This window comes from Floridaenema evergladense BLCC-F167, assembly GCF_041929205.2.
Taxonomy (GTDB): Bacteria; Cyanobacteriota; Cyanobacteriia; order Cyanobacteriales; family Aerosakkonemataceae; genus Floridanema; species Floridanema evergladense.
This window is the reverse complement of record NZ_CM171625.1, coordinates 5,280,857-5,395,596: the sequence shown is the minus strand read 5'-3', so window position 1 is coordinate 5,395,596 and position 114,740 is coordinate 5,280,857. Positions and strand designations below refer to the sequence as shown.

Here is a 114,740-nt window from a genome sequence, read left to right as displayed (position 1 = left end):
TTAAACGAGACATAATCAGCACCAAACTACTAGAATTATTATTCCCACCTAGCTCAGCCAAAATTTACTGATAAGATAGATTGCCGGATTTTTTTGTGGAAGAGAGACAGATGAAGCGACGTGGTGTTACCGTATGGTTTACTGGTTTAAGTGGTGCGGGGAAAACTACGATTAGCAAGGCGGTGGCACAGGAATTGCGATCGCGAAAATACTTAGTAGAAGTTCTCGACGGAGATATTGTCCGTCAAAACTTAACCAAAGGTTTAGGTTTTAGTAAAGAAGACAGAGACGAAAATATTCGCCGCATTGGTTTTGTCGCGCATTTGTTAACCAGAAATGGTGTAATTGTGTTAGTTTCGGCAATTTCTCCTTATCGGGAAATTCGCCTAGAAGTAAAGTCGAAAATTGGTGATTTTATTGAAGTTTTTGTGAATGCGCCTTTAGAAGTTTGCGAAAAAAGAGATGTTAAAGGACTGTATAAAAAAGCTAGAGCAGGAGAAATTAAACACTTTACCGGAATTGACGATCCTTACGAAGTTCCTACTAATCCAGATGTAGAATGTCACACAGATATAGAAACAGAAGCCGAAAGTGTAGCCAAAGTTTGGCAAAAACTACAAGCCTCTGGTTATCTTGATTAATTAGTTGTTAATTCTGTAGTAATTATTTGTGCTTTTGCAGTAATTACTACTTCATTAAACTCTATTTCTCAATAAATTTACAAATGTAACAATTAAGCGATCGGCTCATTTTTATCCGTAATTTTTGCCCCCACCAAATCAACTAAAGCGTCCCGTTTAAACCTCACTGTGCGGGAAACAGAGATGCGGTAATGGTCAGAAGTGAATACTGATAGCGTAATATTATTAGTTTGACCAGAATCTAGAATGCGTTTCACTGTACAGATCTGCATCTTATTATTGCAGTAAGCAATGATGCGATCGCCCATTTTGATATCCAACGCTTGTATTTTCAATTGTTATTCAACCTCATCAAGGACTTGGCTTAGGTAGCTGTATTTAGCACGACTTTTGCTATCAAGCCCGCGATTTACGATTCCCGTTTACCATACCACATAAATCAAAATTTCTCTATCTCTATCGATAGACGTATTCCTTGTCAAGGGGACTTATACTTAAAACCTAATTAAAATACTGGTTTTTTAAAATGCTAGCTTTATTAACAACTTCGATCGCGTTGCCTCGAAACCTGATTAATGGTCGCCAGCTACGAAGTATTATCCCCACAATGGATCAATCTATGAGCGAGCACCATACTTGTCTTTGCTGCTCAAACATTTTACTGCGTCATATTCGCATGGGAGGTATTTATTGGCGTTGTAGCCACTGTTATCAAGAAATGCCCGTTTAAAAACCGTTGCACAGACAGATTCGGCTGATGGATAAGCTAATACAAGCTGATCTATATTTTGGCATCTGTCGATCGAGAGAGTGAACCGAAACAGCGTTAAGGAGCTAAAGAATGAAAGCATTATTGCTCTATCCTCAGTTTCCCCAGTCCTTTTGGTCTTACGATCGCTTCATGGAAATAGCTGGATTTAAAGCAGTTATTCCACCTTTGGGAATTATTACAGTTGCCGCCCTCCTTCCCAAAGAATGGGAAATTAGATTTTGCGATCGCAACGTTAACCCAGAAACAGACGCAGATTGGCAATGGTGTGACTTAGTTATCCTCTCCGCCATGCTGGTACAGAAACCAGATTTCCACATCCTAATTCAAAAAGCAGTAAAATTAGGCAAAAAAGTCGCAGTTGGTGGCCCCTATCCCACATCTCTTCCCCAAGAAGCCCTTGACTCAGGCGCACACTACCTGATCCTCGATGAAGGGGAAATCACAGTTCCAAACTTTATCGCAGCACTTAATCAAGGCGAAGCGCAAGGAATTTTTCGCGCCTCGGAAAAACCGGATGTCACCCAAAGTCCCATGCCTCGCTTTGATCTCCTGAAACGCGATGCCTACTTTATGATGGCAATTCAGTTTTCTCGCGGTTGTCCCTTCAACTGCGAGTTTTGCGATATCATAACCCTTTACGGTCGCAAACCCCGCACCAAAGAACCGAGTCAAGCAATAGCAGAATTGCAAAAGCTTTATGATTTAGGTTGGCGAGGTTCACTTTTCATCGTTGATGATAACTTTATTGGCAATCAGCGTAACGTCAAACGCTTTTTAAGAGAATTGATTCCTTGGGTAAAACAACACAATTACCCCTTCACTTTCATGACTGAAGCTTCTGTAAATTTAGCAGAAGATGACGAACTGTTAGATTTAATGAATCAAGCCGGATTTTATGCAATATTTCTCGGCATTGAAACCCCAGATCAAGATAGTTTGAAAGTAACTCACAAACTACAAAATACTCGTCATCCCCTGATTGAAGCTTGTCGCAAAATCAATCAGGCAGGTATGCTAATTTATGCAGGATTTATTCTCGGTTTTGATGGCGAACGTTCCGGCGCAGGTGAGCGAATTCAAGCATTTATAGAACAAAGCAGTATTCCTCAACCTATGCTAGGCATTCTCCAAGCTTTACCTAATACTCAATTATGGCATCGCTTGGAAAAAGAACAACGTTTAGTAGAGGGTGTTGGTATTACTAAAGTGGGAGATCAAAATACTTTGATGAATTTTATCCCCACTCGTCCCATCGCTGAAATTGCCAAAGAATATGTCGAAGGTTTCTGGAATTTGTATGAACCAAAAAACTATCTCAAACGCTGTTTTAAGCAATGTCTCAAGATTAATTCGCCAGCAGAACGAAGGCAAACTATGCAATTTCCTTTGGGTAAAGGGTTGCGATTAGTTTCCCAGGTAATCTGGCATCAGGGCATACGCAGACCGGAAATTCGCGGACAATTTTGGCAACAACTATTAACAATTCTGTTAATAAAGCCGCAAGTTCTGAATATGTATTTGGGTTTATGTGCGGCTGGAGAGCATTTTTGGGAGTACCGAGTTTTGGCTAGGGAAAGGATTACTGAACAGTTAGGTTATGACCCGATGAAAGTTTCTGTAAAACCTGATAAAAAACCAATGCTTGTTAGGTCTTGATTTTGATTCGGGATTTACATATACCTGGTCATTTGTACTCGGTAACGGTCTTTTTTCGTGACAGCAATTTCCCCAACTTCTAAACGTCCTTTGCCACGAATTGCGACTAAATCACCTGACTTTAATTGATGACTAGCTTGGGTGATTTCTTTCCAATTAACTCGCACATCACCACCATCAATTAAATCGACCATTTTGCTGCGAGACATTCCAAAACCAGCGGATGCGATCGCATCCAACCGCAAAGAAGCTTCCACCGTTGTTAACTCTTTCTTCTTCGGTTCTTTAATCTTTAATTCGCTGATTTCAATGCGTTGAGTTCGCACCGGAACCGATCGCACTTGTTCCAAATGTGTCTCTAAATATTCCACCATTTCAGGAACTACAATTGCTTGAGCACCTCGTTCCCCCAAAACAATTAAATCACCCGTTTTTTCCCGATTAATTCCACAACCTAACATTGCACCCAAAAAATCTCGGTGAGTTGCCGGATCGAATAAGAAATTACCAGCTATTTCTAAAGCGGCAATTTCTACTTGGGAGATGTCTAAAGGGAGTTCGGAACGGGCGATCGCTAACCGCTGTCTTTCCGCCTGTGGATAGCCACCCCAAGCTAACAAATGCACTTCCGTCAACTTACCAAACATCCGCTGCACTTCTGCCAACTCAGGCGGCGAAAGAAAGTCAGAAAACACAATTTCCCAAGTTTTAATTGCCTGTTCAGCTAAATCAATTACCCTAGCCGCACAGTCTCGATTTTCTACACCTTTTAACAATTCTTCTCTAGGTAACATCAGACGATTTTAGATTTTTGATTGATTCATTAACTGCCATTTCCAAACTTGTGTATCGGGAAGTTCTGGCATTTCTACTAAGTGTAATCGCTCCATGCCCAACTTTTCCAAAATTCGCCTTGAAGCCAAATTATCAACGGGACAATGAGCAACAATTCTCTTTAGTTCTGGGCAAGAAAAAGCCCAATTTACCAAAGCTTCTACCGCTTCAAAAGCATAACCTTGATGGCGATAAGCAGCAAACACCTCATAACCAATTTCTAAACTTCCCGACTCATCAGGTTTACCACCAAAACCCAAATCGCCAATTAACATATTCTCTTGAGTTTGAATCATTAACCAAACACCCCAACCCAACTTTGTGCGATCGTCCACCAGCATTTGAGCATACATTGGTAAAAAATCTTGCACCTCTGCTTTTTGCCAATCTTCCGGTACACCCGCCCCCAAAATTTCAGCTACTCGCGACGGATTAAAAATACTCGCTTCCGCTACTTCCAAAGGGCATGGAATTAACTTTAAGCGTACCGTTTTGATTCGCAAACTGCTGCCGGGATGATTTTTAGACATTTGGTTCTACGTAACCTTGAATATTTTCGGGTTCAAACTGACGGAGAATACTAGTAGCACGACGGGTCAAAGTTTCCGAGCCTTTCACTACAATTAAATATTTACCAGCATTGAGACGATTGCGATAGGGTAAAGCATCACCACCACCAAAGATTAAACCAGTTCCTCCACCAGCAAAAATACTGCCCATTGCGCCTGAGATCGCACCTAAAACCCCACCAATTAAATGATTGCCGATTTCACCAGCCCAAGCAAAGGTATTTAACCCAGTGATGACGCTGAAGGTAGTACCAGCGACAAAACCAAAGGGTACTAACCAAAATGCCATAAATTTAGCTTGTTTAATCGCTTGTTCGTTAGGATCAATTAAACCAAACTCATCGGCACTTTTGTAGCCTTTGCCTAAGATGGTAACTTTATCCATCGCAAAACCTTCTTTTTCTAAAGCAGAGTAAGCTGCTTCCGCCTGAATGCGATCGCTCAAAACAGCAACAAGATAATTCATACACCTAATATATATTGGTTACTTTTATCAGCGTAGCAGTGATGGGAACAGGGAAGATGGGGAGATGGGGAGATGGGGAGATGGGGAGAGATCTAGAGCTAGAAACTCCCCCCATCCCCCTACCTCCCCACCCCCCCACCTCTTCAACTCCCCCCACCCCCTCAATCAAAGCCTAAAAACTTTCTAGCGAATCTCAGTCGGTAATGTCGTTTGCCGCTAGAATGACCTACTGTGAAGATTTTTCATAGTGGCAAAGCAGTACGAGGTAGCAATAACTATACAGTTGAAAAGGTAAAAAAGCTTTGTATGAGCCTTGGAGCCTTCTGCCTTGGAGCCTTCTACCTTCTTATTTAAACTCACTTACTACTCATGTCAAAGGTTCTCGTTTCCGATCCCATAGACCAAGCTGGCATCGACATCTTATCCCAAGTAGCCCAAGTTGATGTAAAAACTGGGCTACCCGCAGAAGAGTTGGTGAGGATCATTCCCGACTATGACGCATTAATGATCCGTTCCGAAACTCGCGTCACCCAAGAAGTGATCGCAGCTGCCAAACAGCTAAAAATTATTGGTCGCGCCGGAGTTGGCGTTGATAATGTAGATGTGCCTGCGGCAACCAGACAAGGTATTGTCGTAGTCAACTCCCCGGAAGGTAACACGATCGCAGCAGCCGAACACGCGATCGCTCTAATGCTATCACTCTCTCGTTCGATCCCCGATGCCAACACCTCAATTAAAAGTGGAAAATGGGAACGTAAACTCTTCGTTGGCACAGAAGTTTACAAAAAAACTCTCGGTATTGTTGGCTTAGGTAAAATAGGCTCTCACGTAGCCGCAGTCGCCAAAACAATGGGGATGAAATTATTAGCATTCGACCCGTTTATTTCTACCGAACGTGCAGAAAACATCGGTTGTCGTTTGGTAGATATGGATCTGCTATTGCGGGAAGCTGATTATATTACCCTGCATATCCCCAAAACTCCCGAAACTACCCACTTGATTAATGCGGAAGCTTTAGCCAAAATGAAACCTACCGCCCGCATTATCAACTGCGCTAGGGGCGGGATTATTGATGAAGTAGCTTTGGCAGAAGCAATTAAAGAAGGTAAAATTGCTGGAGCCGCTTTGGATGTGTTCGAGAAAGAACCTCTGGGTGAGTCGCCATTATGCGCGATGGGTAAACAAGTAATTCTCACTCCCCACTTAGGCGCTTCTACCGCTGAAGCACAGGTGAATGTGGCGATCGATGTCGCCGAACAAATCCGCGATGTATTATTAGGATTACCCGCCCGCAGCGCCGTCAACATCCCCGGTTTGTACCCAGATGTTTTGGAAAAACTCAAGCCTTATCTCCGACTGGCAGAAACTTTGGGCAATTTAGTCAGTCAACTTGCAGGCGGAAGAGTCGAAAGTCTCAACGTCCACTTACAAGGAGAATTGGCAACAAATGACAGTAAACCCATAGTCATCGCTGCTTTAAAAGGTTTGCTTTACCAAGCTTTGCGAGAAAGAGTAAACTACGTCAATGCTGGCATTGAAGCTAAAGAACGAGGTATTCGCGTCATTGAAACCAGAGATAATGCAGTGCGCGACTACGCTGGTTCCTTACACTTAGAAGCGAAGGGATCTTTAGGCGAACACTCGGTTACAGGCGCTTTGTTGGGTGATGGGGAAATTCACATTACAGATATTAATGATTTCCCGATCAATGTTCCGCCAACTCACTATATGTTATTTACTCTGCACCGGGATATGCCAGGAATTATCGGCAAAATCGGTTCTTTACTGGGCAGTTTTAATGTCAATATTGCCAGTATGCAGGTAGGTCGCAAAATTGTGCGCGGTGATGCGGTAATGGTGCTGAGTCTCGACGATCCTTTACCGGAAGGAGTTTTAGATGAAATTCTCAAAGTTCCCGGAATTCGCGATGCTTACACAGTAACTCTGTAAATCCTCAGAATAGTTATGAGTTTTGAATTAACTCAAAACTCATAACTCATAACTTAAAACTATTGTTAAATCGCCTGGGTGTTAATCTGTCGCGTAATTTTGAAACATGGCAAATAGTTGGTGGGAACTACAAATTTTCTGCGATCCAGTTTTAGAAGAAGTAATATTCTGGCGATTAGAAAATTTTGGCTGTCGGGGAACTGCTAGTGAAATTAAAGGAAATCATTGTTTAGTTAAAGGTTACTTACCCCAAGAACAAGCAGAATTATTGGATTTAGCGGCGCTTTCTTTGTGGTTACGTCAAGATGCGCTGGTTTTGGGTTTCTCAATACCTACTATGCAATGGCATTTGATCGATGAGGAAGATTGGTCAAGTAGTTGGAAGGCACATTGGCAACCGCAGGAAATTGGCGATCGCCTTTTAATCAACCCCACTTGGCTACCAGTTCCCACTGACAGCGATCGAATAGTCCTCCGCCTCGATCCCGGCGTAGCTTTTGGTACGGGTAATCATGCTACAACTCAGCTTTGTTTAGAAGCTTTGGAAATGCGCTTAACCGATCCTGAAACTGAGAGTAACTTAATCTTGGCAGATATCGGTTGTGGTTCTGGCATTCTCTCCATTGGCTCGGTGTTACTAGGCGCAGAAAAAGTTTATGCTGTGGATATCGACCCTTTGGCAGTGCGTTCGGCTCGCAGCAATCGCACTCTCAATAATATTAATTCGGAACGGTTAATTGTCGAACAGGGAAGTGTCGATCGAGTAAAACAATTAATCGATCGTCCGGTAGATGGAATTGTCTGCAATATCTTAGCTGAGGTAATTATTGACTTACTGCCGCAGATGAGTGCGATCGTCAAACCTACCAGCTGGGGCATTCTCAGCGGCATTCTGGTAGAACAAGCAAAACCTGTAGCTGATGTTTTAGAAGAACAAGGTTGGATCGTCGCCGCTCTCTGGCGCAGACAAGAATGGTGCTGTTTTAATATTCGTCGGAGCTAAAATAATTTATCTTTTCTCATCGGAATTAGCCGCTCCAGTAAATTTAAGTTTATTGCAAAATTTTGTAATAAAAATCATAATAGTAAAAATAACCGATTATTCAGTCTTATTGAGCTAGAAAAAATCTCTTATCTTAAAATAAATACACACATTGAAGACACTATTATTTACAATCTCCCGGCAAGTAGGATACATTTTGTGCCTAGCAATCAGTTTATAATTAAGACACTATAAAAACAGATTTCATCTATTTAATGTGACACTTGTCACAGAAAGGTCGGCAACCCAGTTACGAAGTAGGTGTATTTTCCTCACCTAAATCGTTTAATAACATCACTTTTGAAGGACAGGCTGCATCACTACTCCTAAAAGAGTTTTACCTGATATTTAGAAAAGTTGAACTAAACAACTAGCAAAAATGATTACCTCTTTTAAAGATTCCCAGGAATCTAAACCAAAATCGTTAAATTCTGCTCAAAAACTTTCTCATAGTCAACTAGAACAAATTCCTGTCCGTTATAAAGGATGGGGAATTAGCACAAAAGTTATCAATGGAAAACTTTGGATACGTTGGCAACATCCCAAGGAAAACTTCCCTCGTTACGGTTGTCCGGTAACTGAGGAAGGTTTGGATGTAACAATTGGTAATGTTAAGTTCTTGATCAACTTAGCCAATAAGCTAGAAGAAGAGGTAAAGAGCAAAGGTTTATGCCGCCTACCTTCTAATTACTAGCTAAAAAAGTTTGTAAATCGGGAACTTCCACCCAAAGACCAGTACCATTGGATTTATGAGCTAAATCCATTAGCAACTGTGAATAAACTCCTTCTGTTAAGGAAGGTGTCTGCGACGCGCTTAATTTAATTCCTTCTATCCATTTATCAACGACTCGGATAAAAGGTGCAATTCTGCCATCAGTGTAACTTTTAGGAAAAGCTAATCTATGGGGTATTTCGACTTCAGAAAGACTTTTTCCTGCGGGTGCAGCTAAGAGACGAAAACCGTGAACATAATCTTTTTGGTTATCGTTACCTAAAACTAGAGTACCGCGATCGCCATAAATTTCCACCCAATGCCCTCGTCCTTGATAAGTCACCGAACTAATACAAATTTGGCAAGGTGTACCATCTGCCAACTCTAGCATCAACATACAGGCATCATCAGCATCAACAGGTTTCATTTCACCTGTGTTGGGGTCGGGACGATCGGGTATAGTGCTAATTAATTTGGCTAATAAGCGACGTACAGGGCCAAATAACCAACTAATATAATCAAAGGCATGGGAAGCTACCGCCCCTAAAGCGCCACCACCCTGAGCTTTTCGTGCATACCAATTCCAAGGGCGCATCGCATCAGCACGACTAGAAACTAACCAATCTATTTTAATTAATCGTTTTTTTCCGACATAACCTTCAGCTAACATTTCTGATAGCATCATCCAAGTGGGTACGAAACGAAATTCAAAATCCATTGTGGCGATCGCACCACGCCTATTCGCCAAATGATATAATTCTCTTGCCTCAATAGCCGTCAAAGTTGTAGGTTTTTCTAATAATAAATGTTTCCCCGCTTGCAACACCTGACTCGCCATTTCATAATGTAAAAATGGCGGCGTGGAAATACTCACAGCTTGTACTTCCGGCAAAGCGACAATCTCTTCAATAGAAGTACAACCATGAGGAATATTATATTTAGATGCGATCGTTTTTGCCTTAGCCAAATCGCGATGATAAACCGCAACAACCTTAGTATTCGGATTTTCTTGTAATCCCGGAATATGGACTTTTTCGCCAAATCCAGTTCCTACAACAGCAACACCAAGTTTTGAATTTTCGGCAGATGCTACAGACATGAACTTATCTCAAAAAACGAATAGTTAAAGGATAACGGTAAAATTCACCTTTTTTGGCTTTGAGAGCGGCATTGATTACTAAAATCAATTGAGCAATAGCTAGAATTATAGCCAGTAAAAAGCTTAATCCCACCAAACCCAAACCAAACAAAGTGCCACCAGCTTGAGCATCAGTTGGTTGATCGGGTGCCGTAATTAGAGTTAATCCAATAATGACACCCACCACTATTAGAATCAATGCCAGGATAAAATTATAGAGCGTAAAAGAAAGCTGAAAATTGAGCGATTCTTTTCCTTGTTCATCAATAAACTCGTGGTCTTTTCGCTTGTACAACCAAACAAGTAAAGGCCCAACTATATTGAGTACAGGAAAACTTAAGCCAACAAACATTAAAGGTATCCAAATTAGGGAAGAAAGATGCGTCCACATTCCCCAGTTTAGAACTTCTTGACTCTCATTATTTTGTCTCATGGCTAATAGTTCCAGAGAATTAACTCAGCATTTATCTGATTTAGTTAAGCCAACTTTAGCATTTCTTCTTGGTGTGTTGCTCTATCCATTGAATCACTTGATAACCGAGTTGAGTACCGCTGAGTCGGTCAACTTCTCGCACACCTGTAGGACTGGTAACATTTACTTCTGTAAGGTAGCCACCAATTACATCAAGACCAACAAAAATTAAACCATCTTTTTGTAACACAGGAGCGACTTGGGCGCAAATTTCCAGTTCGCGATCGCTAATTTCCGTCGCCACAGCTTGACCACCCACAGCCATATTACCCCGAAATTCCTTACCAGTAGGAACGCGATTTACCGCCCCAATTGGTTCACCATTAAGTAAGATAATCCGTTTATCTCCTTCCTTAGCAGCGGGTAAATATTCTTGCACCATTACCGGAACTCGACCTTGTAAAGTGCTCAGTTCTATTAAAGAATTGAAATTGCGATCGCCACCTTCCAAAAATAAAATACCTTCCCCCGCCTTACCTCCCAAAGGTTTAAGAACTCCCGCCCCTTTTTTGTCCACAAATTCCCGAATTACCAATTTATCTGGAGTAACAATTGTTTCTGGTATTGCCTCAGTAAACTGAAGCGCATACATTTTTTCATTAGCCGCTCTAATGCCTTTCGGAGAATTAATGACTAACGTTTTTTCTGGGTTAATGTAATCAAGAATATAAGTAGCATAAAGATAAGGAATCGTCACAGGTGGATCTGTTCGCATAAAAACAGCATCCATAGTTTCTAAAGTTTGAAAAACACTTTCTCCCAATTCAAACCAAGGCTGAGTAATTAACCAACGTCCATCGACTAATTGTACCGGAGTCAGTTGTACCCTTTGTAAAATTGCCCAAGCTTGACCATTAACCACACTTAAACTTTCAGCTTGCGTAATCCAAACGTCATGACCCAATTGTTGAGCAGCTTCCATGAACGCTACGCTGGTATCGTGACCAGGGTCTAACTTTTGAATTGGATCAATGATAAAAGCAAATTTCATCGTTTTGTTATAAGTCATTGGTCATGAGTCATTGGTCATTGGTGATTTACAACCAATGACCAACGATTAAAGACTATACCAGGAGTGGGTCGAGTTTACCTGCTCCATCTAAAGCATAAAGGTCATCACAACCGCCGATATGCTGGTCATCAATGAAAATTTGGGGTAAAGAACGTCGTCCGTTAGCACGTTGAGCCATTTCATCCCGTGCTACTTCGTCCCCATCAATGCAGTATTCAGTAAACTCAACTCCCTTTTTGTCCAGCAAAGCTTTAGCACGAATGCAGAAGGGGCAAGTACTCCAGGTGTAAATTTCTACGTTAGTAGCCATAATATCCTAATAATGTTAAGTAATATTACTATCCTAGTGTAAAGATTGTCAGCCCTTACTAAAAAAGCTCCTTACAAGCTTTTTTGGTACTTAGTAAAAAATTAGGACTAAAAGCAATCTCATGCTTCTAGTCCTAATTACTACCCAAATAAAGGAAACTTAGGAGAATTTAATTACCATACTAAATTTTTGCTTGAGATGCGATCGCCTGACGATCGGGATTAGTTAATCTTTAACTTAACAAGACTCTGCCGTACTTGTGATACAAAACCCTAGCTGAGCATGGCAGAAAAATTGAGCAGCTAAAATTCTCTTTTCCTCCTAGTTTCCTTGTCCCGTCATTCACCAGAGACGAGCGAAGATTTCTGCCGCATTGCGCTATTACAAGGAAACTGGGGAACAGAGATTGGAATTCCTTGTAGACTAAGCACTTCGCTAATTAATTAGGTTTACTTATCACCATGAATACGGGAGAGCCAAGTTGGTAGCCATTTAATTCTTAGATATATCTCTATCTTTTAAGCTTTTTTCCAAACTTTATTTCTTTTGGAGAAAAGCCCTAATCCTGCCGCTACACCGAGTCCAATTACTGTAGTAGGTTCGGGTATTTTTCTGGTGTAGTTGTAAGAAATCTTAACTCCTGCACCAGCTTTTGTATCAACATAAGAGCGCATATTACCCGGGCCTCTAACGTTTGATGTAGCTTCGGCTGAGAAAGAATAGTTGACAGTTCCGGTACCAACGAAAGAGGTCAATTCAGAACCAGTATAAGTTTTGCTTCCAGAGTCTTCAGCTGTTAGTCCTTCAAGGGTTTTACCAGAAGTGCCAGCATAATCTGTGCTGCCATCATACCTGGTGACATCGTAATTGTAAAACTGTTGCGGATTTAAGGATAATAAAGAGTTACCGTCAGCATCATTTAAGGTTAGCAAACCGGAAAGATCGACAGTGATGGTACTCGCTGTTGCATTTCTACTTTCAAAGCCTGCATTTCCTTGAATCAATCCATCAAATTCTAGAATGGCACTGTTGAGGGTACCATAAGATGAATTAAATTGTGGCAGAAACAATGGTGCATTAAAGATGTCTGTCCAATCAGGAGCCAATTGAGTAAAGCAAGTGCGAGTAGCATCGTTTCCAATCCCATCAACAGTAGAACAAGTAAAGTCGTAGGCTTTGGCGACTCCACTGGTTGCTACAATTCCCAGTGATGCAGTAATAGCAGCGATCGAACTAATAAAAGCAGCTTTCATTTTTTTTTCAAACCTCTACATTTCTACCATAGTTTGATTTTCCTAATTTTGGCATCCTTTTAATTTTAAAGAGTTAATAAATTATTCTCCATCTCTATACGTGAATTTACTTACTCAAAACTTACGAACTAAAAAAATTTTAAATTTTCTATTTTTTGTTTATGTGAGGCGATCGCGTAAAAAAATATCGCTACCCACAAATTTCGATTAGCCACACAAAAGACTTGTTCAGGTAAGTTGTTCGCTGTCTTCACTCTAATGATAACTGGGCTTGGAGTACTGAAGCGCAAAAACTTACGTAACTAGCAACTTACGTTAACTATATTTACTGCATAAATTGAAAATAGTTTTCTATCAGTAAGTTTGCGTAAATAGCGATTTTTTAATTAGATCGAGACTTAAGTATGTGAGGAATTTAAAAACCCCGTCCTCTTATTGTGAGGCGGGGTAATTCATAGATGGTAAAAAAATAATTCAATGATGAACAAGAGCGTAATTAACTAATAAAGCGAGTCGCTGACGCAGTGTTTCTAATCCTAAGCGATCGCTTGCGGAAATGAACACTGCTTGGGGGAACTCTTCTTGGGCTAAGGCGAGGGTGTCGCTGTCTACTTGGTCAATTTTGTTAAAAGCAATTAAAGCGGGACCCGGAGTAATGGGCATTTCTGACAAAATAGCCATTACGGAACGAATCTGACTTTGCCACGCGGGATGGGAAAGGTCTACCAAATGCAGTAAAGCGTCTGCTTCGGTGACTTCTTCCAAGGTGGCGCGGAAAGCATCCATCAAAGCTGGGGGTAGTTCGTGAATAAATCCTACTGTATCGGTGAGGACGATCGCCATTTGTTCCCCAGTATCCGCATTGGGAATCATCAAGCGTCGAGTAGTAGGATCGAGGGTGGCGAACAGTTGGTCAGCGGTGTAAACTTGGGCGTTAGTCAGTGTATTCAACAGGGTAGATTTGCCTGCGTTAGTGTAACCAACTAAAGCTACTGAGGGAACTTCTTTATGCTGACGGTTTTGCCGTAGTCTGGATCTATGTGCTTGTAATTGGTTCACTTCTTGTTGTAAGCGGGCGATACGACGTTGAATAGCCCGACGTTCGGTTTCTAATTTTGTTTCACCGGGACCGCGAGTTCCAATACCACCACCCAACCTAGACATTGCTTGTCCTCTACCTGTGAGTCGAGGCAGCATATATTCTAACTGGGCGAGTTCTACTTGTAATTTCCCGGCTCCAGATTGGGCTCTTTGGGCGAAGATATCTAATATTACTTCAGTACGATCGACTACGCGCACGCCAATTTGGGTTTCCAGGTTGCGAACTTGTCCGGGTGAGAGGTCGCGATCGAATACAATTAAGTTTGCTCCCAACGTTTGAGCACTCAGGGCAATTTCTTGCACCTTACCTTCACCGACAACGGTTTGAGGATGCAAACGGGAACGCTTTTGCTTGATAGTCTGCAAAACTTCTCCGCCTGCGGTGTTGACTAACCTTGCCAATTCATCAAGAATATTCTGAAATTCCTGTGGCTTGAGGTTGTCTGTTTGCAAACCTACAATCAAAACGCGATCGTGATCTAAGTCTACGTCTTGGGCAACAAATTCTCTTTGGAATTCTGCTTCTAAGTTTTCGACTAATTCCAAAAAGTCTTGTTTGCTTAACAAGTCTAAACTCATCGGTGAAGAAACTGTCCAAGCAGCTTGTCCGTTGAGTTCGTGCTTTTCTCCCGCGTGAGGGAGGAGGTGCGCTAAATAGGTTGCTTTAATATAACCTGTTGCGCCACCGCCTCGGCGTTCAAACCCTTCTTCTGTAAAGGTGAGACTGACTAAAGCATCTAAGCGTTGAATCGCCATTGCTGTCAAGTCTGCTTCACCTGGCGGTTCGCTTTTCTGTTGCGTGGCGATGCAACGAATACCACTGAGTCGTTCTGCACCATAACGGGGTAGTTCCAAAGGTGGAATTTGCGTTTGTCTGGGTGTTCCCACTCCGACGCGAATTACTTGTCCCCGACGGTTAATATAGGTACAGACTGGTTGGTTAATTTCGGCGCTAATGGCACCTAACCGCTGGGCGAATTCTGCGGTGGTGATGCGATCGCCCGGAAGACGTTGGTGATACAGTCGTTCTAGCTGCTTAAGTTGACTAGATTTTAGACCCTGAAGGTTTCCGTAAATCGTTTCTATAGGACTTCCTTACCAGTAACCTGGCTGCGAATGGGTATTTCCTATTTTAATCAATCACGACTGGAAACTGTGTTTGTTGAAGAAGTCGAAGAATTTCCACACTTTCGTTCGCCAAGGGGATGGTTCTTTTCGCCCCATTGCTTTTTCGTAACTCAGGTAAGCTTCTTGTTGACGACCTAATTTAGATAATGCTGCACCGCGAAATGTCCAAGCTTCGCTATCGTTGGGTTTAATTTCTAATGCTTGGTTACAACTGTTGAGGGCTTCTTTATAACGCTGTAGGTGAATTAACACAACTCCTCGAAATACCCAAGCGGCGCAGTTTTGCGGTTGTAGTTCTGTAGCTTTGTCGAAACTGGCTAATGCTTCTTCATAATGACCTAAGTTAGCGAGTGCATCTCCTCTGTCATACCAAAGTTGGCTATTTGCTGGGTTTGTCTGCAAAGATCGATCGCACTTTGTCAACTGTTCTTTATAAGTCTTATCATTGGTCATAAAATTTCTATAACTAAAATTTTGGTATAACTATTATACAAATGTGGCTTCTTGGTTACAAGGTGCGATCGGCTTTTTAAGTATTTGTAATCATTGTTTAGCACCATTGCTTAATCTAACTTTGCAATTTTGCTAATTTGAGCTAGGACTCTTTTTGCTTGGACTTTGACCGCCTTTTGTAAGCTTTCTATTGAGTGAATTAAATCACCTTGCAAAGCATAACAACAAGCTTTGTTGTACCAAGAATTATCATCGTTTGGATTCAATTTTATAGCTTGGTCATAAGATGAGATCGCCTCTTCGTAGCGTCGTAATTTATATAGCGCATTTCCCCGGTTGTACCAAGCTTTATCATCATTCGGGTTCAATTTTACAGCTTGGTCATAAGATGAGATCGCCTCTTCGTAGCGCCCTAAATTACCTAGTGCAATCCCCCGATTATTCCAAGCATAGTGATAGTCTGGTTTGAATTTTACAGCTTGGTCGTAAGAAGCGATCGCTTCTTCGTACCGTTCTAAATGATTCAAGGCATTGCCTCGACAATACCAAGCTGAATCGTAGTCAGGATTAACTTTCAAAGCTTGGTCGAAACTAGTAATAGCCTCTTCATACCGTGCTACATTATTTAACGCCATGCCTCGGTAGTACCAAGCTAATAAAATGTTTGGATTCAATTTCAAAACTTGGTCATAACTAGGGACAGCCTCTTCATAGCGTTTTAAAATAACTAGCGCACAGCTTCGGAGATACCAAACCGAGTCATTGTCTGGATTAATTTTCAAAGCTTGATCATAACTGGAAATAGCTTCTTCGTAGTGTTCTAAATCATACAACGCATCGCCTCGGTAGTACCAAGCTGAGTCATGGTTTGGGTTAATTTTCAAAGCTTGATCATAATTAGCAATTGCTTCTTCGTAATTTCCTAAAATAATTAGCGCATTGCCTCGACGGTACCAGGCTGAGTCATTATCAGGATTAATTTGTAAAGCTTGGTCATAATTAGCAATTGCTTCCTCGTAACGTTCTAAATAATGCAATGCGCTACCTCGGTTGTTCCAAGCTAAGTCATTGTCAGGATTCATTTTCAAGGCTTGATCGAAACTGGAAATTGCTTCTTCATAACGTTCTAAATTATGTAGCGCACTGCCTCGGTTGTTCCAAGCAAAGTCATGGTTAGTATTAATTTTCAAAGCTTGATCATAACTGGCAATTGCTTCTTCATAACGTCCTAAATTATGTAAGCTATTCCCTCGAAGATACCAGGCTGAATCATTGTCAGGTTTATTTTTCAAAGCTCGATCAAAACTGGCAATCGCTTCTTCATTGCGTTCTAAATTATGTAGCAAAATACCTCGGCGATACCAAGCTAAGTAATTGTCAGGATTAAGTTTTAAAGATTGGTCATAATTAGCAATTGCTTCTTCGTAACGTTCTAAATCATATAGTGCACTGCCTCGGTTGTTCCAAGCTAAGTCACTGTCAGGATTAATTTTCAAAACTTGGTTGTAACTATCAATTGCCTCTTCATAGCGTTCTAGATAATATAGTGCATTGCCTCGGTTGTTCCACACTGAATCATCGTTCGGATTAATTTTCAAAACTTGATCGAAACTGGCAATTGCCTCTTTGTAGTGTTCTAAATCATATAGTGCATTGCCTCTGTCGTACCACACTGAATCATCGTTCGGATTAATTTTCAAAGCTTGGTCAAAACTGGCAATAGCCTCTTCGTAGTGTCCCAGATGCCGCAACAAAACACCTCGGAGATACCAGATTGAGTCATTGCCTGGATCAATTTTCAAAACGTCGTCGTAACTAGCAATAACTGCTTCATAGTTTTTAGTGGCCTCAAGCAAAAATGCCAATTTAATCAGTAAATTAGCCTGGTAATTACTTGTTTGATGCTCTTCTTTAAGCAATTCTTGAATTTCCAAAATTTTCTGACATACTTCTTGAGAAGTGAAGCTAAGATACTTTTGATAATCTGCTTCTTCAATAATCCTAAGAGATTCTTTTTCGACAATCTTTTTATCAGTGGGAAACTCAAATACACCAGAACGCCAGTCAAAAAAATCTGGCGCACGCCGGATAAAATACTTCAATCCAAACAAAGGTAAAATAAACACGAAACAGATATTAAAATTATCTCTAAACCGTTCGCGCTGTAAATTCAAATGTCCCAAAACACGGGGAACACTGTCCAATTTGTAATAATCACCTTGACCGCCATAACCCGGTTTAATATAATCAACAAAAGACTTTTCTATACCAGTTATAAAGAGAATATTGATTTGGTCTTTGTTCGGCAAGCTATCAACAATTTCATACAAATTATCAATTGATTGTTTTAATGGCAAAACTTCAATATTTTTCTTAGGAATATCTTGGCGAACTTTTTCAATCAACCTTTCTCCCTCTGCTGGAGAACAGCGAACAAAGAGCAATCCAAAACCGTCCGTCCAGTTTAGAGAACGTACTAATGCTTCATATTCTTCTTGAGGGTCTGCTGGTAAATCTTTGTCCCAATCAATTAAAGTTTCTGTCATGATATTTGCTCACAAGCTTCTTGAAATTCTTCAATTCCCTTAATTAAAGGATGCACGTCGTACCAACGTTTAATTTCATCTCCATCTAAATAGCGGTATTCCAAAAGACAGCGATTAAACAACAAACCGCGATGTAAATCATCATTTATAATGCGTTTAGAATAACAAACATTAGCTAACGCTTGCCATTGATTCTCTTGAACTGTACGGCGATAGGTATCTCGCGCTTCCGTAATTGCACGTTGTACAGCTTTCACAGGAATGGGTAACTCATCAGTGCGTTTAATCGCTGCTCTGAATAACAATAATAGCTCTCTGACATGACCACCGCTCATTAAGCATATTTGCTCTAAAGTTTGTGGACTATCAAAAATTTCTGTCTCCAAAACACGATTAGAAATTACTTGATTAACTCGTTTAGCAATCACTTCTTTGAGTTTATTCAATCCTGGTTGATGAATAATATTATCTGGAGTTTGTACCATAATCATTGGTAACACTCGGTCATCACCGTAGTTAGTTCGCAAATCTGCTGCTTTTTGCGAATAAAGCATAGAAATTGGTACAGTATAAACCAAATGACAATCTAATGCTTTCAGTTGTTCGTGGCGGTCTAAAAAAATATGGTCGTGATTGCTACGTCCATCTTCTTGAATTACAGGTACAATGCGATCCAAATTATCAGCAATTACTAGCAATTGAGAATATTTTTCCGGTAGATTCTGTTTTCCTTCTCCAATGAACTCGTTTAACGCTTTAATCAAAGTTGTAGTATGAGGATCAATGCGTTCCTAATTTTTTGCCGCACACTGGGTACTGCTCTTAAATTCGCTGTTAGCTTGGCAAACTGATGTAATTGTGCCTCTACGCTCAAGCTTTCTAGAGATACTTCTGTTAATGCTAAATCTCTTAAATCATCCCAGCGATCTGTCAACCAATTTAGCAAAGGTTGCGGATTTGCGCTGTTTTTTAATCCATCTAATAAATGTCGGGTACAAGCTAAGAGAATATCAGTATACTGAGCATCTTCTGGATCAATATCTTCTTCATCAGCAGCAAAATAGATCACAAAGTAACCTTTACTGTCCAAATCCTGCTGTAATCTTAACAATTCTGTTGATTTTCCTGCGCCTCGATGACCAGAATAGAGTTGACAGGTAAGCCGTTCAGAGAATATGATTTCTCTGCCTAACTCCTCCAGAATATCGCCATCACCTCGTACTTCCCGACAATCTACATACTTTGGATCGCCTGCGGGTAATGGTCGAAATGGGTCAAAGGAGTTGAAAAGTTTTTTCAATATCTCTAAATCGGGAATCTCTAAATCGGGAGTCATTAGTGAAATTTCTTTATCAGGAACCTATACTACTTAAAGTATAACTGATGAGCCTGGAATAAAATCAACCGACTGAATAGTATTTCGCCACCGCTTAACACTAATTTGCAATTCCTCGGATAACCAATCATCATACTGCGGATATACTGGCAAACGTGGCACTAATTCCCAACTCGCTGGTTGCAAAATTTGAGTTAATTTCTGATAATGGGGGTGAGGATAATCGGGATTTACTTCATCTTTTGGCCCGATTCCACCTAAATCTCTAGCACCTGCATCTAAACAAGCTAATAATAATTCTGGTTGTTGGACTAAGTTGGGGGGAATTTGAATCGTAATTTCTGGAGGTAAAATTTGTTTGGCTTTGGTGATTATTTCGGGTAATAAATGATTATCGAAAGCGGGGAATTGCCAGGTTTGTTGAGTTCCGGGACTGTGGGGTTGGAGAATTACTTCTTGAATGTTTCCCCAGCGTTGGTGGATTTTGGCGATCGCCTCCAAACTCTCCCACCAATCAGATGAATTTTCCCCAATTCCCAACAACAAACCAGTAGTAAAAGGAATTTTTAACTTTCCGGCAAATTCTAATTGTTTTAATCTTAATTCAGGTAATTTACTGGGTGCGTTTTTGTGAACTGTGTTTAATAAACTGGGTGTTAATTGTTCTAGCATTAAACCCATTGAAACATTGACATTTTTTAATAGTGCCATTTCAGCAAAAGTTAATGGCCCAACATTAGTATGTGGTAAAAAGCCTAAAGAAAGTGCTAATTTGCATAGGTTGTAAATGCGATCGAACCAAGCTTTTCTCAAAGCTGAGTTGGGATGTACTTCGCCGCTAAGAATCAAAATTTCACAAACACCTGTATTTTGCAGAGACTTTAATAAATTTTCCCCATCAGTAAGAGTTAACCAAGGACTTTTACCTGGGTCTGTGCGAAAATTGCAGTAAGTACAGCGGTTAAAACATTCATAAGTAGGGACGATCGTATAAGCAGGACTGTAAGTGATTTGGCGGGAAGTAGAAGCTGACATAAATTAAATTTTTACTGATGATTGACGGCTAATTAATTTTAGCTAAACTCCCAAGACTGGTGAGACTTACCCTTCCCCATTTTGCCAAACACTTACTCCTCATTGCTATCTTTTACTTGATGCCAGCGTTTTTTGGCATAGATATTTTTAACATGAGTTTTGACGGTGTTTAAACTGATATGCAGCTTTTCGGCAATGTCTTGATAGCTGTATTCTTGACGTAGCAGCGACCAAATTTCGACTTCGCGATCGGTTAACTGATACTTTTGCTGCTCGAATTGTAAATCTTCTTGCAGAATTTGATGGCGATTTTCTAAGAAAATCAAAATCTGCTGATTTTCACTTGCAGGTAAATTAGCATCAGTAATACCTAAATTTACCCAACTGGCACGAATCCGAATTGTTTGCTGTTCAGCAGTTGAACATTCGGTAACGATCGCTTGTTGATAATCTATACCCTGTTTAATTAACCGATAACAAATTTCGGAAATTTCTAAAGGTAAAATGCTTAAATGGCGATCGCCAACCGTCAATTTTTGGCTAATTTCCTTAGCTTGTTGATTCATGTAGATGGGTTTTACATGGCGCGAAATTACCATCATACCTTCCCTTAATGAGTCAGCTAAAGCCATCCAAGGAGAATTAAATAATCCGTTTGTAACAATGTTAATTTCTTGAGATTTTTCTAGATTAACAGTCAGTGAATGAGCGTTCATAATTGCTTTCTCTCTCGCTATGCGCCCATTCTCACTTTGCTAAAAGTGAAGGTGCAATGAGTAAACTGTTGAGATCACCAGTCTGGAGAAGTCATATCGTAGCGGCACCAATTAGGTGAATCAACCTGAAGTAGGGTGAAGTTTTTCTGTTAAACTGAAAGTTAATGGAGCCAGAAAACCCAAAAAATAGAATGCAAAAACTGAAGCTACTATCTAGCCCTGCTTTGGGATATGGTTTTCTGGCATTTGTAACCAGTTTTATTGCTTCTATCAAAATTTTCGGCTTCCTAGTCGAGAAATGCCTCACCCTTTTGGGTGCTTATGCAAAAAACTACCTGATTCACTTTACTCACTATGAGCCCAGAATACCTAGAAAAGTGGTTTCCGATCGAACAGCAGCGTATTTATATTTCTATGCTAGTGAAGCGGGGGAGTGGACTTACTAAGCGCAGGGCTGAATATTTTGTTCGCTTGTGGGCGTACTTATTGCTGAAACAGTCGCAAGAGTCAGGTCGCCGCTTGGTGCAACCTTTGACAAAATTAGAATTGCCGCAAGGATGGGTAGCTTGTACGCACAGGGAAGCAGCGGAACTATTTTATAGTGAAAAAGACCGGGGTGGCGATCGGGCTGCGGGGATGATGATCGATCAATTAGCCGCACTCGGCTTAATTGAAAAACAATTTGATGGTAACACTACTTGCATTCAAATTATGCCCTGTTCGGAACTGCTCGATCCTCCGCAGCAAACCGAAGTAGTGAAATTAATCATAGATGATTTTAATCCTAGAACTGATGCGGTTCCAGTTGCTAATTTGATCGATCGCCATTACGTGCAAACAGCGAAAGACGCAACCGCTACTCCTCATCAAATTACCCAAGTATTACGCAATTGGGCAAAGCAATATTCCACCGGAATGCGCGTGTTGCGACGCAGTGACAACTTACATCCAGTGGGAATTTACATTGTTTACCCAACTGTAAAGGAATCAGAAGCAAACTTCTTTCTTCCTCCCGGAAAAACTCGTTTCTTTACTTCCGATATGCAAAATGAGCCTTTTAAAATGACTGTTCCTGGAGATGAAGATTGCAGTTCTGCCTTTCTAAGAGCTTGGCTGATCGATAATCCATATATTGAGTATGATACAATCTGCGATTTTGCGGAAGACTTACAGAGAACTTTAGTAAAGGTGCAAGTTGATTTTCCCAATCTCTGCGATTTATATAGCGTGGCAATTAATCCGCTCTCTGGGGAGTTGGCTAGAGTTTTCGGATTTCAAAGAACTTACCAAGATGCTCAACGCCCAATTTATCGTACTTATATTCCGATCGATCGCTTCCTAGCTTTGAATGTACGCCAAACTCTCTCCGGTCTGAAACTTCAACCTACCTCAGAAAAAGCAAAAAAGGAAACTGTTCCTAGTGCAGTGCGCCGGAAATAGTCATCAGACAGATGCCCAACTTCTTCAAGAATTCGGGCATCTGCATAGTATAAGCGATTCTAATAGGTATCATAAAATTAAACAATTCAAATAAATTGTCACAAGTACTTTACAAATCTCAACAAAAGCATTAATGTATATTCAAGCGGGTAAACAAACCGCCCTGAACCTCGAAAATCAAATCATCGCAATTATCCAACAATGACCACAACCATTCAAAGTCGCGAAAGCGCTAACGTCTGGGAACGGTTCTGCAACTGGATCACCAGCACCGAAAACCGCTTATACATCGGTTGGTTCGGCGTATTGATGATCCCCACCTTGCTAACCGCAACCACTTGCTTCATCATCGCATTCATCGCAGCACCACCAGTAGACATCGATGGTATCCGCGAACCCGTAGCTGGTTCCTTAATCTACGGAAACAACATCATCACTGGAGCAGTTGTACCTTCATCTAACGCGATTGGCTTGCACTTCTACCCAATTTGGGAAGCAGCCAGCTTAGACGAATGGCTGTACAACGGTGGCCCATACCAGTTGGTAATTTTCCACTTCTTGATCGGTGTATTCTGCTACATGGGTCGTCAGTGGGAATTGTCGTACCGCTTAGGGATGCGTCCTTGGATCTGCGTAGCGTACAGCGCACCAGTATCGGCTGCAAGCGCAGTATTCTTGATCTACCCATTGGGTCAAGGTTCCTTCTCTGATGGAATGCCTTTGGGAATCTCTGGAACATTTAACTTCATGTTCGTGTTCCAAGCAGAGCACAACATCCTGATGCACCCCTTCCACATGTTAGGTGTGGCTGGTGTATTCGGCGGTTCCTTATTCTCCGCAATGCACGGTTCTTTGGTGACATCTTCCTTGGTGCGTGAAACCACCGAAACCGAATCTCAAAACTACGGTTACAAGTTCGGACAAGAAGAAGAAACCTACAACATCGTAGCAGCACACGGCTACTTCGGTCGTTTGATCTTCCAATACGCATCCTTCAACAACAGCCGGAGCTTGCACTTCTTCTTAGGTGCATGGCCTGTAATTGGTATCTGGTTCACCGCGTTGGGTGTAAGTACAATGGCATTCAACCTCAACGGTTTCAACTTCAACCAATCCGTAATTGACTCACAAGGTCGCGTGATTGGAACCTGGGCAGACGTACTGAACCGCGCTAACTTGGGTATGGAAGTAATGCACGAGCGCAACGCTCACAACTTCCCTCTCGACTTGGCTTCTGCTGAAGTTGCTCCTGTGGCTTTGAGCGCTCCTGCGATCAATGGCTAAGGTTTTGAGATAATTAATCTTTAACAAAAAAGCGTCTTCTCACAACGAAGGCGTTTTTTTGTTTTGAGCTTTGTCGGGATTGGCTTAAAATTAATTGTTCTTAATTCTTGGAATATTATGGTTAGAATATTATGGTTATTACTCTGTATTAAAAAGATTATGCCAGTATGCCGTCATCTTCAAGAAACAGTCAAGCCAAAATTCAACTGATTAATAAATCTGCATTAATTCGCTTAGGTGTGCTTATAAGCACATTAATAGTTATATGTGTTTGGGGTTGGTTTGCGCTATTTTGGATGCCGGAAAAAAGTTATAGCGGACAACTGAAACCTTTAAATCGACAAGAAATTATTTTGCGAAATTTGTTACAAGAAGATGTCAAAAAATTGGCTGATGAAATAGGTGAACGTAATGCTAATAATTATAAACGGCTCAATGCAGCAGTTGATTTTTTGAAAACTGCTTTTAGTCAAGCCAGTTATCAAGTTAAGGAACAAGAATACAAAATAAATGGGAGGTCTTATTACAATTTAGTGGCGGAGAAAATAGGAATTAAAAAGCCTAATGAAATTATAGTGGTTGGTGGTCATTACGATTCCGTGTTTGGTAGTCCTGGTGCTAATGATAATGGTACGGGTGCAGCGGCTACTTTAGAATTAGCGCGGATGTTTGCTCAACAGAAAACTAATCGTACTATTCGCTTTGTTGAATTTACTAATGAGGAACCTCCCTTTTTCTGGACAGAAGATATGGGGAGTTTGGTATTTGCTAAACAATTAAAAAAACAAAATGAAAATATTGTGGGGATGTTGAGTTTGGAAACTATGGGATATTTTTCCGATCGCGTAGATAGTCAAAAGTATCCTTTTCCGATCGGGTTGTTCTATCCTAATCAAGGTAATTTTATCGCTTTTATTGGCAATCTTAAATCGGGGGATTTGGTACGAAAGGCGATCGCTTCTTTTCGCCGTAATGCAGAATTTCCTTCCCAAGGTGCTGTACTTCCTAGCGGCGTTCCTGGTGTTGGTTGGTCCGATCATTGGTCTTTTTGGCAACAGGATTATCCAGGAATTATGGTGACAGATACTGCTCCTTACCGTTATGTTTACTACCACAAAGAAGAAGATACAACTGATAAAATCGATTTTGATAAACTGACGCGAGTTGTTAGCGGTTTAGCGAAAGTAATTGCTAATTTAGCAGAGTAATTTTGTGGGAATTAGTGATTGATTTTTAATCAGGCTTTTTTTCTAACAACTCTTGAATCCATAAATTATCCTTCTCGGATAAGGACGGAACGATTTCTGAGGTGTAATCAATTCGATAATCGTAACCTGCTTTATCATAGATTTCTGTGAATATTTGCTGTAAATTAACTGTAGGTTCAACATCTTGCGATCGCAAAGGCAAAGAAAAAATTGGAAGAGAATCTGGCAAATTAAAGGCATACAATTCTGCTTGCGGTCGTTGGCTATAACGACTAATTAAAACTCGATAATCTGACTGAATATTGTTTTCTAGAATTGGCATTGCTGAGAAACTTCTGATTAAATCAATTTCTACTAAATTCGTTAAACTTCCTAAAATTCGTTGCCGTTTTTGTAAATAACTATCTCGTCCTTCCCCAGAACGTTTATTGACTGGAGATAAAATTTCTACAACAGTAACAACTAAACCTGTTCCTCTGTCTCTTAATTCTAAATAATTTTGTTTAATTTTTTCAGGTATTGGTACAGTAACAATTATTGGTTTAACCGGAGATGAAGCAACTGCTACAGCGATTTGAGAAGGAGATTGATTAATATTAGAAGACTGACGTTTCACTGCTAAATCTGGAACACCAACTAATAGAGAATTATCACTATTAAGAGGAGCAATTTCATAAATTCTCTTCTCAATAGCAACTTCATATTTAGGACGAACTTGGGGAACTAAAGAATCTGCAAGTGCGACAATTAATCGATTATGAACTTCAGGCCAAAAATCAGGATTTTCTAAATAAGGATCGAACCCTGGAAAGGGTGAAGGCATATATTTATCTCCAATCAGTACAATTCTGAATCTACTACGATAAACTAATCATAGCAGTCTCGAACTATGAGCCTACTGCGTTTTACTCAGAACTTTTATGGCACGGTTATGTTACAAACTAGAAAAAACCTGACTCTAGAAGAATTTCTATTGCTTCCAGAAGATGATGTAACTTACGAATTGGTGGATGGTGAGGTAATATCAAAAATGTCACCGAAATTTTTTCATTCAAGACTGACAAAAGTATTACTGAAATTGTTAGAACGTTGGGGTGAAAACAAGGGTGAGGTTGCAGTAGAATGGGCGGTGGTACTAATGCGGCAGGGAAAAAGCTGGGTACCAACTCCAGAAATTTTATTTGTTTCTTACCAAAAGTTATCAGCTGATTGGATGGAAAATGAAGCTTGTCCTGTCCCCCCAGAATTAGTTGTGGAAATAATTTCACCGGGACAAACTTTTGGGCAATTAGCTGCTAAAGCAAGAGATTATTTGGATGCGGGAGTGTTGCGAGTTTGGGTAGTAGATAGTCAAGCGAGAAGTATTACAGTTTTTTATCCTGATGCGCCACCGCAAACTTATATGGGAAGTACGCCAATAATCGATGCTTTGTTTGAGGGTTTAGAAATTACTGCTGAACAGGTTTTTCAATTGGCAAAAATACCAGGAAATTAATAAAGTTTATGCTATTAGTCTTTAGGAAGGTGCAGGATGAGGAGGTTATCGCGCACAAGTTTATTCAAGTATTTAGTGCTATTTTGCTTGGGGTTAGGAATTTTGCTAATTTTAGTTGGGGGAATTTATTGGTTGTTTGGTTCTAATTCTCCAAAAACTAGTTTTCAATCTTCTAGTGTAGTATCTTTGACTCGATCGCCAAACTGTGGCAGTAAAACTGGAGGCCCAAGTGATAATCCCATTTCTGCAAAATATAGAGAGAATAGCTATCCTTGGACTAATAATATCAAATGGGGCTGTGTATATAATATCAAAGATTTTGCTGGTAATAATTTAGTAGAACAGTTTAATTCAGCAATGAATGCTGCTGTGTTTAATGGTGGTGGAGTTATCTATTTCCCGGCAGGGATTTACGAGTTTCCTGATAGTATTTTTTTGAAAAATGGAGTGTTAATTCGTGGAGAAACTCCAGCAGTGACAGATGCTAAATCTGATAAGTATGCGCCTGCAAGTAAGCTGGTTTTTCCTAAGTATGAACCGACTTTTTCGGGAAATGGCACAGATAATACTACAGCTTTTAAAAAAATCTTTACTAGTGATGCTGAATCAGATAGTAATATTGGTGTGGTTAATTTAGATATTAATCGTGCAGGAATCAATTTTGGGGGAAATGTTGATACTGTCAAAAAACAAAATATTGTAATTTTTGGGGTTCGCAATAATAATGTTGCCGATCCAGCTAATCAAGTACCAGATTCATCTTTTCAAGAAGCTTGGATGCGGTATAGCGATCGCTTCACCGCCAACATTAAAATTAGTGCTTTAGCTAATGTTTTAGTTGCTAATAATCGAGTTAATGATACCATTACTGATAATTACGATCAACCCGGATATAAAGTACAATCTTTAGATAAAAAAGAAGTGATTACTTACGCAGAAGGTAATAAAGTACCTTTTGATTATGGTAATCATTATGGAATTGTGGTTAATCGTTCTAAACCTCAAGGTTTTGCATTAGCAGCTAACCCCAAAAATGAACTGGGACTTTTTCGCAAGGGAGTTGTAATTCGGGATAATTGGGTATTTCATAAAATGAGGGTTGCTATTCATGCAGCGGGTGATGGATTAATTATTAAAGATAATCTGATTTTAGACCGAACTAATAAACAATGGTGGACTGACCCTACGGGAATTCGTCAACCTAGAGGTGCTGTTACTTTTGAAAATCGTGCGATCGATTGGTCTGGTTGGAATGTGAAAATTGAAGGAAATAATTATCAAGTTTACAGACATCGAGTGATGGATACTCCCTATCTTAGTGTTGATGGAGAAGGGATTTTAATTCAAGAATGTTGCGGTGGTACTACTGTAAATGGAGCGCAAATTGTCAATAATCAAGGCAATGGTTATATTGGCATTTATAAAGTTCCAGAAATCAAAAATGTGACGATCGAAGGTAATAAACTGTCATCTCCAGAAGTTGACAAGTACATAATTTATGTAGTTGCAGATACTAACAATGCACCTCATTCTATGGCTGGAGTTTTAATAGATAGTAATCAATTAAGTGGCAACATTGTAGCTAGGTCTAGTTTAGGAGGAACTGGAAATATTATTAAAAACAACGTTGGCACAAATGGAACAATTGAATATTCTTGTAATGTTACTGTTGATAATAATTCTCGATTTATAGTCAAACCTTGCTCCCCTGTAAAACAGTAAAATTAATTTACTGAATATTAACATTTGTTGACTAAAGTAAAAAAAATATTCGCACAGGATTTTAGTATTGAAAAATACCGAATCATTAAGTTGATTCCTCTCTAATAGGGAAAGGAATCCTAAAAGATAACTTACTTACTGAATGTCTACCAATGTCTTGAATCATCAAGCAGAAGCTATACCTGTTAACGATCGAGAGAGAATAAAACAATGCCAGAACAGCCATTCTCAGATGAAGTAGCCTTGCGAATTGCCTTGGCTTCACGATTATTTCGCGAATTAAGTCTTAAGGAGTTTCTAGAAATATTACTGGATTATTTGGGTGGTGAAATTGACGAAACTTCCTTAAGTCGGATCACAGTTACTAACTTAAAAACAGCGTTGGGACAAACTTATGAACTCGACGGAGAAGAACATGGAGAAGATGCCAACACAGAAGAAATAGCCATATTCAAACAAGCAGTAAGAATTTTATGGGGTGAAACTGGTGAAAGCGATAAATTACCAGCTATTGAACCTTATCAAGAAGGCGATATGCCCCAATCTATTCGGGTGGCTGTAGCATCGAATAATCGAGAAGAATTAGATGGGCATTTTGGCTCTTGCTTGCGTTATTTAATTTATCAATTATCAGCGGAAGAAATACGACTTGTTGATATTCGATCGACCTTGGAAGCGGAATTCGCGGAAGATAAAAATGGGTTTCGTGTCAATTTAATTAAAGATTGTCCAATTTTGTATATTGTAGCGATCGGCGGACCTGCTGCTGCCAAAGTAATTCAAGGCGGAGTCTATCCCATGAAGAAAGAAAAAGGCGGTTCAGCTAGAAAAATATTAGTTGAATTACAACGCGCACTTACCACTTCACCACCACCTTGGTTAGCAAAAATTTTAGGAGTTGCACCTGGCGATCGCATCAAAAATTACAAAGCATTAACAGTGTAAGAAAAACTACAAAGGAGTTCATCATGTCTGTTCAAGCAATTAAATCTTTTGTCCAAAAAGTTGAAGCAGATCCTCAAATTGGAGAGAAATTAAAAAGTTGCGAACGAGTTAAAGAATTAGTCGCTCTCGCCCAAGAAAATGGATTTAACTTCGCTGAAGAGGAACTTTATCCCCCCAATGAACCTGCATTTACAGCTGAACATTTAAGCCCTAAACTTGTTAAAGTTTTACTGCGGTAATCCCCAAATTGTAGGAGCAATTCATGAATTGCTCCTACAATTCAGGGATTTGGTGCAAGTAATTTAACTTTCATCAAATGTCTGGAAAGATTCATTTAAAGCATAAAATTTTAAAGCAGTATTCCCATAAACTTTTTCTCGACAAATTTCTAAACTAGGAATTTCTCCTACATTCCACAAATTTGGACTATGTTCGACGGCAATTTCACCATTTCGATCTAAAAGTTGATATTGCGCGATCGCTTCCAGCACAGGTTGATATAGTTCGCTAGAGTAGGGAGGATCGAAATAAATGCGATCAAATTTCTGTCCCTGTAAACTTTTTAATCGCTGCAAAACATCACCGCGCAAAACTTGAAAAGTTTGCCCTGAATGGGCGACTTGCTGCCAATTTTGCTGAATAATTGCACAGGCGCGACTTGATTTTTCAATGCCTACAACATAACTAGCACCTCGACACAAAGCTTCCGCCCCCATTGAACCACTTCCAGTGCATAAATCTAGCCAGCGACAATCTTCAATCGTGCCTTGCCAAATATTAAAAACTGCCTCTCTAACTCTGGCTAGAGTGGGACGAGTGTCTTGCCCTGGTAATGTTTTTAAGAGGCGGTTGCCGTAAATTCTCAGACTCATTTAGTTAAGTAATAAAACGAGTAGGGGCGGGTTTAGCAAAAGGGTTGAATGTCACAGCGCTAAAAATTTAATCAAAACCCGCCCATTGCAACTGGTGTTTGAATTCTGCTAACAAAATTCGAGAGAATTTGTAATCCCGTATCCGATGATTTTTCCGGGTGAAATTGTACTGCTATTAAGTTATCTTTAGCAATAGCGGCTGTAACTTTTTGGTTGCCATGAGTTACTGTAGCGGCGCGAACTTGTGGATCGATCGGATCGACATAATAAGAATGAACGAAATAAACCCAAGGTTGAGTTGCTAAATTTTGCCAAATTGGGGCATTTTGTTGAGTAATTTCTAATTGATTCCATCCCATGTGCGGAATAGTTAATCCGGGTTCGGGGCGAAATCTGCGAACTGTTCCGGGTATAATACCTAAACCTGGTTCTTTGCCTTCTTCGCCACTATCAAATAAAATTTGTAAGCCTAAACAAATGCCTAAAAATGGTTTACCTTCAGCAATTATTTGTTTAATTGGTTCGACTAGATTGCGCGATCGCAATTGTTGCACAGCCGGATCGAAAGATCCCACTCCGGGCAAAACAACCGCATCAGCTTGGGCAATTTCTTTGGGCGAATCAGTTATTTTGGGAGTAGCACCAGCTTTTTCTAAACCTTTGCAAACTGAATGTAAGTTTCCCATGTCATAATCGACTACACCAATAACTGCCATTTTCCCTCCCCCGATCGATCTCAAACAACTATTTACATTTTAATTGGATATGAGCAAAAAAGTTCTATTAACTTCATTTACCACTTGGCTACCTCACCAGAAATCTAATTCATCTGATGATTTATTAACAGAAATTGCTCAAACTTCAGAAATTAATTGTGCGTTAACTTTTCTGCGCCAGTTACCTGTGGATATTCAGCAAGCAAGCGATCGCATAATTGCTCAAATTCACTCGTTACAACCAGATGTGATAATTTGCTGTGGCATGGCAGAAAGCCGACTAAATTTAACAGTAGAATCTCAAGCTTGCCGGGAAAATCAGGTAATTAAAACTTGGGTTGATGTAAACCAATTAATTGCAGATTTAACAGGAGTAGAAATTAGTCACGATGCTGGAAAGTTTGTTTGTGAAGGGCTTTACTACTCAATTCTTCACCATTTAAAAACTCAGCAATTAAAAAGTTATTGCGTCTTTGTTCATGTGCCAATTTTAAATAATAGCAACTTTGCAGAAATTAAAGCAAATTTTACTCAAATTATTCATAGAATGAGTCATTGATATTAAAAGGAAACAAACCTAATGATCCAAGCTATACCCAAATCAGCTACTTTTGATCAATTTGTTGCTTGGTATCCAGAAAATTCGGAATACCGCTATGAACTACACAATGGAGTTATTGTTGAAATGCCTTTAGGAACTGGCGATCGTTCGGATGTTGCTGGGTTTATTTCGGGTGAACTGTTTTTAGAAATTCGGCAACGACAATTGCCTTACTTAGTTCCAAAGGAGTACTTAATTAAATCTAGCAATGACAAATCAGGCTATTTACCAGACGTACTTGTTTTAGACCGATTGGAACTTTTAAAAGAACCTCGCTGGAAAAAAGAATCGATTATTACAATGGGAAGTTCAATTCGTTTAGCTGTAGAGGTCGTTAGTACCAATTGGCGAGATGATTACGGGTACAAATTGATAGATTACGAAGCTTTAGGAATTGCTGAATATTGGATTGTAGATTATTTAGGATTAGGAGGTAGGCGTTATATTGGCAACCCCAAACGCCCTACCTTGTCAGTTTACGAACTGGTAGAAGGAGAGTACCAGATTAGACAATTCAGGGAAGACGATCGCATTGAGTCGCCTAATTTCCCCGGATTAAGTTTAACAGCAAGACAAATTTTTCAAGCTGGAATCTCGATATTAGAATCTACGAATGAATAGTTGTAATATCTATTTTCCAAAACCTTTCGTTGCTTTTTTTGAGGTTTTGGATTTGGCTTTGGGTTTGTCTACTTCTGCGATCGCTTCTTGAAACAGATTATGTAAATGTATTGGAACACTAGCAATTTCCGGTAGTTCTGGTTCTAAAGGCTTATTGTACTCTTGAAGTAACTCATTTAAATCACTTTTTAACTGAAAATTAGGACGATATAAGTAAGTTTGCAACACCTTTTCTAACTCTTTGGGATACTCTTTTGCTAAACAACTCCAGACAAAAGTATTAACTTCTGGCTCTACTAAATACTTTTGAAGTAGCTTATCACCATTGGGAATATTCTGCCAATCTTCTGTTGCTAAAATTGATTTAAACTTAGTGTAAGTTGGTAGAATTACCTGTCCCCAACGAGGATGGGCAATAACAGTTACTTCTTCCGCTTTTTTGATATTGTCAGGTAATTCAATTTTGGGTAACATCATTTTCGGTTTACCTTGATTTTGGAAAATCTGGGAAATTTCCTGAACACCTGCGCCTAATTCTTTTGCTGTTGCTTCTATTTCCTCTTGGGAAACTCCAGCTTCTTTGGCAATTTCTTCTAGCGACTTAGAATCATCTATTCCGATCGCTGCTAATCTTCTTTTAGTAATAACTTCTTGAAATTCCGTAAACTTTTTATTTAACTGATATCCCGGCATTGTTACTTCATCACTGCCAAAGAAATCTAGAAAATCTTGGTGATACTGTTCTACTGACTGCCAAGCTTCTTCTAACAAATCTGGCGCATCGCTGTACAGATATTTTTTATGTAAATCTTTAAAGTTTCCAATGGCAACTGCTAATTTTGGTTTACCCAAATTACCCATAGGTAAACAAGGCCCAGAAAACATCCAATAATCATCTGTAACTGGAGAAATTCTAGTAAGTAAAATATCTCCAACTTTAAAATTAGCCATCTTTTCTAGTGTCAGGCTATTATTTGGTTTCACAATATACTCTTTGGCTGATAACCAGTTCCTTAATTCAAAGCCATTTGGTAAAACTTTCTCAATAGCAAACAAGCCGAGAAAAGTATTTTTCCAATTTTTAAGTAAATTGCGATCGCTCTCTGACAATTCCGCTTCTTTTGCTAAGAATAAATCGATCGGAGTTTGATTTCCAACTTTTCCCTCTGTCAAGAAACTATCAATTAATAACTTTCTTTCGTAAGCAGGATCGTAGAGTTTATTTTGAGAATGAGAATTAGCTGCTACGTAAGATTCTAAAGCTACTGCCAATTTTCCTTCCGAATTTAGAACAAATTCTACTAGACTTTGTTTGAGTTGGTGCGATCGATCTAATATCTTATCCATAAACTAAATTTTAAAATCATCCCTTATAAGGTAAATTACAGTCACAGCAATGGCGATCCACCTAAAGACACATTTTCTGAACTAAACCAGTTCGTTGTGACGACTTCAGTCATGTTTAATCATCAAAGTCATCACAACAAACTAAGAAATAATTAGACTTTCTAGTTCTAAACTCCCTGCTACTTGCACCAACTTTTCCAAATCTTGAGCATCTGCTAAATAGGGCATAATTCCCAAAATCGGAACATTTGTCAAAGATTGAATTAAACCTATTGGTGCTAATTCGATAATTTCTTCTTCCGAAACAGGTTGCACACAATTTAAAACAATCCCTTTCAGCTTAACTTTTGATTGTTGCGCTAAAGCCACATTTGCCACAGCTTGAGCAATACAACCCAATTTTATCGGTACTACTAAAACAGTTGGTAATGCCCAATCTCTCGCTAAATCTGCTACCGTTAATTCATAAGTTATCGGTGAACCTAAGCCGCCTAAAGCTTCTACTAAAAGCAAATCTCGCTGTTGTTGCAAACTAGTAAAAGCTTGCCAAACAATTTTTAAATTTACTTCTTTACCTTCTTTTTGGGCAGCTATTGGTGGGGCTAAAGGTGCCGAAAAATGTAATGGCGTAATCTCCGATTGATTGAGAGAAAATAGTTGGCTGTAAAGTTCCTTATCTCCTTCTCCTGTTTGCAGTGGTTTAAAAATTCCTACTTTTTTACTAGGATAATATTTCTGTAAATAAGCAAATAACGCTGTCGTTAAAACAGTTTTCCCAGCATTTGTATCTGTACCAGTAATCAGTAAACTTTTCATATTATAAAAAACTCCTTTATGCCTTTTTCATCTAACTGTAACATCTAACGAAAATACACTCTCTTGACTTGCTTTGATATCAATTTTATATTCTCCTGATCGATCGATCTTTGATTCCCATTCTCCCAAACCAGTAGCATTTTCTACTAACTCACCATTGGGATAACGAATATCTAAAGTTACATCACCAGTGAGAACTCTGACGCTTACCACTTGACCTGATTGTAAGTTTAGCAAATAGCGTTTGATTCTTGTAGGATTAGTGCGATCGGACAAAATTTGTGTACCTATTCCCCCATCAGCGAAATTAATTGGTTCAGCATCAATTAAAATATTTGCTGCCGGAGTTTCTGTAGGAGTTGGTGTAGGTGTGGGTGTCAGTGCAGGTGTAGGAGTTTCGATCGGAGTTGGCGTAGGAATTGGTTCAGCATTAGTTAAAAATAACTCTAGTTTATAACTACTTTCTGACACACCTTTAACCGTACCCAATTGAATTGTATAATCACCACTATAAGGCAGCGTTCCTTCCCAACGGGTAACTCTTTTCGACTGATTATCTACCGTTTCTCCATTGGGTGCTAAAACTGTCATCAAAACCCCTTCTTGGGTTAACAAAGCACTTAATTTTTGCCCTTGAACTCCGTAAATAATATAATTAACTGTGGCATTAGACTTTAAGTTATCTTCAGCAGTTAAAGTTTCTCCGGGAATTGGGTTAAGACGCTTATTATAAGTTACAGGTTCAGCATTAGAACTAGGAATTTCTGTTGGTTTTGCTCTGTGAGTAGCATCAGGAAACACCTCACTAGAAGTTTCCCAAGGTGTAGGTGTTGCCCTGGAAGAGTTATTACTAACAGAGGGTAATTGTAGATTGCGGAAAATTAATCCTTGGTTCAAAATGTAACTGACTAAAAACCAAGAACCTACTCCAGCCAATAACGCTAAAAATAAACCCACTAAAAACACCATAAACGGGTTTTCCCAGACTGACTTTTGGGCAGGAATAGTCACTAGGGCAGGCTTTTTTACAGAAGGATTTGGTTCAACTTTACGGGCAACTGCTACCGTTTGAAATTCAGAAAGATTGGGAGTGTTAGTAAGTTTTTGCTGTTGAGAAACAGGTTTTTTTTCTGAGGAGTTGTTTGGGGTAGTTACGCTAGGAGGTGAAGTTAAAGCACGAATCACTGAACGGGCATCGGGGTAGCGATCGCCCGGTCGATAACTTAACATTCGATTCAATACTTGTGCTAACACCGGACTAACAGGAGGTATCCACTTTTGCCAATTCCAAGACAGGTTATTTTCATCAAATAAAACTTGCGGTTCCTGTGCCGTCAATAACACAATTGCCATTACCGCTAAAGAATAAAGATCGCTATTAGGATAAGCCCTTCCAGTCTGAATTTGTTCCGAAGGCGCATAACCCATTTTTCCCACTGTAGTTGCGGACGTTAAATCAGGATATTGCATTTTAGAAGCGATATCTTTAACTACACCAAAATCAATTAATACTGGTGTGCGATCGCGCAGCGTGTCGTTAGACTTATCGCGCAGCGTGTCGTTAGACTTATCGCGTTCCCGCAAGATAACATTGTCCGGTGAAATATCTCGGTGAATAATTCCTTGACTATGAATATAATCGAGTACTGGCAATAACTGCTGCAACAAACGCAAAACTTCTGCTTCTGTAAACCTTTCGTTTTTCGACTTCCGTTCCCCAAGTAACTCCCGATAAGTTTTTCCTTCCACATAGTCCTGTACCAAAAATAAACGTTGATTTTGGGCAAAGGCAGCGCGAAACTGGGGAATTTGCGGATGCTTAATTTGATAAAGTATGCTAGCTTCCCGTTGAAAAAGTTCCTTAGCCTTTTGTAGAGATTGACTACCTGGGTGTTGGGGAATGAATTCTTTTAAAGCGCATTTTTCCTGAAAACGCCCTCGATCTTCGGCAAGATAGGTTCGTCCAAACCCCCCTTGACCCAAAAGATTGAGTAAGCAGTAGCGGTTTTGCAGAATAGTTCCATTGGGAAGCGGTGGTTGCATCACAGTTATTTGAGCAGACAAAGGTAATGACGAAACATTTTTGTTGGCAGCATTCTAGCTTAACTTGAAAAGTTTCATTGTGTCATGGATGATAATCGAGTATGGGAACTAATGTAAAGTAATCGTGAAGATAAAATATCATCTTTTACTCGATCTTTACATACACAATACGGCTGTCAGTTAAAATTCTCAGTATTATCTACGAGTCATCTCAACAACTGATTAATTTAGAGTCTGCGATCGCTCTTACTTTCATGACACTTCCGAAAGTAAGAGGTCAATAAATCGGGTAAATTACTTACGGGATTTCATCTAAGCAAAAGTTTTATGTCAACAAATTTAAAAAAACATAGCTTATTTTTTGCGAATTAAAATGATAATATATTGTTAAATAATGCTTAGAGGGTCTCCTGTGATTCGTTCTGCGACTTTGACTCTTCAGCCAATATCACCATCAATCTCTCCTAATAACCGTTTGAGATTGTTTTCTGGCTCCGCTAATATTCCCCTAGCCCAGGAAGTAGCCCGCTACTTGGGAATGGACTTAGGCCCCATGCTCCATAAAGATTTTGCGGATGGGGAAATTTATATTCAAATTCAAGAATCAATCCGGGGCTGTGATGTTTATCTGATTCAGCCAACTTGCCGCCCGGTAAACGATCACCTAATGGAACTGCTAATAATGATTGATGCCTGTCGTCGGGCTTCTGCTAGGCAAGTTACCGCAGTGATTCCCTATTATGGTTATGCTCGTGCCGATCGCAAAACCGCAGGGCGCGAAGCAATTACCGCTAAATTAGTTGCTAATCTAATTACCGAAGCTGGCGCTAATCGCATCCTAGCAATGGATTTGCACTCAGGACAAATACAAGGTTATTTTGACATTCCTTTGGATCACGTCTACGGTTCGCCAGTTATCTTAGACTATCTCTTAGCTAAACAGCTAACCGATATCGTCGTAGTTTCGCCAGATGTGGGCGGTGTTGCTAGAGCCAGAGCATTTGCCAAAAAGCTCAATGATGCTCCTTTGGCAATCATCGACAAGCGTCGTCAAGCTCACAATGTAGCCGAAGTTATGAATGTCATCGGTGATGTCGCTGGTAAAACAGCGGTGTTAGTGGATGACATGATTGATACTGGTGGCACGATTACAGAAGGTGCGCGTATCTTGCGTCAAGAAGGGGCAAAACAAGTTTATGCTTGTGCTACCCACGCGGTATTTTCACCCCCAGCCATTGAAAGGTTATCTTCTGGTGTTTTTGAAGAAGTAATTGTTACTAATACTATTCCCTTAGCTGAAGAACTCCGCTTTCCAGGGTTGACAATTTTATCTGTCGCTGATGTTTTGGGTGAAACTATCTGGCGAATTCACGAAGATAGTTCTGTTAGCAGTATGTTCCATTAACTCAAATTTTGCGGCAAAAACTCATAGAATTTAATATTTAATCTCGTTTAATGGTGGGCATCTTACCCACCATTGATTTTTTATTTAGCTGTCGGACCGCTAGTTTCTTTGTTTGTCCAATAGCCGATCTAAAAGCCATTGGTTAGAAGCGCTATCCAGCGCTGGCAGCAAACGAAAGTTAAAATACTCTTCCCAAACCTCAATTCCATAATTAGCAACAAACAAGTTTTCTAGCACCTGAAACTGAGCATAGTTACGCTTGCTAATCGCATTCAGCAAATAGATTAGTTCAGCAATAGGGATTTGGGTTATTACTTCAGCCAATTGAGCCTCAGTCATCTTGGATATCCTCAAAAATGCAAACAATAGGAAGAATGCTGCGCCCGGTGTTGATAATCTCTACTACCCGCTTACCTTTACGTTTGGCGATTTTGTAGCAGTTGGCTTCTGTAGCCGCAGCTGCTCAGTCTCTTGTCTCTGTTAATGGACTCCACTCCGATCGCTCCTCTGGTTTCTCGTTGGTCATTTAATTTTTACTTGGTTTGTCTTTAGGCGAGACATCAATCACGGTATTGAGCATTTTCAATAGTACCTGGATAGTGCTGTTATGTCTAAAGATAGCACTTGATGGCACGCCCTATCCTACTTACTTCAAAAGTGTTGAAATCCTTGGCTGAGGCTCAAATTTTCATCGGCATAATTGCCTGTATTATCTGTTATTTGTACAATTTTCTCTTTAGTAATTCTACCAATAATTGAGCTATCTTTCCCTAATTTTTCGACTAAACTTTCGGCAATTTCAGATGGAAGACACAACACTAATTCAAAGTCTTCTCCGCCATACAATACCCATTCTATACTTTGCTGCGGGGATAACCAGTTATGAAAAGCTGATGGTGTGGGAAGTTGCGATCGCTCAATTTTTGCCCCCACTTTACTAAAATTACAAATCTGTAGAATTGCGTCTGCTAATCCGTCGCTGCTATCCATTCCGGCGATAGGGATTGGGGACTGGGGACTGGGGACGTTCGGCTGAGCGCTCACGTCGAAGCCTGGGGATTGGGATGATAAAATTTCCCAGAGTATTGGTAGTATATCTAATCTTGGTTTGGGGCGTTGATGGGCTTTAATTAATGTATTTTTTTCGGTATCTTTGAGGGTTTTTCCAATTTCTGGATTTAGTAATAATTCTAATCCGGCTTTTGAGGCTCCGTGAATTCCTGTGACTACGATCGCATCTCCCGGTTGAGCATTTCCCCTGCGAATAATACAATTAGGATTAGCTTGTCCAAAAGCGGTAATTGAGATGGTATTGATTGGCGATCGCACTACATCGCCTCCAACAATCGGAGTATGATAAATTTGCAAACAATCATTCATTCCCTGATAAAGTTTTTCCACCCAACTAACCGGAGTTTCGCCATTAATTGCTAATCCAACAGTGATTCCCAAAGGTGTCGAACCCATCGCCGCTAAATCTGATAAATTAGCAGCAGCAGCACGCCAACCTGCGTCTTCTGGGGAAGTAGTGCGATCGCTAAAATGCACCCCATCTACTAACATATCAGTTGTCACAATTAAAGATTGTTCTGGCAAAGTTTTAATTACTGCTGCATCATCGCCAATTATATCTGGAGGACAAAAACGGTGTAACTTTTGCAGTAAACCTTGTTCGCCAATATCTTTAACTTTTTGTTCTGGATTTTCGTCAAACATGACTACATTTTGGGGAATCGATAATAAGTATTGCCATCATTATCTACTTCGGGAAACGCCCCAAATATCTTCACCTGTTCGTCTAAATATTGTTTTGCTAACTGCGGTTCCACCCTAGCGGTTGCTGATAACTGAATCAATGAAACACAACTATCTCTATCTTCTAATAACCGATAAAAAGCATTGGTTAATTTTTGTTGTTTGCTCTTAGATTCAGCCGCCCTAAATAGGACAAACCCAGTCATTCCTGCCAGAGATATTACCACTAAATATTCGAGAACTGCCATAATTTAAACACCTGTTTTTTTTCAGTAGATAAAAGGAATGATTTTTTTAGTTTTGCTTTGGTATGCTTGATAGCGATCGCCAAACCTTTCAATCAGCATTTTTTCTTCTATATTAATTCTGTTTCCTAACCAAATTGTACAACTAACTACACTCATTACTAGGCTAACAAAGCTTTGCAGAATCGTGCAATATCCCACTAGGTACAAAACATAGCTTAGATATACGGGATGTCGCACTTGACTATAAATACCTGTGGTGACTAAATGATGATTTGGTTTAATTGTAATGCGATCGAACAAACCCTTGAGAGTGCGAATAGCCAATTGGTTGATGACGATCGCTGAAACTAAAATAATTATACCGATCGCCTGCCAAACAGTTGTAGTAGTTGGCGATCGGGAAAAATCATAAATTGCCCACCAATGGATAACTAAAAAAGCAATAAATTGTCCCGCTAAAATTGCCAAACCCGTAAAATCTTTAAATTGAGCATCTTCCTGATTCCTACTTAATTTACCATAGCGCCAAACCCGCCAAATATTCCCCAAAAAAAACAGCAAATAACCCAGCATTAAAAAAATAACTTGCCATTTTTGAATTACGCCAAACAAAACCGCTGGAAACGCAATGAAAATGGCAAGGAAGGCTAACACTACGAACAATGATTGTATTGCTAAGGGAAAATTGCTCATAGCAACTTCGATGATTATTGGGAAAAAAGTTTAAAAAGGTTTTGGCGATTAAAATCGCTACTATACAAACAAAACCTGCCTTCGCAGGTTATTAAGTCCGCATAAGCGGACTTTGTTTGTATAGCCTCGACTTTAGTCGGAGGAGCTTTTCTGAGGTTGAATTAAATTTTCTGCGCCTTTAATTACTGTTGCAGATTCAATTTTGTCACCTTGTTTCAGCTTTTGCAAAATATCTTTCCCTTCAGTTACAAAACCAAAAATGGTGTAACGACCATCCAATAAATTTAAACCAGCAGGTGTTAATTCTGGTTCAAATAAGAAGAAGAAAAACTGCGAAGAACCGCCATTAACTTCTGATTCTGGTCTAGCCATTGCTACAGCACCGTAAGCTGAGAAAGGTAGTACAGGTTGGTCGCGGTAACGTCCGGCATCTTCTAAGGTAATACCATAAATAGGAGCGTCATCACCTCTAACTAAAATTTCTAGGGGAATAGCACGATATTTTTTGGTATTTGGGTCAATAAAACCTTGTTCTTTGCCTGGTGGATCTCCAGTTTGGAGGACGTAGGATTCTTCAGCGCGAGTAAAAGGTAAACCGTTGTAAAAACCACGTTGTACTAAATCGACAAAATTACCAGCAGTAACAGGGGCAGTGTAGCCATCAACTACTAGGCTAATGTCGCCTTTTTCTGTGGTGATTTTAACAGTAGCACGACCTTTGAGTTGGGGTAAATTGCTATATTCGGCAGGTACTTCAAAGGGAAATTTTTGTACCATGTACTCTTCTAGTTCTCCTACTAAATTGAGGATGCTAGAAGTTTGATCTAACAATTGTGGTCGATTTTTAGCTTCAGCGGCAGCTTTGAGAGAATCTAGACTTTCACTTATTTGACTAATCAAAGCTTGAACTTGGGGTTTTTGGTCATCGGAGACACTAGCTAACAAATCAGATTGACGATCGCCAACGATCGCAGTAGCCTTCTTGACATCCCCATTAATCGCACTCCAGCGCTTACCCCTCAACTGTTGGGGAATATCTTCCAAACTCTTTTGCAGTTCTCTAACTTGCTTGTTATCGATCGGCAAAGAGTACCGCAAAAGCGTTTTCCCATCAGTAATAGCATTCCCCTGTGGTAAACGACTGTCCCGCACACCAGCAGCACAAAGACCAATGGACAGGGTGACTAACAGTAACGCCAAGATGCCAGTTTTTAGCCAGCGTTTCAGCACATTCAGAACTGGAAGACTCAAACCAGACATAATTCAGATTTCTGATAGCGTCACAATTTTAGATTTTCCCACAATGGGGGGATGGGGAGATGGGGAGGTGGGGAAGTTTAACTCAAAACTCAAAACTTAAAACTTAAAACTCAAAACTCCCCATCCCCCCACCTCTTCAGTCCCCCCTAATCACCCGTCCCCCAAGAGAGGTACAATTAATAGTCCCGATTGTTCTGCCCAGGAAAAAGGTTCATGATTTCGAGTAACGACTTTCGACCCGGTGTATCAATTGTATTAGATGGAAGCGTATGGAAAGTTGTGGAATTCCTCCACGTTAAACCGGGAAAAGGTTCAGCTTTTGTGCGGACAACACTGAAAAATGTCCAAAGTGGTAAAGTTATGGAACGGACTTTCCGGGCTGGGGAAACTGTACCCCAAGCTACTTTGGAAAAAAGTACAATGCAGCATACCTACAAAGAAGGTGATGAATACGTTTTCATGGAAATGGAAACTTATGAAGAGGGTCGGCTTTCAGCTGCACAAATTGGCGATCGCGTCAAATATCTAAAAGAAGGTATGGAAGTGAACGTCGTTCGCTGGGGCGAGCAGGTACTAGAAGTAGAATTACCTAATTCTGTGGTATTGGAAGTAACAGAAACCGATCCCGGTGTCAAGGGTGATACGGCGACAGGAGGTTCTAAACCTGCGATCGTCGAAACAGGCGCTCAAATCATGGTTCCTCTGTTTATCACTGTAGGGGAACGGATTAAAATTGACACTCGTGACGATAAATACTTAGGTCGAGAATAATTACTGTGGGAGATTGGATTTTTTCGTTGATCCAAAATCCGAATTGATTTACCCAAAACCAACTTAACGGGGCTAAATAAACTGTGGAATTGGATTTTAATGAACTCCGCGAGCTACTGACAGTTTTTAGTCAAACTGACATCGCAGAGTTGACACTCAAGAGCGCTGATTTTGAACTAACGATGCGAAAAAGCATCGGTATCAGCGTTTCTCAGGTGTCTGGAGCGAGTAATCAGGTGCTAACATCCCCGCAGATGATGTCAGCTGTCACAACAGGGGTGCCAAGTCCAACCAAAGAAATGGCAAATGGTGGGGTAAGTGAGGCTGTTGCAGCCACGCCAGCCTCACCAGCTGCTTCTGTACCAGTGGATACTAAATGGGTGACAGTAAATTCACCGATGGTGGGGACGTTTTATCGATCTCCGGCTCCGGGGGAAGCGGCTTTTGTGCAAGTGGGCGATCGCATTCGCACTGGGCAAACAGTCTGTATCATTGAAGCAATGAAGTTAATGAATGAGATTGAAGCAGAATTTTCCGGGCAGGTGATGCAAATTTTAGTAGAAAACGGAGAGCCTGTAGAATATGGTCAACCACTGATTCGGATCAATCCCGATGGATGACCATCCTAAATCAGGAATCTAAAATTAGTCTAATGTATTGCCATAAAGAAAAGAACTGGTAAAATCTGGGGATCAGTCCCTCCCATGTAGTTCAATGAAACAAGCGCAACCTGTATCACAAGAAGTTGTGCAACAAGTAGCTGAATATTTCAGCATTTTGAGCGAGCCAATGCGTCTGCGGCTCTTAAATCTACTTCGTGACGACGAAAAGTGCGTTCAAGAGTTGGTGGAAGCAACCCAAACTAGTCAGGCTAATGTTTCTAAACATCTTAAAGTGATGCTACAAGCAGGCATTTTGAGCCGTCGCAGTGAAGGAACTTCTGCTTATTACAAGGTAGAAGATGAGTTAATTTTTGAGTTGTGTAATTTGGTGTGCGATCGCTTGGCAACTCGAATTGAACAACAAGCTCGTCACTTCCGCGACTTTAGTTTGGCTAGTAAGGAATGAGGAACCGGAGAATTTTTGCTCGGCGATTGCTCATCAATCGTCTGAAATTCTCCCTGGTTTCCTTAGTTAATTAAAAAGTTTAAAGTTTTAAAGCGGAAAGTCTTTCTGAAAATTTTCTCTGGTGATTGGCTGAGATATTTCTAAACCTTCTCCACCCAAAGTGTCTAAAGGTTTGCCATTAACTAAGAGAAACACTTTGGCTTTGGGATTTAAACTAGTGGCAGTATAAATCACTTGTCCTAAGCGCCCAGTCATGGAAGCAGAACCACCACCGGAAGTAAACTCTGGAGATAAATCAACGGTAATAGCGTCTTTGTCTACTTTAATACTTCGCAATTTGGTTCCTTGAGGAATTGCAGATGCAGGTTGGTTGGGAGTACTGCTAGTATTTGATTGAGCTAACAAACGCTTAAATGATTGTTCTAAAATTGCAGTTTCGTTGGTAGTTTTTTGCTCAATAGCTACAGGATGAGCTACTAGTTGAAATTTACCGTTTTTATCTTCTAATAAGTAGATTTGTGCTTTTGTTTCTGCTGTTGTTGTTGCAGTTTGTGGGCTTGGTTTTGGCGTTGTGACAGGTTTGGTTGGTTCAGTTGTCGGAACGGTGGTTTCGGGAATGTTAGGATTACAACTAGTTAAAACCGCCCCGCTACTAATAGTTAAAAGTAGAATTGCGATCGCTCCCTTTGCGCCTAGAGAAAGCTGACAAATTGCTTGGCGCTGTTCCATAAATTTACTTTACTCCTTCGGTTGTGCTGGTGTTTGTGGTTGTTTTTGTGCTTGTGGTTGTACTTGCACAAAAGCCGCTATTTCCAAATTATCTTGATTCACTTCAAAGTCTAATATTCTGGCAATAATTCCCGATTTTTCCAATTTTTTCAAATCCAAATCATCAATAAAACTTTGCGCTAAAGCACCAATCAGAAATTCGGGGATAGTATTTTCATTAATTGAAACTGCTGGAGAAATTAATTCCAACTGATGTCCATTGACTATTCTTAATCCTGACTCAGCGATTACAGCTAACTTTTCTCCTGAGTTAGATTGCTGGGTTCCCGTTCCTTGTTTCTGCTGTAATTCTACTTGAAATCGCAAGCGATTTTCGGGCAAAAATTCAATTCTAGGATTAATAATTTCGTAAGATTCTACTTGTTGACCACCCATATTACCTAAAAAGCTGGCACTTAATCTTTGTAATTGTTGGGAAATTTTGGGTGATTTTAATATATTATTCACATCTTCTTCAGTTAAAACTAATCGAAATGCGGCTTTTGCTGGTTGGCGTAAAGATGCTGGTGATATTCTTCCTCCCCTGAGTGCTTGAATGTTTGCACTTATCGGATCGGTATCTAATTCTAGAACAGCAATGCGGGCTTCTGGTGTTAACCAAAGTCCTCTTCCTGCAACTCTTACTCTCTGTACTTTACCGCTAATTAATTGATAATTGGGAGCGTTATCAATGCGAACTTTTAGTTGTTCTACTCTTTGAAATCTTTGGCGAATGGCATTTTCTGCAAAGCGATCGACAAAAAAGCCAACCGATCCAAGTACACCCAGCAATGCTGACAGAAATATGGTGAGAAATTCCATAAGTTTAAAAGGATTTAAGTTAATTTGTTTGTTGTAAACGCTTTAGTGTTTTAGCACCCAAGCGCTTACAACAAACTATTCAAGCATTTAAATTGCTGAAACTCAACCGATCGCACTAAATTTTTCCCTTATTTCTGAATTTTTTCAGTTATCCACTGTTTCAGAGTGGATACTACTTCATCAATAGCAATTTCTTGAGATTGATGAGTTGCACGATCGACGACTTCGACTTTACTATCTTTGAGCGATCGTCCAGTGACAATCCGGTAAGGAATGCCAATTAAATCGGCATCTTTGAATTTTACCCCGGCGCGTTCGTTCCGATCGTCTAAAATTGTTTCGATTCCCCCTTGATTGAGTTGATGATAAAGTTTTTCTCCTACTTCCATTTGTTCGGTATCTGCAATATTGGGAATGGAAATAATGGTGTGATAAGGTGCGATCGCCACAGGCCAAATTATCCCATCTTTGTCGTAAGATTGTTCTACTGCTGCTTGCGCTAATCTCGATACACCCACACCATAACAACCCATAATTAAAGGTATTTCTTCCCCTTGTTCGTTAGTGTAGGTTGCGCCCATTGTTTTGGAATATTTTGTCCCTAATTGGAAGATGTGCCCAACTTCAATTCCTCTAGCGCTTTTTAAGGTTTGTTCCGGGTTGTGCATAGCTCGATCGCCCGGTCTAGCTTTGCGTACATCGACTACTAATTCTGGTAATTTAAACTCAGAATTCCAGTTAGCACCAACAACGTGATAACCTGATTCATTAGACCCAGTAACAAAATTCTTTAACTCAACAACTGTTTTATCAACTAAGCGCAAAAACTTCGCACTTACCTGTTTATTTGCCGCAATATATTCATCACCAATATCAGGAGCAATATAACCCAAAGGTAAAGCTTTCGCCGCCCATTTCTCCAGACTCTCTGCATCAGGAACAGTCAGGGATAAAACAGTTTTACCGCCATATTTATCAGCTAATTTGGTCAATTCATTCAGCAATTTAACTTCATTTACTTCTCGATCGCCCCGAATATTTACTAATACCAAAACCGTCATACCATTATCATAAACAGCTTGGTAAAGTACATTTTTCACCACTTGAGTAGGCGAACATTTCAAGAACTTACACAGTTTTTCAATTGTTTCAATTCCCGGAGTTTCCTTTTTTTCAAAACTCTTAAAAGTAGAAGGTTCAGCATCCGCAGGTAAAGAAACTGCCTTTTCTACGTTAGCGGCATACTTGCCATCTTCTGTATATAAAACCTCATCTTCTCCCGCTTCTGCTAATACCATAAATTCTTGAGAACCAGAACCACCAATTGCCCCAGAATCAGCTTCCACCGCCCGAAAAGCTAATCCACTGCGCCGCAACATATTGCTGTAAGCATGGTGCATATCCTGATAAGTTTTCTTCAAACTTTCCTCATCAGCATGGAAAGAATAACCATCTTTCATGATGAATTCTCTTCCCCGCATTAAACCAAATCTAGGGCGAATTTCATCGCGGAATTTAGTTTGAATTTGGTACAAATGTAGCGGTAATTGACGATATGAACGAATCATATCTTTAGCAACTGTTGTAATTACTTCTTCATGAGTTGGCCCTAAACCTAATTCGCGTTTTTGGCGATCGGTCAGCGCAAACATGATACCTTCAGCTTTAGTATAAGTATCCCAACGACCAGATTCTTTCCACAATTCCGAAGGTTGTAATTGTGGTAATAAACATTCTTGTGCGCCTGTAGCATTCATTTCTTCGCGCACAATTTGCGAAACCTTTTGCAACACGCGCCACATTAAGGGAAGATAAGCATAAATTCCGCTACCGATGCGACGAATATAACCTGCGCGGAGTAATAATTTATGGCTGGGAATTTCTGCTTCGGCTGGGTCTTCCCGCAATGTGACAAATAACATTTGAGAGAGTCGCATCGTCTGTTTCCTTTTCTGACTGAGATGATTGCTTTATCAGTCTAGAACATTACTAACAAAGGTTATTTGCTATTTGTTTCTCATACCTCTAAGTCTGAAAGAAGACATCTAAAAACAACTATATAACTATATATAGCGTTAACGATGTCTATTAATAGTATTAGCTTTTAATAAAAACTTTTCATTAACCATTATCAATCAGCCTAAAACTATTGCTATATAAGCTTTTGAAGAAACATAAGCTACAAACTCTTGCAATTGTTCTTCTTAACTACTTGCAAAGTATTTGCAATATGGTTTATATTCTCTACAGCTTTTGAGAAAGACTTTTAATAGGGTGGCTTTTAAGGTGATGTGCATTTAACTGCTCTCTCCTGCTGTTTAAACCTATAAGTGGGATGCTCATTAGCTAACTCACTCATCAGGGGATGAGTGGGGAAATTTTTCATGACGTAATTGCGGTTATAGAAGAAAGGTGCAAACTCGAAAACTTTTCTCAGCCTATTTCATCCCAGCAATATAGAGGAGTTACCGCCGATGAAAATTCGCAACTTGGTATTGAGAGTGCATGGTTCGATCGCCATTGTGATGGGGTTGTTGCTGATAGTAATTAGTCTGACAGGTGCCACTATTGTGTTTCATCAGGAATTGGATCGTGTTTTAAATCGATCGCTTTATCATGTCACACCGCAAACGAAACAAGTTTCGCTCGATACAATGGTGGCGCTAGTGCAAAATGCTCAACCTTACGTACCTCTGTGGTTTATTGAAACCCCTAAAAAACCGGATGAAAGCTACATTATTAACCAGAAGATGCGTAATGAACATCGGTTACAAACTTTTGTGAATCCTTATACAGGAAAAATTTTAGGTTCGCGAATTTGGGAGTATTCTCCTGTTGGGTTTCTTTACACTTTGCACCACGATTTATTTGTCGGAAAAGTTGGGCAAATTATTGTAGGTGTGACAGGAGTTTTGCTATTATTAATGGCATTTACTGGAATGTTGTTGTGGACAGGGTGGCGACAACTAAAAAGCGGTTTTAAAATTCGTTTTTCATCACCTCTACCTCTACTAAGTTACGACATTCATAAAGTAAGCGGTATTTTATCCAGCCTATTTTTATTAATTTCTGGATTCACGGGGGTTGCGATCGTCATTGTTCACTTTTTGCCGATGTTCAACCAATCCCCAGAAATAAAACCGATACCTGAAAAACCAGCTGTTGCGATTAACAAATTGATTCAAAAAGCCAACGCTGCCATCCCGGAAGGAAAAATTACCTTTATCGAATTTCCCGAACACGATTCTCAAAAACTGATGGTGAGAAAGAGATTGCCGAATCAAGAAACAGGGCGTTTCGATCTCAGCGTTGTTGAATTGGATCGTTATAGTGGAGAGGTAGTACAAGCTAATAAAGTCATCAAAGCCGATCCATTTTTTGCATTTTTGGTAGCGATCGCAGATCTCCACTTTGGTACTTTTGGGGGACTACCCACCCGGATTTTATACTTATTTCTCGGCTTTATGCCCACGCTTTTATTCATCACAGGGTTAATCAACTGGAAGCGGAGAAAATTGCTCGTTCGCAGGTAAAAAATTTTTTCAAAATTAATAGAACTATCAGTTAATTAGGCTTTCTAATTAACTACATTGTTGCTTTATTTGGTGTGAGGAAATGATCGAAAAATTTCAGTTGTCTTTAAGATTAGTTTTTGCTAGTCTTCTAGCTTGCTCGCTTGTCCAATCCGTAATGGCACAAGAAGTTTTAGAAAACATAGATACTGCTCAAACTAGCTCAGTGCGCGATCGCCCTGCTACTACAGTTAAAGAATGGCTTGCCCAAATAGAAACAGCACAACAGCAGGCATTAATACAAGTAACCAAAGTGCAAATTAACCGCACCGAAACTAGTGTAGAAATTATTCTCCAAACCCAAGATGGAAAGCCGCTACAAATCGATGCTCGACAATTTACCACCCAAGGCAATCGGTTAATTGCCAATATTTCTAATGCCCTGCTGAAATTGCCAGAAGAAAATGAATTTATTGCCGAAAATCCCAGCACCAATATTACCAGAATTGCAATTAATCAAATTGATGGCAACCGCATCCAAATTACGGTGGTGGGAAGCGATCGAATTCCCACAAATGTAATATTAAAAACTGGAGAACTGGCTTATGAACTCAAACCGCTGGGCGAAAATATAGAAGATGTGGAAATTGTAGTAACACGCGCTATACAACGAGCCTACATTGTTCCCAATGCGTCAACGGCAACTGGAACCGATACACCGATTTTAGAAACACCCTTCTCAGTCCAAGTTATCCCCCAAGAAATAATCCGAGATCAGCAAGTAACACGCATTGAAGATGCTCTAACTAACATCAGTGGTGTAACATTTGCTGGTAGTAATGGGGGGCGTGAAGCGAGTTTTAGCATTCGTGGATTTGGCAACCAATTTGCTAATGGTGCACCAGTACTCAGAGACGGTTATCGAATATATGGAAGTTTTCAAGCAATACCAGAACTTGCCAATCTACAACAGGTAGAAGTTCTTAAAGGCCCATCTTCTATTTTGTACGGTCAAATTGAGCCTGGAGGCGTAATCAATCTGGTATCTAAACGACCCTTAGCCCAACCTTTCCACGAAGCAGAACTTCAAGTTGGCAGTCGAGAATTTGTCCGACCTCGGATTGATTTAACGGGGCCTTTGACAAACAATGGTAATCTGTTGTATCGCTTAAATTTGTTGTACCAGCACGATCGCAGTTTTCGTGATTTTGAAACAGATATAAATCGATTTTCAGTTTTTCCTGTGTTGAGTTGGAAAGTTAGCGATCGTACCGATTTAGCATTTAATTTAGAATACATTCACGAAAACAAACCTGCTGATTTTGGAATTACCAAATTTGGTAACGGAGTGGCTCCTGTTCCTAGAGATTTTGTAGCAAATAACCCAGATGATACGATCGCAACAGACTATCTAAGTACAGGCTACAGTTTTGAACATCGCTTTAGCGATAACTGGAAAATTCGCAATGGTTTCCGCTATATCAGTTATGAGTACGACTATAGCGTTGTCGCCCTTCCTTTCATTGTCGAAGATGAAAATATTACCCGTTTTTATGCAGATCAAGACGGTCAAGACCGCTCTTATTCTCTGTTTACAAGTGTAGTGGGAAACTTTACAACCGGATCGATTAAACATACAGTCACAATGGGGGTTGACTTAAACCGCAGCGAATCGAGAATCGCCACAGTATTTGATGCTGCTAATCCATCAATTCTAAATATTTTTAATCCAGACTATAGTTTTCCTAAACCTAATCGTTCCTCTTTGCCACCATTTGGCGACACACTCACCACAGCCAACCGTTTAGGAATTTATCTGCAAGACCAAGTTTACTTGCTGGATAACTTGATTTTAGTTGCTGGTTTACGCTACGACTCAATAACTCAAAAAACTTCCAATATCCAAACCGCTTTCAATGAAGGTGGTGAAACTGAGCAAAGCAATGATGCCTTAACTCCGCGACTAGGTTTACTTTACCGACCTATCCCACAATTGTCATTCTTTGCTAATTACTCGCAGTCTTTCAAGCCAAACACATCCACAACAGCTAGCGGCAGTATTCTAGCACCAGAAGAAGGAGAAGGTTTTGAAGTTGGAATTAAGACTGAGCTATTTTCGCAACGATTATTAGCAACACTAACCTACTTTGATATTACAAAATCAAATGTAGCAACTAGCGATCCAAATAATCCCCTGTTTTCGATCGCTGTTGGAGAGCAAAAAAGTCGAGGTATTGAATTCGATATCGCGGGTGAAGTATTACCAGGATGGAAAATTATCGGGTCTTACGCCTACATTGATGCTAAGGTCAGTAATGATACAGATGAAACAATTGTTGGCAATCGGTTTTTTGGTATTCCCAGGAATAAAGCAAGTTTGTGGACTACTTATGAAATTCAACAAGGAAATTTAAAAGGACTAGGTTTTGGTCTGGGATTCGAGTATACAGATGACCGTTTTGGCAACTTGGCAAATAGCTACCGCGTTGGTAATTATTTAATAGGAAATGCTGCAATTTTTTATCGCCGTAACAACTATCGTTGGGCTGTGAATTTCCGAAATATTTCCGACACCTACTACATTAGAGCCTTGACTGGAAATGAGGGTGGTATTGAACCTGGAGAACCATTAACCGTAATCGGTTCGTTTTCTATACAGTTTTGAGCAATTTTAGCTAGAGAAAATTTTCAGTATGGCGATCGCACCACCCACCACTTCCAGTGATTGCGATCGCCAATTCTTCTTTTTCAAGAATAACTAAACTCAACTTTCCTCTCACCTACTACTTCTGGCGCATTGGCAACTAAACGCAAATCATCACAATAAGCTGTTAACCAAGGCTGACCTAAATTTAAAGTAGCAAAAGGACTTTCTGTAGGTACTTGCAATTTACCACTGACTAATCCCACACGGGTTGCAAATTCACCTTTAAATAACAGAAAATCCGAAATTGAAGAACTGAAACTTGACAAAGCTAAAGAAACAGGCAATGCCAAACTGGGTTTAGTGTAAGTAAGGTTGCAAAGTTCTTTATCTCCTTGTCTAACAATTACACTAGACTCTTCTCCGGTTAACCAAGTAAATTCTGCTAACTCTTTTGGTAATCCCCAAATTTCTCTACCACCAGCTACAGAGTCGGAATTGTCTACATAAATGTGAGAAATCCAAGAACCAAATTTTCCGGCATAATTCACCATTCCCGGAACTACAATTAACTCGTTATATTCCAAAGTTGAACCCAATTTATAGGAGGATAAATACACTCCTCCAATTGTTTTTCCGGGCCAAACTGAAACAATTTCTAATTCTTGGGGAATTAGCGGGCGCGATCGCTCAACATCCACCAATTGAACAGTCTGAACGGCATAACCTTTTAATGTCCAAGGTGCTGACGGATAACTCATCTTTTTTACTCCTGCTAACTCAATTTAACTTCAGACAGTCTTAACCAAAACTATCATTAGAAGCAATAATCTCTAACTTTAGACAGAGCTTACTTTCTTCATTTATTTTTATATTATTTAATAATTGTTCACATTAATTCATTTTTTTGGGAGTTTTCCAGATGCAAGACACTACTCAAGTAAAACCAATTACCGATCCTCAAGAACGTAACACCTGGAAAACAGGTTTTACTCCTCAAGCAGAAATATGGAACGGTCGCTTAGCGATGATCGGCTTTGCAGCAGTAGTACTAGTTGAATTATTTTCTCATCAAGGAGTTCTCCATTTTTGGGGCTTAATGTAGTTCTTCCAGTGCGTCTCTGTATCTCGGCTTATACCAATAGTTGCATTTTTACCCAGCATCAGTTACATTAATTTACAGGACTTTACAAAACTTCATTTACGGAGTTGAGACTATGCAAGGTGAAAATCGCAACGATGTTAAATTCGGCTTCACACCCCAAGCTGAAAATTGGAACGGTCGGTTAGCAATGATTGGTTTTGTTGCTGCTTTAATTACCGAACTAGTTTCCGGTCAAGGTGTTCTACATTTCTTAGGTTTGATGTAATTCTTGTATTCTTTTTACCTCTGACAATCTGAAACGAACTATTCATAGGGAGCCAAAAAACTCCCTATTTCTGCATAAATAAAAGTTCCAATAGCGATCGCTACTGGAACCTGCTCAAAGTATGGTAAAAAAGTTGCTAACGAATATATTCTTTAAGAATACTATTGCGGTTAGGATGACGTAGCTTCCGCAACGCCTTAGCCTCAATCTGACGAATTCGTTCGCGAGTCACGTTAAAAATTTGCCCGATTTCTTCAAGAGTCTTCATTCTGCCATCATCCAAACCGTAACGCAGACGTAAAACATCCCGTTCTCTTGGACTCAGAGTATCTAAAACACTTTCCAAATCTTCGCGCAGCAAATTCTTGGAAACTTGGTCTTCTGGAGTTTCGCCATCCGACTCAATAAAATCTCCCAATCGAGAATCCTCTTCTTTACCGATCGGGGTTTCCAAGGAAATAGGCAATTGAGCAGATTTAGCAATGAATCGCAGCTTCTCGATCGTCATTTCCATGCGAGTAGCTATTTCCTCTTCAGTAGGTTTGCGACCCATTTCTTGCGATAACAATTTGGTAGTTTTCTTGATCCGGGAAATAGTTTCGTACAAGTGAACAGGCAAACGAATAGTCCGAGATTGATCGGCAATTGCTCTAGTGATTGCCTGACGAATCCACCAAGTCGCATAAGTAGAGAACTTATAGCCTTTTTCGTGATCGAATTTTTCCGCTGCCCGAATTAAACCTAAGCTACCTTCCTGAATTAAATCTTGGAAAGACAGCCCGCGATTCATGTATTTTTTGGCGATCGAAACTACTAAACGGAGGTTGGACTGCACCATTTTGTCCTTCGCACGTCGCCCCAAATGGAGGCGATGACGGAACGCAGGCAACTGCATATCTACCGCTGCCGCCCACTCGCGATCGTGGGGGTCACGGTCTAAGCGATCGCAAAGACTCTCTCGAATCCGTTCTAATTCCAACAAATCAGCAATCTTTCTTGCCAATTCGATTTCTTCATCCGCCCGTAACAGTCTAATTCGACCAATTTCTTGCAAATACAGGCGAATTGAGTCTTCTGTATAATGCTTTTTCTTAGTTTGCGCTCGACGACGGTTTGAGCGTACCTTACCAGGCTTTCCATCGTCTTCTTCAGGGGACACATCTTCTAAAAACTCGTCTTGATCTGCTTCTTCCACTTCTTCTGCTAAGAGTAGCTCTTCCAAAGTAGGACTTATATTATCAAGTACGTTGTTAGCCTGGGTCATGCCGCGTTCCTCATGCTCCTTTGGGTTAACAAAATCAACAACTAGACATCATGATGCAATCAATCTCCCAACATATTAACCAGTAAAAGACCAAACAAGCATTAAAAGCTTAATTATTAATTAACTGGTTCGGGCAAAAACACTGTGCTTCGGAGTTAAAACATAAGCGTTTATTGGAAGCGTAAGTGACTGAATTTATTGTTGGGTCTTGTCAAGATCTTTACGATTGTAGCCTTTCTCACAAAAATTGCCAGCAGTTTTTGCTTTTATCTATGCAGTTTTTCGATGTCTCCATTCAACTGGAAAATTAGGGTGAAAAATTATTGTTGCATCGGCTTTTGCCCAAAGATGCTAAACATCGAAATTATTCTGCAAGTTGGGGTATAATTTCACCTGCGTTCTTGCTGGATAGAGAGTTCAGGTGAACTTACCCCACAAAATTTTAGACAATAGGCTGGAGGATAACCAAGCAGTTTTTGTCCTCAGAGTTGCGAATAAGCCTACGTAAAGTATTGCACCCATTTTCAGCTAGTTTAGTTGAACTAATTTGGTAGTTTCTATTGTCATTGGTCATGTTAGACGATTTGGCTGAATTTTGTGGCTTTTCGGATTATTTGGTCGCTAATGATTCCTGATTTAAGGGGAATCTGGTTTAACCAGTTTTTCGTCTCACCTCAGTTTAGCTACCACACAGCCACAAAAGCTTAGAAGTGACGCTAGATGTACTGACATCCTTAGAATTTAAGTCACAGAAACTCTATTTATATTAAAGTACTAAGTTTCAGCCGTAGTGGTCTTGACAAAGGACTGAACTACACTCTGTCATTCTAATGAACTCAGATGTGAAATGACAGGTGGGTGGGTAGATAAATTTACTAAAACTTTACAATTCTCCGATCGCCCGCAGAATTTGTATGAATATTCGTTAACTTGGATTAATTAAACTACTGAATTTAGTTGCCAAAGCTGCTCTACTGTAACAAACCTAAAGCCTCGTTGAAGCAAATTTTTTACAATTAGCGCTGTAGTTTCTGCAACTTCAGCCCCACCAAACATTCCATCATGTAATACAATTAACGCACCATTTTGCACTTGAGATAATACTCTTTGTACTACAATAGCTACTCCTGGGAGTACCCAATCTTCCGGGACTACGCTCCACATGACTGGGCGATAATTCCACTGTTGCAGAGAGTTTAAAATCTGCGGTGTAAACACACCATTGGGAGGGCGAACATCTCTAACGTGAGTTTGAACGTAATCAAAATCTAACTGACAAGCTTGAGCGATCGCTAACTGCGTCTTTTCCAAATTCTGCTTTAAATTTGGCGGAGTAAAACTGGTAAACATCTGGTGATTATAGCCATGTAAACCTACCCAGTGTCCTCGCTGATAAACTGCTTTCGCCACCTCTGGCGACCTTTCCACACAAACACCCAACCAGAAAAAACTGGCAGGAATTTTGTACTTATCTAAAACTTCCAATAACTCAGGTGTATATTGCGGATGAGGGCCATCATCAAAAGTTAAAGCGACGATCGGTTCTCGAACACTTCCCGACCACAGACACGAGGGAAAGGTAGGTTGCAAAATGCGATATAAAATCGGAAAAACTGGAGCCAGCTGCATTAAATCAAGATGAGACAACACCTAAGTTTAACTTAGCAATAAAAATCCTGGTTTTGGGAACCGAGGATTGGCAGAGAATGGGAAAATTTATTTTTCGTATGGTACTGTGCGCCTGTGCTTCTCTGCTTTCACTTCATGGCGTTTGACATTCACTGGCATTGAAAAAGAGGCTCTAGCTTCACCTAGTTTGGGATAATTTTCTAATATCCTTAAACCGTCAAGAATGGCATCACGAACTATTGCTTCTTGTTCCCGATTTAACATGAGGCGAAAGTAATCACTAATCCAGATTTTGTGGTTAAAATCAAATCGTTTGACGGAACTTGTTAAATAGCGAACGGCAATTAAACGTTTTAGGGGGTCTGCATGAGTTAAATCTGCTAGCATTTGGTCAAGCTTTGTGGTGTCTGGTTTTGTTTGCTGGGTGAGGATTTGCCAAACCAGTAATCCTAAAATTGGTAGGGTGCCTAGAGATTGGAGCAGTACAATTAGTGTAATCCAAGAGCTTTGAGTGTCTGCACCCGCGATCGCCACATAACCACACAATGTCGCCAATCCACCGCTAATCACCGCTACTACTAACTGACGATTCGCACCTGTTAGTAATCGACGCAAGTTCGACAAATAAGGCTGCCAATTGCCTGATTGTAGCCGATAAACTAACCATATCGTTACCACACCAATGCTGCTAGCCAAGAGCAACTTTCTATCGCTCAGTATAATTGTTATCGCCGCGATCGAGCCTAACAGCCAATATCTCGAACTCCTTGACTGTTTACCAGAGAAAATTTTAATAGTTCTGCTTTGGCTTTGGAACTCCACAAACAACGAGTTGGGGAGTTGATTAACCACATCTTGCCACCAAGAGGAAGCCTGTGCCACCTTGCTTACCTGCCAGATAATAAGTTTCTTGTGATGTGGATAATCAATCCACATCAACTTATAGAAACAATAGCATCTCTCAGGATAATTTTAGCTAAAGTTGAAACTTAAAGTCATCTAAAATAAATTGACCATCAAAAGCACAGTAGGTAACTCGATAGATATTTGCTCCGGTAATTGTAATTAATGCGTTTGGTGGAATTGATGAGTGATAACCCGCCAAATTTGGCTCAGAAATCTCTACTTCTTTGAGCAGTTGATTATCTTGGTTATAAGCCGCTAATACTAATTTCTGAGAGGTAGTAACCAAAGCACTTACAGATTTAACAGGTCGATCGAACATCGCTTCTAACCATCCACTCTTCGGTGCTCCCATTAGCACTGTAGTACCAGAGTAAGGTGGAAACGCTGGATTAGAGGGACGAATCGCTATGCAGTTGTTAAATGTAACACCCCATTTTTGAAATTGGCGATCGACCACTTCAAAACACATTAGGTCTTCAAATTTCAGGTAAACTTGGGCGGGAGTTGTCACAATACAATCAGGGGTAAATATTTCTTGATGCCGTTCCGCAGTAGCTAAATGAATTGCTGCATCAGTATTTTCATTTACAGGCAGTTCTACTTCTGCCGATATGTCTAACTCACCCTGTTTAATATCGACTTCTTTAACCATGACGCTGTTTAATGCCATTTTGTTCTACCTAAGCGAGTAATTAATCAATAAGTTGGTGCTGCTAACTCAGATGCGAGGTTATGGGGAAATTTATAAAAAATTCAATTAGCAGTAATTACTAACAATAAGTTTTTTTTATTAACTGCTAATTTTAGGTAGATGCTAATTTACTTACACATTCGTACATAATTTTGAGAAAAATCCTAACAAACCTACACATAAATTATTTGTTTGTTTTTCCTTCATGTTTCTGAGATGAGACAGATTATAGTTTTTCTTCATTATTGCTCAGGTTATCATGAAAAAAAATTTGGCATTTTTCCACTCAATGTGAGGAGTAAGAGGTAAATCTCTTTTGCTGTAAGCATTTAGCATCTCTAATTTCCCCTTATTTGGGAAAAGATTTTACGAAAAATTTACAGAAAATCTAGTTACAGGGTAATTTCCTTTAAAGTTTTCCTGAAATAATTAGGTAACTGCGGTGGTTGATGGCACGATCGCTCATTTCGCTGAGTGATAGGAATCAGTATAGTTATCTGCTCTAACTATGTTGCCAGCAATTAGTTGGAGTATTTACTATATTGCAGCCTGTTTTTTTTGCACCGCAAAGAACCCAAAGAAAGAAATGGAATAGTTCGCGTTATCATCTCTAAAAAATCTATTCAATTTAGTATTCCCACAGAGCGAAAAAGTTTAACTAATGAGGAGAAAATTAAATTATTAACCTTTCTTAAGTTTTCTACCTAGTCACTAGCGGCTAACCTTTCTATAATTTAAGTAAACTGCTCTATTAGTAGTGTTTATAGAAACAAAGGCAAAACTGATGCAAATTACAGATAGCGATCGCGCCGCCATCCGATTTGTTATCGAACGCCAACTTGAAGCATTTCAGCAAGAGGATGCCGTTACTGCATTCTCACTTGCTACCCCAGGCATTCAAATCACCTTCCAAACCCCGGAAAACTTTATGGAGATGGTCCGATCTTCCTACGAAGCTGTCTATCGTCCTCGTTCCGTGTTATTTGAAAACTTGGCAATTGTTAACGGTGCTTTGGCGCAACCAGTGTTAGTGCTCGATCCCGAAGGAAACCCCAGAAGGGCGCTTTACCAAATGGAAAAACAACTTGATGGGAGTTGGCGAATCAATGGTTGTTTCCTGGTTCCGATCGAGGAACCATCGATGTAAAATTTCACTTTGGCGGACAAACCTTTAGTATTTGGTTTCCGCCTTTTTGAAATTCATATAACACCTGTTTAATTTCCACATTATAACCTTGCATTTCCAATTTGTTGAGTACGGGTTCTAAAATTGGTGATACTTCTCCCGATATATCCAAAAGTGGAAAAATTCTCACTTCTTTGGCAACCCTACACATTTCCCGAATTGCAGCTAAATGGAATTCTTCTAAAAGTTGCTCAGAATAAGTAAATAGAAAATGCGAGCATAAAGCTAAATCAAACTGATAATTATTAAAAGGTAAAACTGGCAAACCATGAGGCAAATAACGCCCTTCTTTTACTCCCAAGTCAAAATCCGCTAAAAACTTTTCCATTGCTGCCATGCGTACCTGTCCTAAGTGTTCGGGAGAGGTGATTTCCTGCCACACATAACAATCTAAATTTGCTTTTACACCATTAACAACTGCGGAATAAGTATCTTGAATTCGTTGCTTAATTTCATCAACAGTAAAACAGTAAACAGGATCGCAAGATATAACATTATATCCTTGCTCAGTCATTTCCGCATTAAAACTAGCGGGGCCACCAGCACAATCTAAAATATTTAACTTGAACTCATCTGTTGTGAGATTAAACATTCTGACGTATTCAGCAAAATTGCGTCCCCAAGGAATGACTTTTTCCAGTTTTAAACCCACTAATCTTTTCTCCTAAACTAGTACCAGAAAGCATTCCATATTGCAAAAAAATAAGGGGAAGAATTACCTACCCCATACAAGAGATTATCAAAAACTGATGATTAATTCAACGATCGCGTTCGATCGACTTAACCTAAACTAGGCGCAGCTTCCAAAATTTCTCTAGGTACTCGCTGGTACTGCTTAAAGTTTTCCACAAACTTTTGCGCTAAAGCTTTTGCTTTTTGTTGATACGCTTCCGGGTCACTCCAAGTTTTAATCGGATCTAAAATATTGCTATCTACACCCGGAACAGACTCAGGAACTAAAATGTGAAAAATCGGATGGTGATGGAATTTTACATGATTTAAGTCGCCATTCAAAGCAGCTGAAACCATAGCACGAGTATCTGCGATCGCAATCCGTTTACCTACACCGTAAGGGCCACCAGTCCAACCAGTATTTACTAGATAAACATCAGCATTATACTCAATAATTCTGTCGTACAACATCTCAGCGTAAATAATTGGCGACAGCGGCAAAAATGGTTTACCAAAACAAGAAGAAAAAGTCGCTTGCGGTTCAGTAATTCCTCTTTCTGTACCAGCTAAATTACTGGTATAACCAGAAATGAAATGATACATTGCCTGTCTATTTGTGAGTTTGGCAATGGGTGGCAAAACCCCAAAAGCATCTGCGGTTAAAAAGATTACAGTTTTTGGATGACCGCCAAAACCAGGAATTACACAATTAGGAATAAATTCTACTGGATAAGCAGCCCTCGTGTTTTCAGTAACGCTACTATCGTCATAATCAGGAACTCGTTTTTCTGGATCAATGGTCACATTTTCAATCAACGCACCAAAACGTAACGCTTCCCAAATTTGCGGTTCATTTTTCTGAGAAAGGCGAATAGTTTTAGCATAACATCCACCTTCAAAATTGAAGATTCCTCTGGTTGACCATCCATGTTCATCATCACCGATTAAACGGCGTTCGGGGTCAGCAGATAAAGTAGTTTTTCCTGTACCCGAAAGACCAAAAAATAAAGCTGTATTGCCATTTTTGTCCATATTGGCAGCACAGTGCATTGGCAAAACATTCCGTTTCGTCATCAAATAATTCATGAATGAGAACACGGATTTTTTCATTTCTCCAGCATAGTGAGTTCCGCCTATTAAAACAATTCCTTTCAGGAAATTGACTATAATAAATGCTTCGCTATTAATCCCGTCTGTTTCTGGATCGCCTTGTAAACCGGGAACTGAAATTACTGTTACATCTGCATAATGATGTTTGAGTTCTTCTGTTGTTGGTCTAATAAACAATTGATGCACGAATAAATTGTGCCAAGCAAATTCATTTATTACTCTTACGCCTAACCGATATTCAGGATCGGCCCCAACATAACCGTCAAAAATGTACAAGTCTTTGCCTTGCATATAAGCAAGAACTTTTTTGTAAATTTGAGCGAATTTTTCTACAGAAATCGGCACGTTTACGCCGTTCCAATCAATTTCATCATGAATGCCTGGTTCGTCAACTATAAACTTATCTTTAGGCGATCGACCCGTATACTTACCCGTCTTCACAAACACCGCACCATTCTCGCCTAAAATCCCTTCTTGGCGCGATAAAGTATGTTCTACTAACTGCGATACTGATAAATTACGATATAGGCGACCGCAATTTTTTATTCCTAAAGATTCTAAGTTAGAGCTTTTTCCATTCTTTGTCTCGCCTACATGGAAAAAGCTTTCTTCCAAACGGCTAATAGTGGTCATATTCAGGGAATTTAGGGGGTAAGTTGTTGAGTTCACCATAATCAGGCACCCGCCTTTTTAAATCATGTTTAAACCTAGTACAAAAAGGCAGAAGGCAGAGGGCAGAAGGCAGAAGGAAAGAAGGTTTATCCAAAGCTTTTTCACTTGTTTGGTGTAGTTATTCCTGTCACACTGCACTAGTTTTTTTACCATGTATTTAGGCTTTCCTATTAACTTTTACCAGAAACTTCCTTGATAAAGTTGCTTATTAATAAAATTTTGTATATTTTAATACTGTTTTGAACTTTGTAAATAAAATACAACTTAATAAGAGGCGTACTTTTATACTATTCAATTTTTTTACTTTAGTCAACCAACGAATAATTAATAAAATAACAATCAATGAAGTAATTCAGCTTGTTGGTTGTAAGAACTAAAGTCCTTGCTGGAGTAGCTAATAGGACTAAAGTCCTTACAATGAACTTAATCAACAGATTATTAAATAGACAACATCCTGTCCATGTTGCTCATCATTAAATCCTGATTAAGTACTTGGTTTAATTTGCCACTACGATAACCTTCTAAATCCAGAGTCACATAAATAAAGCCGAATTTTTGAAAAGCTGATACTAGCTGGGGTAAATCTGTAGTTAAAACAAACTCTTTGATTTGCTCTGGTAGTAATTCAATTTTAGCGGTATCTCCAGTCGATCGCACGCGCAAATTTTGCCATCCCAACTTCCGCAAATAAAGTTCTGCTCTACCAACTCTTTGTAATTTAGCGATCGTAATTTCTTCCCCATAAGGAAAGCGAGAACTTAAACAAGGTTGAGCAGGTTTATCCCACCAAGGAAGTCCTAAAAATTTAGAAATTTCTCTAACTTCCATTTTGGTAATTCCTACTTCTGCTAAAGGCGATCGCGCACCTCTTTCCTTTGCAGCTTGAATTCCCGGACGATAATCTTTTAAATCATCTGCATTTACCCCATCAACTACATAAGGATAACCCAAACTCAAAGCCAAAGGTTTTAGGGTATCATGCAATTCACTTTTGCAAAAATAACAGCGATTTATTGGGTTAGAAGTGTAATTAGGATTCTCCATTTCATGAGTTTGAATTACTTGATGCGGAATCCCAATCTGTAGTGCTTGAATTTTGGCATCTTCCAAATCTTCTGGTAATAAAGAAGGCGATTCTGCTGTTATAGCTAAAGCTCGATCGCTCAAAACATCATAAGCAACTTTTGCTACCAAAGTACTATCAATTCCTCCAGAATAAGCGATAATCGCCCGATCCATTTGGGCAAAAATGCCTTTTAGTGCTTCTAATTTCTGCTCAAACATAGTTCCCTGTCTCTCAAGCCATTATTCAATCATAACAATTTGTAATCAAATTAGTAACTTATTTTTAAACTATTCATCTTACAATTAACATACTTAATACACTTGTCAATCAATAGAGCGAAGAAAGATAATTGTAGAGAAAGTACCCTTAAGATTATCAAAAAGATTTAAAAGGGAAATTTCATGTAATAACCCGCTTTGAACCGAACCAATAATTAATAAACTTAGACGATCGCACTTGGAAGATAACTCTCTACGAGGCGATCGTCTTTTACTATTTATTTCTTTACCTCAACGTACCAGAAAAGCCGCACATTCCACATGAGCAGTTTGGGGGAAGAAATCAGCAGGTTGCACTCTCACTAATTGATAACCACCAGCCAACAAAATTTTTAAATCGCGTGCCAAAGTTGCAGGTTTACAACTAACATAAACAATTCGACTTGGTTGGATTTCCAATAAAGAATCTAACACAGCGCGATCGCAACCTTTACGAGGCGGATCTAACAACACAATATCTGGCGTTATTGGCAACTGTGGCAACAAATTCTCCACCTCTCCCATTTGAAAACTAGCATTAGTAATCTGGTTCAAAATCCCATTAGATTCAGCTTGTTCTACCGCCTCCCGTTGCACCTCCAAACCAATTACTTGGCGCACCAATTTTGCCAGAGGCAAACTCATCGTACCAATCCCACAATAAGCATCAACTAAAACCTCATTTCCTTGTAAATTAAGTTGCCCAATAATTTCCTTTAACAGCAACTCTGCCACTTCTGTATTTACTTGGAAAAAAGTATCTGGGCGAATTTGAAACTCTAAATCGGCAAACTTTTCCCGTAAGAAAGATTTTCCCGCAATACAGCAAGTTTCTTCACCGAAATTAGCGTTAGTGCGATCGGGATTCCGATTCAGCGACACCCCCACCAACAGAGGATAACGCTTCAACCACTCTTCTGCCTGAGCCTCAATTCCCGGCAAATCCCAATCCTTCACCACCAAAGTTAACAGCATTTCCCCCGTGCGCCGCCCAATCCGCAGCGATAGATAACGTATTTGTCCGCGATGGTGTTTTTCGTTATAAATTCGCCAACCCCGCCCTTGAATGTCCTCCTTTACCTCACTCAGCAAAAGATTTAACCTCGCATCCTGTACCGGGCATTGATTCAAATTCACAATCTGATGAGAACCCTTTTGGAAATAGCCCGCCTGTACCTTCAGCGTAGAAGACAAACCCACAGGATAAGTAGATTTATTGCGATATCCTAAAGCCGAATCTCCCGCCAAAACAGCATCCACAGGTGGTTCAAAAATTCCGCCAATCCGTTCCAAAGCTTGAATTACCAAATTCCGCTTTGCTTCCAATTGATACTCATAGTTAATATGCTGCCATTGGCAACCCCCGCATTTATCCGCCACCATGCAGCCAGGGCGGGTGCGATGGGCAGAAGGTGTAATAATCTCGTGTAGCTTGCCAAAGGCGTATTGTGGCTTAACGCGGAGTAAGCGAACGGAAATGCGATCGCCCACCACCGTATCCGGTACAAACACCACCCTTTCCCCAAAACGCCCTACCCCATCCCCCGTATCCGAGAGATCGGTAATCTCAATCTCAACTAACCGCCCCTGTTTCCAAAGGTCATCCGAATTTTCACTTGCAGTTTGTAACAAATTGTTTCCAGTTTTAATCATCTTTTCGATCTTAGATTTTAGATTTTCGATTTCAGAAATTCGATTACATCTCTCTCCATCTCCCCATCCCCCCATCTCCCCACCTCCCCACCTCCTCACCTCCCCATTCCCTTGCGTCCCTTCGACTCGGTAAACTACGAAATGGTATCCTCAGACCTTCTAATAAATCATGAGTGTAGTAAGCCAACTTATTCTCAAAGCCGACGACGAACTCCGTTATCCCAGCACCGGGGAACTGACTGCTATCAAAAACTTTTTTCAAACAGGCTTAGTGCGGACAAACATAGCCGCTACCCTAGCCGAAAATGAAAAAAAGATCGTCCAAGAAGCCAGCAAACAGCTATGGCAGAAACGTCCTGACTTCATTGCTCCCGGTGGCAATGCCTATGGACAACGCGAACGCGCCCTCTGTCTGCGAGACTATGGCTGGTACTTACGTCTAGTTACTTATGGAATTCTCGCAGGTGACAAAGAACCAATTGAAAAAATCGGTTTAATTGGAGCTCGCGAAATGTACAACTCTCTAGGTGTACCCGTTCCCGGCATGGCAGAAGCTATTCGTTGCTTGAAAAAAGCTTCCTTAGCACTTTTAAGCCAAGAAGAAGCTGCCGAAGCCGCACCTTACTTTGACTACATCATTCAGGGTATGTCTTAACCTTCAGCCTAAGCGTTTGAAGCAAGGCTACCTTGTTAATTTTAATCTGTTTCCCCACCCTTGTTGGTGTTTTTTAGCTCAAAAAGGTTAGAACACTGACAAAAGGTGGGGAAATTTTATTATTAAAAACTTAGTGAATTTACGGAAAATTTTCACAATAAAAAACCGACAGTTTACTTGTTTTCACTGTCGGCTGATTGTGTGTTCCCTGTCGATGACTCGGCTAGAGTTCAGTTGTTTGTAGTATGGCTGTTTAAGAAAAGTTTGATAGCGATCCTAATCATCTTTAACTTGTGATATAGATCACCCGATAAAAACGTTAAATACGTAAGCAAAGGTTTCATAATTTGAGAAATAGCTAAAAATCTACTGATGCTGATTAATATTAAACTTAAATTAAATCATTGCTCAAACTTATTGTGAAAACAGACAACATCTTTTATCAGCTATTTCAAACCTTCCCCACGCTCCTATTTGAACTAATTAATCAACCGCTTTCCCTAGCTAACAACTATCAATTCACTTCCCAAGAAATCAAAGAATTGGCTCGGACTTTTGATGGGTTATTTTTACCGCCTGAAAATACCATTAACCAACCAATCTACTTTGTAGAAGTACAATTTCAACCCAAATCTAACTTTTACAGCCGCTTGTTTGCAGAAATTTTTGTCTACTTGGCTCAATATCAACCGAGTCATGATTGGTGCGCTGTAGCTATTTTTGCCCATCGGAATTTAGATCCAGGAGTACCAAGACAATATCGCAGTTTGTTGATGAGTCAGCAAGTGATTTGTGTCTATCTCAATGAGTTAGCAGAAATTACCCATCCTTCCCTACCTATTGGGATGGTACAACTGGTAGTTGGTACAGAAGAAACCGCAGTTTCGCTGACTAATCAGCTTCTACAACAAGCCAGGACACAATTAGCAGATGAAGCAATCAAACAGAAAGTTTTAGAATTAATGGAGAGCATATTGATTTACAAGTTTACCAGCAAAAGTCGCCAGGAGATTGAGGCTATGTTTGGATTAAGTGATTTGAAGCAAACCAGATTTTATCAGGAAGCTAAGGAAGAGGGTAAGCGGGAAGGCAAGTTGGAAGGCAAACTCGAAGGCAAGTTGGAAGGCAAACTCGAAGGCAAGTTGGAAGGCAAACTCGAAGGTAAGCTCGAAGGTAAGCTGGAATCTGTACCTGGATTATTAGCAATTGGATTAACTGTAGAACAAATTGCTGTAGCTTTAAACTTGGATGTTGAACTGATAAGACAGGCGGCGCAAACTTCTGCTAGCGATACATCAAAGGATAATTAATTAGGTTTTCAACTGATGGCGATCGCCTTTTCATTGCTTAATTAACAACTCTAGCGATCGCACTTTCATTGAGTAATAAATTGAATTTTTGCCGATCGCCAACGAGTAACAAAACATCGCCTAACCTATTATTTATTCTGGCTCATCCACAGATTCTTTAATCGCATTTCCAATTCCGTATCTGCGTTTAATTTCTGCTCTCCATAACTCACTAGAAAATCTGCTTCCTGTTGCACTAAATCGATCGGTAACTGGAGTAGGATAACTCCTTATCCCATAAGTTCTTTTAATTGCACCACTCCAACGTTCGCTGGCAAATTTGCGTCCGGTACGGCTAAATTTATTAAATCTATCAGTAACAGGAGTTGGATTATTGATTCCATATCTTCTTTTAATTTCTGCTAACCACAATGCAGAAGATGGTCGATTACCTGTAGCACCAAATCGATTAGTTACTGGAGTTGAATTATTGCCGATCTCAGGTCTTCTGTTATTATCTATTTGTGCTACTGAATTTACAGATTGATTAACTTTATTCTTTACAGGATTTTTTAACAGCGATCGCTTATTCAAAAAGACATATCTTCTATTCGATTGCACTCTCTTGACTACTAAATTAGTCCTTTTTGTAGAAAGAGTACGATAATTACTGCGATGTTTCTGCTTCGTAGGCAATTTTTGACCTATTCCTTCAGTCTTATAAACTCTAGAACGTGCCTCTGTTGGCAAATTAGACCTGACAATCAATGCTAAAGATACAGTTAACACTGATACCACGATCCCAGCAACAACTCTACGATTAAACAGATTGCGAAGAAGAAACATTACAGTTAGGGTATAAAAACCTAAACTATTCTACAGAATAAACTTACAATTAACAAAATTTTTTACCAAAGTTTTCAGAATGTTGCAGAAAGACAGCAGGATTCTCTCTATATAAATTGAAAATTGCTAAAAATTTTCTTGTATAAATGACTAATGAGTGCAATCAATCGATAGAATTAAGCCTGTGCCTACTGTGCAAGGTTCCATGTTTACTAACACTCCCTTTTCTGGCGAAGAAATCGCTGCCGAAGGTCTAAAACCTGAAGAATACCAAGAAATTGTTAACCGTCTTGGTCGCCATCCTAACAAAGCAGAGTTAGGAATGTTCGGTGTCATGTGGTCAGAACACTGTTGTTACAAGAACTCTCGACCCTTACTAAAACAGTTTCCCACAACAGGCGATCGCATCCTCGTTGGCCCCGGAGAAAATGCCGGAGTAGTAGACTTAGGCGACGGACAAAAACTAGCCTTTAAAATCGAATCCCACAACCACCCCTCCGCTGTCGAACCATTTCAAGGTGCAGCCACAGGCGTTGGCGGCATCCTCCGCGATATCTTTACAATGGGTGCGCGTCCCATAGCAATATTAAATTCCCTTCGTTTCGGTTCCTTGGAAGATGCCAGGACTCGAAGAATCTTTAGCGGCGTAGTCGCAGGTATTGCGAACTACGGTAACTGCGTCGGGGTACCCACCATTGGCGGCGAAGTTTATTTTGACCCTGCTTATTCGGGAAATCCTTTAGTCAATGCAATGGCAATGGGATTAATGGAAACTCCCGAAATTGTTAAATCTGGTGCAAAAGGCATTGGCAATCCCGTGTTATATGTTGGTTCTACCACCGGACGGGATGGCATGGGAGGCGCAAGTTTTGCCAGTGCGGAACTGAGTGATGCTTCAATGGACGATCGTCCTGCGGTACAAGTAGGCGACCCATTTATGGAAAAATCATTGATAGAAGCTTGTTTAGAAGCATTCAAAACAGGCGCAGTAGTCGCCGCACAAGATATGGGTGCAGCTGGAATTACCTGCTCAACTTCCGAAATGGCAGCTAAAGGCGGAGTAGGAATTGAATTAGATTTAGATAAAATTCCGGTACGGGAAACTGGCATGGTTCCCTACGAATATCTATTATCAGAATCCCAAGAAAGAATGTTATTTATTGCTCACAAAGGCAGGGAACAAGAATTAATAGATATCTTCCATCGTTGGGGTTTACACGCAGTTGTTGCGGGAACAGTAATCGAAGAACCTATTGTAAGAATTCTATTTCAAGGAAAAATTGCTGCCGAAATTCCCGCAACAGCTTTGGCAGATAATACGCCAATTTACCACCGAGAATTGTTACCTGAACCGCCAGAATATGTGCGGAAAGCTTGGGAATGGCATCCAGAATCTCTCCCAGCTTGTACAGTTGCAGGAATGGAAATTTCTGGGAAGTTTCAAACTTGGAATGATATCCTTTTAACTTTATTAGATACTCCTTCCATTGCTTCAAAACGTTGGGTTTATCGGCAATATGACCATCAAGTACAAAACAATACAGTATTATTTCCTGGTGGCGCAGATGCCGCAGTTGTGAGGGTTCGTCCTTTGGAAGGTGAGGTGAAATCAGCGTTTTTAAACAAAGGAGTGGCGGCAACAGTTGACTGCAATTCCCGTTATGTTTACCTTAATCCTTACGAAGGAGCAAAAGCAGTTGTTGCTGAAGCTGCGAGAAATTTGAGTTGTGTTGGTGCCGAACCTGTTGCTGTTACTGATAATCTGAATTTTGGTAGTCCTGAAAAACCTGTTGGTTATTGGCAATTAGCAGAATCTTGTCGAGGGATTGCCGAAGCTTGTAAAGAGTTTAATACACCTGTAACTGGGGGAAATGTTTCTCTTTATAATGAAACTCTAGATAGTGAAGGAAATCCGCAATCTATTTATCCAACTCCCGTAATTGGAATGGTGGGAATAATTTCCGATCTTACTAAAATTTGCGGTCAAGGTTGGCAAAGTGAAGGCGATGTTATTTATTTGTTAGGCATTCTCCCAGAATCGAAAATCGAAAATCAAAAATCAAAAATCGTTTTGGGTGCTTCGGAATATTTAGCGGCAATTCATGGCATTGTTGCTGGAAAACCGCCAGAAGTCGATTATGATTTGGAACGTTTGGTACAAGCTGCTTGTCGAGAAGGTATTGGTCAAGGATGGGTACGTTCGGCTCATGATTGTGCGGAGGGAGGTTTGGCTGTTGCTTTGGCGGAAGCTTGTATCGCTGGTAAACTGAGTGCGGAGATTAACTTGGGAGTTTCTGTGCCACAAATTCAGCGTTGGGATAATGTTCTGTTTGGTGAAGGTGGCGCGAGAATTTTAGTCTCGGTAATGCAAGATTGTACTGAACTCTGGGAATCATACTTACAGAAGCAACTAAGCTCAAATTGGCAAAAAATTGGCAGGGTGGGAAAAGCGAATCACAATTTACGGATTCTCACATCTGACAATGAGATATTAATTGACGTTAGCATAGTGGTGGCTGGCGATCGCTATAATCATGCAATTGAACGTCGATTAGTAGTTTAGTTAACAAGTTCTACTTCACTAGCAAAAACCTTATCTTGTCAGATTCCTATTGAGTGTGAAACTACAAAAAACCATGTTCAACAATATTAGTGATGATTAAAGTGTAGTTCGCGCTTGGCATCAGGCAAAAATCATCAATCAGAGGAAACCGAAACCAGCTAACCACCAACTTAATTTTACCTGCTGTTGAGTTTTCTACTTTCTGCCTTCTACCTTCTTATCAGTGGAGCGATCGTCTTTTAAGAATGCTATTGTTAAGAAGTTATTAAGTTAGTTTAACTCTAGTTAAATTTTTTGCTTCCATTGCCCCTGAACCGATTCTCTATCTCAAATCTTAGGAGCCAAACCATAGCATGATTCCCAACCATTCTCTAGACTCTGAAGAGTATTCTGCTAACATCAATCAAAATCGCCCCGATAAACCAGAAGAAGCTTGTGGCGTTTTTGGCGTTTATGCGCCAGAAGAAGATGTCGCAAAACTCGCCTACTTTGGGCTGTATGCTTTACAACACCGAGGTCAAGAGTCAGCAGGAATTGCCACTTTTGCAGGCAAACAAGTGCATCTACACAAAGAGATGGGTTTGGTTTCCCAAGTCTTTAGTGAATCAATTTTACAAGAACTGACTGGTAATTTAGCCGTCGGTCACACTCGCTACTCTACTACAGGTTCTAGTCGGGTTGTCAATGCCCAGCCAGCAGTTGTCGATACCCGTTTAGGAAAGCTGGCTTTAGCACATAATGGCAATCTTGTCAATACTGCAATTTTAAGGGAAGAATTACTAAAACTGGACTGTAATTTAATTACCACAACAGATTCGGAAATGATCGCTCATGCGATCGCAGAAGAAATCAACCAAGGATACGACTGGTTAGAAGGCGCAATCCGAGCTTTTCACAACTGCCAAGGAGCCTTTAGCCTAGTAATTGGTACACCCCAAGGAATCATGGGAGTCCGCGACCCTAACGGCATTCGTCCCCTAGTGATTGGCACCTTACCAACAAACCCGATTCGCTACGTTCTCGCCTCAGAAACCTGCGGATTAGACATTATTGGTGCAGAGTACCTGAGAGATGTAGAACCAGGAGAATTAGTTTGGATTACCGAAGCAGGTTTAGCATCCTTCCACTGGACAAAACGACCCCAGCCAAAACTTTGTATCTTTGAAATGATTTACTTTGCTCGACCAGATAGTATTATGTCCGGGCAAACATTGTACAGCTATCGAATGCAGATTGGCAGAATATTAGCAGAAGAATCAACAGTAGACGCAGATATTGTGATTGGCGTACCAGACTCTGGCATTCCCGCTGCTATTGGTTTTTCTCAAGCTTCAGGAATTCCCTACGTTGAAGGTTTGATAAAAAACCGCTACGTTGGTCGCACTTTCATTCAACCCACCCAAAAAATGCGAGAAACTGGAATTCGGATGAAACTTAATCCCCTCAAAGATGTTTTGTGTGGTAGACGAGTGGTGATAGTTGATGATTCCATTGTTAGGGGAACCACTAGTCGCAAAATAATCAAAGCTTTAAGAGATGCTGGCGCAACTGAGGTTCACATGAGAATTTCTTCACCTCCAGTAACTCACCCTTGCTTTTATGGCATTGATACAGATAGTCAAGACCAATTGATTGCGGCGACAAAATCAGTGTCAGAAATCGCTAAACAAATTGACGTTGATTCTTTAGCTTATCTCAGTTGGGAAGGAATGCTCAAAGCTACCGGAGAAGACCCGAAAAATTTCTGTTCTGCTTGTTTTACGGGTAATTATCCAGTGACGGTTCCTGAACAAGTGAAACGTTCTAAACTAATGTTGGAAAAAGCTTTTAATTAAGTTGTTGGTTGTGAAGAATTTAGTCTTTTTTCTTTTTCCATCCTTTATTTAAAAGCGGCTCTCTCGTACTTCGTGGTGGAAAACCCTGGTTTTAGGGACTGGGGACTGGGGACTAGGGACTGGGAAACTTTGTGGAGTAAGCACTTTGCTAATTAATTAGGTTTACTTATCACCATGAGTACGGGAGAGCCTTAAAAGCTTGTAGAGATGTTATCTATAACGTCTCTACAAGCTTTTACTTAATGTTAATATTAAGTTGAAAAGAGGCAAGAAAAATAATGAATTGGCAAGAATTAAAGCGGGAAGCTGATAAATTGTCAGTGAGCGATCGCCTAAAATTAGTTGAGTCAATTGTGCGATCGATCGCTCACGATGTCAATCCCCGTCCACCAATACCAGATGACATAGTAAAAAGAATGACTGGTTTAGCTAAAACAAATGATTTACCACCAACAGATGCTGAAGTGGAAACTATTTTGGCAGAAAGATTGGTGGAGAAAAATTTACAATGAGAGTATTGATAGACACGAATATTATACTGGATGTTTTACTAGAGCGAGAACCATTCTTACAAGATGCCAAAACTCTCTTAGAAAATGTCCGTATTGGTAGAGTTGTTGGCTACGTTACAGCAACAACTATAACCAATATTTTCTACATTGTTAGAAGGCAAACAAAAAGTATAGAAAAAGCTAAAGAAACAGTTTATTTGACACTGACGTTAATGCAAATCTGTAGAGTCGATCGCAATATTTTAGAGCAAGCATTTGCGCTACATATCAATGATTTTGAAGATGCGGTACAATTAGCTTGTGCAATTGCAGAAAATCTTGAGGGAATTGTTACCCGGAATACAGAGGATTTTGTTGCTGCTAACTTGCCAATATTAACCGCAGGTGAAGTTGTAGAAGTTTTAGCGCAAAATCCCTAAAGTTCGAGATAATGATTCTGTTACTGACGATCGTAAATCTAATTATCATAATTATGTCACAAACAGTTTGGATTGCCCGTCACGGAAACCGCTTAGATTTTGTCAACCCGGATTGGTTTTTGACAGCTGAACGCCGTTATGACCCACCACTTTCTGATGATGGAGTTATTCAAGCAAGACAATTAGGAGAACGCTTACAAGGAGAAAACATCACTCATATTTTTGCTTCACCGTTCTTAAGAACTGTACAAACTGCTAATCAAGTTGCAGAAATTTTAGATTTACCGATCAAAATAGAATCTGGGTTAAGTGAATGGTTAAATCCTGAATGGATGACAGAAACGCCAGAAAAGCTTTCTTTTACCGAATTACAAGAAAAATTTCCGAAAGTTGACCCAAGTTATACCTCTAGAGTGGTTGCTGAATACCCGGAAACAGTTGATAAAATGATGGCGAGAGCAGCACAAACAGCAAAAATCCTAGTATCTGAGTTTACTGAGGATATCCTATTAGTAGGACATGGCGCATCTGTTGTCGGCACGAGTCAAGGATTAGTTGGCGGAACACCAGAAATCAATGCTTCGTTGTGTTGTTTGGTAAAAATTGTCCGTTACGATCGACAATGGATTATGGAACTCAATGGCGATACTTCCCATTTGAGTCAAACTGAAAAAGTAATCCGCTTTCACTAGTTTATGACTTTACTTCTAGCAGGCGATATCGGTGGAACTAAGACAATTCTGCGTTTGGTAGAACAGCCAGCAGAAGGTTCAATGTACAATCTGGATGAAGCAACTTATCCTAGTAAAGATTTCCCCGATTTAGTACCCATAGTCCAGAAATTTCTGACAGCAGCATCGGAACATTTGGGTTATTTACCGCAACCAAAAAAAGCTTGTTTTGCGATCGCAGGCCCTATAGTTAACAATAGCGTGAAACTGACTAATTTAGTTTGGTTTCTCGATGCAGAACGCTTGCAAGAAGAATTAGGCATTGCCAAAATCAGTTTAATTAATGATTTTGTAGCAGTAGGTTATGGCATTTTGGGTTTAACAGAATCCGATTTACATACCTTACAGGTTGGCAAATTTCAAGCTGATTCACCCATTGCTGTAATTGGCGCAGGAACAGGTTTAGGACAGGCATTTTTAGCGCCTTCAGGTGACAGTTATCAAGTGTTTCCTACAGAAGGCGGACACACTGATTTTGCACCACGCACAGAACTAGAATTTCAAATGATGAAGTATTTGCTGGAAAAACACCAAGTTGATAGAATTTCTGTAGAACGGGTAGTTTCTGGCATGGGAATTGTCTCAATTTATCAGTTCTTGCGCGACAAAAAAGTTGCTTGTGAATCACCAGAAATTGGGGAGATTATTAGAATTTGGGAACAAGAAGCTGGAAACAGTGAAAAAACAGTCGATCCTGGTGCAGTTATTGGCAAAGCTGCTTCAGATAAAACCGACCCGTTAAGTGAAGAAACTCTGCGAATTTTTGTGGGACTTTATGGTGCAGAAGCAGGTAATTTGGCTCTCAAAGTGTTACCTTATGGCGGTCTTTATGTAGCGGGTGGTATTGCGGCTAAAATTCTACCTTTGATTAAAGAGGGTGGTTTTATGGAATGTTTTATTAACAAAGGTCGCATGAGAAATATACTGGAAAAAATCCCCGTTCATGTGGTGTTAAATCCCCAAGTCGGGTTAATTGGTGCGGCAATTTGTGCTAATAGATTATAGGTGAAAGTTTGGAGAAGGCGATCGCTTATTTTCCCTTTTGATTTGGCTGAGGTGGAGTGGCGATCGCACTAATCAAAACTAATACATAAACTATTGTTGCTGGTGTTTCCACTTGCAAAACATTATCTAGAAAAACGACTTTGCCACCGGGTTTCAATAATTTTGTGATTTTTTGTAAAGTAGCAGGTAATTTTTGGATATGATGAAAGGTATTTGCAGAAGTAATTAAATCAAATTTTTCATCTAATGTCAAATTTTCTGCATCCATGAGTAGATACTGAATATTAGCAGCAGATCTTTTAACTTTTGCAATATCTAACATTTCTTGGCAAATATCTATAGCAACTACCTTTTGGTAATGTTTAGCTAATTCAAAAGCTAAAATACCTGAGCCACAACCAATATCTAAAACTGCACTTCTATTTCTAGATAAATTGTTGAAAAAGAAGTCATTTTTAGGCTGTAAACTTGCCATAAAATCATATTCAGCAGCAAAGGAATCAAAACGTTGGTAAACTAGCTTCATATCTCAATCCTCAACAAAAATTTAGTAGGATGGTTGTCCATCCTACTTTATACATTTAGAGATATCTTACTTAGCGAAAGAAAGTCAAACAAAAATTCGTCTGACTAATGAAAAGTTTAATCAAAGAAATCTCACAAAAATATAAGCTCCTTAGCTAATTTGTTTTAGACTTTTGCTTCCGAAGACTCTGTTTCAACTAATTTTGGTTTACTAGTAGGAGTAGGAGTAGGAGTAGGAGAGGGAGTATTATTAGCAGGAGTTTTAACAAGAGCACTCTTAGGCGAAAGCAGCATAATCATATTACTACCTTCTTTTTTCGGCGCTTGTTGAAGTTCTGCATATTCCTGTAAGTCTTTTGCCATGTCATTGAGCAGATTTTCTGCTAAATGGCTATGTTGGCTTTCTCTACCACGAAACTTGATAGTTACTTTTACTTTATCTCCAGACTTCAAGAATTTTTCAGCTTGATTGACGCGCACTTGGTAATCATGATCTTCAATCGTGTAGCGCATCTTCAATTCTTTCACAGAAGTCTTATCTTGATTTTTCTTATTTTTCCGTTCTTGCTTTTCTAAGTCATATTTGAATTTGCCGTAGTCAATAATTCGGCAAACGGGGGGTTCAGATTTATCATTAATCATTACTAAGTCTAGATCTTTTTCTTGAGCTAAACTCAAAGCCGATCTAGTATCCATAATTCCTAAGTGTCCGCCATCATTATCAATCACGCGAATCTGGGGTACACGAATCGAATGATTAATGATATGACCACGATTTTTTTTCTGATCCATAGGCATGAATTAAATTCCTCAAAGTTACAACACCATTATGACTTAGACTTGAATTTTCACCATGTTTCTCAGGTTGCATTTTGGGAAAAGTTTAAGTCTTGAGCTAAATTACACCGAAATTAAAGCAGTGAGATTTGCCTCTTGCCACAATGTTAAACGAATTATGTCTATCTGATGGCGATCGCTCAACAAAGGTTGACATCCTACCAAAGTTTTGTACCATAAACTTAACATTACACTGCGAAAAATCGCCAAGTTTACTCCTCTAGGCTTCATATTTTGCAGGTCTGCTGGTTATGCTGAATAGCGGTAAAATGTTTACTATAAACAAAATTTTCATACCTCATCAATTTCCTTGTAATTCTTGGAATTTGTAAAGTTATTTTGCAATTCTCAAGTTGGCTTTATGGTGATTGTGCATCAAATTTTACTTGGTTGCAGAAGCATTCGACTTAACAGGTTACTCGTAAGGGGGAAAATAATGATTTGCACAAGAGTAAAATGGTTAATTTTCCTGTTGGTAATTATAACCTTAACTAGCTGTACTTTTGCAAGGGGTAACAACTCGGAAATTACACTAACACTGAGCGGCTGGCAAAGCAACCCCAATGAATTAGAAGAAGCCGCCGCAATGGATGGTTTAAATCGTTGGGAAACCTTTCTGCAAATTGTCCTTCCCTTAGCAAAACCTGCATTAGCTGCACAAGCAATCTTTATCTTTATGGGTGCTTGGAATAACTTTCTCACACCTTTACTGATTTTGTCAGAAAAAGAAATGTTTACCCTACCTTTGGGATTGAACACTTTTAAAGGCGAATATATCAGTTATTGGAATTATATTATGGCAGCTTCAATGGTCTTAACTCTACCCGCACTAGCCATTTATGCCTTTTTCAATCGCTACTTTATCCAAAGTGTCACTTTCACAGGCGGGAAATAAACCAAAGTAACAATTCCGATATAATTCATTAGGTGAAAAAGAAAGGGCGGGTTTTGTTGTCAAATTTTCAGTTATGATAACAAAATTTTCTGCTAAACCTGCCCCTACAGAGCTTTCTTTGCTTCCTGCCTTCTCAATTTGCTAGGATTTGTGTTTATCCTAATGTAAGGTTAGTTGAGTTAGAAGAGACTATGGCAGGACATAGTAAGTGGGCAAATATTAAACGTCAGAAAGAGAGAGTTGATGCGAAAAAGGGTAAAACCTTCACTCAACTATCTCGTGCTATTATTGTTGCGGCTCGTAGCGGTATCCCAGATCCGGCAGGGAATTTTCAACTTCGTACTGCGATCGACAAAGCAAAAGCAGCAGGAATTCCTAATGATAATATTGAACGCGCGATCGCCAAAGGTGCTGGTACACTAGACTCAGGTGACAGCCTCGAAACTATCCGTTACGAAGGTTATGGCGCAGGTGGAGTAGCCGTACTCGTGGAAGCCCTTACCGATAATCGTAACCGCACCGCAGCTGACTTGCGCCTCGCTTTCAGCAAATATGGCGGAAACTTGGGGGAAACAGGCTGTGTTTCTTGGATGTTTGAACAAAAAGGCGTTTGCATCATTAGCGGCGCAGTGGATGAAGACGAACTTTTAGAAGCTTCCTTAGAAGGTGGCGCAGAATCTTACGAGTTAACACAAGATGAAGAAGCAGAAGAAGCAGGTGCAGAAGTCTTTACCGAAGTGACAAATTTAGAAAATCTCAGCCAATTCTTGAAAGAAAAAGGTTTCAATGTCACCGAAGCAGAATGGCGTTGGATACCTAATAATAACGTAGAAGTGGTCGATCGCGATCAAGCGCGATCGCTCCTAAAAATGATGGACTTTTTAGAAGGATTAGACGATGTACAAAACGTCACCACCAACTTTGAAATGTCAGATGATTTAGTCGCTCTAAGTATCGCTTAAACTCGTAGGGTGCGTTAAGGCACCCTACAAATGTGCGAATAATGGTGCTGTCACAAAAACTTCATAACTTTGACAAGGCTATGTCATTTCAATGTTAGATAGTAATAACATCAAAAGCGCCATCAAAGTAAGACATCCCACAAGTTTAATGATAGCGCTGCGATTTCAGCAATTCCCTTCATTGGTGAACTTGCTAAAAAACTCCTAAGAAAAGTTCTGTCTCCGAAAATTTATACTTCACCCCGCTGTCTCCCAGCGGCTTTTTTTATTTGGGATTATAGAGAATTTTCCCTAAAAGAGATATCATAACTGAAAATTAAACCAGAATTCTCCCTTTCTAGCACAAAAAAATCATGAATATTTTCTTGGAACTACATAGCAATATGCCACGAGAAGCACCCGGAGATATGGCATCAACCGCAAAAGCCTTATCTCTAATTCCAAACTTGCCTAAAAATCCCCAAATTTTAGACATTGGTTGTGGCCCAGGAATGCAAACATTAGCACTCGCCAAAATTACCAAAGGACAGATTACTGCCATAGATAATCATCAACCATTTCTTGATGAATTGCAACAGCGAGCAGCACAGGAAAACTTATCCAGCCATATCATTACCCAAAATTGTTCGATGTTTTCTCTAGACTTTGAACCAGAAAGTTTCGATCTAATTTGGTCGGAAGGAGCTATTTATATTATGGGCTTTCAGGAAGGCTTACAATCTTGGCATCGCTTCTTAAAAACTGGCGGTTCTATTGCTGTTTCAGAACTTTCATGGTTAGTTACCAATCCCCCAGAAGAACCTTTAAATTTCTGGAAAAATACCTATCCTACAATGAAAAATATCACCGAAAATATCACCATTATTCAGAATTTAGGATACAATTATATCAACAGTTTTACACTTCCTGAATCTTCATGGTGGGATAATTACTACACTCCTTTAGAAGGTAGAATAAATAATCTCCGCCAGAAATATCAAGGCAATGAAGAAGCTAATGCTGTCTTAGATGAAGAACAAAGAGAAATACAACTTTATAGAAAGTATTCTGATTCTTATGGCTATGTTTTTTATCTAATGCAAAAATGAATTTAAGACAATATCTATGCCCAGAAAAATGCTTAATTTAAAAGCTCAAATTGCCCGTAAAGTGTTGATTTATGCACTAGATTGAAACTCCTTTCAAAAGTAGATTGAGGGCGCGACGAATGTACATTTTCCAAGTTTCAGATGTTGGTGGAAATATTAAGGCGTAAAGCATGATGCCACTCATCGCATCGAATACTAAACCTGGATCTAAATCTTCCTGAATTTCTTTTCTGGTTTTCGCTCGTTCAATGACGATCGCAAAAGCTTCTCTTCGAGGTTGTAAATATTTTGTCCAATAAATCTCAGCAAATTTAGCATTACTTGAAGCGCTGCTAATAATCATAGCAACGGTTTGTCTTCCCAGCGGATTTAGTGTAATTTGTGCAGCGTTTTCAATGATAGCATCTATGTCACTCCAAAGGTTTCCCGTATCAGGAATTAACACCTCTTCCCGCATACTTTCAATTGCATCAGCAACCAATTCCTCTTTACTGCTGTAGCGTCGATAAATAGTTGTTTTTCCTATTCCTGCACGAGTTGCGATCGCTTCAATACTCATCGCCTCAAAGCCAACTTCTGCTAGCAATTCTAAAGTAGCACGCAGCATAGCTTGATGCGATCGGGCGCTTCGAGGTCTTCCAGGTGACTTTTTACTAACATCATTCATACGTGCTATTATAATTTACGATACCACACCGTATCGAAATATAATATGAATCAATTAACTCGTTACGCAAACAAAGACAGCACTCAAACCCTTCGACAAGGTTTAGCGGAATACTACGCGCTTAATCCTCACATCACTCCCCCCGATACTCAGCCGCCCGAATTTGCCAAAATCTTGCTTGCACATGATGTTGGTCATGTTATATATGGCTGTGATACAGGTATGTATGATGAGCTAAAAATTTTGCCCCTATTCTGGTGGACAAGTGAATGTACTTTTGAGCGCTTTCGGGAGATGAGAAAAAGGAATAAGCAAGTGATTGATATTATGTACGATGACATGATTAAAGAAAAAGGTGTACTTTGGCTTTATGGAGCAATTTTTAAGGTTCTTCCTCCACTAATTCCAGAACTAATCTCTATCTGGTTTAAGACTCGCAACCGCGAAAAACGAGTACCTTTTTTGGAATTTGAACCTTTGCTCGATCGCTCTCTTTTAGACATTCGTCAAGAGTTTGATCTATTGGCATTTATCAAATAAGTTATGGTTGTGGCAAATACATCTTAGTTGTGATGCCTTGTACTCATGGCAAAACTCGTGAGGAAGCAATTCATAACGGCGAAGAAGTTATTGAAATGTACTTAGAAACTTGGCAAGCAGAAGGTGAATCTATACCTGAACCGAGAACGTTTCAAATTGCCTAATTCTTGTTAATTTCGATCTGGTTCAAGACTTTATTTACCCATGCCTGTTATTAGTATTCCGTTAACCAACTTGTGCAATGATTTGTCCAATTTCTTGAGGGGTGGCACCTGTTGCCAATATTGCCCGAATCAGCAATTCCATAGAAACAGAAGCATCACCATTTTCTGCTTTAGCTATTCGCGGTTGACTTGAGTGCAATTTCTCTGCCAATTCTGTTTGCGTCATTAATTTTTGTCTCCGTTCTTTTAAATGACGACTCAGAGCCAACTTAATTTCAATGAGTGCAGTTTCTTCAGGAGTAAGACTTAAAAAATCGGAAACAGTGCCAACTTTCCAGCCTTTTTCTTCTAAACGTTTTCTTTTAGCTTCTTCCATAATCTTAATCCTGTGTATCTTTATTGTATTGGTTGATTCGTTTTTTGCAGGTATCAATTACACTGGTTGGTGTTGCTCTAGTTGTTTTGTTAAAGACTTCTAAGATCAGAATTGCATCTTCATCAATGCGATAAATAATTCGCCAATTTTTGTCTGTGTCTCGAATCCGTAGTTCATGGCAATGTGTCCCTATACTGGGCATCGGTCTTGAGTGAGGTAGTCCTAAGTTTTCGCCCTGCTGCAATCGTCTGAGCAATACACCTGCCTCTATTCGTGCTTCCTGACTGAAAGGAGGTGTTTTGACCTCCCCGTGTAACCAAACTAAAGGCTTATCAGTTTCGTCCATGTGGATATTTATATCATATCTGATATATTCGTAGTAGTTACAACAATCCAAGAAACCCAATATTGAAAAGATTTGCCCAAACCTTAACAATAAAGATAGATAAAATCGATCGCACAAGACCAACTAACTTAAGAATGTCACTAAACGCAACATCTAAAACTAAACTAGACTACGACTTAGCAATCGTCGGTGGTGGTATTGTCGGCGCTACCCTCGCCGCTGCTTTAAAAGATTCTGGACTTAGTGTGGCGTTAATTGAAGCACAAGTCGAGTCTGTCTCCGTCGCCAAAGGACGCGCTTACGCCATTTCCCTGCTTTCAGGACGTATTTTTCAGGGAATTGGCATTTGGGACAAAATAGAACCGCAAATTACTAGTTTTAAGCAAATTCAATTATCTGATGCTGACTATCCCAAAATCGTCCAATTTCATCCCCCAGAATTGGCAACAGATAGACTCGGATATGCTGCGGAACACCGTGTTTTATTAACAGCTTTGCAGGACTTTTTACAAACTTGTCCGAATGTTTCCTATCTTTGTCCGGCAGAAGTATTAAAAGCAGATTATCAACCAGATTTTGTGGAAATTCAATTGCGCTTAAATGGCGAATTGCAAACAATTAAAACTCGCTTACTTGTGGGTGCTGATGGGGCAAAATCTCGCATTCGTCAAGCTGCGGGAATTAAAACTCAGGGTTGGCGTTATTGGCAATCTTGCCTGATAGCTACCATTAAACCAGAAAAACCTCACAATAATGTAGCTTACGAGCGTTTTTGGCCTAGCGGTCCGATGGGAGTTTTGCCGTTAACAGATAATAGATTTCAAATTGTTTGGACTTGGCCTCACGCAGATGCTAAAGCTATGCAAGAATTAGATGAAACCGAGTTTTTGCAGAAGTTGGAATATTACACGGGTGGCAAGTTTGGTAAGTTGGAATTGTTGGGCGATCGCTACATTTTTCCAGTACAGTTAATGCAGAGCGATCGCTACACTTTACCCAGATTAGCTTTAATTGGTGACGCTGCTCATGGTTGTCATCCCGTCGCCGGACAAGGCATGAATTTAGGCATTCGTGACGCAGCTGCCCTCGCCCAAATTCTCAAAACTGCTCAACAAAAAGGCGAAGATATTGGTAACATCCAAGTCCTCAAACGTTACGAAAATTGGCGCAAACGAGAAAATTGGGTAATTTTGGGATTTACTGATTTCTTAAACCGAACATTTTCTAATCAGTTTTTACCTTTGATTTTTATCCGCCGTTTCGGTTTATGGATGTTACGCAACATCACCCCTATTAAAAAGTATGCCCTACAACTTATGACGGGTTTAAGAGGTCGTCCTCCGCAACTTTCTCAGATGTAAAAACTTCTTTTGGCTGCAAAGAATTTGCCTCCTGTTCATGTCTATTGGGCAAAATTGCTGACAAATTCTTAGCAGCTTGCACTACATCTGAAGGCAACATAATAATTGTGGTTGTGTTGTTTTCTGCCCCAATTTCTGAGAGCATTTGCAGCCTTCGTAATTCCAAAGCTGCGGGATTTGCGGCAATATTTTGGGAAGCTTCTGCTAATTTAATCGATGCTTCTTTTTCCGCCTCCGCTTTAATGATGCGGGCGCGTTTTTCCCGAATAGCTTCCGCTTCCTTCGCCATCGCCCTTTGCATTGTTGAGGGAATTTCTACATCTTTCATTTCCACTCGTTCGATCACAATTCCCCAAGGTTCGGTGATGTCGTCAACTATTTCCTTTACCTTATTACTAATCTTATTCCGATTTTGCAACACATCATCTAAGATATTTTGACCCACCACATTTCTTAAAGTCGTCAAAGCTATTTGATAAACTGCCATTTGGTAATTTTCGACTTTAGTAATGGCTTTCATTGGATCAATAATTCGGTAATAAAGCACTGCATTGACGCGAATTGTCACGCTATCAGATGTTACCGTTTCTTGGGGTTCAATATCTACAGTTTTGGTGCGAATATCTACTTGGGCTTTTTGGTCAATAATGGGGATAATCCAGTACATTCCTGGCCCCATCACTCCTTTACTTCTGCCCAACCGAAAGATCACACCGCGTTGATACTCGCGGTCTAATTTTAAACCCGAAACAGCTAAAGTAGCCAGAATTATTAAAATCACAAAAATATATTCCATCTTTGGTCTAGCCAAATTCGGATAACTTTATTGTAACTCTGGAAAAAAGCTTTTTCACCTGAGCAGTTATTAAGAAATCCTTCATTTTTCTAAAAATGTGATATCCAACAAATCAGCCGTAAATACAATGCGACGATTACGTTGTTCAATTATGTCACTTAGGCGCAATTCAGGCCAAGAATCATTAATTAATAAGCGATCGTTTTCATTGCGAGAAACCATTTCTGAAGTACCAATTAACCAGTCTTGTAGATTACCTCGAAATCCTTCACTTTGAGATTTTAAATAATCTATACAACGCCGAAAAAGCTTAGGTAAAATTAATTGTCCTTCCGGGCCAATATCTTCAAATTCTTCTAAAACAAATTCACTAGTGGCATCTTTTTCCCAAACTCCTAAATTTTGTTGTTCTGCTTTTCTGGCTGTTTGCCGAAAAAACTGTCGATGTAACAGTGGAGTAGAAGTGTAAACTGTATAGTAAGCAGTTCCTTGAGAAAGTAGATAAAAATTGGCGGTTTTTTCTAATAATTGCTCGTCTACTTTTATCCATTCTCCGTCATCAAAATTTGCATCTTCTAAGATAAGATAACTAATAGGACGACCATTAACATCAGCAGCTTTGGTAAGGATTGCACCTGATACTGTTTTTGGATTAGAATCAGTTACTCGATCGCCTTTGTATTGAATATCGGTAAAACCAATCCATTGCAAAAAGCGATCGCGTGCTTCTTTCCCCAAAGGTTGGGCAAACTTACCATAATGAGTTTCCGGCGCATCTATAGCTTCTAATCTTAATTGTACGCTGCCATCATTGCGAGAAGGTTTAATTCGATAAGACCGATAAAGCTCTCGGTAAAAATCTGGTTTATCCGCTACAAATCTTACCGAATCGCCATCTGGCTCTTTACCAACAATTACAAATTTGCCACGAATAAAACGATAGTAAATTGAGGACATAATCTTCTCGGTTTTTGGTAATAAAAATAGGAAAAATAGGTTTATGGCATAGGTATCGATCGCCATAAACCTATTTTTATTGACCATTATTTCATTTGAGTTGTTCCCGAAGGAGCCATTGGAGTATTAGTTGTACCAGTAGGAATTGTTCCCGTCGCTGTTTGCACAATGCGAGTATCTAACTTACGAGCAATATCATCTAAATTTACAGTTGGTCGATCGCCCTTGCGGTACATAATAGCAGTAAAAGCTCCCACATTACTGCGCCGAAAAGCGGCTAAATCTAACTGTAAAAGTTGCCCCTGCATATCAATTCCCACAGTCATTCCCGAAGAAGTATCAGCAATACTATTATTTACAGTAGGAACCATACCATATTCGAGAATTTTCAATGCTTGATCTGGCTTGATATTTTTCTTAATGTCATCGATCATTTGTTTCTGATACTCTGGCTGTTGCAGTTGTTTGACAGTCGAATCAAAATTTGCCTGATCTGACGGATTCGAGATTAAACCAGTAAAACCAACAACTATTTGCAAAGTCTTTTCGTCTACAAATGCAAAGTACTTTTCCGGCTTCATTCCGGCTTTTGACAATTGAGTGCTGAGAATTTCAAATTGAGTCTGAATTGTTTTTGCTAATTCTGGGGGAATTTCTTTAAACCCGGTTGGCAAATCTTGTGCAATCAAAGCCGCATTGTTATAACTTGGTGCGGGAAGAGGGATAGTGACTGGAACTTGTTGAGTAGTCGCTGGGGGAGTTTGGGAAAAAACAACGGGGATACTAGTACTAGCCCAAATTGCACTCGTTAACAGACACAAGGACAAGTTAAATTTATGAGTCATTGTTGCTTTAGTAAAAGGAGTTGCTTCTTAGGATAGCCTTTGTATCTTTCAAGTGGTAGCTATTTGGGCAATTTCAATTTCTCTTCACCAATTGGATTTAACAAAATACAGTAAAAGTAACCAACCTGCGCTTAAGGCTAAAAATTGTAAGGCTATTATTTCCAGTAGCCATTTTATAGTTAATTTAATTTTCATGATTCTTTTCTCATCTGGATGCCGTTTTTCAACATACGATCGTTTCCAATATGGAAAATTCTTGTAAATTACTCTGTGATTTCACCAAGTTGCAAGATGCGATCGCGATCGCAAACAATCCTCAACTCTAAAAGCTAAGGAGCGATTAAACTAATTGAGAATTTACTGTTAGTTTGCTGATTTAAGCTTAGTTTCGTAAAACTGACAAGCTGCTAACCCCAAGGAGTATAACATAGCCGTATTCGTACCAGCACCAATGGCTGCTCCCACGATCGGCACATTTCGCAAAGTACCTAAACCCAATCGCACAGCGTTACTACCACCCATCGCCAAGCCAAAAATTGCCAATACTTCTCCCCTACGTGCGGGTTCTTGTAAGTTTAAGCCATAAGCAGCGGCAATTTGCAGGATCATTTCGGATTGTAGTCTAGTAGTGGCGACTAGATCGATCGCCAACAAAGCCAAAGCTATTCCTGGGACAAAACTGCTAACCAAACCAACACCACCAGCATAAGTAGATTTTTCGACTATAATCCGATGAGCGATTTCTCTAGGCGATTCTTCTGGATGTTCCCCTTGCAATTTTTTCACAGCTGCTGCTGCTTTTTCCAAGTCAACTCGATCCACCCCAGCAAAGATCCAATCCAACTTCAAAAAGCCACTGACATTTTTAACTAACCAGTTATCCGAAACAGCAGCAACCGCTTCCCCAGCAGTTTGGGTACTCTTTTCAATCAACTCATAGCCTTGTTTCCCTGCTACTTCACTGAGAATAGTCGCTGTTTCCATAGCAGCTTTTCCGGTTTTATCGGCATTATAAGCGGCGATGGTCATAAATTCTGATGCTGCCTTTGCCATCACTTCTCCAGCTTGCGCTGCCAGTTTACCCATTTCTGTCATCATTTCGGGAAGTTCGGGTAATTTCCCTGTTGTTTCTGTGGCATTCATTTTAAATTTTTCCTGGCTATTTTTCTTTATCTACTAATTTGCGATCGAACTGCTGAGAAGTGTTCTCTCCAAAGGCTCATTTTCCCAATCTTGCCAAGTGCTGTGTAAAGGAGAACTAACAATTCAAGTTTTTTTGCTGGTATATGATACTATATATAATATCGTAAAAGGATTTGAATGCCGAAGAAGAAGAAAACTGAGCGGGAATCATTAGAATTTTACCTAAGTCTTAAATATCCTATTACCCTTTACCCCGATTCGGATCCAGAAGTGGGATATGTAATAGAGATTAAAGACTTACCTGGTTGCATGACTCAGGGGGAAACAGTTGATGAGGCAATGTCCAACATTGAAGAAGCCCGTGAGTTGTGGATTGAAGCTGTCTACGAACAGGGTAATGATATTCCTTTGCCATCGACAGAAAATCAGTACAGTGGAAGGGTTTTACTCCGAATGCCACGCTCTTTACATCAACAGTTAGTAGAAAATGCTGAACGAGAAGAAGTCAGTTTTAATCAATACGTAGTATCTCTATTAAGTGAAAGAAATGCTTATAGAGATATCGATAAAATCAATAAGCAACTCGATAGTATTCACAGCCTTCTTTCTGAACAAAAAGTTAGTAGTTTGAGCAAAGAACAGTTAGAAAATTCAGCAAAAACTGGGGTGGGATTAGAGTAACCTCATCCGTTCTCGTCTACATGGTTAATTTCTGTAAAACTAAAACGTCCGAGAACTCCCGGACGTTTTGGTTTTGGATTTAAGAAAACTCTAAAAGCGGTTAATTCCTAATTAGAGTTTTGGTGTTTTATTTCCGCCGACTACTTGATTTTTTAAGCCATTGATTTCGTCAACCAACTCCTTACGATTTGAGGCGCGGAGTAAATAGCGGTATACAAACCAACCGGAGTAACCAATACCCACCAATTCAAAGAAAGGCGAGAGTAGAGGAATATCATCCAGTGCATCAAGTACGGCTAGAGTGACTTTGACGGTGACAAAAGCGCCTACAATCAAACCGAGGGTAATTAAGGGCTTTTGGTAGGTGCTGAAGAAGTCACCCAGATAATCTGGTAATTTAGCCAAATAGGAGACGAAAATATCCCAATACTCTTGCACTGGACTGGTAGATGTGCTACCAGGTGTATTGGTGATGATCGGGCCACCTTGATCGACGGTAACTTCTACAGTGGGGGTTGTTTGTTGCGTTTCCTTGGTTTCCATGTTTTTAATCTCAACTATTGCAACCTTGTTATATTAGCTAGGAAGCGTTCCGGCTTGATAGGGAAGCTGGCAAGCTTCGCAAACTATTTTTACTACTATGGGAACATTTTTAACCTACAAAGTACAGCTATTTATTAAGAGAAATTAGCAAAGTACGTAGGTTTAGTCATTTAGCGCCGGAAATCGCCTTATTATTAATTAACGCTTCTTGGTTCGCTAAAAGGCTCATTCTAAAGAATTAATTTATGATAATCGAATTGGGGAATTTTGGTGTATGGGAAAATGGGGGCAAAGTGCGATCGCTCTAGGCAGTAATCTGGGTGACTCTCGCGCTATTCTGGAATCTAGCCTGAAAATTCTTGACCAAACCCCTGGAATTAGGTTAGAGCTTCAGTCTAGCTGGTATCATACTAAAGCTGTTGGGCCACCACAACCAGATTACCTGAATGGGTGCGCTTTGCTCAAGGTAGAGATGAGTCCGCAGGAGTTGCTATACAGGCTATTAGCCATTGAAGCTAGATTTGGTCGGGTGCGTCAAGAACGCTGGGGGCCAAGAATTTTAGATTTAGATTTATTATTGTTCGATAATCTAATTTTAGAGACTCCTAAGCTGACGTTACCTCATCCCTGTATGAGAGAAAGGGCGTTTGTTTTGGTACCTTTGGCAGAAATTGCGCCAAATTGGAGAGAACCTGTATCGGGAAAAGCGATCGAGCAACTCGTGCAAGAGGTAGACTGTTCAGGTGTGACTAAAATCTGAAATTAACTATGCCATTAGGTAAAGAACCGCCAGAAATTATTAAACAACGCCTGTTTTATCAAGGTCGAAAATTCAATTTTGAAGTAACTAGGTTACGTCTTCCTAACAAAGTAGAAGGCGACTGGGAATGTATTCGTCATCCTGGTGGTGCTTTAGCTGTTCCCGTAACTCCTGAAGGTAAATTAATATTATTACGTCAATATCGTTTTGCTGCCCAAGGACGTTTATTAGAGTTTCCCGCTGGAACTATAGAAATTAATGAAGATCCATTTTCTACGATTCAGCGAGAGATTGAAGAAGAGACAGGTTATCGTGCCAATAAATGGCAAAAGTTAGGCGAATTTTTCCTCGCCCCCGGCTATTCTGATGAAATAATTTACGCTTTTCTCGCTCAAGATTTGCAACCTTTAGAAAAGCCTCCAGAACAAGATGAGGACGAAGATATGGAAACAGTTTTCCTCACTCCCGAAGAATTGGAGAAAGCAATTTTATCCGGCGAACCAGTAGACGCAAAATCTGTAACTAGCTTCTTTATGGCACGTCCTTTTCTCAAATAATTTCGTTATTTATCTAACCACAGATGGACAAAAACAAACCAAAATTTAACTATATTATCTGTGTTCATCTGTGTTCATCTGTGGTTAAAAACTAAACTTATTGCATCCCCACCCAAACCTAAATAAACAACATTTGCATTCATCTGCGTAAAAAAATCTAATATGACTAACCCAATTCTCTTCTGGCACCGTCGAGACTTACGCATTTCCGATAATATAGGATTAGCAGCAGCGAACCAACAAAGCCCGAAAGTTATCGGTGTTTTTTGCCTCGATTCAAATATTTTAGAAAGTGAGGATATTGCCGCAGTCAGAGTTACTTATATGATTGGTTGTTTGCAGGAATTACAACAAAATTATCTGCAATCAGGAAGCCAATTAATTATTTTAAAAGGTCAACCAATTAAAGAGATTCCTAAGTTAGCAACTGCTTTAAATGCGAAGGCTGTATTTTGGAATTTAGATGTAGAACCTTATGCTAGAGAGCGCGATCGCCACCTTACCCAAACCCTAAAAGACCAAGGAATCCCCATTCAAACATTCTGGGATCAATTATTGCATTATCCAGGCGAAATAGCAACAGGTGCTAAACAACCCTACACAGTTTACACACCCTTTTGGAAAAACTGGATTAGCAAACCAAAAACCGAGCCAGTTGACACATTTCAAAACCGAGAAACCTTAACCGCACAACAACAAGAAGCAATCAATCAAGCAGGTGCCATTCCCTTACCAACCGCGAAAGATTTAGGCTTTATTTGGGATAAAGAATTAATGTTAGCACCTGGAGAAACCGCCGCCCAGGAAAGGTTAGAAGAGTTTTGTAATGAAGCGATTTTTAACTATAGAGAAAAGCGTAATTTTCCGGCGATTGATGGTACATCTCGACTGAGTGCAGCGTTAAAATTTGGCGCAATTGGGATTCGTACAGTTTGGGATGCTACGATTAACGCCATAGCGGGAAGTAGCAGCGACGAAGCACAAGAAAATGTGAAAACTTGGCAACAAGAATTAGCTTGGCGCGAGTTTTATCAACACGCAATGTATCACTTTCCCGAACTTGCAGAAGGCGCTTATCGCCATGTTTTTAAAAGCTTTCCTTACGACAATAACTTAGAACATTTTCAAGCTTGGTGCGAAGGAAGAACAGGTTATCCAATTATTGATGCAGCGATGAGACAATTAAAATCAACTGGTTGGATGCACAACCGTTGTCGAATGATTGTTGCAAGTTTTCTGACAAAAGATTTAATAATTAACCCAAAAATGGGAGAGAAATATTTTACCCAAAACCTATATGATTGGGATCTTTCTGCTAATAATGGCGGTTGGCAATGGAGTGCTTCTAGTGGAATGGACCCAAAACCTTTGCGAATTTTTAATCCCGCTTCTCAGGCAGAGAAATTCGATTCTAATGGGGAGTATATCAGAAAGTGGGTGGTGGAATTGCGATCGCTCCCCACCAAACAACTAATTACTGGCGAAATCTCAGATTCCCAACGAGAAAAATTAGGTTATCCCTTGCCAATTGTTCAGCATAAAATCCAGCAAAGAGTTTTTAAGGAACGGTATAATCAGCAAAAGGTTGAATAGGATTTTTATTTAACCGCAGATGCACGCAGATAAACGCAGATGTTGTTGATTAATATTTGGGTTGGGAGTTGGGAGTTTTGGCTTTTTTAACCACAGATAAACACAGATAAACACAGATGGATTTCGGTTGGGTAATTTAGTTATTAGTTACGAATAGATTGGATGAATTCGTTGATGGCATCGTATTGATCTGGATGTGCTAAATAACGAAGCAATAAGCTGAAATCCAAATCGGGGAAAAATTGGCTTTTGCTGACTTCTTCGTATTCGCCTGATTCGTTTAAACGAAAAACTTTGATTTGGTTGGATTTCCAAAACCAAACTTCCGGGACTTTTTTAGATTGGTACAATTCTTTACGGTTAATTGTGCCACTAGTGACGATAATTTCGATCGCAATATCTGGAATTTCTTTATTATTGCCAATATAATAAGATTCATCGGGCGTACCAGAAGCATAACCTGGTTCTTCAAGAGTAAATCCACCACGAACATAAAATCGCATTCCCTTTTCTCTCATGTATGCTTCTAAAAGAAGTCCGAAAGTGCTTTTAATATATTCATGTTCCTCTCCAATGGGAGACATAATTTCCATCACTCCTAATAAATAAGTTAATCTGACTCCCCGATTATTTTTCAATTGGGTTTCAATTGCTTTAAACTGTTCCCAAGTAATGCTATTTAAAGTTACCAACTTTTCCTCTAAAGGCTGTTTCGCTAATTTCTCTAATATTGACATACTCATCATTACCCTCTCTAATTCAACTTTAATATCAAAACGAAATTTATTCAAACAATGGTATAATCAGCAGAAAGTAAAAAATTTCATTTGCCTTGTGAGAACCGACACAATCTTTTATCAAATGTTTCAAACTTTCCCCAGTTTATTATTTGAATTGATCGATCGACCTCCATCCTTAGCTAACAATTATAGCTTCTCTTCTCAAGAAGTCAAAGAACTGGCACGTCGATTAGATGGATTATTTATACCTCATGAAAATTCGCCAGAGCAACCTATTTACTTTGTCGAAGTCCAGTTTCAACCAAGATCAGATTTTTATTGGCGGTTCTTTACCGAAATTTTTGTCTACTTAGGACAATATCGACCTAGAAATAATTGGTGTGCAGTTGCTATATTTGCTAATCGGGATTTAGATCCAGGAATCCCAATTCACTACCAAGGACTAGTCCAAAATCAACAAGTAATTGTTGTATATTTAGATGAATTGATCGATAGAACTGAACCATCATTACCAATTGGTATGGTGCAGCTAGTGGTAGAAAATTCAGAGTCAGCAGTTGAACGTACTAGGCGACTCTTAGAACTAGCGCAGAGACAGTTGGCAGATGAAACAACCAGGCGGAAAGTTATAGAATTAATAGAGTCAGTATTGATTTATAAATTTACCAACCTAAGTCGCGAGGAGATAGAAGCTATGTTCAGTTTAAGTGACTTGAAACAAACCAGATTTTATCAAGAAGCAAAAGCGGAAGGTAAACAGGAAGGTAGACAGGAAGGTAGACAAGAAGGGAAATTGGAAGGTAAACAAGAAGGGAAATTAGAAGGGAAATTGGAAACAGTACCTTTGTTGTTGGAATTAGGGTTAAGTATTGAACAAATTGCGGAAAGATTAAACTTGGATTTGGAATTGGTGAGGACAGCAGCGAGAAATTTTGCGGCTGATACCTTGTCGGAAAATAATTAAGAGAATTCAATGGATACGATCGCACTTCCCCCCCAACTATAACTCCAGGGGGGTAATTCTTTAACCCCAAATCCAAAATCGTCTATACTATTACCCGCCCATAAACTGTGAAATTAGCATCTATCTTTATAAGTGTGAGGACAAAGTGAAAATATTAGTAATTGGTAATGGCGGAAGAGAACACGCCCTAGCTTGGAAACTCTTACAATCTTCTCAAGTAGAACAAGTATTCGTAGCTCCTGGTAATGGCGGAACAGCGATAATGGAAAAATGCCAAAATGTCCCCTTATCCGTCGATGACTTTGCCGGAATTGGCAATTTTGCTCAAAAAAATAACATTTCTTTAGTCGTTGTTGGCCCCGAAGTTCCCCTAGCTTTGGGAATTACTGATGTTTTAGAATTTCAAAATATCCCAGTTTTTGGCCCTAGCAAAGCAGGTGCTCAAATCGAAGCTTCCAAAGCTTGGGCAAAAGCTTTAATGGCAGAAGCGGGAATTCCAACAGCGAAGTCTGCAACTTTCACCGATGCAGAAGCGGCGAAAGCTTACGTCACCCAACAAGGCGCACCGATTGTGGTAAAAGCAGATGGATTAGCAGCGGGAAAAGGCGTAATAGTCGCGCAAACAGTAGAAGAAGCACAAACAGCAATTACCACTATCTTTAAACAAGAAATTGGCAAAAGCATAACCCAGTCCCCAATCCCCAGTCCCCAGTCCCCAGTCACCGTAGTAATTGAAGAATGTTTAATTGGTGAGGAAGCTTCCGTTTTAGCTTTGACGGATGGGGTGACAATTCGCCCTTTAATCCCTGCTCAAGATCATAAACGGATTGGTGAGGGAGATACAGGGCCGAATACTGGGGGAATGGGTGCTTATGCGCCTGCGCCTTTGGTGACACCTTCCCTTATGGAAAGGATAGAACGAGAAGTGCTGCAAAGAGCGATCGCCACCCTAAAAAAACGCCACATCGACTATCGCGGCGTACTCTACGCCGGACTAATGATTTCCCCCCAAGGCGAATTAAAAGTCCTAGAATTTAACTGTCGTTTCGGCGACCCAGAAACCCAAGCTGTGTTACCTTTGCTGGAAACTCCCCTAGAAGAATTAATTTTAGCTTGTGTGGAACAGCGACTTGGCGAAATGCCGACCATTCGCTGGAAATCAGGCGCTTGTGTTTGTGTAGTCATGTCTTCCTCTGGGTATCCCGGAGATTACCCCAAAGGTAAAGAAATTACAGGCATTTCTCAAGCTGAGTCAACTGGCGCAGTAGTATTTCATGCAGGGACTAAATTCGAGCATACTTTAGTCACCGATGGAGGTAGAGTTTTAGGAGTTACTGCTATAGGCGAAGATATAAGTACTGCCAAAGCTCTAGCTTACACTGCTGTCGATAAAATCCAATTTGCAGGCGCATACTATCGACGGGATATCGGTGACAAAGCGATCGTCTAACCTTTTTCGCAAATAGCCTTTAAAGTATGAATAGCGATGAAGTTTGTCTCATTGCCAAACCCTTTGTTGTCCTCCATGCTTTCTCAAGATGCTGGTCCTCCTGAAAACAATTCGCGAAGCTATCGCCCATTGGTGGTCAGAGTTTACACTGCAAACAAGGTTAATGGCAGCTGCTACCTTGATAGTCTCTTTGCTGATGAGTGGACTGACTTTTTGGGCAGTTAATACCATCCAAGAGGATGCTCGTCTCAACGATACCCGTTTTGGTCGGGACTTGGGAATCCTCTTGGCAACTAATGTCTCTCCCCTAATTGCCGAAAATAATCTGACGGAAGTCGCACGTTTTTCCGAACGTTTCTTCGACAATACTTCTAGCGTCCGCTATATGCTTTATGCGGATAAAGATGGGAAAATCTTTTTTGGTCTTCCTTTTTGGCAGTCGGAAGTCCAAAACTCGTTAACTATCGAACGTCGGATACAACTGCCTCCAGATTATGCCAGCAATTCTGAGTTGCCAATGATTCGTCAGCATCGCACTCCAAACGGGGAAGTTACTGATGTGTTTGTGCCTTTAACTCAGGGTGGCAAATATTTGGGAGTTTTGGCAATTGGGATTAATCCGAATCCGACTGTAGTTACATCATCTCATTTAACTAGAGATGTGACGATCGCAGTTTTCGTATCAATCTGGGTAATGGTAATTCTCGGTGGCGTGATTAATGCCTTAACAATTACTCAACCAATTAAAGAATTAGTAGTAGGGGTAAAAAATATCGCTGCGGGAAACTTCAGGCAGCGGATTAATTTGCCATTGGGAGGAGAATTAGGCGAGTTAATTTCCAGCTTCAACGAAATGGCAGAAAGGTTAGAAAGTTATGAAGAACAAAATATCGAAGAGTTGACCGCAGAAAAAGCGAAATTAGAAACTTTGGTTTCCACAATTGCTGATGGTGCGGTTTTACTTGATACTAATTTACAAATAATTTTAGTTAATCCCACTGCTAAACGAATTTTTGGTTGGGAAGTTGCTAATGTAGTGGGTGAAAATGTTTTGTATCACCTACCCCAAGAAGTCACCACTGAATTAACTCGACCACTTTATCAAATGGCAAAAGACGAAAGTGATAAAGAAGGTGCAGAATTTCGGGTGACATTAACTCAACCGACAAATCGCACGGTTAGGATTTTATTAACTACTGTTCTCGACCAATATCGGGAAAGTGTCAAGGGCATTGCGATGACGGTGCAAGATATTACTCGCGAAGCGGAACTCAATGAGGCGAAAAGTTATTTTATTAGTAATGTTTCCCATGAGTTGAGAACGCCTTTATTTAATATTAAATCTTTCATTGAAACTTTGCACGAATACGGCGAAGATTTAAACGAAGAACAGCGTAAGGAATTTTTAGAGACAGCGAATAGCGAGACCGATCGCCTAACTCGTCTAGTCAATGATGTTTTAGAATTAACTCGGTTAGAATCATCCTGCCGTATCTATCATTTTGAAGCCTTAGATATTGCCCAACCAATTGAACAAACCCTCAGAACTTACCAACTCAACGCTAAAGATAAAGGTATTGAGTTAATTCAGGAAGTTGAGCCTGATTTACCACAAGTTTTAGGACACTACGATTTACTATTACAAGTGTTTGCTAACTTAATAGGTAATGCCCTAAAATTCACTCCTTCTGGTGGTAAAGTAACCGTTCGTGCTTATCTTTTAAACCCAGAAGAAAACTCCCATACCCAAACCCAAACACCTCAGGTAAGAATTGAGGTTTCTGATACCGGAATTGGCATTGCACCAGAAGATCAAGAAGCAATTTTTGAGCGGTTCTTCCGAGTCGAAAATCGCGTACATACCCTAGAAGGAACAGGATTAGGACTTTCCATTGTTCGCAACATTATCGAAAAACATCACACCACAGTTCACTTAGTCAGCGAAGTTGGGGTAGGCACAACTTTCTGGTTTGATTTGGCAGTTTTCCAACATAAAGAGATAAGTGAAGAAAATTTACCAACTCTGCCAGAAGCATCGGGGTTAAAAAGTTCTGCCACTGCCAGTTTGTTTTAGTGTGAATGCTACCGCAAAAGGGTTATTAAAAAACTAATAAACAATAAAATTAGCAAGAGAATCCAAAGTAAATTACGCTTAAACCAAAACTTAAATGATTGATTAGGTTGCGGTTTAACTTCTATCTTTGGTATATTAATATCTTGGTAAAGCGTACATTCTCTAGCATGAGGTCGTTGGGGATAATTACAAGTATCATCTGCATGATAAACACAAGTATCGCATAATGGCGCTTCCCCGGTGGCACGGTGTAAAGGAATACCTGGATGACCGTGAGCTTTTAACTCTAAACGGCAATATGGACAAGTAATTGCTTGGGGTTTAATTGGTTGATGACAACGTGGACAATTAGACATTCTCATTTTCTATCAGTGTAATCTGTATTTGGATAGTGCGATCGCCAAACTCAGGTTTCTCACCAATCCACTGTAAATGATTTCCCTTTAACCAAGCTTGAAATGTTTTTATCATTGCTAAATTATTCTTCTGTTGGGTGGCTGACTGCAATACTAATAATGCAAGTTGCTAGTTATTAATTTTTTCTTGTTCCCCCCTTCTGCAAGGGGGGCTAGGGGGGATCTAACGCTGTGTTTCCAAGTTTAGATCCCCCCAACCCCCCTTGATAAGGGGGGCTAAGAAAAATCTACAGTTATAACTAGCAACTTGCGTTAATAGATAAATGGAATCAGCTTCCAAGTTTTCTCTTGGTAGACTTTGTATTGCTCTTTGAATGCAGTTTCTAACATTTCTTCCTCTGCTTGAATCCGGTAAACACGCCATAGCATTCCTATTGAAGGCTGAGAGCGTTTTTTCCTTTTCTTAACAAACGCTCGATCGCGAAATAGCAAATGATTAAGAAATATGCCAGAATTGTCGTAGTTGTCATACTTGTAAGATACGAATTCGCTCGCAAATTTGCCATACTAAAAATATTAAATCACCCTTGCCTTTGGGCGTTCTCAGATTTGATTACTATGATCGCTACTTACAAATGGACAATTGAAAGGTATCATCGGGCGATCGATGCAGGGCTATTTGACGATCAGCCTGTTGAGTTATTACGGGGAGATATTGTAGTTATGCCACCAGAACGAGAACTTCACGCTTACTACAATAGCGAAGTTGGCGATTACTTACGGGTATTGCTAGGAAATCGAGTCAAAATTCGTGAAGCGCACCCCATCACTTTACCCAATGACTCGGAACCGATTCCAGATTTAGCAATTGTAAAACCATTGGGAGCAGTTTATCTAGAACACCATCCCTATCCCAATGACATTTTTTGGCTGATTGAGTTTTCCAACACTACTCTTGACAAAGATTTAAACGAGAAAAAAGCAGTTTATGGCGAAGCGGGTATTGCTGAATATTGGGTAGTAAATCTTCAGGATAGGGAACTTAAAGTTTTTCGAGATTTAGAAAATGGGCGCTACACTACCGAACAAACTTTTAAAACTGGGTTTGTCTCTCCTCTTGCTTTTCCAGATGTACAAATCCAAGTACAACGACTGATGAATTCTTAGCTATAAAAATAAGAGATAAAAGCTAAATTCTTGACTCTCCCGTACTTATGGTGATATGGGCAAGCCAATTTGTGAGATAATGTCTTCTATTAATTTTTATTTTTGATGGACAATTGAAAATAGTGGCTACTTTACCTGAAAGTTACGCAGATACAAGCAAGGTGCAACAAAAAACCAACAAATTTATTAATCAGTTAGCTTTTCTAGCGATCGCATTCGGCATCATTATCCGTTTGGCGCAGTACATCAGCAATCGTTCTTTATGGGGAGATGAAGCATATATCGCTCTAAATATCGTCGATCGCTCTTACTTAGAATTACTGCAACCTTTGGATTACGATCAAGCAGCACCCCCAGGATTTTTATGGATAGAAAAACTGGCTGTACAGTTATTTGGTAACAATGAATATTCACTGCGATTATTTCCTTTAATTGCCGGAATTGTTTCTTTATTGGCACTTTATCAAATAGGAAAATGGACTGTATCGGCGATCGCTCTACCCATTAGTTTAATTTTATTTAGTTGTTTAAAATATCCCCTTTATTATGCCACCGAAGTCAAGCAATATTCTAGCGACATTATGGTAGGATTATTGCTCTGTTTACTGTTGATTCCGTTGCGCGATCGCATCCTGAAAAAAAGCAAAGTCTTCTTATTAGGATTCCTGGGAATAGTTGCAATGTGGTTTTCTCATACTGCTATTTTCCCATTAGGAGGAGTTGAATTAGCTTGCTTGATTACTAGTTCTCCTCAAAAACGAAAAGCGATCGTAATTAATCGCTTACCTGCTTATTTAATTTGGTTAATTGGTTTTGCACTTTACTACCTCTTCATCATCTCAAAATCGATAAAAAATGAATCGCTCCAATCGGCTTGGAGTCCAGAATATCCCAAAAGTATTTTTGATATTCTTTGGTTGCTAGACTCTATAGGCAGATTCTTTCATAAACCATTAGGTTTCGTTGGTGTAGCCGATGGAATTGCTATCCTGGCTTTTATCATCGGTGGCATTACTTTATATAGAAGCAACCGAATTAACTTATTAATTTTAATTTCTCCTATTTTGGCGACATTGACTGCTACTTATTTGCATAAATATCCCTTTCGGACACGCTTAATTCTGTTTTTGACTCCATATTTTATTTTAATTATTGCTGAAGGTGCAGCTTTTCTTTTGTCTCAACTTAATATTGCCAAATTTAACCAAACAAAACGACGAAATTATGTAGGAATTCTCGGAGTAATTATTAGTTGCTCCCTGATTTTACCTGCTTCATTTCAAGCTGGAAAATACTTATTTCAGCCAGAAACTAAATATGAACTTCGTCCGGTAATTGCCTATATCAAAGCGCATCAACAACCTAACGATGTACTGTTTGGTGATGGTGGAGGAGCTTCAGCACAGTTAGAATATTACGCAGGAAAATATGGTTATTCTAAGTCTCAATATGTGCTTGGTTATAATGACTTTTTGAAAAAAGAAGAAATATCTGACCAAGTTTGGTCAAACTTTCAGAAGCAATTTAATCAACTACAAAATCAACCGAGAGTGTGGTTTTTGTTCTCTGGAATTGGCTTAAAAGATAAAAGAGCAGAGATAGTTGAACCTCGGCTCGATCGCATCGGTCAAAAAATTACTTACTTCGAGCAACCAGGAGCATTCACCTATCTTTATCAGCTAAAATAATTCACACTGGCTACACCAACTCACCTCTCTTAACTTCACAAACTCCTGACGGTGTATTTGTCACTTACCCTCTAAGCAGTTCATACCAGCATCATCTAAATTCATCCTAAAGAAAGAAATTTTTGCTCCCGATCGTTACTAAAGTGAAGCTCAGAAGGGAAGATGTTACAGTTTACTTGTGGCTACCTTCCCTCTAACGGTTGCTGTAAAGTTTATGAGTTAATGGATTAGGAAAGCTCCCATGTCTGAAACTCAACCAGAACAAACAACAAATCAATCCCCAACCGTTGTAACTCCTACCGTTACAACTCCTCCTGCAAAAAAAGTAGTTCCAGCTACAACAAGCGGATTTTTAAATAATTGGAAACTGAAAGCTGGCATCATCGGTACACTTTTGGCTATCTTTGCTATTGGCATATTTACCTTAAACTTCTATTGGGTCAACATGGTGTCAACTATGGGGCTAAATAAGTGGTCTAAACTTGCCAATGCTCAACCCATCGAATGTATGATGAGGGACACTGATAATAATGGCTACGTTAGCTGTAGTGCAAAGAACTTAGAAACCAAAGCAGAGATACGTCTGGAATGTGGTGCCAGCATATTCAACATTGGTTGTCGTCTGAAATCCATCGCCAGTGAATCTTAAATGTACCCTTTTCGTTCCCAGGTTCAACCTGGGAACGCTATCTGGGAGGTTCTACCTCCCCTGCTCCAAGATTTGAAGTTTTAAAATTTAAAATCTAAAAATAGTTACGCCATTACCATCCCACCATCCACATTAAACACCTGTCCCGTGATATAAGCGGCAGCAGAATCGGCAGCTAAAAACCGCACCATACCAGCAACTTCTTCGGGTTTTCCGTAACGTCCTAAAGGAATAAATTTGAGGATTTCTTCAGATTTTAAATCGCTGGTCATATCAGTTTCAATAAATCCTGGTGCCACAGCATTTACTGTAATTCCTCGACTGGAAAATTCTTTAGCAATTGTTTTTGTAAAACCAATTACGCCAGCTTTAGCAGCACTGTAATTTGCTTGACCGGGATTACCCATTTGTCCGGCTACAGAAGTAATATTAATAATTCGACCAGAACGTTGTTTTAACATTATTTTGCTAACAGCACGAGTACAGAGGAAAACGCCTGTTAAATTCAGGTCAATTACTGCTTGCCAATCTTCAGGTTTCATGCGTAATAAAAGCGTGTCGCGGGTAATTCCGGCATTATTGACCAAAATATCAACTCGACCCCATTTTTCCGTAACAGAATTTAGGAGACTGTCTACTTGTTCAGCTTGAGAAACGTCTGCTTGCAAAGCTATTGCTTCACACCCCAAGCTGTTAATTTTGGCTACCACTTCTTCAGCTGCGCTACTGGAACTGGTGTAGTTTACTACTACGTTTGCGCCTTCTGTGGCTAAAGCTAAAGCTATGGCGCGACCAATTCCCCGTGATGCGCCAGTAACAATGGCAACTTGTCCACGTAAACGCTGAAGATTCTCTGGCAATTGTTCCATGAAAAGTTCCTTCTTGCTGTCTAAATGCAACTGTAAGTAAAAACACTGCGCTAACTATCTTAGGTTGATTCGTACCCTAATTGGACAGAATTTCTAAAATAAAGAATTAGGATGTATTTATAGTTGTGCAAAAAGTGGTTTTCTTATATGGCTACAAAACAAGAGTTCGCAAGTTTTGAAGATTTGTTAAGTCAATCGAATTTGCCTGTGTTGGTGGATTTTTATGCTGAGTGGTGTGGCCCTTGTAAATTGATGGCAAATATTTTAGAACAGGTGAATGCTCTGTTGAGCGATCGATTAAGAATTGTAAAAATTGATTCCGAGAAGTATCCTAAGTTAGCATCGCAATATCAAATTTACGCTTTGCCAACTTTAATTCTGTTTAAAAATGCCGAACCTGTAGACAGAATTGAAGGAGTGCTTCAGCCAGAACAACTAATTCAACGTTTACAAAGTTTCATTTAATTGATGGATAATTTACCTCAGCCACCTGATTCTCTAAATCGGGTGGTTTTATAATTAAGCTAATAATTTTTTGCAGGAAAGACAATGGCTGAAACTAAATCTAATCGGGTAGTACGGCGAGGTAGAATTTTCCCAGAAATCCAATGGTCTGAGGAAAGAAAAGCGCAATGGCAAGCTGAAAGCAAAGCCTTCCGTCAGCGTTGCGAAGTAATTTTTAAACGAGTGCAACCAGAGTTAATTAAAACTCATTACAACTGGTATATTGCTGTTGAACCTGAGAGTGGAGATTATTTTATCGATAAAAATGACATGGTGGCAACAAAAATGGCTCTTGAGAAATATCCTCATCGTAAGTTACACCTTTTTCGTATTAATGAAACAGGGGTTTGTGGCACGATATGACTCAGGGAAGATTTGGTGAGAGTGATGAGTTGTTTTTTGAAATTGAGTTGATTACTGGGGAAGGATTAGAGTTACCAGTTGAAGCGTTACTGGATACAGGATTTTCTGGTTGGGTAGCAATCAACTATCAAGATTTAGATGGTCTTGATTGGATTTTTGTAGAGCAACAAATAATGGGAACAGCACAAGGAGATTTTGAGTTTGAGATCTATGGGGGAAAAATTCGGATAGATGGAGAAGAATTTGATATTCCGGTTCATGTGGGGAATGGAGTTCCCGAAATTTTAATTGGTCGGCAATGGTTGAAAAGTCGGCGGTTGGTGGTGGATATGTTATCAGGTATTTTGAGTTTGGGGAATGGTTGAAAAGAGCGATCGCAACCTCTAAAAAAAATCAGTCTTATATAAAAAATTATTGGTGCGTTACACTGCGTTAACGCACCCTACAACTATAACTTAATTATTTAAACCCGTTTGCAAAGTAACCAGCGTAATTCCATTGGTGGTCTACCATTAGGTACGGGGAAAAGGTCTCTACCAGTTGACCAATTAATAAACCAACCTGTGGGAGGCCAAGCTTCTTCTGGTAAATGTTCTTTTTCAAATTCAAAAACTGGTTCGTCGGAAATTATTTCCAATGGTAAACCTTCCATTGCTGATTCTAAATCTGCTCTCGTAAACACAGATGACCAAGCAATTTCAGCCATTTCTCTAGCTATTTGATCTGGTTCATAACCATCGATAGCCAGGAAAGTGTTAAACAATAATAAACCACCAGAACGTAGTACATCACTCATTTTGGCTAGTAGAAGTCGTAGTTGGTCTGCATCACGAAAATGGGAGATTACTTCGGAAACAATTGCTAATTTATAGTGTGCGGGTCGCATTCTTACCATTGGGTCGAGAATGTTGCCTTCAGTAACTACTATTGGTAAACCTTCTGCTTCTACAGCTGCTTGAATTTGTTGTACAAAAGCGGGAGTTAATTCTACAGCGTGAACTAAATAACCCTTTCTTCCTAGTGGTAATGTGTTGCGACCTGTTCCGGCTCCTACATCTAAAATTGGTGTAGTACTAGGGTCTTGATCCATTTCTGATACCACAGATATGACTTTGGCATCTGGATGAGAACCAAATAATGGTGGTTTTCTGGTTTCTGTCCAGTTTTTATATTGGTCTACTACTGTAGAAACGGCGGTAGAAATGTTGCAAGTTAAACCCACTTCTGGCGCTTTGGCTGGTTCATATTTAATGATGACGTTAGAGTGGGGAGAAACTTCAAATCCTTGATTTAGTCTTTTCTGAAGAATCTGACGCAACTGATCTAATTCGGGTTCTGAGAAGGGTCTACCAAAGGTTTCAAAGAGTGTTCTCAGTCGCTTCATGTAATGATCTAACATGGATGGTACGCAGGGCAGTACCAATTCTCCACGCGGATAAATGCGAGTATTGAGTTTGTTGATAATGACTTTTTCTAGTACAGCCGGGTCGGTTACGAAAGGCTGTTGCTCTGTTTTTGCTGGTGTATCTTTAGAAGCGACCAAGTTGCTAGTCTCCGTTGATTGAGATCTGTCAGATTGATTTTAGATTTTAACTTAAGCTTTGACTTTAGGAGTTAAACGATCGCTTTTTCATAATCCAGCTTTCCTGTTAAGGCTGTGAGTACTGCTTGCCAACTCTACTGAAGCAAAATATACTTTAATCTGTCAATTTTATCGTAAAATTTAGCAAAACCATTGCCAATGTCTGACATTCCCTTGATTATTTCTCCTCAATGGCTATCCGAGCATCTAGAAGATCCACAAATTGTGATTGTTGATTGTCGTTTTTCTTTAGCCGATCCAGAATTAGGACGTAGACAGTATCAAACCAATCATATTCCTGGTGCATTCTATCTGGATTTAAACCAGGATCTTTCTTCACCAGTGAAAGAACATGGGGGGAGACATCCTTTACCTAATATAGAAGAGTTGGCTGAAAAATTAACAGCTATGGGGGTGTATTCTCAGGAAACTTTGGTTGTTGCTTATGATGATTCTCGGTTTGGTTTTGCGGCGCGTTTATGGTGGTTATTGCGTTATTTGGGACATGACAAAGTAGCTTTGTTAGATGGGGGATGGAAGTCTTGGGTAGCAGGTAATTATCCCGTGACAGATGGGATACCAATTGGTAAGCCAGGGAAATTTGTGGTAAATTTGCGATCGCCAATGGTTGTCGATATTGAAACAGTAAAAACTCGTAAAGATTTACCAGGAGTTGTGTTAATTGACTCCCGCGAAGGCGAACGTTACCGAGGCGAAAAAGAACCAATAGATCCGATCGCCGGACATATTCCTGGTGCTGTAAACTATCCTTGGCAACAAGTCACAGATGAACAAGGAAATGCCAAGTCACCAGAAGCACAAAAAAGTCGTTGGTCAGAGGTAGAAAATGCCGAAGAAATTATGGTTTATTGTGGTTCTGGCGTAACAGCTTGCGTCAATCTACTCTCATTAGAAATGGCGGGAATTAATCAAGGCAAACTTTACGCAGGTAGCTGGAGTGATTGGTGTTCCTATCTTAATAAATCGGAATATTGATACTGTAAGTAAGATTAAATAACCAATCATTGTAATTCAAGAAATTCTCAGTAGAATCGCCCAGACTGAAGCCAAACCTAAAAACTAATTGGTTCTGGCGATTTATGCTATAGGTAATCCGACCCAGAAACCGATTAAAATAATCTACACGCTGGACATTTGTGTAATCAGAGAGGAAAAATTGATATTCAATACCGACTTGAAAAGTTGGACGAACATAGTAACCCAAAGACATAGTTAAAAAATGAGTAAACCGACTGCGATCGTCCGGTTCAGCCAAATCCAGAGCCACATTGTAATAAGAATATAGCTCTAATTTAGGATTGAGGAAATCGCGTCGTGATAACCACAAATAGAAAAAGTTTTCTTGCAAAAAGCGATCGCCATTAGTCCGAAACAGCTGTTGATTATACCAACCAACTTCACCAAGCATCCGCGAATTTAACTGCTGACGAACACCAGTTCTAAATCGTACCAAATTATAATCAAACTGAGACTCCCTAAAATAACGAGTCAAATTACCATCCAAAGACAAACTTAACCAAGTCCTCGCACCAATCTTTGGAGTTGACCAAAATAGCAATCCCGGAGAAAATAGCGAATCCGTAACCGGATCGATACTAGAAAAAAGATTATTGCTCCGAGAAAAATTTAGGGTCGGAACCAAATACAAAACAGGCTGACGTTCCCTAGCAGGAACCCTTTGTAACTGCAACCGCAACCTACCTAATTCTGGATCGATCTCTACATTATTTTGGTCTAATGGTGTTTCCGTTTGAGCAACAGAAGAATCAGACAGATGGTTTGGTTGAACATCATCCACTGCTAAACTTTCCAGAGTCACCACACCATCAAGCTTTACTCCTGAACTTGGTATTTGCAAATCTGCTGCGGACTTACTTACCGAAGTGAAAAAAGTTTTTTCCTCAGAAATAGGCGGTGAATTAGGAACTTGATGAGGTAAACTTTGCCCAGAGAGGTCAGTAATTAAATTCTCTCTTTTCCCTAAAAAGACAGGAGTAGCAACAGCAGCATTCCATTCCCAAGACAAACAAGCAACACCACCAGACACTAAAAGAAACCAGAAATAGAGATTCTTTCTTGGCGATCGCAGCGATTTTAAGTAGTGCTGGAAAAAAAGTCTTAGCTTGCTAATAGTGGTACTCCTGTAAAAAAATTCACAGCTAAATACTGATTTGCGATTAACTCTCAACCTAAAATCACCCACAAACTTAGATTAAATTAGTATCAATACCTAAACCTTACTAAATGAATGACGCTTGAATGGTTGATTCCATGTAACCAAAAGTGTAATCAAACCAGACCCTAAAGACCTTATCTTTGTAGTATGGGGTTAAAGCCGCTATTCCAATTTACGATGGTACGGGTTTTCTTGCTGAGGTAGATCCATGTCTCAAAAATTAATTCTGCTTTTGGGCCTAATTTTATGGGGCATTACAGCCTTCTCACTACCCAAGGCAGTACGCGCCCAAACGCCTTTAACCAGAGCCGTTATTGAAAGCATACGCAATTTAGTACGGCTGATTCCACAAAGTCAAGGAGGACGAGCTGCCAGAATATACGATCGAGTCAGTCCCGGAGATTCCCTAGCTACTGGCCCTGAATCTTTAGCAGAATTACGCTTCAATGATGGTTCACTAGCCCGCATTGGACAACAAGCAGTATTTTTGTTCTTACCCAACACCCGTACTTTTCGGCTGAATAACGGTACGATGTTACTGTTGATTCCGCCCGGACGTGGTGAAACTCGGGTAAAAACGCCCAACGCTAGAGCCGGAATTCGAGGATCTGCCTTATTTGTACGTTACATTCCTGATACAAATACTACGATCGTAGGAGCACTCACAGATAGCAACATAGAAGTATTTAACGAAAGTGGTTCGCAACGAGAAGGATTAAGAGCAGGACAACTAGCAGTCATCGAAAAAGACAGAATTACAGGCATATATGATTTCGATCTCAAAACTTTTTATGAAACCAGTGAATTAACTAAAGGACTCAATCTAACTGATCTAACAAACCAAGTTGCAACCGATCCTGCTAGATTGCAAGTTCAAGCCGAAACATCCACAGCTTTTGCTGCTCAGCCTCCCATAACAGGCAGAAGTATTTTGGAAACCCCAGCTTTTGTCCGCCTTCCCACAAATAGCTCAAACCCATACCAAGTGGTGCTGCAATGCAGTGCATCTAGTGCCGCTGGAAAACAGGAGAGCCAAGCAGTAGATGAATCTTTTCGATTACAAATTTCTTTTTCTCCAACTACTAGTTCCCGGAGTACTTCAGACTGTGACCTATCATTAGTCTTTGATGAATCTAAAACTATCCTTCCTGCACAGAATCCATCTTTACAAAACAATCCACCTATATATAGAAATCCTTTAGAATCATTTCCTCCTGTTGAAACTCGAGAACTTCAGCCTAATCAATCGCCACCATCACCACCAGTAGTAACACCACCGCCACTACCACCACCCGTGATAGTGCCGCCACCAATAGTAGTAACACCGCCACCACCGCCACCACCAGTAGTAACACCACCGCCACTACCACCACCCGTGATAGTGCCACCACCAATAGTAGTAACACCGCCACCACCACCACCACCGCCACCACCGCCTGTGGTACTGCCACCACCGCCACCACCACCACCGCCTGTGGTAGTGCCACCACCACCACCACCACCGCCTGTGGTAGTGCCACCACCACCGCCACCACCGCCTGTGGTAGTGCCACCACCACCGCCACCACCGCCTGTGGTAGTGCCACCACCACCGCCACCACCGCCTGTGGTAGTGCCACCACCACCGCCACCACCGCCTGTGGTAGTGCCACCACCGCCACCACCACCACCGCCTGTGGTAGTGCCACCACCACCGCCACCACCACCACCGCCTGTGGTAGTGCCACCACCACCGCCACCACCACCACCGCCTGTGGTAGTGCCACCACCACCGCCACCACCACCACCGCCTGTGGTAGTGCCACCACCACCGCCACCACCACCGCCTGTGGTAGTGCCACCACCACCACCACCACCACCGCCTGTGGTAGTGCCACCACCGCCACCACCACCACCGCCTGTGGTAGTGCCGCCACCGCCACCGCCACCCCCTGTGGTAGTGCCACCACCACCACCGCCACCACCACCGCCACCCCCTGTGGTAGTGCCACCACCACCACCGCCACCCCCTGTGGTAGTGCCGCCACCGCCACCCCCTGTGGTAGTGCCACCACCACCACCGCCACCCCCTGTGGTAGTGCCGCCACCGCCACCCCCTGTGGTAGTGCCACCACCACCACCGCCACCCCCTGTGGTAGTGCCGCCACCGCCACCCCCTGTGGTAGTGCCGCCACCGCCACCCCCTGTGGTAGTGCCACCACCACCACCGCCACCTGTGGTAGAGCCGCCACCACCGCCACCCGTGGTAGTGCCACCACCACCGCCACCTGTGGTAGAGCCGCCACCACCGCCACCTGTGGTAGAGCCGCCACCACCCCCTGTAGTAGTGCCACCGCCACCCGTGGTAGTGCCACCGCTACCGCCACCTGTGCAACAGCCACCGTTGCCATCTCCACCTGCTCCGCCACCACCACCACCGCCGCCTATGTCGCCACCACCTGCGCCGATGCCTGCGCCGCCCGTGCAACCTCCACCGCTACCACCACCACCACCACCGCCACGTCCAGACGCTTAAAGCTGTGAGGTGTGGTGATGATGCTCGGAAAGAGAGTTAAGTAGTCTCTTTTTTGAGTTAAAAAAAGGGAAAAAGATGAATTATTCCTTTTCCCTTTTTTAAAAAGTAGCTTTTCTGATTAGAGGTAGTTTAATTGTTATTTGGTAATAAAAAGGTTTGAGAGTCAACAGACCAGTTTTTTGTGGTACTATCAACTTCTGAAAAATCTGTCATTTCTAATGAATCATTTGTCCAGTTTTTGGTTTCAATTTCCTGCTCTGAAGCATCTGTAATTTCTAGAGAAGCTTCTGTCCATGTTTTAGTAGCTTTATTTAATTCTGAGTAATCTGTTATTTCTGGTTGATTTTCAGTTGCAGAAGAGGCTTGATTAAGAGAGTTGGTTAATTTCAAAAGATCTTCTATTACTTCTGTTGTAGTCTGATACCTTTGATTAAAATCGTAATACACCATTTTGTTAACTATAGCTGCTAGTTCTGGGCTAATTTGTACTTTGTGTGTCCACAAGATTTCTCCTGTTTTTGGGTCTTGAATTAATTGTGTAGGAGAAACTCCCGTGAGGGCTTTAATTGCTGTCATTCCTAGTGCGTAAATGTCGCTGTTTGGTCTTGGTCTACCGCTACATTGTTCGTGGGGTGCATACCCTTGTGTACCAATGGCGACTGTGAAGCGAGTTGACCCCTCACTGTTTAGTACTTGAGTGCTAATTTGTTTGACTGCACCAAAATCAATGAGGACTAATTTTTGATCTGCGTGTCGTCTAATGATGTTGTTGGGCTTAATATCTCGGTGAATAACTCCGTTATTATGGACAAATTCTAATACTGTTAAGAGTTCTTTTAACATATTGATGACTTCGACTTCGGAAAGTTGTTTTCCTTGTGGTAGTTCGTCTTCTAAGGAATGTCCATCAATAAATTCTTGTACTAGGTAAAATTCTTGATTTTCTTCAAAGTAAGCTAAAAGTTGGGGTATTTGGTCGTGTTTTCCTAATCTTTCTAAGGCTTCTGCTTCTCGCGGGAATAAACGTCTAGCTAGGTCTAAATGTTTGGGGTTTTGAATATCTGGTTTGAGTTGTTTGACAACACATAAGGGATTGCCTGGTCGTTGGGTGTCTTGGGCTATGTAAGTTTCGCCAAATCCTCCTGAACCCAAAATTTTAATAATTTCGTAGCGACCACCAATTATTTTGCTGGATGATTCTTGGTCTTTGATTGGAAGTAGGTCGGCTAGCTCATCTTGTTGGCTGATAATTTGTTTAACGATCGCTGAATTTGCATATTTCTTTAAGGTTTGGTGAAGTAGGAGTTTTTTGACTTTTTGTTCGGCTGCTTCTGTGGTTGAGTAGCCAATTCCGGTAAGGACGATCGCGATCGCTGGCACAGCTGTTGGTAATGTTTTATAGCCGTGATTAAAGGCAATATAACTAATACTTCCCCAAGCAATTATGATGCCTATTGTGTAACTTATTCTATTAGTGTTACTTTTTTGTTTGCTCAGTATTATCGCTGCTCCACTAACACCTATTAATACAAATATTGCTTCGATAAATGGATTGGAAATTGCTTTGGCGAGGGCTGTTCCTTTTTGCAGGGTGGCGATCGCATTGGCATGAATTTCTATTCCTGGCATTTCTGGGGAAAATGCCGTTGGATAAAAATCTTTCAAGCTGGTATCAGTAGCTCCAACTAATACTATTTTGTCTTTAAATTCTTGACTAATATTTTTCCATTCTCTTGGATCTAATACTTGCCAAAAGGAAATTTGTTTAAATGTTCCTTTCGGGCCAAAGAAATTTATCCGATCGCCCTTGGGTGACGGGTAAGTTATTTTAGCTGCTTGCAGTGTTGCTTCAGCAAAATCAAAACCTGGTTTTTTTAGTTTTAGGTTGTCAGTAGCTTGCAGTTGATTTTGATAATTCGCAGCTAGTTTCTGACGATAGGCGTTAGTAAAACGGTGAATTTTTCCATCTGGCTCTAATAAATAATTAATTGCACCCAGAGAAATGGGATTTGTTTTTAATAATGGTAATGGTTCTACTAATTGTACCTGTAGTCCGGTAGGAGTATCGAATTCATCGTAAGCTGCTGGTAAAGTGACTCGACCTGCAAACTGCTGTAATGTTTTTTGTAAGCGGCGATCGTCTGCTGCTCCATAACTGCTGGGATCGATAAATTCTATATCTAGAGCTACAGATTTTGCTCCGGCTGCCATCAATTTATCTATTACTTCTGCATAAGCTGTTCTTTTGAAGGGAAAGCCTTGTAATGGCTCTAAACTAGCGTTATCTTTGGAATTAATTTGATATAGTTGTTTGGGGATTGATAATGTGTCATTGTCGATCGCTAAAATGACAATGTTTTCCGGTGCAGCAATCGGTCCTCTTAGTTGAAAAAATATGTTTTGAATCTCATTTTCCAGTTTTTGTACTACTTGCCCATTCATTCCTGTAGCGATCGCTGCTGCTACTGCCGACACTCCCGCAAATATGTGACCCCAACAATGAAAACGATGATTCCGTAAAGAGTTACCTTTTAATTTGGATGCAGTTAATTTGCTTTTGGCTGAAGCAAGTTCTTCAGTAGACTGCTCTAAATTACTGGAGGCTATGGTTGGGTCTAATGGCATATCTTAATCTCTCACTTTGTAGCTAATTATTCATTATTTGTAGGTTTGAAAATTTTATCTGTCGTTCTCTTATCTTAGAGTAACTACACAGTTCGTTAGTTCTTTATTACCACAGGTATATTTTACTTCACTTGACCGAGCGGCATTTTTGCCTGTTGTTGCTAAAACCTAAGTTCTGCATTTTGACCCCGCACCTTTGATAAAAATTAATCCTTTGCATAGTATAACTGCGATCGAAATATTATCTACAGGGTGCTTTTGCAAAAAAAAGTAATATTTTACACAAAAATACCAGGATAATTTGTAGCGATCGGGAATTTATTGAGACAGAATACTGGTACTTTGTTTTCTACTTATAGACTGTAGTATCAATTTTATTATCAAATGTAAAACTTAAATTTATAACTGCACTACGACTATAGTAGTAGATTCAAGCAAGTAGAATTAAAAGTATCAATCATAACTCGAAATTAGAACAGCTGTGTAGCTAATTTGCTAGTATCATCATTTGCTTAGTCAAGTGAAGCTTTACTGGAATTAACCAAAAAGTAATTTAAACAATCATTTAATTTAGACTCACATAGGATACTCGTAAAAGTCAATAGCAGTGGAAAGATAAGTGGCATCCCTCCTCTGATTCTTGAAAAAGAATAGATTGACTTCTTGACCTTGGTACACCTTCTGTCCTAACCTGACTACATACACAAGGCTGTAGTTGTGGTGAAACATAGCTAGGCTAGTATTACTTAGAAATGTTAAGAGGAAGTAACTAATGGAAAACGACTAACTTAGCCTGATTGTTAATCAAGTAGGTAAAATATATTTTTTGTCAAGTAGCTTAGTTAGTAAAATTATCTCAACTGAGTTAGAATCCTTAAACAGGTTATTCCAAGCGATCGGGTTCTCTTAGAGCTAGGCTAGAGATAGGGGAAAATTAAGTAAATTTACTAAAGGAGGAAAATATGGACTAAGAAGATTAAGGCCACACAGCAATCAATTCCATAAATTTAGTAATGTAGAGTGAAAATAGGATGAGCAGTCCTAAGCCCACTCACAGGAAGTCAGTCCACACTAGGATGCTCGATTATATAGACAATTTCTAAGCTTGAAGAAGTATAAATAAAGGTTTGACTAACTAGGAAAAGACTTCTTATTAACTTTGTTGAGGCAGAGTTGTTATAATTGAGTATTCCACTTAAATACTTTTCTACAAATTTTAGCAGTAAGTTTCTATGGCTAATTCCAGGAACCGTCTCTCTATTTTCGTAGACGGAAATAATATGTTCTACGCCCAACAAAAAAATGGTTGGTTTTTCGATCCCCGTCGTGTTTTGCAGTATTTCACTGAAAATCCAGAGATACATCTAATCAATGCTTTTTGGTATACGGGATTAAAAGATCCGCAAGATCAAAGGGGTTTTAGGGATGCGTTGATCAGTTTAGGTTACACAGTTCGGACAAAGATTCTTAAAGAGTATTACGACGATAGTTCTGGTAGATATTCACAAAAAGCTAATTTAGATATTGAAATCGTTGTTGATATGTTCAATACCGTCGATCAATACGATCAAGTGGTTTTATTTAGTGGAGATGGAGATTTTGAAAGAGCGATCGAACTTCTCCGTTCAAAAAATACTCATATCACAGTAGTTTCTACTGAAGGAATGATTGCTAGAGAATTACGAAATGCCACAGATAGATACATTGACCTAAATGATATTCGCGAACACATTGAGAAAATAGATTATTAATCTTGATGCGGTAATTGATAATAGAGGTTACGTTCAGGTCAATAATGAATGAATAAAAAATTATTAGGTAATTGGTCAATGGTAGTTGCTTGCCAAAAGTCAGTTACCTATTAATTATTCACCAATGATAAGTGACTAAAAAGTTTAACTTTCACAGATTTTCGATTACAGGAGAATCAAAACAATGAACCAAAAACCCGATCGAATTATTATCTTCGATACCACTTTGCGCGATGGCGAACAGTCTCCAGGCGCGACTTTAAACGTAGATGAAAAATTGTTGATTGCCAAGCAATTAGCACGTTTGGGAGTTGATATTATTGAAGCGGGATTTGCAGTAGCAAGTCCGGGAGATTTTGAGGCGGTAAATCGAATTGCCCAAACTGTAGGTACAGAAGATGGGCCGACTATTTGTAGTTTAGCTAGGGCGGTGAAAAAGGATATTCAAACCGCTGCGTCAGCTTTAAAACCTGCGGCAAAACCTCGAATTCACACCTTTATTGCTACTTCTGATATTCACTTGCAATATAAGTTGAAAAAGACGCGATCGGAAGTTTTAGCAATTGCCGAAGAAATGGTTGCTTATGCGAAATCTTTTGTAGATGATATAGAATTCTCCCCGGAAGATGCAGGACGAAGCGATCCAGAATTTTTGTATCAGGTGTTGGAAAGGGCGATCGCAGCTGGCGCAACTACAGTTAACATTCCCGACACCGTTGGTTACACCACACCCGCTGAATTTGGGGCGATAATTAAAGGGATTAAAGATAACGTTCCCAACATCGACAAAGCGATTATTTCCGTTCACGGACACAACGATTTAGGTTTAGCAGTTGCTAACTTTTTGGAAGCTGTAAAAAATGGTGCCAGACAATTAGAATGCACCATCAATGGTATTGGCGAACGGGCGGGAAATGCTGCTTTGGAAGAGTTAGTAATGGCGCTTCATGTAAGGCGGCAATATTACAATCCTTTCTTGGGTCGTCCAACTGATTCAGAAGCACCATTAACTAATATTGACACTCAGCAAATTTACAAAACATCGCGGTTAGTTTCTAATTTAACTGGGATGTTGGTACAACCGAATAAAGCGATCGTTGGGGCGAATGCTTTTGCCCATGAATCTGGCATTCACCAAGATGGAGTTTTGAAAAATAAACTCACTTATGAAATTATGGATGCTCAATTGATTGGTTTGAATAACAATCAAATTGTCTTGGGTAAACTTTCCGGTCGTCATGCTTTTGGGGCACGGTTGAAAGAGTTGGGAATTGAACTTTCCGAAGGTGATTTGAACAAAGCTTTCGTCAGATTTAAGGAAGTTGCTGACAAGAAGAAAGAGATTTCTGATTGGGATTTGGAAGCAATTGTTAATGATGAAATTCAGCAAGCACCTGACCTTTTTAGGGTAGAATTAGTACAGGTTTCTTGTGGTAGTAATGCTTGTCCAACGGCAACAGTAACTTTGCGAACTCCTGAAGGTCAAGAGTTGACTGATGCGGCGATCGGTACTGGCCCTGTTGATGCGGTTTATAAGGCAATTAATCGGGTGGTAAATGTGCCGAATCAGTTAATTGAGTTTTCTGTTCAGTCGGTGACTGCTGGTATTGATGCGATCGGAGAGGTTACTATTCGGTTGAAGTATGGCGATCGGATTTTCTCTGGTCATTCGGCAAATACTGATATTATTGTCGCTTCTGCTCAAGCATATATTAATGCTTTGAATCGTCTTTATGCGGCGTTGAAAAAGCAAGAGGAAGCTGGTAAAGCTGAGGGAAATACTTCTGCTGCTGCTTCTGTTTAGGTTTTGAAAGGTTAAGATTTGGGCACGAAGGGAGGTTTCCTTTCGTGCTTTTTTTTACCACAGATGTCCACAGATGAACACAGATGGTAGATGTAAGTTATCTGTTTTTGCCTGAGTTCTTTTTTAGTACGCAGATGAATGCAGATGAACGCAGATAAACGCAGATGTTGATTAGAATGGTTTTAGGCTTTCAATTAGAAAAATTATGGCTGAAATTATCGTTGCGGTTTACGAAAATGGGGTTTTACGTCCTGTAAATCCTGTGTCTTTGAAAGAGGGTGAAACTGTGCGGTTAAAAGTAGTGCCGGAAGTGTCACCGGAAGGGTCAAAAAATGAGTTAGAAGCGGCGCTTCAGTCGTTAGTTGATGAAGGGAAATTGACTCTTCCACCTAAACGTGGTCAAGTAGATATTGCTGAATTAGCAGAACGCGAACAAAAGCGGCGCGAACGGATAGAAAAAATGGGGCCAATATCAGGTAAACCTCTTTCAGAAACTATTATCGACGATCGCGGCTCGTGGTAAATGCTTATTTTCTGGATAGCAGCGCTTTAGTCAAACGGTATGTACCTGAAACGGGAACAAATTGGATTTTATCCATTACAGATCCTACTAATGGCAACTATTTAGCTATTGCTCAAATTACTTGGGTTGAAGTACTCAGCGCTTTGTCGCGCCGTCAACGAGAAGGGAGTATATCTGGCGATCGATTTGACTTAACTTTAGAAGACTTTCGCCAAGATTTTGAAAGTTTGTACCAAATTATTGAAATCGATCAAGTATTAATTGAAAGAGCAGGTCAATTAGTTGTTCAATATTCTTTAAGAGCTTATGATGCTATTCAATTAGCATCTGCTTTTTCCATGCAATCTAGTCTTTTGAAAATACCAAATACTCAATTAGTTTTTGTTAGTGCTGATGAACGTTTAATTGATATTGTTCAGAATGAAGGTTTAGTAACAGAAAATCCTAATAATTATGTTTGAGTGGTGCGATCGCGTCTAGAAAATCATCAGAATATTTTAACAATTCGCTACTTTTAATGTTGAGTTGAGATAGGTAAAATTCTTATATCTGTAGACTACACGGGACAACAATGGATTAGTCAGGCAAACTTAAAATATGGCTTTTCAACCCGGAGATAAATTAAATAACGGCAAATATACCATTGAGCGAGAGTTGGGTAAAGGGCGCTTTGGCGTAACTTACTTAGCAAAATCAAACGGTAAAGATATTGCGATCAAAACCTTAAATGAAGATTTGCTCAACCAACTAAATCAGACAGAACGTGATAACCTAGAGTCCAAGTTTGCTGACGAAGCGCGGAAGTTAGAGCGTTGCAAACATCCTCGAATTGTCAGCGTTTATGAGATATTTAAAGAAAGGCAATTATTTTGCATTGTAATGGAATACATACCTGGAACTACTCTAGGAAGTTTGATTCAGAGAATTTTGCCAGAAAAAGAAGCATTGGCTTATATTCGTCAAATTGGTGAAGCATTAATTGAGGTACATCGGCAAGGTTTGCTGCATCGGGATGTGAAACCAGATAATATTATGGTGCGGGCGGGTAAAAATGAAGTTGTACTAATTGATTTTGGATTAGCACAGGGATTCGATCATCCTCTAACTACTAAATGGAGGGATAATAATTTTACACCTCCCGAACTTAACTCTACAAAAAGAGAACGGGGAGCTTATACTGATGTTTATTCCTTAGCAGCAACCTTGTATGTTTTATTAACAGGGCAATTGCCTGTCAGTGCTTTGGATAGGCAGTTAAACAATCAACAGTTAACTCCACCAAAACAGATTAATCCTGACATTTCTGAACGCACTAATCAAGCAATTATTAATGGTATGATGCTAGACGCAAACGCACGTCCCGAAACAGTGGAAAAATGGCTTGATTCATTGGGATTGCGGCGTTCTCTGCCTTCTTTGCCAAAAACAGATGCAATGACTGTTTGGACAGCATTGGCAGCAATTGCCGGACTTGTGGCAGCAATTGTGGCTTTGATAGCTTATTTTAAACCTCCTGCGCCATCTCCTGTGGAACCATCACCAACCGCCAAGCCATCAGTACAAAGTCGCGCCTACGACTAAAGTCGTGGCTATACAGACAAAACCTGCCTTCGCAGGTTATTCTGTAGTCCGCGTAGGCGGACTTTGTTTGTGTAGGCGCGATTTCAATCGCCCAATAACTTTTCTGATGTATGAATGAAGCTGTGTAAAAATTAATCTAGTTGATGATAAAAATTATTTTATGGTTTGGGCAG

The 114,740-nt window shown here is 40.0% G+C and carries 113 protein-coding genes and 5 pseudogenes (2 of these 118 running past the window's edge); 60 read left to right on the top strand and 58 right to left on the bottom strand.

The window, feature by feature from the left end; genetic code table 11:
* Positions 1-13 carry the beginning of a hypothetical protein gene (locus ACE1CA_RS26030; protein WP_413276062.1) on the bottom strand. The gene continues 809 nt to the left of window position 1, outside the view, so 13 of the gene's 822 nt are visible here — the first part of the coding sequence; the start codon lies at positions 11-13; the stop codon falls past the left edge of the window.
* Positions 14-110: 97 nt separating this feature from the next.
* Between ACE1CA_RS26030 and cysC the strand changes: the two genes are divergently transcribed.
* The gene (gene cysC / locus ACE1CA_RS26025; RefSeq protein WP_413276061.1) at positions 111-641 is read left to right on the top strand and encodes an adenylyl-sulfate kinase; all 531 of its coding nucleotides are present in this window, start codon (positions 111-113) and stop codon (positions 639-641) included.
* 92 nt (positions 642-733) lie between these two features.
* Here the strand turns inward: cysC and ACE1CA_RS26020 are convergent, their stop codons facing one another.
* Entirely contained in the window at positions 734-976 is a 243-nt protein-coding gene (locus ACE1CA_RS26020; RefSeq protein ID WP_413276060.1) for a hypothetical protein, read from the bottom strand.
* 191 nt (positions 977-1,167) lie between these two features.
* Here ACE1CA_RS26020 and ACE1CA_RS26015 point away from each other — a divergent pair, with 191 nt between their 5' ends.
* Positions 1,168-1,371: a hypothetical protein gene (locus ACE1CA_RS26015; protein WP_413276059.1), complete on the top strand. Its 204-nt coding sequence runs from the start codon at positions 1,168-1,170 to the stop codon at positions 1,369-1,371.
* 111 nt (positions 1,372-1,482) lie between these two features.
* Positions 1,483-3,069 (top strand): B12-binding domain-containing radical SAM protein, encoded by a 1,587-nt coding sequence (locus ACE1CA_RS26010; RefSeq protein ID WP_413276058.1) that lies wholly within the window; start codon positions 1,483-1,485, stop codon positions 3,067-3,069.
* 14 nt (positions 3,070-3,083) lie between these two features.
* Here ACE1CA_RS26010 and ACE1CA_RS26005 read toward each other — a convergent pair whose 3' ends face one another.
* Genes ACE1CA_RS26005 through ACE1CA_RS25995 form a run of 3 tightly spaced genes read right to left on the bottom strand, consistent with a single transcriptional unit; the run spans position 3,084 to position 4,938 of the window.
* Positions 3,084-3,863: a photosystem II electron transport protein, Sll1252 family gene (locus ACE1CA_RS26005; protein ID WP_413276057.1), complete on the bottom strand. Its 780-nt coding sequence runs from the start codon at positions 3,861-3,863 to the stop codon at positions 3,084-3,086.
* A 9-nt stretch (positions 3,864-3,872) separates the two neighbouring features.
* Positions 3,873-4,433: a GNAT family N-acetyltransferase gene (locus ACE1CA_RS26000; RefSeq protein ID WP_413276056.1), complete on the bottom strand. Its 561-nt coding sequence runs from the start codon at positions 4,431-4,433 to the stop codon at positions 3,873-3,875.
* Positions 4,426-4,938: a hypothetical protein gene (locus ACE1CA_RS25995; RefSeq protein ID WP_413276055.1), complete on the bottom strand. Its 513-nt coding sequence runs from the start codon at positions 4,936-4,938 to the stop codon at positions 4,426-4,428. The genes ACE1CA_RS26000 and ACE1CA_RS25995 overlap by 8 nt, the downstream gene beginning before the upstream one ends.
* A 14-nt stretch (positions 4,939-4,952) precedes the next feature.
* Between ACE1CA_RS25995 and ACE1CA_RS25990 the strand changes: the two genes are divergently transcribed.
* From ACE1CA_RS25990 to ACE1CA_RS25975, 4 genes are all read left to right on the top strand, one after another.
* Entirely contained in the window at positions 4,953-5,114 is a 162-nt protein-coding gene (locus ACE1CA_RS25990) for a hypothetical protein (RefSeq protein ID WP_486517542.1), read from the top strand.
* Between the two features lie 193 nt (positions 5,115-5,307).
* Positions 5,308-6,888 (top strand): phosphoglycerate dehydrogenase, encoded by a 1,581-nt coding sequence (serA, locus tag ACE1CA_RS25985; RefSeq protein WP_413278370.1) that lies wholly within the window; start codon positions 5,308-5,310, stop codon positions 6,886-6,888.
* Between the two features lie 106 nt (positions 6,889-6,994).
* The gene (gene prmA / locus ACE1CA_RS25980) at positions 6,995-7,891 is read left to right on the top strand and encodes a 50S ribosomal protein L11 methyltransferase (protein WP_413278371.1); all 897 of its coding nucleotides are present in this window, start codon (positions 6,995-6,997) and stop codon (positions 7,889-7,891) included.
* 418 nt (positions 7,892-8,309) lie between these two features.
* Positions 8,310-8,624: a hypothetical protein gene (locus ACE1CA_RS25975; protein WP_413278372.1), complete on the top strand. Its 315-nt coding sequence runs from the start codon at positions 8,310-8,312 to the stop codon at positions 8,622-8,624.
* Here the strand turns inward: ACE1CA_RS25975 and ACE1CA_RS25970 are convergent.
* The 11 genes and pseudogenes from ACE1CA_RS25970 to ACE1CA_RS25920 all read right to left on the bottom strand — a co-directional run bounded on the left by ACE1CA_RS25970 (position 8,614) and on the right by ACE1CA_RS25920 (position 21,142).
* Complete coding sequence (locus tag ACE1CA_RS25970) at positions 8,614-9,741, bottom strand: Gfo/Idh/MocA family protein (protein ID WP_413278373.1); 1,128 nt, start codon at positions 9,739-9,741, stop codon at positions 8,614-8,616. The two genes, ACE1CA_RS25975 and ACE1CA_RS25970, sit on opposite strands and share 11 nt — an antisense overlap.
* Positions 9,742-9,745: 4 nt before the next feature.
* Positions 9,746-10,213: a DUF4870 domain-containing protein gene (locus ACE1CA_RS25965; RefSeq protein ID WP_413278374.1), complete on the bottom strand. Its 468-nt coding sequence runs from the start codon at positions 10,211-10,213 to the stop codon at positions 9,746-9,748.
* Positions 10,214-10,268: 55 nt separating this feature from the next.
* Positions 10,269-11,243 (bottom strand): glutathione synthase, encoded by a 975-nt coding sequence (gshB, locus tag ACE1CA_RS25960; RefSeq protein ID WP_413278384.1) that lies wholly within the window; start codon positions 11,241-11,243, stop codon positions 10,269-10,271.
* A gap of 73 nt (positions 11,244-11,316) precedes the next feature.
* Positions 11,317-11,574 carry a glutaredoxin 3 gene (gene grxC / locus ACE1CA_RS25955; RefSeq protein WP_413278375.1) on the bottom strand — a complete coding sequence of 86 codons (258 nt, stop codon included), beginning with the start codon at positions 11,572-11,574 and terminating at the stop codon, positions 11,317-11,319.
* Between the two features lie 518 nt (positions 11,575-12,092).
* Positions 12,093-12,827, bottom strand: coding sequence for a PEP-CTERM sorting domain-containing protein (locus tag ACE1CA_RS25950; RefSeq protein WP_413278376.1), 735 nt, complete (start codon positions 12,825-12,827; stop codon positions 12,093-12,095).
* A gap of 474 nt (positions 12,828-13,301) precedes the next feature.
* Positions 13,302-15,014, bottom strand: coding sequence for a GTPase HflX (gene hflX, locus ACE1CA_RS25945; protein ID WP_413278385.1), 1,713 nt, complete (start codon positions 15,012-15,014; stop codon positions 13,302-13,304).
* A 54-nt stretch (positions 15,015-15,068) separates the two neighbouring features.
* The gene (locus ACE1CA_RS25940) at positions 15,069-15,509 is read right to left on the bottom strand and encodes a tetratricopeptide repeat protein (protein ID WP_413278377.1); all 441 of its coding nucleotides are present in this window, start codon (positions 15,507-15,509) and stop codon (positions 15,069-15,071) included.
* Positions 15,510-15,619: 110 nt separating this feature from the next.
* Positions 15,620-18,055 (bottom strand): tetratricopeptide repeat protein, encoded by a 2,436-nt coding sequence (locus ACE1CA_RS25935; RefSeq protein WP_413278378.1) that lies wholly within the window; start codon positions 18,053-18,055, stop codon positions 15,620-15,622.
* Positions 18,052-19,391: pseudogene (locus tag ACE1CA_RS25930) on the bottom strand (ATP-binding protein). The gene ACE1CA_RS25935 and the pseudogene ACE1CA_RS25930 overlap by 4 nt, the downstream one beginning before the upstream one ends.
* Positions 19,392-19,424: 33 nt before the next feature.
* Complete coding sequence (cofG, locus tag ACE1CA_RS25925) at positions 19,425-20,426, bottom strand: 7,8-didemethyl-8-hydroxy-5-deazariboflavin synthase subunit CofG (protein WP_413278381.1); 1,002 nt, start codon at positions 20,424-20,426, stop codon at positions 19,425-19,427.
* Positions 20,427-20,518: 92 nt separating this feature from the next.
* Positions 20,519-21,142: a helix-turn-helix transcriptional regulator gene (locus ACE1CA_RS25920; protein WP_413278382.1), complete on the bottom strand. Its 624-nt coding sequence runs from the start codon at positions 21,140-21,142 to the stop codon at positions 20,519-20,521.
* 354 nt (positions 21,143-21,496) lie between these two features.
* Here ACE1CA_RS25920 and ACE1CA_RS25915 point away from each other — a divergent pair, with 354 nt between their 5' ends.
* The 3 genes from ACE1CA_RS25915 (at position 21,497) to ACE1CA_RS25905 (ending at position 25,074) form a co-directional block, all read left to right on the top strand.
* The gene (locus ACE1CA_RS25915) at positions 21,497-22,582 is read left to right on the top strand and encodes a hypothetical protein (protein WP_413278383.1); all 1,086 of its coding nucleotides are present in this window, start codon (positions 21,497-21,499) and stop codon (positions 22,580-22,582) included.
* Positions 22,583-22,783: 201 nt separating this feature from the next.
* Positions 22,784-23,866: a photosystem II q(b) protein gene (psbA, locus tag ACE1CA_RS25910; RefSeq protein WP_486517481.1), complete on the top strand. Its 1,083-nt coding sequence runs from the start codon at positions 22,784-22,786 to the stop codon at positions 23,864-23,866.
* 167 nt (positions 23,867-24,033) lie between these two features.
* Positions 24,034-25,074, top strand: a complete 1,041-nt coding sequence (locus ACE1CA_RS25905) for a M28 family peptidase (protein WP_413276241.1) — start codon at positions 24,034-24,036, stop codon at positions 25,072-25,074.
* A 25-nt stretch (positions 25,075-25,099) separates the two neighbouring features.
* Here the strand turns inward: ACE1CA_RS25905 and ACE1CA_RS25900 are convergent, their stop codons facing one another.
* Positions 25,100-25,897 carry a DUF4058 family protein gene (locus ACE1CA_RS25900; RefSeq protein ID WP_413276240.1) on the bottom strand — a complete coding sequence of 266 codons (798 nt, stop codon included), beginning with the start codon at positions 25,895-25,897 and terminating at the stop codon, positions 25,100-25,102.
* Positions 25,898-25,963: 66 nt separating this feature from the next.
* On the opposite strand from ACE1CA_RS25900, the gene ACE1CA_RS25895 reads away from it, so the two are divergent.
* The 4 genes from ACE1CA_RS25895 (at position 25,964) to ACE1CA_RS25880 (ending at position 29,475) form a co-directional block, all read left to right on the top strand.
* The gene (locus ACE1CA_RS25895) at positions 25,964-26,569 is read left to right on the top strand and encodes a Uma2 family endonuclease (protein ID WP_413276239.1); all 606 of its coding nucleotides are present in this window, start codon (positions 25,964-25,966) and stop codon (positions 26,567-26,569) included.
* A gap of 36 nt (positions 26,570-26,605) precedes the next feature.
* Entirely contained in the window at positions 26,606-28,291 is a 1,686-nt protein-coding gene (locus ACE1CA_RS25890; protein WP_413276238.1) for a hypothetical protein, read from the top strand.
* Positions 28,292-28,501: 210 nt separating this feature from the next.
* On the top strand, positions 28,502-29,236 hold the full coding sequence (locus ACE1CA_RS25885; protein ID WP_413276237.1) for a dinitrogenase iron-molybdenum cofactor biosynthesis protein: 735 nt from the start codon (positions 28,502-28,504) through the stop codon (positions 29,234-29,236).
* 23 nt (positions 29,237-29,259) lie between these two features.
* Positions 29,260-29,475, top strand: a complete 216-nt coding sequence (locus ACE1CA_RS25880) for a Nif11-like leader peptide family natural product precursor (protein WP_413276236.1) — start codon at positions 29,260-29,262, stop codon at positions 29,473-29,475.
* Positions 29,476-29,538: 63 nt separating this feature from the next.
* On the opposite strand, the gene rsmD is transcribed toward ACE1CA_RS25880, so the two are convergent.
* Both rsmD and hisH read right to left on the bottom strand, forming a co-directional pair.
* Positions 29,539-30,108: a 16S rRNA (guanine(966)-N(2))-methyltransferase RsmD gene (gene rsmD / locus ACE1CA_RS25875; protein WP_413276235.1), complete on the bottom strand. Its 570-nt coding sequence runs from the start codon at positions 30,106-30,108 to the stop codon at positions 29,539-29,541.
* A 71-nt stretch (positions 30,109-30,179) separates the two neighbouring features.
* Entirely contained in the window at positions 30,180-30,824 is a 645-nt protein-coding gene (gene hisH / locus ACE1CA_RS25870) for an imidazole glycerol phosphate synthase subunit HisH (RefSeq protein WP_413276234.1), read from the bottom strand.
* A 49-nt stretch (positions 30,825-30,873) separates the two neighbouring features.
* On the opposite strand from hisH, the gene ACE1CA_RS25865 reads away from it, so the two are divergent.
* Together ACE1CA_RS25865 and ACE1CA_RS25860 are read left to right on the top strand one after the other, a co-directional pair.
* Entirely contained in the window at positions 30,874-31,383 is a 510-nt protein-coding gene (locus ACE1CA_RS25865) for a pyroglutamyl-peptidase I family protein (protein ID WP_413276233.1), read from the top strand.
* A gap of 21 nt (positions 31,384-31,404) precedes the next feature.
* Complete coding sequence (locus ACE1CA_RS25860) at positions 31,405-32,046, top strand: Uma2 family endonuclease (RefSeq protein ID WP_413276232.1); 642 nt, start codon at positions 31,405-31,407, stop codon at positions 32,044-32,046.
* 9 nt (positions 32,047-32,055) lie between these two features.
* Here the strand turns inward: ACE1CA_RS25860 and ACE1CA_RS25855 are convergent, their stop codons facing one another.
* From ACE1CA_RS25855 to ACE1CA_RS25845, 3 genes are all read right to left on the bottom strand, one after another.
* On the bottom strand, positions 32,056-33,393 hold the full coding sequence (locus ACE1CA_RS25855; protein ID WP_413276231.1) for a hypothetical protein: 1,338 nt from the start codon (positions 33,391-33,393) through the stop codon (positions 32,056-32,058).
* A gap of 141 nt (positions 33,394-33,534) precedes the next feature.
* A complete protein-coding gene (gene bioD / locus ACE1CA_RS25850; protein WP_413276230.1) occupies positions 33,535-34,209 on the bottom strand; it encodes a dethiobiotin synthase in 675 nt (224 codons plus the stop codon).
* Between the two features lie 27 nt (positions 34,210-34,236).
* The gene (locus tag ACE1CA_RS25845) at positions 34,237-36,252 is read right to left on the bottom strand and encodes a protein kinase domain-containing protein (protein ID WP_413276229.1); all 2,016 of its coding nucleotides are present in this window, start codon (positions 36,250-36,252) and stop codon (positions 34,237-34,239) included.
* A gap of 394 nt (positions 36,253-36,646) precedes the next feature.
* On the opposite strand from ACE1CA_RS25845, the gene ACE1CA_RS25840 reads away from it, so the two are divergent.
* Positions 36,647-37,657 (top strand): ribose-phosphate pyrophosphokinase, encoded by a 1,011-nt coding sequence (locus ACE1CA_RS25840; RefSeq protein ID WP_459563562.1) that lies wholly within the window; start codon positions 36,647-36,649, stop codon positions 37,655-37,657.
* A gap of 99 nt (positions 37,658-37,756) precedes the next feature.
* Here the strand turns inward: ACE1CA_RS25840 and ACE1CA_RS25835 are convergent, their stop codons facing one another.
* The 5 genes from ACE1CA_RS25835 to ACE1CA_RS25815 all read right to left on the bottom strand — a co-directional run bounded on the left by ACE1CA_RS25835 (position 37,757) and on the right by ACE1CA_RS25815 (position 41,613).
* Positions 37,757-37,996 carry a hypothetical protein gene (locus ACE1CA_RS25835; RefSeq protein WP_413276227.1) on the bottom strand — a complete coding sequence of 80 codons (240 nt, stop codon included), beginning with the start codon at positions 37,994-37,996 and terminating at the stop codon, positions 37,757-37,759.
* Positions 37,997-38,308: 312 nt separating this feature from the next.
* Positions 38,309-39,373, bottom strand: coding sequence for a thiamine-phosphate kinase (gene thiL, locus ACE1CA_RS25830; protein WP_413276226.1), 1,065 nt, complete (start codon positions 39,371-39,373; stop codon positions 38,309-38,311).
* Between the two features lie 2 nt (positions 39,374-39,375).
* Complete coding sequence (locus ACE1CA_RS25825) at positions 39,376-39,660, bottom strand: hypothetical protein (protein WP_413276225.1); 285 nt, start codon at positions 39,658-39,660, stop codon at positions 39,376-39,378.
* 21 nt (positions 39,661-39,681) lie between these two features.
* On the bottom strand, positions 39,682-40,353 hold the full coding sequence (locus tag ACE1CA_RS25820; RefSeq protein WP_413276224.1) for a methyltransferase family protein: 672 nt from the start codon (positions 40,351-40,353) through the stop codon (positions 39,682-39,684).
* Between the two features lie 132 nt (positions 40,354-40,485).
* Complete coding sequence (locus ACE1CA_RS25815) at positions 40,486-41,613, bottom strand: peptidylprolyl isomerase (protein WP_413276223.1); 1,128 nt, start codon at positions 41,611-41,613, stop codon at positions 40,486-40,488.
* Between the two features lie 213 nt (positions 41,614-41,826).
* On the opposite strand from ACE1CA_RS25815, the gene efp reads away from it, so the two are divergent.
* From efp to ACE1CA_RS25800, 3 genes are all read left to right on the top strand, one after another.
* A complete protein-coding gene (gene efp, locus ACE1CA_RS25810; protein WP_413276222.1) occupies positions 41,827-42,384 on the top strand; it encodes an elongation factor P in 558 nt (185 codons plus the stop codon).
* An 83-nt stretch (positions 42,385-42,467) separates the two neighbouring features.
* The gene (gene accB, locus ACE1CA_RS25805) at positions 42,468-43,004 is read left to right on the top strand and encodes an acetyl-CoA carboxylase biotin carboxyl carrier protein (protein ID WP_413276221.1); all 537 of its coding nucleotides are present in this window, start codon (positions 42,468-42,470) and stop codon (positions 43,002-43,004) included.
* A 94-nt stretch (positions 43,005-43,098) separates the two neighbouring features.
* Positions 43,099-43,452 carry an ArsR/SmtB family transcription factor gene (locus tag ACE1CA_RS25800; RefSeq protein ID WP_413276220.1) on the top strand — a complete coding sequence of 118 codons (354 nt, stop codon included), beginning with the start codon at positions 43,099-43,101 and terminating at the stop codon, positions 43,450-43,452.
* Between the two features lie 87 nt (positions 43,453-43,539).
* On the opposite strand, the gene ACE1CA_RS25795 is transcribed toward ACE1CA_RS25800, so the two are convergent.
* From ACE1CA_RS25795 to proS, 3 genes are all read right to left on the bottom strand, one after another.
* Positions 43,540-44,181 (bottom strand): GerMN domain-containing protein, encoded by a 642-nt coding sequence (locus tag ACE1CA_RS25795; RefSeq protein ID WP_413276219.1) that lies wholly within the window; start codon positions 44,179-44,181, stop codon positions 43,540-43,542.
* 9 nt (positions 44,182-44,190) lie between these two features.
* Positions 44,191-45,042 (bottom strand): LmeA family phospholipid-binding protein, encoded by an 852-nt coding sequence (locus tag ACE1CA_RS25790; RefSeq protein ID WP_413276218.1) that lies wholly within the window; start codon positions 45,040-45,042, stop codon positions 44,191-44,193.
* A 128-nt stretch (positions 45,043-45,170) separates the two neighbouring features.
* Complete coding sequence (gene proS / locus ACE1CA_RS25785; RefSeq protein ID WP_413276217.1) at positions 45,171-46,979, bottom strand: proline--tRNA ligase; 1,809 nt, start codon at positions 46,977-46,979, stop codon at positions 45,171-45,173.
* A 537-nt stretch (positions 46,980-47,516) separates the two neighbouring features.
* Between proS and ACE1CA_RS25780 the strand changes: the two genes are divergently transcribed.
* Together ACE1CA_RS25780 and ACE1CA_RS25775 are read left to right on the top strand one after the other, a co-directional pair.
* Positions 47,517-48,575, top strand: coding sequence for a PepSY-associated TM helix domain-containing protein (locus ACE1CA_RS25780; RefSeq protein ID WP_413276216.1), 1,059 nt, complete (start codon positions 47,517-47,519; stop codon positions 48,573-48,575).
* 82 nt (positions 48,576-48,657) lie between these two features.
* Positions 48,658-51,219: a TonB-dependent siderophore receptor gene (locus ACE1CA_RS25775; protein ID WP_413276215.1), complete on the top strand. Its 2,562-nt coding sequence runs from the start codon at positions 48,658-48,660 to the stop codon at positions 51,217-51,219.
* An 83-nt stretch (positions 51,220-51,302) separates the two neighbouring features.
* On the opposite strand, the gene ACE1CA_RS25770 is transcribed toward ACE1CA_RS25775, so the two are convergent.
* Positions 51,303-51,959 carry an acetoacetate decarboxylase family protein gene (locus ACE1CA_RS25770; RefSeq protein WP_413276214.1) on the bottom strand — a complete coding sequence of 219 codons (657 nt, stop codon included), beginning with the start codon at positions 51,957-51,959 and terminating at the stop codon, positions 51,303-51,305.
* A 161-nt stretch (positions 51,960-52,120) separates the two neighbouring features.
* Between ACE1CA_RS25770 and ACE1CA_RS25765 the strand changes: the two genes are divergently transcribed.
* Entirely contained in the window at positions 52,121-52,303 is a 183-nt protein-coding gene (locus ACE1CA_RS25765) for a chlorophyll a/b-binding protein (protein WP_413276213.1), read from the top strand.
* A 112-nt stretch (positions 52,304-52,415) separates the two neighbouring features.
* On the top strand, positions 52,416-52,568 hold the full coding sequence (locus tag ACE1CA_RS25760) for a chlorophyll a/b-binding protein (protein WP_413276212.1): 153 nt from the start codon (positions 52,416-52,418) through the stop codon (positions 52,566-52,568).
* Between the two features lie 136 nt (positions 52,569-52,704).
* Here ACE1CA_RS25760 and rpoD read toward each other — a convergent pair whose 3' ends face one another.
* The 4 genes from rpoD to ACE1CA_RS25740 all read right to left on the bottom strand — a co-directional run bounded on the left by rpoD (position 52,705) and on the right by ACE1CA_RS25740 (position 57,037).
* A complete protein-coding gene (gene rpoD, locus ACE1CA_RS25755) occupies positions 52,705-53,832 on the bottom strand; it encodes an RNA polymerase sigma factor RpoD (protein ID WP_413276211.1) in 1,128 nt (375 codons plus the stop codon).
* A gap of 939 nt (positions 53,833-54,771) precedes the next feature.
* Complete coding sequence (locus tag ACE1CA_RS25750) at positions 54,772-55,461, bottom strand: polysaccharide deacetylase family protein (RefSeq protein ID WP_413276245.1); 690 nt, start codon at positions 55,459-55,461, stop codon at positions 54,772-54,774.
* Positions 55,462-55,548: 87 nt separating this feature from the next.
* On the bottom strand, positions 55,549-56,343 hold the full coding sequence (locus tag ACE1CA_RS25745) for a hypothetical protein (protein WP_413276210.1): 795 nt from the start codon (positions 56,341-56,343) through the stop codon (positions 55,549-55,551).
* A gap of 94 nt (positions 56,344-56,437) precedes the next feature.
* Positions 56,438-57,037 (bottom strand): hypothetical protein, encoded by a 600-nt coding sequence (locus tag ACE1CA_RS25740; protein WP_413276209.1) that lies wholly within the window; start codon positions 57,035-57,037, stop codon positions 56,438-56,440.
* 805 nt (positions 57,038-57,842) lie between these two features.
* On the opposite strand from ACE1CA_RS25740, the gene ACE1CA_RS25735 reads away from it, so the two are divergent.
* The gene (locus tag ACE1CA_RS25735) at positions 57,843-58,205 is read left to right on the top strand and encodes a DUF4864 domain-containing protein (protein WP_413276208.1); all 363 of its coding nucleotides are present in this window, start codon (positions 57,843-57,845) and stop codon (positions 58,203-58,205) included.
* Between the two features lie 4 nt (positions 58,206-58,209).
* Here the strand turns inward: ACE1CA_RS25735 and ACE1CA_RS25730 are convergent, their stop codons facing one another.
* The 4 genes from ACE1CA_RS25730 to rlmD all read right to left on the bottom strand — a co-directional run bounded on the left by ACE1CA_RS25730 (position 58,210) and on the right by rlmD (position 63,674).
* The gene (locus ACE1CA_RS25730) at positions 58,210-58,896 is read right to left on the bottom strand and encodes an SAM-dependent methyltransferase (protein WP_413276207.1); all 687 of its coding nucleotides are present in this window, start codon (positions 58,894-58,896) and stop codon (positions 58,210-58,212) included.
* Positions 58,897-59,024: 128 nt separating this feature from the next.
* Positions 59,025-60,698: a phosphoenolpyruvate carboxykinase (ATP) gene (gene pckA / locus ACE1CA_RS25725; protein WP_413276206.1), complete on the bottom strand. Its 1,674-nt coding sequence runs from the start codon at positions 60,696-60,698 to the stop codon at positions 59,025-59,027.
* Between the two features lie 438 nt (positions 60,699-61,136).
* Complete coding sequence (larE, locus tag ACE1CA_RS25720; RefSeq protein WP_413276205.1) at positions 61,137-61,982, bottom strand: ATP-dependent sacrificial sulfur transferase LarE; 846 nt, start codon at positions 61,980-61,982, stop codon at positions 61,137-61,139.
* A gap of 291 nt (positions 61,983-62,273) precedes the next feature.
* A complete protein-coding gene (rlmD, locus tag ACE1CA_RS25715) occupies positions 62,274-63,674 on the bottom strand; it encodes a 23S rRNA (uracil(1939)-C(5))-methyltransferase RlmD (protein ID WP_413276244.1) in 1,401 nt (466 codons plus the stop codon).
* Positions 63,675-63,843: 169 nt separating this feature from the next.
* Here rlmD and ACE1CA_RS25710 point away from each other — a divergent pair, with 169 nt between their 5' ends.
* Both ACE1CA_RS25710 and ACE1CA_RS25705 read left to right on the top strand, forming a co-directional pair.
* Positions 63,844-64,329, top strand: a complete 486-nt coding sequence (locus ACE1CA_RS25710) for an allophycocyanin (RefSeq protein WP_413276204.1) — start codon at positions 63,844-63,846, stop codon at positions 64,327-64,329.
* Positions 64,330-64,748: 419 nt separating this feature from the next.
* Entirely contained in the window at positions 64,749-65,639 is an 891-nt protein-coding gene (locus ACE1CA_RS25705) for an Rpn family recombination-promoting nuclease/putative transposase (RefSeq protein WP_486517541.1), read from the top strand.
* A gap of 132 nt (positions 65,640-65,771) precedes the next feature.
* Here ACE1CA_RS25705 and ACE1CA_RS25700 read toward each other — a convergent pair whose 3' ends face one another.
* Complete coding sequence (locus ACE1CA_RS25700; RefSeq protein ID WP_486517540.1) at positions 65,772-66,464, bottom strand: hypothetical protein; 693 nt, start codon at positions 66,462-66,464, stop codon at positions 65,772-65,774.
* Between the two features lie 205 nt (positions 66,465-66,669).
* On the opposite strand from ACE1CA_RS25700, the gene purL reads away from it, so the two are divergent.
* The 6 genes from purL to ACE1CA_RS25670 all read left to right on the top strand — a co-directional run bounded on the left by purL (position 66,670) and on the right by ACE1CA_RS25670 (position 73,529).
* A complete protein-coding gene (gene purL, locus ACE1CA_RS25695; protein WP_413276243.1) occupies positions 66,670-69,027 on the top strand; it encodes a phosphoribosylformylglycinamidine synthase subunit PurL in 2,358 nt (785 codons plus the stop codon).
* 353 nt (positions 69,028-69,380) lie between these two features.
* Positions 69,381-70,862, top strand: a complete 1,482-nt coding sequence (gene purF, locus ACE1CA_RS25690; protein WP_413276201.1) for an amidophosphoribosyltransferase — start codon at positions 69,381-69,383, stop codon at positions 70,860-70,862.
* A gap of 278 nt (positions 70,863-71,140) precedes the next feature.
* Positions 71,141-71,374, top strand: a complete 234-nt coding sequence (locus ACE1CA_RS25685; RefSeq protein ID WP_413276200.1) for a hypothetical protein — start codon at positions 71,141-71,143, stop codon at positions 71,372-71,374.
* Positions 71,371-71,793, top strand: coding sequence for a PIN domain-containing protein (locus ACE1CA_RS25680; protein ID WP_413276199.1), 423 nt, complete (start codon positions 71,371-71,373; stop codon positions 71,791-71,793). Before ACE1CA_RS25685 ends, ACE1CA_RS25680 begins: the two co-directional genes overlap by 4 nt.
* 53 nt (positions 71,794-71,846) lie before the next feature.
* The gene (locus ACE1CA_RS25675) at positions 71,847-72,485 is read left to right on the top strand and encodes a histidine phosphatase family protein (protein ID WP_413276198.1); all 639 of its coding nucleotides are present in this window, start codon (positions 71,847-71,849) and stop codon (positions 72,483-72,485) included.
* A 3-nt stretch (positions 72,486-72,488) separates the two neighbouring features.
* Entirely contained in the window at positions 72,489-73,529 is a 1,041-nt protein-coding gene (locus ACE1CA_RS25670) for a glucokinase (protein WP_413276197.1), read from the top strand.
* 25 nt (positions 73,530-73,554) lie between these two features.
* On the opposite strand, the gene ACE1CA_RS25665 is transcribed toward ACE1CA_RS25670, so the two are convergent.
* From ACE1CA_RS25665 to ACE1CA_RS25655, 3 genes and pseudogenes are all read right to left on the bottom strand, one after another.
* Positions 73,555-74,055, bottom strand: a complete 501-nt coding sequence (locus ACE1CA_RS25665; RefSeq protein WP_413276196.1) for a class I SAM-dependent methyltransferase — start codon at positions 74,053-74,055, stop codon at positions 73,555-73,557.
* 275 nt (positions 74,056-74,330) lie between these two features.
* Positions 74,331-74,852 (bottom strand): annotated as a pseudogene (infC, locus tag ACE1CA_RS25660) (translation initiation factor IF-3); the annotation flags it as partial.
* 102 nt (positions 74,853-74,954) lie between these two features.
* Positions 74,955-75,101, bottom strand: coding sequence for a hypothetical protein (locus ACE1CA_RS25655; protein ID WP_486517539.1), 147 nt, complete (start codon positions 75,099-75,101; stop codon positions 74,955-74,957).
* Positions 75,102-75,450: 349 nt separating this feature from the next.
* Here ACE1CA_RS25655 and ACE1CA_RS25650 point away from each other — a divergent pair.
* The 3 genes and pseudogenes from ACE1CA_RS25650 to ACE1CA_RS25640 form a co-directional block, all read left to right on the top strand.
* Positions 75,451-75,786, top strand: a pseudogene (locus tag ACE1CA_RS25650) (carbohydrate ABC transporter permease); the annotation flags it as partial.
* A 191-nt stretch (positions 75,787-75,977) separates the two neighbouring features.
* On the top strand, positions 75,978-76,748 hold the full coding sequence (locus tag ACE1CA_RS25645) for a YebC/PmpR family DNA-binding transcriptional regulator (RefSeq protein WP_413276193.1): 771 nt from the start codon (positions 75,978-75,980) through the stop codon (positions 76,746-76,748).
* A gap of 353 nt (positions 76,749-77,101) precedes the next feature.
* Entirely contained in the window at positions 77,102-77,836 is a 735-nt protein-coding gene (locus ACE1CA_RS25640) for a class I SAM-dependent methyltransferase (protein ID WP_413276192.1), read from the top strand.
* Between the two features lie 76 nt (positions 77,837-77,912).
* On the opposite strand, the gene ACE1CA_RS25635 is transcribed toward ACE1CA_RS25640, so the two are convergent.
* Entirely contained in the window at positions 77,913-78,503 is a 591-nt protein-coding gene (locus tag ACE1CA_RS25635) for a TetR/AcrR family transcriptional regulator (protein WP_413276191.1), read from the bottom strand.
* Positions 78,504-78,548: 45 nt separating this feature from the next.
* Here ACE1CA_RS25635 and ACE1CA_RS25630 point away from each other — a divergent pair, with 45 nt between their 5' ends.
* Together ACE1CA_RS25630 and ACE1CA_RS25625 are read left to right on the top strand one after the other, a co-directional pair.
* On the top strand, positions 78,549-79,043 hold the full coding sequence (locus ACE1CA_RS25630) for a hypothetical protein (RefSeq protein ID WP_413276190.1): 495 nt from the start codon (positions 78,549-78,551) through the stop codon (positions 79,041-79,043).
* A gap of 23 nt (positions 79,044-79,066) precedes the next feature.
* Positions 79,067-79,207, top strand: a pseudogene (locus ACE1CA_RS25625) (type II toxin-antitoxin system HicB family antitoxin); the annotation flags it as partial.
* A 61-nt stretch (positions 79,208-79,268) separates the two neighbouring features.
* Here ACE1CA_RS25625 and ACE1CA_RS25620 read toward each other — a convergent pair.
* Complete coding sequence (locus ACE1CA_RS25620; RefSeq protein WP_413276189.1) at positions 79,269-79,583, bottom strand: helix-turn-helix domain-containing protein; 315 nt, start codon at positions 79,581-79,583, stop codon at positions 79,269-79,271.
* A 4-nt stretch (positions 79,584-79,587) separates the two neighbouring features.
* On the bottom strand, positions 79,588-79,929 hold the full coding sequence (locus tag ACE1CA_RS25615; RefSeq protein ID WP_413276188.1) for a type II toxin-antitoxin system RelE/ParE family toxin: 342 nt from the start codon (positions 79,927-79,929) through the stop codon (positions 79,588-79,590).
* 134 nt (positions 79,930-80,063) lie between these two features.
* Between ACE1CA_RS25615 and ACE1CA_RS25610 the strand changes: the two genes are divergently transcribed.
* Positions 80,064-81,290: an FAD-dependent hydroxylase gene (locus ACE1CA_RS25610; protein WP_413276242.1), complete on the top strand. Its 1,227-nt coding sequence runs from the start codon at positions 80,064-80,066 to the stop codon at positions 81,288-81,290.
* Here the strand turns inward: ACE1CA_RS25610 and ACE1CA_RS25605 are convergent.
* From ACE1CA_RS25605 to ACE1CA_RS25590, 4 genes are all read right to left on the bottom strand, one after another.
* Positions 81,244-82,086 carry a slipin family protein gene (locus ACE1CA_RS25605; protein ID WP_413276187.1) on the bottom strand — a complete coding sequence of 281 codons (843 nt, stop codon included), beginning with the start codon at positions 82,084-82,086 and terminating at the stop codon, positions 81,244-81,246. The two genes, ACE1CA_RS25610 and ACE1CA_RS25605, sit on opposite strands and share 47 nt — an antisense overlap.
* 81 nt (positions 82,087-82,167) lie before the next feature.
* A complete protein-coding gene (locus ACE1CA_RS25600) occupies positions 82,168-83,130 on the bottom strand; it encodes a thermonuclease family protein (protein ID WP_486517538.1) in 963 nt (320 codons plus the stop codon).
* Positions 83,130-83,888 carry a hypothetical protein gene (locus tag ACE1CA_RS25595; RefSeq protein ID WP_413276185.1) on the bottom strand — a complete coding sequence of 253 codons (759 nt, stop codon included), beginning with the start codon at positions 83,886-83,888 and terminating at the stop codon, positions 83,130-83,132. Before ACE1CA_RS25595 ends, ACE1CA_RS25600 begins: the two co-directional genes overlap by 1 nt.
* Positions 83,889-84,251: 363 nt before the next feature.
* Positions 84,252-85,031: a hypothetical protein gene (locus tag ACE1CA_RS25590; protein ID WP_413276184.1), complete on the bottom strand. Its 780-nt coding sequence runs from the start codon at positions 85,029-85,031 to the stop codon at positions 84,252-84,254.
* Positions 85,032-85,208: 177 nt separating this feature from the next.
* Here ACE1CA_RS25590 and ACE1CA_RS25585 point away from each other — a divergent pair.
* Positions 85,209-85,571 (top strand): annotated as a pseudogene (locus ACE1CA_RS25585) (type II toxin-antitoxin system HicB family antitoxin); the annotation flags it as partial.
* Between the two features lie 252 nt (positions 85,572-85,823).
* Here the strand turns inward: ACE1CA_RS25585 and ACE1CA_RS25580 are convergent.
* A complete protein-coding gene (locus tag ACE1CA_RS25580) occupies positions 85,824-86,255 on the bottom strand; it encodes a CAAD domain-containing protein (protein ID WP_413276182.1) in 432 nt (143 codons plus the stop codon).
* A 274-nt stretch (positions 86,256-86,529) separates the two neighbouring features.
* On the opposite strand from ACE1CA_RS25580, the gene folK reads away from it, so the two are divergent.
* The 3 genes from folK to ACE1CA_RS25565 all read left to right on the top strand — a co-directional run bounded on the left by folK (position 86,530) and on the right by ACE1CA_RS25565 (position 89,165).
* Complete coding sequence (gene folK, locus ACE1CA_RS25575) at positions 86,530-87,015, top strand: 2-amino-4-hydroxy-6-hydroxymethyldihydropteridine diphosphokinase (RefSeq protein WP_413276181.1); 486 nt, start codon at positions 86,530-86,532, stop codon at positions 87,013-87,015.
* 8 nt (positions 87,016-87,023) lie between these two features.
* Positions 87,024-87,572, top strand: coding sequence for an NUDIX hydrolase (locus ACE1CA_RS25570; RefSeq protein WP_413276180.1), 549 nt, complete (start codon positions 87,024-87,026; stop codon positions 87,570-87,572).
* A gap of 162 nt (positions 87,573-87,734) precedes the next feature.
* Entirely contained in the window at positions 87,735-89,165 is a 1,431-nt protein-coding gene (locus tag ACE1CA_RS25565; protein WP_413276179.1) for a cryptochrome/photolyase family protein, read from the top strand.
* A 143-nt stretch (positions 89,166-89,308) separates the two neighbouring features.
* Here ACE1CA_RS25565 and ACE1CA_RS25560 read toward each other — a convergent pair whose 3' ends face one another.
* Complete coding sequence (locus tag ACE1CA_RS25560) at positions 89,309-89,902, bottom strand: Uma2 family endonuclease (RefSeq protein ID WP_413276178.1); 594 nt, start codon at positions 89,900-89,902, stop codon at positions 89,309-89,311.
* A 97-nt stretch (positions 89,903-89,999) separates the two neighbouring features.
* Here ACE1CA_RS25560 and ACE1CA_RS25555 point away from each other — a divergent pair, with 97 nt between their 5' ends.
* From ACE1CA_RS25555 to nblS, 3 genes are all read left to right on the top strand, one after another.
* The gene (locus ACE1CA_RS25555) at positions 90,000-90,869 is read left to right on the top strand and encodes an Rpn family recombination-promoting nuclease/putative transposase (protein WP_413276177.1); all 870 of its coding nucleotides are present in this window, start codon (positions 90,000-90,002) and stop codon (positions 90,867-90,869) included.
* Between the two features lie 145 nt (positions 90,870-91,014).
* Positions 91,015-92,319, top strand: coding sequence for a phosphoribosylamine--glycine ligase (gene purD, locus ACE1CA_RS25550; protein WP_413276176.1), 1,305 nt, complete (start codon positions 91,015-91,017; stop codon positions 92,317-92,319).
* Positions 92,320-92,407: 88 nt separating this feature from the next.
* On the top strand, positions 92,408-94,393 hold the full coding sequence (gene nblS, locus ACE1CA_RS25545) for a two-component system sensor histidine kinase NblS (RefSeq protein ID WP_413276175.1): 1,986 nt from the start codon (positions 92,408-92,410) through the stop codon (positions 94,391-94,393).
* A gap of 8 nt (positions 94,394-94,401) precedes the next feature.
* Here nblS and ACE1CA_RS25540 read toward each other — a convergent pair whose 3' ends face one another.
* Together ACE1CA_RS25540 and ACE1CA_RS25535 are read right to left on the bottom strand one after the other, a co-directional pair.
* Positions 94,402-94,755 carry a hypothetical protein gene (locus tag ACE1CA_RS25540; protein WP_459563560.1) on the bottom strand — a complete coding sequence of 118 codons (354 nt, stop codon included), beginning with the start codon at positions 94,753-94,755 and terminating at the stop codon, positions 94,402-94,404.
* Positions 94,742-94,864, bottom strand: a complete 123-nt coding sequence (locus ACE1CA_RS25535) for a hypothetical protein (protein WP_413276173.1) — start codon at positions 94,862-94,864, stop codon at positions 94,742-94,744. The genes ACE1CA_RS25540 and ACE1CA_RS25535 overlap by 14 nt, the downstream gene beginning before the upstream one ends.
* A gap of 503 nt (positions 94,865-95,367) precedes the next feature.
* Between ACE1CA_RS25535 and ACE1CA_RS25530 the strand changes: the two genes are divergently transcribed.
* From ACE1CA_RS25530 to ACE1CA_RS25520, 3 genes are all read left to right on the top strand, one after another.
* A complete protein-coding gene (locus ACE1CA_RS25530; protein WP_459563706.1) occupies positions 95,368-95,916 on the top strand; it encodes a Uma2 family endonuclease in 549 nt (182 codons plus the stop codon).
* 122 nt (positions 95,917-96,038) lie between these two features.
* Entirely contained in the window at positions 96,039-97,604 is a 1,566-nt protein-coding gene (locus ACE1CA_RS25525; RefSeq protein ID WP_413280949.1) for a glycosyltransferase family 39 protein, read from the top strand.
* Between the two features lie 241 nt (positions 97,605-97,845).
* The gene (locus ACE1CA_RS25520) at positions 97,846-98,253 is read left to right on the top strand and encodes a hypothetical protein (RefSeq protein WP_413280950.1); all 408 of its coding nucleotides are present in this window, start codon (positions 97,846-97,848) and stop codon (positions 98,251-98,253) included.
* A 104-nt stretch (positions 98,254-98,357) separates the two neighbouring features.
* On the opposite strand, the gene fabG is transcribed toward ACE1CA_RS25520, so the two are convergent.
* Complete coding sequence (gene fabG, locus ACE1CA_RS25515; protein WP_413280951.1) at positions 98,358-99,122, bottom strand: 3-oxoacyl-[acyl-carrier-protein] reductase; 765 nt, start codon at positions 99,120-99,122, stop codon at positions 98,358-98,360.
* 147 nt (positions 99,123-99,269) lie between these two features.
* On the opposite strand from fabG, the gene trxA reads away from it, so the two are divergent.
* From trxA to ACE1CA_RS25500, 3 genes are all read left to right on the top strand, one after another.
* A complete protein-coding gene (gene trxA, locus ACE1CA_RS25510; protein WP_413280952.1) occupies positions 99,270-99,587 on the top strand; it encodes a thioredoxin in 318 nt (105 codons plus the stop codon).
* Positions 99,588-99,671: 84 nt separating this feature from the next.
* On the top strand, positions 99,672-99,989 hold the full coding sequence (locus ACE1CA_RS25505; protein ID WP_413280953.1) for a hypothetical protein: 318 nt from the start codon (positions 99,672-99,674) through the stop codon (positions 99,987-99,989).
* Entirely contained in the window at positions 99,986-100,354 is a 369-nt protein-coding gene (locus tag ACE1CA_RS25500) for an aspartyl protease (protein WP_413280954.1), read from the top strand. The genes ACE1CA_RS25505 and ACE1CA_RS25500 overlap by 4 nt, the downstream gene beginning before the upstream one ends.
* 98 nt (positions 100,355-100,452) lie before the next feature.
* On the opposite strand, the gene ACE1CA_RS25495 is transcribed toward ACE1CA_RS25500, so the two are convergent.
* Entirely contained in the window at positions 100,453-101,532 is a 1,080-nt protein-coding gene (locus tag ACE1CA_RS25495; protein WP_413280955.1) for a class I SAM-dependent methyltransferase, read from the bottom strand.
* A 198-nt stretch (positions 101,533-101,730) separates the two neighbouring features.
* Here ACE1CA_RS25495 and ACE1CA_RS25490 point away from each other — a divergent pair, with 198 nt between their 5' ends.
* A complete protein-coding gene (locus ACE1CA_RS25490) occupies positions 101,731-102,567 on the top strand; it encodes a sulfurtransferase (RefSeq protein ID WP_413280956.1) in 837 nt (278 codons plus the stop codon).
* On the opposite strand, the gene ACE1CA_RS25485 is transcribed toward ACE1CA_RS25490, so the two are convergent.
* Positions 102,548-103,639: a hypothetical protein gene (locus ACE1CA_RS25485; RefSeq protein WP_413280957.1), complete on the bottom strand. Its 1,092-nt coding sequence runs from the start codon at positions 103,637-103,639 to the stop codon at positions 102,548-102,550. The genes ACE1CA_RS25490 and ACE1CA_RS25485 overlap by 20 nt on opposite strands.
* A gap of 337 nt (positions 103,640-103,976) precedes the next feature.
* Here ACE1CA_RS25485 and ACE1CA_RS25480 point away from each other — a divergent pair, with 337 nt between their 5' ends.
* Positions 103,977-106,283 carry a FecR domain-containing protein gene (locus tag ACE1CA_RS25480; RefSeq protein WP_486517537.1) on the top strand — a complete coding sequence of 769 codons (2,307 nt, stop codon included), beginning with the start codon at positions 103,977-103,979 and terminating at the stop codon, positions 106,281-106,283.
* Between the two features lie 129 nt (positions 106,284-106,412).
* On the opposite strand, the gene ACE1CA_RS25475 is transcribed toward ACE1CA_RS25480, so the two are convergent.
* Positions 106,413-108,908, bottom strand: a complete 2,496-nt coding sequence (locus ACE1CA_RS25475) for a CHASE2 domain-containing protein (protein WP_413280733.1) — start codon at positions 108,906-108,908, stop codon at positions 106,413-106,415.
* A gap of 1,232 nt (positions 108,909-110,140) precedes the next feature.
* Between ACE1CA_RS25475 and labA the strand changes: the two genes are divergently transcribed.
* The 6 genes from labA to ACE1CA_RS25445 form a co-directional block, all read left to right on the top strand.
* The gene (gene labA, locus ACE1CA_RS25470) at positions 110,141-110,659 is read left to right on the top strand and encodes a low amplitude/bright protein LabA (protein ID WP_413280732.1); all 519 of its coding nucleotides are present in this window, start codon (positions 110,141-110,143) and stop codon (positions 110,657-110,659) included.
* Between the two features lie 184 nt (positions 110,660-110,843).
* Complete coding sequence (locus tag ACE1CA_RS25465) at positions 110,844-112,463, top strand: 2-isopropylmalate synthase (protein WP_413280731.1); 1,620 nt, start codon at positions 110,844-110,846, stop codon at positions 112,461-112,463.
* A 205-nt stretch (positions 112,464-112,668) separates the two neighbouring features.
* A complete protein-coding gene (locus tag ACE1CA_RS25460; RefSeq protein ID WP_413280730.1) occupies positions 112,669-112,986 on the top strand; it encodes an antitoxin family protein in 318 nt (105 codons plus the stop codon).
* Positions 112,980-113,447 carry a type II toxin-antitoxin system VapC family toxin gene (locus tag ACE1CA_RS25455; protein ID WP_413280729.1) on the top strand — a complete coding sequence of 156 codons (468 nt, stop codon included), beginning with the start codon at positions 112,980-112,982 and terminating at the stop codon, positions 113,445-113,447. Before ACE1CA_RS25460 ends, ACE1CA_RS25455 begins: the two co-directional genes overlap by 7 nt.
* A 136-nt stretch (positions 113,448-113,583) precedes the next feature.
* Positions 113,584-114,567: a serine/threonine protein kinase gene (locus tag ACE1CA_RS25450; protein ID WP_413280728.1), complete on the top strand. Its 984-nt coding sequence runs from the start codon at positions 113,584-113,586 to the stop codon at positions 114,565-114,567.
* 160 nt (positions 114,568-114,727) lie between these two features.
* On the top strand, positions 114,728-114,740 hold the start of the coding sequence (locus tag ACE1CA_RS25445) for a GUN4 domain-containing protein (protein ID WP_413280727.1). It continues 1,304 nt past the right edge of the window; the window shows 13 of its 1,317 coding nt (coding positions 1-13); the start codon lies at positions 114,728-114,730; the stop codon falls past the right edge of the window.

Excerpts from the sequence above, each read along its gene's own strand:
- ACE1CA_RS25450 (WP_413280728.1), top strand. The coding sequence starts at position 113,584 with ATGGCTTTTCAACCCGGAGATAAATTAAATAACGGCAAATATACCATT.
- ACE1CA_RS25600 (WP_486517538.1), bottom strand. The coding sequence starts at position 83,130 with ATGGTCAATAAAAATAGGTTTATGGCGATCGATACCTATGCCATAAAC.
- ACE1CA_RS25895 (WP_413276239.1), top strand. The coding sequence starts at position 25,964 with ATGAGCCTACTGCGTTTTACTCAGAACTTTTATGGCACGGTTATGTTA.
- ACE1CA_RS26010 (WP_413276058.1), top strand. The coding sequence starts at position 1,483 with ATGAAAGCATTATTGCTCTATCCTCAGTTTCCCCAGTCCTTTTGGTCT.
- ACE1CA_RS25505 (WP_413280953.1), top strand. The coding sequence starts at position 99,672 with ATGGCTGAAACTAAATCTAATCGGGTAGTACGGCGAGGTAGAATTTTC.
- psbA (WP_486517481.1), top strand. The coding sequence starts at position 22,784 with ATGACCACAACCATTCAAAGTCGCGAAAGCGCTAACGTCTGGGAACGG.
- cysC (WP_413276061.1), top strand. The coding sequence starts at position 111 with ATGAAGCGACGTGGTGTTACCGTATGGTTTACTGGTTTAAGTGGTGCG.
- ACE1CA_RS25475 (WP_413280733.1), bottom strand. The coding sequence starts at position 108,908 with ATGCCATTAGACCCAACCATAGCCTCCAGTAATTTAGAGCAGTCTACT.
- ACE1CA_RS25775 (WP_413276215.1), top strand. The coding sequence starts at position 48,658 with ATGATCGAAAAATTTCAGTTGTCTTTAAGATTAGTTTTTGCTAGTCTT.
- ACE1CA_RS25685 (WP_413276200.1), top strand. The coding sequence starts at position 71,141 with ATGAATTGGCAAGAATTAAAGCGGGAAGCTGATAAATTGTCAGTGAGC.
- ACE1CA_RS25540 (WP_459563560.1), bottom strand. The coding sequence starts at position 94,755 with ATGAGAATGTCTAATTGTCCACGTTGTCATCAACCAATTAAACCCCAA.
- hisH (WP_413276234.1), bottom strand. The coding sequence starts at position 30,824 with ATGGCAGTTATTGGTGTAGTCGATTATGACATGGGAAACTTACATTCA.
- ACE1CA_RS25520 (WP_413280950.1), top strand. The coding sequence starts at position 97,846 with ATGTCTGAAACTCAACCAGAACAAACAACAAATCAATCCCCAACCGTT.
- ACE1CA_RS25885 (WP_413276237.1), top strand. The coding sequence starts at position 28,502 with ATGCCAGAACAGCCATTCTCAGATGAAGTAGCCTTGCGAATTGCCTTG.
- ACE1CA_RS25580 (WP_413276182.1), bottom strand. The coding sequence starts at position 86,255 with ATGGAAACCAAGGAAACGCAACAAACAACCCCCACTGTAGAAGTTACC.
- ACE1CA_RS26000 (WP_413276056.1), bottom strand. The coding sequence starts at position 4,433 with ATGTCTAAAAATCATCCCGGCAGCAGTTTGCGAATCAAAACGGTACGC.
- ACE1CA_RS25820 (WP_413276224.1), bottom strand. The coding sequence starts at position 40,353 with ATGAGCAATTTTCCCTTAGCAATACAATCATTGTTCGTAGTGTTAGCC.
- ACE1CA_RS25670 (WP_413276197.1), top strand. The coding sequence starts at position 72,489 with ATGACTTTACTTCTAGCAGGCGATATCGGTGGAACTAAGACAATTCTG.
- ACE1CA_RS25905 (WP_413276241.1), top strand. The coding sequence starts at position 24,034 with ATGCCGTCATCTTCAAGAAACAGTCAAGCCAAAATTCAACTGATTAAT.
- efp (WP_413276222.1), top strand. The coding sequence starts at position 41,827 with ATGATTTCGAGTAACGACTTTCGACCCGGTGTATCAATTGTATTAGAT.
- ACE1CA_RS25565 (WP_413276179.1), top strand. The coding sequence starts at position 87,735 with ATGACTAACCCAATTCTCTTCTGGCACCGTCGAGACTTACGCATTTCC.
- ACE1CA_RS25590 (WP_413276184.1), bottom strand. The coding sequence starts at position 85,031 with ATGAATGCCACAGAAACAACAGGGAAATTACCCGAACTTCCCGAAATG.
- larE (WP_413276205.1), bottom strand. The coding sequence starts at position 61,982 with ATGTTTGAGCAGAAATTAGAAGCACTAAAAGGCATTTTTGCCCAAATG.
- ACE1CA_RS25570 (WP_413276180.1), top strand. The coding sequence starts at position 87,024 with ATGCCATTAGGTAAAGAACCGCCAGAAATTATTAAACAACGCCTGTTT.
- ACE1CA_RS25665 (WP_413276196.1), bottom strand. The coding sequence starts at position 74,055 with ATGAAGCTAGTTTACCAACGTTTTGATTCCTTTGCTGCTGAATATGAT.
- gshB (WP_413278384.1), bottom strand. The coding sequence starts at position 11,243 with ATGAAATTTGCTTTTATCATTGATCCAATTCAAAAGTTAGACCCTGGT.
- grxC (WP_413278375.1), bottom strand. The coding sequence starts at position 11,574 with ATGGCTACTAACGTAGAAATTTACACCTGGAGTACTTGCCCCTTCTGC.
- ACE1CA_RS25855 (WP_413276231.1), bottom strand. The coding sequence starts at position 33,393 with ATGGATAAGATATTAGATCGATCGCACCAACTCAAACAAAGTCTAGTA.
- ACE1CA_RS25995 (WP_413276055.1), bottom strand. The coding sequence starts at position 4,938 with ATGAATTATCTTGTTGCTGTTTTGAGCGATCGCATTCAGGCGGAAGCA.
- ACE1CA_RS25765 (WP_413276213.1), top strand. The coding sequence starts at position 52,121 with ATGCAAGACACTACTCAAGTAAAACCAATTACCGATCCTCAAGAACGT.
- ACE1CA_RS25560 (WP_413276178.1), bottom strand. The coding sequence starts at position 89,902 with ATGTCAATATTAGAGAAATTAGCGAAACAGCCTTTAGAGGAAAAGTTG.
- ACE1CA_RS25920 (WP_413278382.1), bottom strand. The coding sequence starts at position 21,142 with ATGAACGCTCATTCACTGACTGTTAATCTAGAAAAATCTCAAGAAATT.
- thiL (WP_413276226.1), bottom strand. The coding sequence starts at position 39,373 with ATGTTTGACGAAAATCCAGAACAAAAAGTTAAAGATATTGGCGAACAA.
- folK (WP_413276181.1), top strand. The coding sequence starts at position 86,530 with ATGGGAAAATGGGGGCAAAGTGCGATCGCTCTAGGCAGTAATCTGGGT.
- ACE1CA_RS25675 (WP_413276198.1), top strand. The coding sequence starts at position 71,847 with ATGTCACAAACAGTTTGGATTGCCCGTCACGGAAACCGCTTAGATTTT.
- ACE1CA_RS25635 (WP_413276191.1), bottom strand. The coding sequence starts at position 78,503 with ATGAATGATGTTAGTAAAAAGTCACCTGGAAGACCTCGAAGCGCCCGA.
- ACE1CA_RS25800 (WP_413276220.1), top strand. The coding sequence starts at position 43,099 with ATGAAACAAGCGCAACCTGTATCACAAGAAGTTGTGCAACAAGTAGCT.
- rsmD (WP_413276235.1), bottom strand. The coding sequence starts at position 30,108 with ATGAGTCTGAGAATTTACGGCAACCGCCTCTTAAAAACATTACCAGGG.
- ACE1CA_RS25770 (WP_413276214.1), bottom strand. The coding sequence starts at position 51,959 with ATGAGTTATCCGTCAGCACCTTGGACATTAAAAGGTTATGCCGTTCAG.
- ACE1CA_RS25900 (WP_413276240.1), bottom strand. The coding sequence starts at position 25,897 with ATGCCTTCACCCTTTCCAGGGTTCGATCCTTATTTAGAAAATCCTGAT.
- ACE1CA_RS25460 (WP_413280730.1), top strand. The coding sequence starts at position 112,669 with ATGGCTGAAATTATCGTTGCGGTTTACGAAAATGGGGTTTTACGTCCT.
- ACE1CA_RS25490 (WP_413280956.1), top strand. The coding sequence starts at position 101,731 with ATGTCTGACATTCCCTTGATTATTTCTCCTCAATGGCTATCCGAGCAT.
- ACE1CA_RS25760 (WP_413276212.1), top strand. The coding sequence starts at position 52,416 with ATGCAAGGTGAAAATCGCAACGATGTTAAATTCGGCTTCACACCCCAA.
- ACE1CA_RS25880 (WP_413276236.1), top strand. The coding sequence starts at position 29,260 with ATGTCTGTTCAAGCAATTAAATCTTTTGTCCAAAAAGTTGAAGCAGAT.
- ACE1CA_RS25795 (WP_413276219.1), bottom strand. The coding sequence starts at position 44,181 with ATGGAACAGCGCCAAGCAATTTGTCAGCTTTCTCTAGGCGCAAAGGGA.
- cofG (WP_413278381.1), bottom strand. The coding sequence starts at position 20,426 with ATGTCAGCTTCTACTTCCCGCCAAATCACTTACAGTCCTGCTTATACG.
- purL (WP_413276243.1), top strand. The coding sequence starts at position 66,670 with ATGTTTACTAACACTCCCTTTTCTGGCGAAGAAATCGCTGCCGAAGGT.
- ACE1CA_RS25610 (WP_413276242.1), top strand. The coding sequence starts at position 80,064 with ATGTCACTAAACGCAACATCTAAAACTAAACTAGACTACGACTTAGCA.
- ACE1CA_RS25750 (WP_413276245.1), bottom strand. The coding sequence starts at position 55,461 with ATGCAGCTGGCTCCAGTTTTTCCGATTTTATATCGCATTTTGCAACCT.
- ACE1CA_RS25915 (WP_413278383.1), top strand. The coding sequence starts at position 21,497 with ATGAGCCCAGAATACCTAGAAAAGTGGTTTCCGATCGAACAGCAGCGT.
- ACE1CA_RS25890 (WP_413276238.1), top strand. The coding sequence starts at position 26,606 with ATGAGGAGGTTATCGCGCACAAGTTTATTCAAGTATTTAGTGCTATTT.
- proS (WP_413276217.1), bottom strand. The coding sequence starts at position 46,979 with ATGCGACTCTCTCAAATGTTATTTGTCACATTGCGGGAAGACCCAGCC.
- ACE1CA_RS26015 (WP_413276059.1), top strand. The coding sequence starts at position 1,168 with ATGCTAGCTTTATTAACAACTTCGATCGCGTTGCCTCGAAACCTGATT.
- ACE1CA_RS25735 (WP_413276208.1), top strand. The coding sequence starts at position 57,843 with ATGCAAATTACAGATAGCGATCGCGCCGCCATCCGATTTGTTATCGAA.
- ACE1CA_RS25835 (WP_413276227.1), bottom strand. The coding sequence starts at position 37,996 with ATGACTGAGGCTCAATTGGCTGAAGTAATAACCCAAATCCCTATTGCT.
- bioD (WP_413276230.1), bottom strand. The coding sequence starts at position 34,209 with ATGAAAAGTTTACTGATTACTGGTACAGATACAAATGCTGGGAAAACT.
- ACE1CA_RS25630 (WP_413276190.1), top strand. The coding sequence starts at position 78,549 with ATGAATCAATTAACTCGTTACGCAAACAAAGACAGCACTCAAACCCTT.
- ACE1CA_RS25645 (WP_413276193.1), top strand. The coding sequence starts at position 75,978 with ATGGCAGGACATAGTAAGTGGGCAAATATTAAACGTCAGAAAGAGAGA.
- rlmD (WP_413276244.1), bottom strand. The coding sequence starts at position 63,674 with ATGATTAAAACTGGAAACAATTTGTTACAAACTGCAAGTGAAAATTCG.
- nblS (WP_413276175.1), top strand. The coding sequence starts at position 92,408 with ATGCTGGTCCTCCTGAAAACAATTCGCGAAGCTATCGCCCATTGGTGG.
- ACE1CA_RS25465 (WP_413280731.1), top strand. The coding sequence starts at position 110,844 with ATGAACCAAAAACCCGATCGAATTATTATCTTCGATACCACTTTGCGC.
- pckA (WP_413276206.1), bottom strand. The coding sequence starts at position 60,698 with ATGGTGAACTCAACAACTTACCCCCTAAATTCCCTGAATATGACCACT.
- ACE1CA_RS25780 (WP_413276216.1), top strand. The coding sequence starts at position 47,517 with ATGAAAATTCGCAACTTGGTATTGAGAGTGCATGGTTCGATCGCCATT.
- ACE1CA_RS26005 (WP_413276057.1), bottom strand. The coding sequence starts at position 3,863 with ATGTTACCTAGAGAAGAATTGTTAAAAGGTGTAGAAAATCGAGACTGT.
- ACE1CA_RS25710 (WP_413276204.1), top strand. The coding sequence starts at position 63,844 with ATGAGTGTAGTAAGCCAACTTATTCTCAAAGCCGACGACGAACTCCGT.
- ACE1CA_RS25500 (WP_413280954.1), top strand. The coding sequence starts at position 99,986 with ATGACTCAGGGAAGATTTGGTGAGAGTGATGAGTTGTTTTTTGAAATT.
- ACE1CA_RS25940 (WP_413278377.1), bottom strand. The coding sequence starts at position 15,509 with ATGACCAATGATAAGACTTATAAAGAACAGTTGACAAAGTGCGATCGA.
- ACE1CA_RS25865 (WP_413276233.1), top strand. The coding sequence starts at position 30,874 with ATGAGCAAAAAAGTTCTATTAACTTCATTTACCACTTGGCTACCTCAC.
- ACE1CA_RS25595 (WP_413276185.1), bottom strand. The coding sequence starts at position 83,888 with ATGACTCATAAATTTAACTTGTCCTTGTGTCTGTTAACGAGTGCAATT.
- serA (WP_413278370.1), top strand. The coding sequence starts at position 5,308 with ATGTCAAAGGTTCTCGTTTCCGATCCCATAGACCAAGCTGGCATCGAC.
- ACE1CA_RS25860 (WP_413276232.1), top strand. The coding sequence starts at position 31,405 with ATGATCCAAGCTATACCCAAATCAGCTACTTTTGATCAATTTGTTGCT.
- ACE1CA_RS25620 (WP_413276189.1), bottom strand. The coding sequence starts at position 79,583 with ATGGAAGAAGCTAAAAGAAAACGTTTAGAAGAAAAAGGCTGGAAAGTT.
- ACE1CA_RS25950 (WP_413278376.1), bottom strand. The coding sequence starts at position 12,827 with ATGAAAGCTGCTTTTATTAGTTCGATCGCTGCTATTACTGCATCACTG.
- ACE1CA_RS25480 (WP_486517537.1), top strand. The coding sequence starts at position 103,977 with ATGTCTCAAAAATTAATTCTGCTTTTGGGCCTAATTTTATGGGGCATT.
- ACE1CA_RS25970 (WP_413278373.1), bottom strand. The coding sequence starts at position 9,741 with ATGTCTGTAGCATCTGCCGAAAATTCAAAACTTGGTGTTGCTGTTGTA.
- ACE1CA_RS25615 (WP_413276188.1), bottom strand. The coding sequence starts at position 79,929 with ATGGACGAAACTGATAAGCCTTTAGTTTGGTTACACGGGGAGGTCAAA.
- purF (WP_413276201.1), top strand. The coding sequence starts at position 69,381 with ATGATTCCCAACCATTCTCTAGACTCTGAAGAGTATTCTGCTAACATC.
- ACE1CA_RS25845 (WP_413276229.1), bottom strand. The coding sequence starts at position 36,252 with ATGCAACCACCGCTTCCCAATGGAACTATTCTGCAAAACCGCTACTGC.
- ACE1CA_RS25840 (WP_459563562.1), top strand. The coding sequence starts at position 36,647 with ATGCTTAGAGGGTCTCCTGTGATTCGTTCTGCGACTTTGACTCTTCAG.
- ACE1CA_RS25825 (WP_413276225.1), bottom strand. The coding sequence starts at position 39,660 with ATGGCAGTTCTCGAATATTTAGTGGTAATATCTCTGGCAGGAATGACT.
- ACE1CA_RS25640 (WP_413276192.1), top strand. The coding sequence starts at position 77,102 with ATGAATATTTTCTTGGAACTACATAGCAATATGCCACGAGAAGCACCC.
- prmA (WP_413278371.1), top strand. The coding sequence starts at position 6,995 with ATGGCAAATAGTTGGTGGGAACTACAAATTTTCTGCGATCCAGTTTTA.
- ACE1CA_RS25965 (WP_413278374.1), bottom strand. The coding sequence starts at position 10,213 with ATGAGACAAAATAATGAGAGTCAAGAAGTTCTAAACTGGGGAATGTGG.
- fabG (WP_413280951.1), bottom strand. The coding sequence starts at position 99,122 with ATGGAACAATTGCCAGAGAATCTTCAGCGTTTACGTGGACAAGTTGCC.
- ACE1CA_RS25740 (WP_413276209.1), bottom strand. The coding sequence starts at position 57,037 with ATGGCATTAAACAGCGTCATGGTTAAAGAAGTCGATATTAAACAGGGT.
- ACE1CA_RS25975 (WP_413278372.1), top strand. The coding sequence starts at position 8,310 with ATGATTACCTCTTTTAAAGATTCCCAGGAATCTAAACCAAAATCGTTA.
- ACE1CA_RS25680 (WP_413276199.1), top strand. The coding sequence starts at position 71,371 with ATGAGAGTATTGATAGACACGAATATTATACTGGATGTTTTACTAGAG.
- ACE1CA_RS25700 (WP_486517540.1), bottom strand. The coding sequence starts at position 66,464 with ATGTTTCTTCTTCGCAATCTGTTTAATCGTAGAGTTGTTGCTGGGATC.
- ACE1CA_RS25530 (WP_459563706.1), top strand. The coding sequence starts at position 95,368 with ATGATCGCTACTTACAAATGGACAATTGAAAGGTATCATCGGGCGATC.
- ACE1CA_RS25535 (WP_413276173.1), bottom strand. The coding sequence starts at position 94,864 with ATGATAAAAACATTTCAAGCTTGGTTAAAGGGAAATCATTTACAGTGG.
- ACE1CA_RS25605 (WP_413276187.1), bottom strand. The coding sequence starts at position 82,086 with ATGGAATATATTTTTGTGATTTTAATAATTCTGGCTACTTTAGCTGTT.
- ACE1CA_RS25815 (WP_413276223.1), bottom strand. The coding sequence starts at position 41,613 with ATGTCTGGTTTGAGTCTTCCAGTTCTGAATGTGCTGAAACGCTGGCTA.
- ACE1CA_RS25790 (WP_413276218.1), bottom strand. The coding sequence starts at position 45,042 with ATGGAATTTCTCACCATATTTCTGTCAGCATTGCTGGGTGTACTTGGA.
- ACE1CA_RS25935 (WP_413278378.1), bottom strand. The coding sequence starts at position 18,055 with ATGACAGAAACTTTAATTGATTGGGACAAAGATTTACCAGCAGACCCT.
- labA (WP_413280732.1), top strand. The coding sequence starts at position 110,141 with ATGGCTAATTCCAGGAACCGTCTCTCTATTTTCGTAGACGGAAATAAT.
- rpoD (WP_413276211.1), bottom strand. The coding sequence starts at position 53,832 with ATGACCCAGGCTAACAACGTACTTGATAATATAAGTCCTACTTTGGAA.
- trxA (WP_413280952.1), top strand. The coding sequence starts at position 99,270 with ATGGCTACAAAACAAGAGTTCGCAAGTTTTGAAGATTTGTTAAGTCAA.